This window comes from Pseudomonas sp. GW821-FHT01A09, assembly GCF_058986725.1.
The window spans coordinates 1-104,073 of the sequence record NZ_JBYSWB010000022.1 but is presented as its reverse complement, the minus strand read 5'-3'; the positions used below and the strand labels follow the sequence as shown (position 1 = coordinate 104,073).

Genomic DNA, 104,073 nt, shown 5'->3' with positions numbered 1-104,073 from the left:
GAACCGCCGTATACGGAACCGTACGTACGGTGGTGTGAGAGGACGGCGGGTGTGAACCCGCCTCCTACTTGATCCTGCGATTTGTGTAGCGAGGGGGCTTGCCCCCGAAAAGGGTGTCCGCCACACCGACAAGACTGGCTTACTGCAATCGGGGGCAAGCCCCCTCGCCACATCGATGTGCGAAAATGGCAGGATATCTTTATCAGAGATTTCTTGATGCCCGCCATTGAACACCCGCTGATCGACCAGTACCTGGACGCCTTGTGGCTGGAAAAGGGCCTGTCTGACAACAGTCGCGAGGCCTACCGCAGCGATCTGGCGCTGTTCAACGGCTGGTTGCAGGAGCGCGGCGTCGAGTTGCCCAGCGCAGGGCGTGAAATGATCCTCGATCACCTGGCCTGGCGGGTCGAACAGGCTTATAAACCCCGCTCGACCGCGCGGTTTCTGTCCGGCGCACGGGGTTTCTATCGCTATCTGCTGCGCGAAAGACTCATCGGCGTCGATCCGACCTTGCAGGTCGACATGCCGCAACTGGGCAAGCCGCTGCCCAAGTCCCTCTCCGAAGCCGATGTCGAGGCTCTGCTGCAGGCCCCGGATTTGAGCGAGCCCATCGGCGAACGCGACCGCGCCATGCTTGAAGTGCTGTATGCCTGCGGCCTGCGAGTCACCGAGCTGATCAGCCTGACGCTGGACCAGGTCAACTTGCGCCAAGGCGTGCTGCGGGTGGTCGGCAAGGGCAACAAAGAGCGTTTGGTGCCTATGGGTGAGGAGGCCGTGGTGTGGGTCGAGCGCTACCTGCGCGGCGCTCGGGACCAGTTGCTGAACGGCCGGCCCAGTGACGTGATGTTTCCCAGTCAGCGGGGTGAGCAGATGACCCGCCAGACCTTCTGGCACCGGATCAAGCATCAGGCGCTGGTTGCGGGGATCTCCAAATCGCTTTCGCCGCACACCTTGCGCCATGCCTTCGCCACCCACTTGCTCAACCATGGCGCCGATTTGCGTGTGGTGCAGATGCTACTGGGGCACAGCGACCTGTCCACTACCCAGATCTATACCCATGTGGCCCGGGCGCGCTTGCAGGAGTTGCACGCGGTGCATCATCCACGGGGGTGAGGGCCGTGGTGGATGAAAAATATCGAGTTACGCCCTGCGTGTTCGGCCCCGCGTAGTGAATGTGATAGGCTTGGCGGGTCAACAAAGCCGGACCTTGAACGCCGCTACAGGCGCGTCGCTATCGTCTCCGGCTGTCCCTACGTCGCCCCAGGAGTTCTCATGCGCGTAACCCATCTTGTTGCCGCTGCTGCGCTTGCGCTGTTCAGCGTCGCGGCCTCGGCGGATACCCCCGAGCAAGCCATCCGCAATACCCTGCAAACCCTCAAGCTGGACGTCCCGGTCGAAAGCGTGGCCGCGAGCCCGCTCAACGGTCTGTACGAGGTCAAACTCAAAGGTGGCCGCGTGCTGTACGCCAGCCCCGACGGCCAGTTCGTGATGCAGGGCTATCTGTACCAGCTCAAGGATGGCCAGCCGGTCAACCTGACCGAAAAGACCGAGCGTCAAGCCATCGCCAAGACCATCAACGCCATTCCTCAGGCCGAAACGGTTGTGTTCCCGGCGGTTGGCGAGACCAAGTCGCACATCACCGTGTTCACCGATACCACCTGCCCGTACTGCCAGAAGCTGCACGCCGAAGTGCCTGAGCTGAACAAGATGGGCGTCGAAGTGCGTTATGTCGCCTTCCCGCGTCAGGGCCTCGATTCGCCAGGCGACCAGCAACTGCAGGCGGTCTGGTGCTCCAAGGACCGTCGCGAGTCGCTGCAGAAGCTCATGTCCAACAAGGACGTCGAGGCACCCAAGTGCGCCAATCCGGTCAGCAAGCAATTCGCGCTGGGTCAGTCGATCGGCGTCAACGGTACGCCAGCCATCGTCCTGGCTGACGGCCAGGTGATTCCGGGCTACCAACCAGCGGCTCAGGTGGCCAAGCTGGCCCTGGCTGGCGAATAATCACGTCAGGCAACAACACATCAGATCGCAACCCGTTTGTGATCGTATTTCACGGCCGACTTAGTGTCGGCCGTTTCATGGGGAGTTCAGAGTGAAACCGGTCAAAGTAGGCATCTGTGGGTTAGGTACCGTCGGTGGCGGCACCTTCAATGTGCTTCAACGCAACGCCGAGGAGATCGCCCGCCGCGCCGGGCGTGGTATCGAAGTGGCACAAATTGCCATGCGTTCGCCCAACCCGAATTGCCAGATTACCGGAACCCCCATTACCAACGATGTCTTCGCGGTCGCCACTAACCCCGAGATCGACATCGTCATCGAGCTGATCGGCGGCTACACCGTGGCCCGCGAACTGGTGCTCAAGGCCATCGACAATGGCAAGCACGTGGTCACCGCCAACAAGGCGCTGATCGCCGTGCACGGCAACGAGATCTTCGCCAAGGCGCGCGAGAAGGGCGTCATCGTCGCTTTCGAAGCTGCCGTGGCCGGTGGCATCCCAGTGATCAAGGCAATCCGTGAAGGGCTGTCCGCCAACCGTATCAACTGGGTGGCCGGGATCATCAACGGTACCGGCAACTTCATCCTCACCGAGATGCGCGAGAAGGGCCGCACGTTCCCTGACGTGCTGGCCGAAGCCCAGGCGCTCGGTTACGCCGAGGCCGATCCGACCTTCGACGTCGAAGGCATCGACGCGGCGCACAAGCTGACCATCCTGGCGTCCATCGCCTTTGGTATCCCGCTGCAGTTCGACAAGGCCTACACCGAAGGCATCACCCAACTGACCACTGCCGACGTCAACTACGCCGAAGCGCTAGGCTATCGCATCAAGCACCTGGGCGTGGCCCGCAGCACCGCCAACGGTATCGAACTGCGCGTACACCCGACGCTGATCCCCGCTGATCGCCTGATCGCCAACGTCAACGGCGTGATGAACGCCGTCATGGTCAACGGCGATGCCGCAGGTTCGACCTTGTTCTACGGCGCCGGCGCCGGCATGGAGCCGACCGCTTCGTCGGTGGTCGCGGACCTGGTCGATGTGGTTCGCGCCATGACCAGCGATCCCGAAAACCGCGTGCCGCACCTGGCCTTCCAGCCGGACTCGCTGTCGGCCCACCCGATCCTGCCGATCGAAGCGTGCGAGAGCGCCTACTATCTGCGCATCCAGGCCAAGGATCACCCGGGCGTACTGGCTCAGGTGGCGAGCATCCTCTCGGAGCGCGGCATCAACATCGAGTCGATCATGCAGAAGGAAGTCGAAGAGCAAGACGGCCTGGTGCCGATGATCCTGCTGACCCACCGCGTGATCGAGCAACACATGAACGACGCCATTACCGCTCTCGAAGCCCTGCAGGATGTCATCGGCAGTGTGGTGCGCATCCGCGTCGAGCAACTGAACTAAGCGGCGTCCGAGCCAGAGGAATTTTGTAATGCGTTATATCAGTACGCGCGGCAAGGCGCCGGCGCTCAACTTCGAAGACGTGCTGCTGGCTGGCCTGGCCACCGATGGCGGCCTTTATGTGCCGGAAAACCTGCCACGTTTCACCCAGGAAGAAATCGCTTCCTGGGCTGGCCTGCCCTACCACGAACTGGCGTTCCGAGTGATGCGCCCGTTCGTCGCCGGCAGCATTCCGGACGCCGACTTCAAGAAGATTCTCGAAGAGACCTACGCCGGTTTCAGCCATTCGGCTATCGCTCCGCTGCGCCAGCTCAACGGCAACGAGTGGGTGCTCGAACTGTTTCACGGTCCGACCCTGGCGTTCAAGGACTTCGCCTTGCAACTGCTGGGCCGCCTGCTCGACTACACCCTGGCCAAGCGCGGCGAGCGCGTTGTCATCATCGGTGCCACCAGCGGTGATACCGGTTCGGCCGCCATCGAAGGCTGCAAGCACTGCGAAAACGTCGACATCTTCATCCTCCATCCGCACCAGCGGGTCTCGGAGGTGCAGCGCCGGCAGATGACCACGCTGTTCGGCGACAACGTCCACAACATCGCCATCGAGGGCAACTTCGATGACTGCCAGGAAATGGTCAAGGCCAGCTTCGCCGATCAGGGCTTTCTCAAGGGCACGCGCCTGGTCGCGGTCAATTCGATCAACTGGGCGCGGATCATGGCCCAGATCGTCTACTACTTCCACGCAGCCCTGCAGTTGGGCGGCCCGGCACGTTCGGTGGCATTCTCGGTGCCGACCGGCAACTTCGGCGATATCTTCGCCGGCTACCTGGCGCGCAACATGGGCCTGCCGATCAGCCAACTGATCGTCGCGACCAACCGCAACGACATCTTGCACCGCTTCATGAGTGGTAACGGATATGCCAAGGAAACCCTGCACGCCACGTTGTCGCCGTCGATGGATATCATGGTGTCGTCCAACTTCGAGCGCCTGCTGTTCGACATGCACGGACGCAACGGCGCCGCCATCGCGCAGCTGATGGACAGCTTCAAGCAGGACGGTCAGTTCAGCGTCGAACAGGACCGCTGGACCGAAACCCGCAAGTTGTTCGATTCGCTGGCGGTCGACGATGAACAGACCTGCGAGACCATCGCCGAGGTCTTCGCCCAGTGTGGCGAAGTGCTCGATCCTCACACCGCCATCGGCGTGCGGGCCGCGCGCGAATGCCGCCGCAGCCTGGATACACCGATGGTGGTGCTGGGCACGGCACATCCGGTCAAGTTCCCGGACGCGGTGCTCAAGGCCGGTGTCGGCAAGGCGCTGGAGTTGCCTGCTCATCTGGTCGATCTGTTCGAGCGCGAAGAAAAGTGCACGGTGCTGGCAAACGACCTCAAGGCCGTACAGAACTTCGTGGCCCAGCACGGCAACCGAGGCAAGCCGCTGTAACTGAAGCGTTCTGCAACACTTGAAGCCCGTCGATCGACGGGCTTTTTTGATCTTCCGTGTCAAACTTGGTGCAGTTTAGCTTCGCATGATCCAGTGCCAAGGATGCCCGCATGTCTCCCCATCTGCCTCGATACGTCTACCGCCCCTGGCGTCTGCTTCTGCGGGCGTTGCTGCTTTGCGTCATGGCGGATGGCGCCTGGGCCGCTCAGGCCTTGCCGTTTACCCTGGTACAGCCGATTGCTCAACTGGCGCCGCTGGTGCTGGCGCCGGCGGAGCAGCAATGGCTGTAAGACCATCAGCAGACACTGCGTATCGGCATGTCGATCAACGATAACGAACCACTGGATATCGCCGTCGATCGCAACCGCTACCAGGGCGTGAGCGCCGATTATTTGAACCTGATCCGTGCCCGGCTGGGTGTCACTCTGCAGATCCACGGCTTCACACGCCGTGACGACGCCATCGAGGCTCTGCACGAGGGTGAGATCGATGTGCTTACCGCTTCGAACAGTTATGAGCAGAATTTTGCCGGCCTGGCGTTTACCAGTCCTTATCTGTTCGACCGTCCCGTACTGGTCCGGCGAAGCGATGATATCCGTCAGAGCGGCGATGGCCTCGACGATCAGCGTGTGGCGGTGGTGGAGGGCTATGCCACCTCTGACGCGGTACAGGCGGCCTATCCGAGCAGCCGAGTGGTGGTTGCTCCCAGCTTGAGCAGCGCCTTGGAGGCATTGAGGCAGGGTGCGGTCGATGCGGTGGTCGGCAACGAAATCATCCTGCGTTCATACATGGCGCTACGGCCCTACGTGGAGTTGCGGATCACGGGCGACAGCCGCCTGCCCGTCGGCGGTTTTGCCTTTGCCGTGCGCAATAGCGATGCACCGTTGGCGGCGATGTTCGATCGCGCGCTGGCCAGCCTTCAAGGCGCTTTGCAGCGGGAAATCCTCGGCCGCTGGACTTCGGGGCTGGGCGCAGGAATCGCCCAGCGGCCGGTGCAGCTCGACAGCGACGAGCAAGCCTGGATCGCCGCTCACCCTAAGGTCCAGATAGCGGCCACCGAATATGCTCCCTATCTGTATCGAGATCGCCAGGGTCGTTGGGTCGGGCTCAATGTCGATGTTCTCGCGGCGCTTTCGCAGATGACCGGGCTGCAGTTCGAATACGTACATGCCGATTCGATTGTCGAGAGCCTCGATATGCTCAAAAGCGGCCGGGCGCAGATGAATACGACCCTCAGCGAGACGCCAGAACGCAAGTCGCTGCTGGAGTTCACCCATTCCTATGGTGGGCAGAGCTGGGTCTTCATTCTGCGCCGCGATGGCATTGCCTTCGACTCCCTTGAGGAGATGGCTGGCCGTGTACTGGCGCTGCCGGCGCAGCATGCGCTCGAGGATTACATTCACCGCGAGTATCCGCAGATTCGCCTGAAGCCAGTAGCGACCATGGATCAGGCCAGGGATGCTGTCGCTCGCGGTCAGGCCGATGCCACCATCGACAGTGAAGTCGGCGCCTATCGGGCGGTCCAGCGCCAGAGCGATACCGGATTGACGGTCGGACGCAGTCTCGATGGCGCGTGGTCGCCAGACCGCTTTTCCGTCACTCTTGCCAATCCCCAATTGACCAGCATTCTCAACAAGGCCCTGGAAGCCTTCCCGGTAGCGGACCTGCGCGCCATTCGCCTCAAGTGGCTGGGCGCGGCACTGCCGGAGGTGCCTGTGTGGCAGCGTATCGCACCGTGGGTCTATTGGGGCGCCGCCGTAGCGGGTCTGATCGCGTTGATATCACTGCTCTGGAGCGGTCGCTTGCGGGCGCAGATCATCCAGCGTCAGCGTGCCGAGGAAGCCCTCAGTGACCAGTTGGCGTTCCAGAAGGCGCTGCTCGACGGCATTCCCATCCCGGTCTATGTACGTGATCTGGAGGGCAGGCTGCTGTCCTGCAATCGTAATTACGAGGAAGTCTTCGCCACTCGCCTCGATCGTATCAAAGGGTTGCAATTGCCTCAGGTCGGCCTGATCGGCGCCGAAGACGCGCAACGCCTGCATGCCGACTATCTCAAACAGCTGGACAATCCCCAGCCGGTGTTCATTGACCGGCAGATAGAGCTGGCGGGCACACGTATCGATGCCTATCAGTGGACGGTGCCTTTCTATCGCGCGGACGGCCAGTTGCAAGGGTTGTTGGGCGGCTGGATCGATATCAGCGAGCGCAAGCGCCTGGAGGTCGAGCTCACCGAAGCGCGGCAAGCGGCGGAAGAGGCCAACCTGGCGAAGAGCTCGTTCCTGGCGACCATGAGCCATGACATCCGTACGCCGCTTTCGGCGATCATCGGCTTGCTGGAGCTCGAGCGGGATACGAGCAACGCACGGGGGCAGACGTTCTCTCAGGGACTGGAAGTTGCCTTTCGCTCCGCGTGCGAATTGCTCGAGCTGGTAGGCGACAGCCTCGACCTGTCGCGTATCGAGGCTGGCAAACTTGAATTGCATTTGACCCCGGTCTCACTATCGCCATTTTTCGCCGATGTCGCGCGGCTGTTCGAGCCTGAGGCGCGGCGCAAGGGCATCGAACTACAGGTCCAGGTTGCGCAGGGCCTGCAAGGTCAATACTGGCTCGATGCGCTGCGCCTGCGCCAGGTCATGCACAACCTGTTGGGCAATGCGCTGAAGTTCACCCACCGAGGCCGCGTAAGCCTGGTGGTCGTCGCGCATTTGGAGGGGCCATTAGTGGCGCTGGATATCACGGTCGAGGATACCGGTATCGGTATCGACGCAGCTCAACAGGCGCAGTTATTCCGGCCGTACGTCCAGGCCGGTACCGATGCGGCGCTGCGTTACGGTGGATCGGGGTTGGGATTGAGCATCTGTCAGCAACTGATCGCTTTGATGGACGGGCAGATTCAGCTGCACAGCACGCCGGGCCAGGGTACCCGGATTACTCTTCAGTTGCGATTGCGCCAGGTGGAGGTCATCCCCATCGAGGAGCCACTCGAGGTCACTAGCGGTGCCGGCGCTGGCTCGGTGCCCCGAATGTTGCAGGTGCTGATTGCCGACGACCTGTCCTCCAATCGTCTGGTGCTGAGTCGGCAACTGCAGTACCTCGGCCATCAAGTCGAGGCGGTAGTGGGGGGTGAAGACGCGCTGGCGGCCTGGCAAGACGGCGATTTCGATGTCCTGATAAGCGACTGCAACATGCCGGGAATCAGCGGCTACGAGCTGGCCACACGGATCCGCGAGCTGGAGGCCGAACAGGGGCTGACGCGAACGCCCATCATCGGTTACACCGCGAACGTCATGAATGACGAGCGTCAACGGTGTGAAGACGCCGGGATGGACCTGTGGTTGCCCAAGCCGCTCTCGCTCGACGCCCTGAGTCAGGCATTGACCCAATTGACGCGCCCCCGGCATTTCAATCCGCAGACCTTGCGGGCCCTGACTCAGGCCAATGCTCGATTGCTGCAGCGCATGTTGAGCGAGCTCGACAGTAACCTCGAAGAGGAGCTGGAGCGTCTGCAGGGCGCTGTCGAATCGTCGGACTGGACGGTATTGGAGGGCGTGCTGCATCGGCTCAAAGGTGTGTGCGCCATGATCGATGCTGTGCCTTTAGCCAAGATGTGTGGCCAGTTCGGCAAGGGCTGCGCCGATCGCCACCAGCCGCAGGTGCAGCAGGACTGGCCCCGGCTCCAGGCCGCAATCGAGGATTTGCAGGCCGATATCTTGCGCACCCTGCGTGGCATGGTTGCTGACACGCAAGATCAAACGCGCTGGTAGCGAAGAGTCCTACGGCGGTTTCAGATTCGTCCTATAGCTGCCCCTCGGCCCGGTCTTTTACAGTGTGCGCCATCGCGGCTTTCTGCCGTATCGTTTCTGGAGGCCGGCCCATGCGCTCACTCAGAGTTCTGATCCTTGAGGACAACCCGTTTCAGTTGATGGCATTGCACCAGATGCTCAATGCAAGCGGTGTCTATGACGTACTGGTTGCCGCCACCCTGACAGATGCCTGTCGCTCTCTCGCCCGGCGCGGCAGTGTCGACCTGGTGATTTGCGACCTGGAGCCGGATCGTGCCGGCAGTGGGCTTGATCTGGTTCGCCATCTGGCGGTGAGCCGTCAGGCCGAAGCCTTGATCATTCTCAGCAATGCCGACGAGGCCCTACGTGATGAAGCCGCGCGGCTGGCACGACAATCCGGGTTATGGGTACTGGCAGCATTGGCCAAGCCTGCATCGACCCGTACCTTGCACCAACTGCTGGAGGTCTATCAGCAAAATACCCGCTGCGCCGCCAGGGCGATGGCAGCGCTATAGCCTGACTCAGCTCAGTCCCTGTTCCTGCAGATAGATGAATAGCGCCGCGTCGTTGGTTACTCCCAACTTGCGCATCGCGCTGACCTTCTGTGCGCTGACGGTCTGCTTGCTGCGATGCAGGCGGCTGGCGATCTCGCTTACGGACAATCCTGAGGCCAGCAATCGAGCAACCTCCAGCTCTTTGGGAGAGAGTTCTACATTGCTCAGGGGAGCTGCACCATCCGTCCCGTCACCGGTTTGCAGGGTCTGAGCAATCGATTGGGCGATGTACAACTGGCCTTGGCGCAAATGCTCGATAGCGGTAGGTAGCTCACCTGCCAGGCTGCCCTTGCCCACCAACCCAAGTACCCCGAGCTTGAGCATCGAGCGGAACAGCGCAGCGTTATTGAGCATGGTCACCACCAGAATCGGTAGTTGCGGCCAGCTGCGGCGAATGCTTTCGATCAGCCGTAGCCCGTCATTCTGTTGCTCTACTGGCATCATGAAATCGCTGATCAGCAGGTCACAAGGCGTTGTCTGCAGGCAGCTCAGCAGCGTCTGCGGGCCATCCGCTTCGGCAACCACTTGTAGGGACGGGTCCTGCTCAAGTACGGCACGCAAGCCCAAGCGGAAGATCGGGTGATCGTCCGCCAGCACAATGCGCAATGTCGAGTCGGGCAATACGCTCACTTCAGGCTCCTGCAAATCCGTTATGAAACATCATGTCGATAATCTTCCACGGTCTCTGCTTCGCCAGGCGATCAGAGTCGAACAGTGGCGCAATGTCGTTGCCGTTTAGAGAGCAGCCGACTGGATCGAACTTTTTTGATCGGCCGACAGTCATTGGTAGGCAACCTTTATTCTTGACGAGTGAGTGGTGATCGTATTGGAAAATATCAGCTTGCTGTTGAATGAAGCCCTGAGCCCTTACCTGGTCAGTGTCGGGCCCATCGATAAACTAGGCAATTGCCGTATCACCGTCGAAGACAAGCACGGACTGCAGATGGCTGAGCGTCTTATCAAAGGTAGTCAGCTCACCGATAATCGTACCTTGATCGACATCGTCGATGGCTTTCATCGCGATCTTCTGGTTGCCCAGGGTCGCTTGCAGCCCTGCGTCATCGCCGCCTTGCATCACGCCGCCCAATCGCGCAGTGTTTTCGCCGCCGGAATTTAAGCGACGAGGAACCTTTCGAAAAGGTGTTACTCAAATTTTGCAAGGGCAGGCCATTGACATTGTGCTCCGGTGTCCCTGACCTGCCGTGCTGGTCCGCAAGGACCATGTTTGACCCCGATCGGCTTCCCCACCGTTCGGGGTTTCTTTTTGCCGTCTGAAAAGCTGCACCCTCGAATCTCTACCGCGCGGGCATCGCGGCCGCCGCCTTGTCACTGAAAAAAGTCTTGGCATCTTCTAGATAATCGTCGCGTGAACCTTGGTCCAGCCAGCTTGCATAAAACTGCGCAAGCGTATCCTGACGCAAGGTCTCAAGCACCGGATTGATACGGCTGATGGCCTGTTGGCCGTCTGGGTTATCGCTGCAGCCGACATGATTGAACTGGTATTTCTCTACCCCCTTGATCGGAATGAAGCTGAATTCATCGGCCAGCATACCTTGTTGCCTGGCCAGATAGCGCGCCTCGATCAGATAGCCGATCAGCGCCTGCAGGCGCCCACGCTGTTCCATCTGCATCAGGCTGGTCACCGCATCATTGCCGTAGTGGGGCGTCAGCACATCCGCTGGCGCGCGTTTGAGTATCTGGTCGATGAATGGTCCATAGCTGCGCTCGGCGACCACGCCGACTTTCAATTTGCCGCTATCGAGCAACGCAGCCAGGTCGAGTTCGCCGTTGTCCATGAACGGGGTGAACTGCGGGCGATCAGCCGGACGGATGATCAGGCCATTGCTGTACGTCACCACGCTGGGGATTGAAAAGGCGATGAACCTGGCCCGTTCGGGGCTCCACAGCAGCGTTGGGTCGCACCGCAGGCCGGGCTCCTGAAGCATTTGCATGGCTCGGGCGCGGTTGACGCGCTGAATCACATGATCGTACTGCGGCAGGCTTTTGATCAGCAGCGCAAGGGTTTTGTCCACGGCGCCCTGATTGCGCTGCGCGCCTTCGAAAATGGTCAGCGGCGGCAGCTCGCGCAATAGCCAGACCATGGTTTCCTGCGCTTGTGCATGGGGTGCGAAGGCGAGATTCAAGCTAATGGCCAGGCAGGCGCCAAGACAGGCTTTCATCGGCAGCGGATGGCACCACTGAATCCATGGGCTGATGCGTAAAGCCATTGCGCGGGAGACTCCTGCGTGCCAGTTGATGCCTTCGGCGCAGTTGTAGCATAGCCGTGGCATCGGCGTAACCGTTTGTCCGGGTTTCGTGCAAACGCGTGCCATCAGTTAGACTGGGCGACTTTTTCCGTTTCCAGAAGCGTCCCCATGGCCCAGCCGTCCACGACCTACAAGTTCGAACTGAATCTTACCGACCTCGATCGCAGTGTCTACGAGAGCGTCAAGCAGACGATCGCCCGTCATCCCTCCGAAACCGAAGAGCGCATGACCGTGCGACTGCTGGCCTATGCCTTGTGGTACAACGAGCAGCTGTCGTTCGGCCGCGGGCTTTCGGACGTCGACGAACCCGCGCTGTGGGAAAAGAGCCTGGACGACCGCGTCCTGCACTGGATCGAAGTCGGCCAGCCGGATGCCGACCGCCTGACCTGGTGCTCGCGCCGTACCGAGCGCACCAGCCTGCTGGCCTACGGCAGCCTGCGCGTGTGGGAAGGCAAGGTCATCCCGGCGATCAAGAACCTGAAAAACGTCAATATCGCTGCGGTCCCTCAGGAAGTCCTGGAGACCCTGGCCAAGGACATGCCGCGGGTCATCAAATGGGATGTGATGATCAGCGAAGGCACGGTGTTCGTCACCGATGACCGCGGTCAGCACGAAGTGCAACTGCAGTGGCTGCAAGGCGAGCGCGGCTGACCCATGCGTATCGAACCCCGCCCGCTGCCCGCTACCCTGCCGTTTCTTGGTGACCTGCCGCCTTTGTTGACGCGTTTGTACGCCGCGCGGGGCGTCAGCAGCGAAGCTGAGCTGGACAAGAGCCTGGCGCGGTTGATTCCGTTCCAGCAGCTCAAAGGGATCGGTGCGGCAGTGGACCTGCTGGTCACGGCGCTGGAACAGCGTCAGCGCATCCTCATCGTCGGCGATTTCGACGCCGACGGCGCCACGGCCAGTACGGTCGGCGTGCTCGGGCTGCGGCTGTTGGGCGCCGCCCATGTCGACTACCTGGTGCCGAGCCGCTTCAAGTTCGGCTATGGCCTGACGCCCGAGATCGTCGCCGTGGCGCTGGAGCGCGAGCCGCAGTTGCTGGTGACGGTGGACAACGGCATCTCCAGTGTCGAGGGCGTCGCGGCGGCCAAGGCCGCCGGCCTGCAAGTGCTGGTTACCGATCACCACCTGCCAGGCGCCGAACTGCCGGCCGCCGATGCGATCGTCAATCCCAATCAGCCCGGCTGTGAATTCCCCAGCAAAGCGTTGGCCGGTGTCGGTGTGATGTTTTATGTGCTGATGGCGCTGCGTGCGCGTTTGCGCGAACTGGGCTGGTACGCCAGCACGCCGCAGCCGAATATCGGCGAACTGCTTGACCTGGTGGCCCTGGGCAGCGTCGCCGACGTGGTGCCGCTGGACGCCAACAACCGCATCCTCGTGCATCAGGGCCTGGAACGCATTCGCGCCGGTCGCGCCCGCCCTGGTATAAAAGCGATCCTGGAAGTGGCCAAGCGTGATGCCGCGCGCATCACCTCCACCGACCTGGGCTTTATCATCGGTCCGCGGCTCAATGCGGCCGGGCGCCTTGACGACATGAGCCTGGGTATCGAATGCCTGCTCAGCCGCGACCCCGCCAGCGCGCGGGAGATGGCTGAGCAACTGGATGGCATGAATCAGGACAGAAAGACCATCGAGCAGGGCATGCAACGTGAGGCCTTGGCGCAGATCAAGGACCTGCCGCTGGAGTCGATGCCGTTCGGGCTGTGCCTGTTCGACGCCGATTGGCACCAAGGGGTGATCGGGATTCTCGCTTCGCGCCTCAAGGAGCGTTACCACCGCCCGACCATCGCCTTCGCGGATGCGGGGGAAGGGCTGCTCAAGGGCTCGGCGCGCTCGGTGCCGGGCTTTCATATTCGCGACGCGCTGGAAGCGGTCAACGCCCGCCATCCGGGCTTGATGAGCAAGTTCGGCGGCCACGCCATGGCGGCGGGCCTGACCCTTGGCGAGGCCAGTTTTCCGGTGTTCGCCGAAGCCTTCGACACCGAGGTTCGCCGGCAACTGCAGGCCGAGGACCTCACCGGCCGGCTACTGTCGGACGGCGCGCTGGCGGTCGAGGAGTTTCACCTGGAGTTGGCCCGCGCCCTGCGGCATGCCGGGCCCTGGGGGCAGCATTTTCCCGAGCCGCTGTTCCATGGCGTGTTCCAGTTGGCCGAGCAGCGGATCGTGGGTGAGCGTCACCTGAAGGTGGTGCTCAAGAGTGAATGTGGCACCGTCAGGCTCGATGGCATCGCCTTTGGCGTCGACCGCGAGGTGTGGCCCAATCCGACCGTGCGCTGGGTGGAGCTGGCCTACAAGCTCGACGTCAACGAGTACCGCGGGCAAGAAACCGTGCAGTTGCTGATCGCCCATATCGAACCACGCTAGGAACCCGCCAGCGCCGGTGGTTGTCGACTAGTCTCTACAGACTGCCGCCGCGCGGGCGCCTGTGTGCAACCGGCCCGCGTCATACGTGCGTAATTTGATCGATAATCAGAGAGGTGGCCCATGAGCCTGCTGCTCCAACCCTTTAATTTGCGCCAGTTGACGCTGCCAAACCGCATCGTGGTCTCACCGATGTGCCAATACTCGGCTGCCGACGGCCTGGCCAACGACTGGCATCTGGTGCACCTGGGCAGCCGCGCGGTCGGTGGCGCCGGCGTGGTGTTCACCGAAGCCGTTGCGGTGACCGAAGACGGCCGTATCACCCCTGAAGACCTGGGCCTGTGGCATGACGGGCAGATAGAGCCGCTGCAGCGGATCACCCGTTTCATTACCGCCCAGGGCGCAATTCCCGCGATCCAGCTGGCTCACGCCGGGCGCAAGGCCAGTACCTGGCGCCCGTGGTTGGGCAAAAGCGGCAGCATTGCTGTCGGCGAGGGCGGCTGGCAGCCGGTGGGGCCGTCGAAAATCGCTTTCGACCCCAAGCACACCGCGCCCACCGAGCTGGATGACGCGCAAATCAAGCTGATCATTCAGGCGTTCGTCGACGCGGCGAAACGCTCGTTGACCGCCGGTTTCAAGATCGCCGAATTGCATGCTGCTCACGGTTATCTGTTGCACCAATTCCTCTCGCCCCTGAGCAATCAGCGCCGCGATCAATACGGTGGCTCGTTCGACAACCGCATTCGTTTCGTGCTGGAAGTCACCACCGCGGTACGTGAGGTCTGGCCGCAGGAGTTGCCGCTGTTCGTGCGGGTATCGGCCACGGACTGGGTCGAGGACGGCTGGAATCCGGATGAAACCGTCGAGCTGGCGCGGCGCCTCAAACAATTGGGCGTCGATTTGATCGATGTGTCGTCGGGTGGCACCGCCAGCAGCGCCGAGATCCCGACCGGGCCGGGCTATCAGACGCGTTTCGCCGAGAGGGTGCGTCAGGAATCGCAGTTGGCGACCGGGACCGTGGGGATGATCACCGATCCGGCGCAGGCCGAGCATATCCTGCGGACCGGTCAGGCGGATCTGATTTTTCTGGCGCGGGAATTGTTGCGCGACCCTTACTGGCCGCTGCATGCCGATGACGACTTGGGCGGCCGTGTGGCCACCTGGCCGGCGCAGTACCAGCGCGCCACGCACCGTGATCAGCCGATCCACGAGTCCGATCTGCGCGACTAGCCTTGGGTCCCGCGTAGCGGGGGGGCTTGCCCCCGAAAACATACCGGCCAATGCATTTGTGCGCTTGGCGGTTTTTCGGGGGCAAGCCCCCTCGCTACAGGCGACTCAAGTGTATTTGCGCTTGTCCGCCGCTGGCGGAAAGTACTGATACAACCACGTCTCGCTCAAGGTGCGATCCGCTGTCTTGATGAACATGCGCATGTTCACCGGGTCGACCTTGTCGTTGGTCGGGTACCAATCGAACAGCACGCGGTAGCCCTTGATGTCCGGCAGCCAGAGGATGCTGAAGTCCTTGACCTCGCCATTGGACACCGTCACCACAGGCTCGATATGGGTGCCGTCCGGGAGTTTCTCCAGGCCACCACCGGCGAAGTCCACTGCGAAGCGCCGTGCCCATACCTCCGGATAGTGCTCGCCCGGCGCCCAGCCTTCCGTGAACCCTCCCATGCCTGAACGGGTCGCGGCGATCTGCGCCAGCGGTGTGCTCACTGGCGGCAGTGAGCTCCAGTACAGCTTGTAGCCGTAGTTGAGCGATTCCCCGGCCTTGACCGGGTCTTTGGGCGTCCAGAAGGCGACGATGTTGTCCAGGGTCTCGCCCGTGGTCGGCAGTTCCATCAGGTCGATGGAGCCTTCGCCCCAAGGCGTCGTCGGCTCGACCCACAGGCTCGGACGCTGGTGGTACCCGTCGACCGTGTCCTGGTAACTGGCGAAGTTATGGTCGGTCTGCACCAGGCCGAAGCCCTTGGGATCCTTGTCGACGAAGGTGTTGAACTGGATGTGCTCGGGATTGTTCAGCGGTCGGCAGATCCATTCGCCGTTGCCGCGCCACATGGCCAGGCGGTCGGAGTCGTGGATCTGCGGGTGAATGGTGTCGCACATGCGACGCTCGTGGGTGCCGCAGCTGAACATGGTGGTCATCGGGGCGATGCCCAGCTGCTTTATGTCCTTGCGCGCATTGATGTGGGCATCGACGCCCATCACTACTTGCTGCGCCTGGCAGTCGATATCGAAGCGATAGGCACCGGTGGCGCTTGGCGATTCGAGCAGGGCATAGACCACGAAGCGGGTGCCGTCCTTGCTCGGGGCCTCGAACCAGAACTTGGTGAAATCGGGAAACTCTTCCGGGCCGCCGGCGTAGGTGTCGATGGCCAGGCCACGGGCCGAGAGGCCGTATTGGCCGGTGGCGTCGACCGCGCGAAAGTAACTGGCGCCGAGGAACGAGAGGATGTCGTGGCGATCGATTTCAGGCGCCTTGAACAGGCGGAAACCGGCAAAGCCCAGGTCGCCCTTGAGCTGCTGGGTATCGATCTTCGAATCGGCGTAATTGAACAGCTCGGGACGAAAATGCACTTCACGCGCCTGCTGGCTGGCGGTGTCGACGCTGTACATGCGCACCGGGGTCTTGAAGCCCATGCCGACGTGGAAGAACTGCACATCCAGTTGACCGTGCAGGTCGTACCACAGCGAATGCTTTGCGTCGTACTTGATAGCGTTGAATTGCAGCGGATTCATGTTGGCCAGGGTGGCGGGCAAGACTTGCTTGCGATCCACGAAGCCCTTGCCGGCCAGGTCCTTGGCGTGGGCCTTGAGCCCGTCGAAGCTGAATTTTTCCAGCTCGCCATCGGCGGTGGCGGCCATGGCCTGGGCTGCGAACAGTCCGGCAGAAGACAGACCGGTGTAAGCCGCAATGGCCATCGAGGCTTTCAGAAGGTTCCGGCGGTGCATAGATAACCCTGTACAGAAGAAGTCCCGGCCGCTCCGTGCGGCCTGAAAGGGATGCAAATGGCGTTCGGATATCCGTGGGTCCGAGTGTGACAAGACCCTAAAGAGATACCTGATATGGGGTGTGGTTCGCCAGCGTGCCGATTATTTTTTAATTGAAGAATGTATCGCGGGCCTGTTCGAGGCTTCGGCTCCCGTTCAATCCCGCTCAATCCGGGCGTTCCCTTCACCAGGCAACATTCGGAAGCATTTCTCCAGGAGCGTAGTGCCGGCGCTGGTCGTAATCTCCTTCCAATCGTTGCGCCAAACCCTAGTGGAGATTGCCCTATGAACACCCGTGGATTACTCGACCAACTGCTCAAGTCCGGTCAGCAGATGCTGCAAAACAAGACTGCCGGTTCTTCATCTCATAAAGGCTCGGCGGGCCTGGGGGATCTGACCGGCTTACTCTCGGGAGCCGGCGGCGGCGCGCTGGCGGCGGGCGCCATCGGTCTGTTGATGGGCAGCAAGAAGGCGCGCAAGGTCGGTGGCAAGGTCGTCACCTATGGTGGGCTGGCCGCGCTCGGCGTGGTTGCCTACAAGGCGTACAGCAACTGGCAGGCCAATCAGCCCGGGCAAGCCGCCACTGCGCCGCAGACCATCGATCAGGTTTCGGCACCCGAGGCCGAAGTGCACAGTCAGGCGATTCTCAAGGCGCTGGTGGCCGCTGCCAAGGCCGACGGCCACGTCGATGAACGTGAGCGCGCACTGATCGAGGGTGAGTTCGTCAAACTCGATGGCGATCAAGAGTTCCAGCGGTGGCTGCATCTGGAATTGAACAAGCCGCTGGACCCCATCGAAGTCGCCCGCGCGGCACAAACACCGGAAATGGCCGCAGAGATGTATCTGGCCAGTGTGATGATGGTCGACGAAGAGCACTTCATGGAAAAAGCCTATCTGGACGAGCTCGCACGTCAACTCAAGCTCGATCCGGCGCTGCGCCAGGAGCTCGAGGCGCAAGTGCGTCAGCTGTAAGCGGCTGAAGGCAGGTCCCGACAACCGACGAAAAAACCCTTCCAGTGGTGGCACTTTGGTGCGAAATGCCACTGGTAATGCCCCTGCAGATGGCGGAAAGTACACATATGGTTGCAATATGCAGGGCTGTGCTCTGCCGTTTTCGCTGGCAGGCGAATGTATTCGAGGGGTAATCGTGAAGAACTGGACCTTGCGCCATCGTATTTTGGCGAGTTTTGCCGTCATCATCGCCATCATGTTGTTGATGATCGTTGCCTCCTACACCCGTCTGCAGAAGATCGAAGACAGCTCCGACGACGTGCGCACCGACAGCATGCCCGGGGTCTACTACAGCTCGATGATTCGCAGCGCCTTCGTCGACAGCTACGTCTACACCCAGCAGTTGATCGGGCTGAGCAGCCAGCGTGAGCTGATCACCGCCGACGAGGAGCAGTACAGGGGGTTCGACGCTCGCCTCGATCAGCAGATCGCCAAATACGAAAGCACTATCCACGATGAGGGCGATCGGAACGCGTTCAACGAGTTCAAGCGCCTTAATGGCATCTACCACGAAACCCTCGGGCGGACCCTCGAAGCCTATCGGCAGAAGCACTTCATGGAGGCCCAGGACCTGGCCCAGACCGACCTCGCGCCTGCCTGGGCCGCGGGTCGCAAGGCGCTGAACACCGTCATCGAACTCAACAGCGCCGCTGCCGATGCCGCCACCAAGCAGATCGCCAGCGCCGTGACTTCGGCCAAGATCACCATGGGCGTTGCCCTGCTGGTCGCGGTGATCGCCGCAGGCATCTGCGGGCTGCTGCTGATGCGCACCATCATGGCGCCGATGGAGAAGCTCCTGCGTATACTCGAAGTCATGCGTACCGGCGACCTGAGCACGCGCCTGCAGCTGGATCGCAAGGACGAGTTCGGTGATCTGGAAGTCGGCTTCAACGACATGATGACCAACCTCACGTCCCTGGTCTCGCAGGCGCAGCGCTCTTCGGTGCAGGTGACCACCTCGGTCACGGAGATCGCCGCGACCTCCAAGCAGCAGCAGGCCACCGCCACCGAGACGGCTGCCACCACCACCGAAATCGGCGCCACCTCGCGGGAAATCGCCGCGACCTCCCGCGACCTGGTGCGCACCATGACCGAGGTCACCTCGGCGGCCGATCAGGCCTCGCTGCTGGCCGGCTCCGGTCAGCAAGGCCTGGCGCGCATGGAAGAGACCATGCATCAGGTGATGGGCGCCGCCGAGCTGGTCAACAACAAGCTCGCCGTGCTCAACGAAAAGGCCGGCAACATCAATCAGGTGGTGGTCACCATCGTCAAGGTCGCCGACCAGACCAACCTGCTGTCGCTCAACGCTGCCATCGAGGCCGAAAAGGCCGGAGAATACGGCCGAGGTTTCGCCGTGGTAGCGACCGAGGTACGGCGCCTGGCCGACCAGACGGCGGTGGCCACCTACGACATCGAACAGATGGTCCGCGAGATCCAGTCCGCCGTTTCGGCAGGGGTGATGGGCATGGACAAGTTTTCCGAAGAAGTGCGCCGCGGCATGTTCGAGGTCACCCAGGTGGGCGATCAATTGAACCAGATCATTCAGCAGGTCCAGGCGCTGGCGCCACGGGTGCTGATGGTCAACGAGGGCATGCAGGCCCAGGCCACCGGTGCCGAGCAGATCAACCACGCGCTGGCGCAGTTGAGCGATGCCAGCAGCCAGACCGTCGAATCTCTGCGCCAGGCCAGTTTCGCTATCGACGAGCTCAGCCAGGTCGCGACCGGATTGCGCGGTGGCGTGTCGCGATTCAAAGTCTGATGACCCAGGTGTCTACGTCGGTTCGCGCTGCGGCGCGTGCCACCAGCAAGCTGTTTCTGGTCTTTCAGGTAGGCGGGCAACGTTTCGCCCTGGCGGCGGTGGAGGTAGCGCAAATCCTGCCGCTGCTGCCGCTCAAGCCAATTCCGCGCGCGCCCGCCTGGGTGGCAGGGATCTTCGCCCATCGCGGCCAGGTAGTGCCGGTCATCGATATCGGCGCCTTGACCTTCGATCGGCCAGCGATACCACGCACCAGCACGCGGCTGGTGCTGGTGAACTACCGGGCGCAGCCCCAGCAGCCTGATGCCTTGCTCGGGCTGATTCTGGAGCAGGCCACCGATACCCTGCGTTGCGACCCGGCCGAGTTTCAGCCCTATGGCCTGGACAATCCTGCGGCGCCTTATCTGGGGCCGGTTCGCGAAGATGCCCTGGGGTTGCTGCAGTGGGTCAGGGTTCAGGATCTGCTCGACGATCAGGCGCGGGCCATGCTGTACGCGCCGAGCCTGGCCGCCAGTCTGGGCGAGGAGGAGCCTCGATGAATGGCGATCAGCGTTTTTTCAAGTACCTGTTCGAGCATATCGGCCTGGATGTCGCCTCGGTGGGCCCGGCCATGATCGAGCGCGCCGTGCAACAACGCTGCGAACACTCCGGCAGCGCCGACCTCGATGCCTATTGGGATCTGCTGCAGCATTCGGCCGGCGAGCAGCAGGCGCTGATCGAAGCGGTAATCGTCCCGGAAACCTGGTTTTTTCGTTATCCCGAATCCTTCACGGCCTTGGCCAGTCTGGCCAAGAAGCGCCTGTTCGAGCTCGAGTCGTCGCGTCCGCTGCGATTTCTCAGCTTGCCCTGCTCCACGGGCGAGGAGCCTTACTCCATTGCCATGAGCCTGCTCGATGCCGGAATCCGCCCGCAGCAGTTCAGAGTCGACGGCATCGACGTCAGCCCGGCATCGGTGGCCCGCGCCCAGCGTGGGCGCTATGGGCGAAACTCCTTTCGTGGCGCCGACCTGAGCTATCGTGACCGGCATTTCACTGCTGCGGGCGAGGGCTATGCGCTTGATGAGCAGGTATCCGGACAGGTACGCCTGCAGTCCGGCAACGTGCTCGACCCCAAACTGCTCGCGGGCGAAGCGCCTTATGACTTTGTGTTTTGCCGCAATCTGTTGATCTATTTCGACGTCCCCACCCAGCAAAGGGTGTTTGAAGTCCTGAAGAAACTGACCCGCGAAGACGGCGCATTATTCATCGGGCCAGCCGAGGGCAGCTTGCTGGCGCGCATGGGCATGCGCCCGATCGGCATTCCCCAGTCTTTCGCGTTCGTGCGCGACAGTCAGGTGACACCGCCGCCTACGCCGATACCCGTGCCTGCGCCAGTGACCGCCGCCAGCCGATCGCCAGCGCCACTTCCTGTGCGCCTGCCGGCAGAACTCAAGCCGCGCCCGGCACCCACGCGGCCTTCGCGCGACAGCGGCCAACCCGCCCGACTGGCGGCCCGGCCCGCCCTGAGCGCACGGGACAGCGATGCGGCGGCCTTGCTGGCGCGCATCGCTACCCTGGCCAACGAAGGCAATACCGCCCAGGCCCGAGAAACCTGCCAGCAATACCTGCGCGAGCATGCACCCAGTGCCCAGGTGTTCTACTGGCTTGGCCTGCTCAGCGATGTCGCCGGCAATGCCATGGAAGCTCAGGGTTTCTATCGCAAGGCACTGTATCTGGAGCCGCAGCACCCCGAAGCGCTGGCGCACCTGGCCATGCTGCTGGCTGCGCAAGGCGACGTCGTGGGGGCGCGGCGCTTGCAGGAGCGGGCCGCGCGCAGTGAGCAGGCCGTACGTGGCGAGCGTAAATCATGACCAATCACCATGGACTGGATGCCATCGTCGACGAGCAGGTCATCGACGATTGCTGGAACCGCATCGGCGTACGGGGCGACAAGTCCTGCCCGTTGCTGGTCGAACATATTCATTGTCGCAACTGCTCGGTCTACGCTGCGGCAGCGGTGCGCCTGCTGGACCGCTACAGCCTCGGCCAGCAGGAAGTGGCGGCGCTGCAGTACAGCGAACTGCGCGGCAAGGTCGAGAGCCGCTCGCTGCTGGTCTTCCGGCTGGCCGACGAGTGGCTGGCCCTGGCCACCCGCTGCCTGGTCGAGGTGGCGCCGATGCAGCCCGTGCACTCCTTGCCGCATCAGCGTTCGCGCGCGTTGCTCGGCGTCGCCAACGTGCGCGGCGCGCTGGTTGCCTGTCTGTCGCTGGGCGAACTGCTCGGCGTCGATCCCGACACCGTGGTCGCCAGCACGGCCCGTATCACCCCGCGCATGTTGATTCTGGCGGCGGAAAACGGCTCGGTGGTGGTGCCGGTGGATGAAGTCGACGCTATCCATCGCATCGACCTGGCGCAAATTGAAGCCGGTGAGTCGCCCAGCGTCGTCGCTGGCGCGCGTTTCACCCGGGCGGTCATGCAATTCAAGGGACGCAGCTTGCGAATACTGGATGACGAACTGCTGATGTCGGCCGTGACCCGGAGCCTGACATGACCCCCGATCAAATGCGCGACGCCTCGCTGCTCGAACTCTTCAGCCTTGAAGCCGAAGCCCAGACGCAGGTGCTCAGCACCGGCCTGCTGGAACTGGAGCGCAACCCGACCCAGGCCGACCAGCTGGAAGCCTGCATGCGTGCGGCGCATTCGCTCAAGGGCGCGGCGCGAATCGTGGGTGTCGATGCCGGGGTCAGCGTCGCCCATGTCATGGAGGACTGCCTGGTCAGCGCCCAGGAAGGGCGCCTGCGCTTGCAGCCCGAACACATCGACGCCCTGCTGCAGGGCACCGATCTGCTGATGCGCATCGCCACGCCGGGAGACAGCTCCAGCGGGCCTGAGGTGGTCGCGGCCTATCTGGCGCGGCTGGCCCAGGTGCTGGATCCGTCGGCGACGCCCTTGCCCTCGGCGCCCGCATCGAATGCGGCGGATGATGGGGCAGCGCTGTCGGCGGCGGCCCACGCTCTGCTGGCATCGGCATCGGCATCGGCATCGGCATCGGTTTCAGCGGAGCTTGACGACAGCGCCAGCGGCGAATCGAGCCTTGAACCGCAGGAATCCATCGAGTCAGGCAGCCTGGCCACTCAGGCAGCCGCGCCGGCACTCAGGGGCAAGCGTGCCACCGAGGGCGGCGAGCGCGTACTGCGGGTGACCGCCGAGCGTCTCAACAGCCTGCTCGATCTGTCGAGCAAGGCGCTGGTCGAGACCCAGCGGCTCAAGCCCTACCTGGCCACGATGCAACGTTTGAAAAGAATGCAAAGCCAGAGCCTGCGCGCGCTGGACAGCCTCATGGAACAAATCGACGGCACTTCGCCGAGCCCGGAGATCCGCGAGGCGCTGGCGCAGGTGCAAGGCTTGCTGGGCGAAACCCAGCAGATGCTGTTGCAGCAGACCGCCGAGCTCGACGAGTTCGGCTGGCATGCGGGGCAGCGCGCGCAGTTGCTGTATGACACCGCCCTGGCGTGTCGCATGCGGCCTTTCGCCGACGTGCTCACCGGCCAGGCGCGCATGGTCCGCGACCTTGGCCGCTCGCTAGGCAAGCAGGTACGCCTGGAGATCGAGGGCGAGAAGACTCAAGTCGATCGCGATGTGCTGGAAAAACTCGAAGCGCCCTTGACCCACCTGCTGCGCAACGCGGTCGACCACGGTATCGAAAGCCCCGAGCAGCGTTTGCTCGCCGGCAAGCCCGCCGAAGGAGTGGTACGCCTGCGCGCTTCCCATCAGGCCGGGCTGCTGGTGCTCGAGCTCAGTGACGACGGCGCCGGCGTCGATCTCGATCGCCTGCGTACCAGCATCGTCGCCCGCCAGCTGTCGCCCGCGCATACCGCCGAGCAGATGAGCGAGGAGGAGCTGCTGTCGTTTCTGTTCCTGCCCGGTTTCAGCATGCGCGACAAGGTCACCGAAGTCTCCGGGCGCGGTGTCGGCCTGGATGCGGTGCAGCACGGTATTCGCCAACTGCGCGGCGCTATCGAATTGCATCAGAGCGTCGGCGCCGGCAGCCGCTTTCAGCTCGAAGTACCGCTCACGCTGTCGGTAGTGCGCAGCCTGGTAGTCGAAGTCGGGGCCGAGGCCTATGCCTTTCCTCTGGCCCACATCGAACACACCCTCGACCTGCCCACCGAGCAGATCGTCCAGCTCGAAGGGCGTCAGCACTTCTGGTACGAAGGCCGCCATATCGGCCTGGTAGCGGCGACCCAATTGTTGCAACGCCCCGCCGCGCAGATCACTCAGGACAACCTCAAGGTCGTGGTCATCCGCGAGCGCGATGCCATCTACGGTGTGGCGGTGGAGCGCTTCATTGGCGAGCGCACGCTGGTGGTGATGCCGCTGGATGTGCGCCTGGGCAAGATCCAGGATATTTCCGCGGGTGCCTTGCTCGATGACGGTTCAGTGGTGCTGATCGTCGATGTCGAGGACATGGTGCGCTCGGTGGAAAAACTGCTGACCACCGGTCGCCTCGAACGCATCGACCGGCGTCAGAATCCTGCGCTCGAGCAGGTCCGCAAACGGGTGCTGGTGGTCGACGATTCGCTCACCGTGCGCGAGCTGCAACGCAAGCTGTTGACCCACCGCGGCTACGAAGTGGCAGTCGCGGTGGACGGCATGGACGGCTGGAACGCGCTGCGCAGCGAGGATTTCGATTTGCTCATCACCGACATCGACATGCCGCGCATGGACGGCATCGAGCTGGTGACCCTGCTGCGTCGCGACAGCCGATTGCAGTCGCTGCCGGTCATGGTGGTGTCCTACAAGGACCGCGAGGAAGATCGGCGCCGTGGACTGGACGCCGGGGCCGACTATTATCTGGCCAAGGCCAGCTTCCATGATGACGCGTTGCTCGACGCGGTGGTGGAGCTGATTGGGGGAGCACAGGGATGAAGATCGCTATCGTCAACGATATGCCCATGGCCGTCGAGGCGCTGCGCAGAGCGCTCGCGTTCGAGCCTGCGCATCAGGTGGTCTGGGTGGCGACCAATGGCCAGGAAGCGGTGCAGCAATGCGCCGAGCTGACCCCCGACCTGATTCTCATGGACTTGATCATGCCGGTGATGGATGGCGTCGAAGCCACTCGTCAGATCATGGCCAAGACCCCCTGCGCCATCGTCATCGTCACGGTCGATCGCCAGCAGAACGTTCACCGCGTGTTCGAGGCCATGGGCCATGGCGCTTTGGATGTGGTCGATACCCCTGCCATCGGCGGTGCCGATCCGCAAGCGGCAGCGGCGCCGCTGTTGCGCAAGATCCTCAATATCGGCTGGCTGATCGGCCAGCGCGGGCGCGTCGAGAAGACCATCGAAGCGCCTTTGCGCCAAGCGTCGCAACGCCAGGGCCTGGTGGCGATCGGCTCGTCGGCGGGCGGCCCGGCGGCGCTGGAAATCCTCCTGAGGGCACTGCCGGAAAATTTTCCGGCGGCCATCGTCCTGGTCCAGCACGTCGATCAAGTGTTCGCGGCCGGCATGGCCGACTGGCTGGGCAGCGAGTCGCGCCTGCCGGTGCGCCTGGCGCGCGAGGGCGAGCCACCGCAACCGGGCACGGTCCTGCTGGCCGGCACCAATCACCATATTCGCTTACAGAAAAACGGAACTTTGGCCTACACTGCCGAGCCGGTGAACGAAATTTATCGTCCTTCTATCGATGTTTTCTTTGAAAGTGTGGCACGCTTCTGGAATGGCGATACGGTGGGGGTACTGTTGACGGGTATGGGGCGCGACGGCGCTCAAGGTCTGAAAATGATGCGTCAGCAGGGCTGGCTGACCATCGCGCAGGATCAGCAAAGCAGTGCCGTTTACGGCATGCCCAAGGCGGCGGCGGCGATTGATGCGGCTGTCGAGATTCTTTCCCTGGAGCGGATCGCGCCACGACTTACGGATATTTTTTTTCGATGATTAAACGTCTCCCGCCTCGCCGGCATGAAGGCAGTTACCAGGTGAAAGCGCATGATTGATCTGCAGATCGAAGATTTCAAATCGGCCGACGAAAACAAAGCCATGGTGCTGCTGGTCGACGATCAGGCCATGATCGGCGAGGCCATCCGCCGCAGCCTGGCCAATGAAGCCAACATCGACTTCCATTTTTGCGCCGACCCGCGTGAAGCCATTGCCCAGGCAGTGCGCATCAAGCCGACGGTGATTCTTCAGGACCTGATCATGCCGGGCCTCGACGGCCTGACACTGGTGCGCGACTACCGCAATCACCCCTCGACCCAGGACATCCCGATCATCGTGCTGTCGACCAAGGAGGACGCGCTGATCAAAAGTGCGGCCTTCGCGGCAGGCGCCAACGATTATCTGGTCAAGCTGCCGGACACCATCGAGTTGGTGGCGCGTATCCGCTATCACTCGCGTTCCTATCTGACCTTGCTGCAACGTGATGAAGCCTACCGTGCGTTGCGCGTCAGCCAGCAGCAGTTGCTCGATACCAATCTGGTGCTGCAGCGGCTGATGAACTCGGACGGCCTGACCGGGCTGTCCAACCGCCGGCATTTCGATGAATACCTGGAGCTGGAATGGCGCCGCGCGATGCGCGATCAGACGCAGCTCTCGTTGTTGATGATCGATGTCGACTTCTTCAAGTCATATAACGACAATTTCGGTCACCTCGAGGGCGATGAGGCCCTGCGCAAGGTCGCCGATGCCATCCGCGAGGCGTCCAGCCGCTCCAGCGATCTGCCGGCTCGTTACGGTGGCGAAGAGTTCGCCCTGGTATTGCCCAACACATCCCCAGGTGGCGCACGGCTGGTGGCGGAAAAACTGCGCCAGACCATCGCCGGGCTGAAGATCGCGCACAATGCGCCGGTCGAGGATTCGTTCCTCACGGTCAGCATCGGCCTGTCGACCATGACCCCGGCGCAGAGCAGCAGTTGCCGGTTGTTGATCTCGGCAGCGGACAAGGGCCTGTACCTGGCCAAGCACAACGGGCGCAATCAGGTCGGGATCGAATAGCCCTTGGCGCTGACGGCCGCGGTAGCGAGGGGGCTTGCCCCCGATCTGGCCTGTCAGACGCCCCAACGGCGCTGATACTGTTTTTCGGCGGCAAGCCCCCTCGCTACGGGGTTGTTCAAACAGCTAATACTGCCCGGCGGGCTGCCCTAAAGCCCGGAGTGCGTTATACTCTCCGGCTTTTGAAACGCTACGCACGAGTGCTGCCCGCCATGGAAATCAACCCGATCCTTAACAGCATCAAGGACCTGTCCGAGCGCTCCGAAACCATTCGGGGGTATCTTTGACTACGATCAAAAGCATGAGCGTCTGACCGAAGTCAATCGCGAGCTTGAAGATCCGAGTGTCTGGAACAACCCTGCCTATGCCCAGGAACTGGGGCGCGAACGCTCCTTGCTGGCGCAGATCGTAGAAACCCTCGATGAGATGCACTCAGGCCTGGCCGACGCCAAGGACCTGCTGCAGATGGCTGCCGAGGAAGAAGACGAAAGCGCCGTCGCCGACGTCAGTGAAGAAGTCGAGCGCCTGCGCGAGTCCCTGGAAAAACTCGAATTCCGTCGCATGTTCAGCGGCGAAATGGACGCCAACAACGCCTACCTGGACATCCAGGCCGGCTCCGGCGGTACCGAGGCGCAAGACTGGGCCAACATCCTGTTGCGCATGTACCTGCGCTGGGCCGACAAACGCGGCTTCGACACCACCATCATGGAGCTATCGGCCGGTGAGGTCGCCGGTATCAAGGGCGCCACCCTGCATATCAAGGGCGAATACGCCTTTGGCTGGCTGCGCACCGAGATCGGCGTGCACCGCCTGGTACGCAAGAGTCCGTTCGACTCCGGCAACCGTCGCCATACCTCGTTCTCGGCCGTGTTCGTGTCGCCAGAAATCGATGACAACATCGAAATCGACATCAACCCCTCGGACCTGCGCATCGACACCTACCGCTCCTCGGGCGCCGGTGGTCAGCACGTCAACACCACCGACTCGGCGGTACGTATCACTCACGTGCCGACCAATACCGTGGTCAGTTGCCAGAACGAACGCTCCCAGCATGCCAACAAGGACACCGCCATGAAAATGCTGCGGGCGCGCCTTTACGAGCAGGAAGTGCAAAAACGCAATGCCGCTTCCCAGGCCATGGAAGACAGCAAGTCGGACATCGGCTGGGGGCATCAGATTCGTTCGTACGTGCTGGACGCGTCGCGCATCAAGGATCTGCGTACCAGTATCGAGCGCAGTGACTGCGACAAGGTGCTCGATGGCGACATCGACGAGTACCTCATCGCCAGCCTCAAGCAAGGGCTGTAACACCGGCTCCCGCGCGAGCGGGGGCATGGCTGGCCCGCGATCCCTGCCGCAAGGCAGGGGCAACAACCCCGTGATGGAAAATCTAAAGACATGAGCGACCAACAACTCGACCCGCAAGCCCTGCAACAGGAAGAAAACTCCCTGATCGCCCTGCGCAAGGAAAAGCTTGCTGCCGAGCGCGCCAAGGGCCAGGCCTTCCCCAACGACTTCCGCCGTGACAGCTATGCAGCCGACCTGCAGAAGCAGTACGTCGACAAGACCAAGGAAGAACTGGAAGCAGCGGCCATCCCGGTCAAGGTGGCGGGTCGTATCATGCTCAACCGTGGCTCGTTCATGGTGATCCAGGACATGACCGGTCGCATCCAGGTCTACGTCAATCGCAAGACCCTGCCCGAAGAGACCCTGGCGTCGGTCAAGACCTGGGACATGGGCGACATCATCGCCGCCGAAGGCACCCTGGCGCGTTCTGGCAAGGGCGACCTGTACGTCGAAATGACCACCGTGCGCCTGCTGACCAAGTCGTTGCGGCCGCTGCCCGACAAGCACCACGGGCTGTCCGATACCGAGCAACGCTATCGCCAGCGCTACGTCGACCTGATCGTCAACGAAGACGTGCGCCAGACCTTCCGCGTGCGTTCGCAGGTCATCGCCCACATCCGCAGCTTCCTGAGCCAGCGCGACTTCCTCGAAGTCGAGACGCCGATGCTGCAGACCATCCCTGGCGGCGCCGCCGCCAAGCCGTTCGAAACCCACCACAACGCGCTGGACATGCCGATGTTCCTGCGCATCGCCCCCGAGCTGTACCTCAAGCGGCTGGTGGTCGGTGGTTTCGAGAAGGTCTTCGAGATCAACCGCAACTTCCGTAACGAAGGTGTTTCGACCCGGCACAACCCCGAGTTCACCATGCTCGAGTTCTACCAGGCTCACGCCGACTACGAAGACAACATGGACCTCACCGAAGAGCTGTTCCGGGAACTGGCGCAGCTGGTGCTGGGCAGCACCGACGTGCCGTACGGCGACAAGGTGTTCCACTTCGGCGAGCCGTTCGTGCGTCTGTCGGTGTTCGACTCGATCCTCAAGTACAACCCCGAGCTGAGCGCCGATGATCTCACCGACATCGACAAGGCCCGTGCCATCGCCAAGAAGGCCGGCGCCAAGGTGCTCGGCTTCGAAGGCCTGGGCAAGCTGCAGGTGATGATTTTCGAAGAGCTGGTCGAGCACAAGCTGGAGCAGCCGCACTTCATCACTCAGTACCCGTTCGAAGTGTCGCCGCTGGCCCGTCGCAACGATGACAACCCCAATGTCACCGATCGCTTCGAGCTGTTCATCGGTGGCCGCGAGATCGCCAACGCCTACTCCGAGTTGAACGATGCCGAGGACCAGGCCGAGCGCTTCATGGCCCAGGTGGCGGACAAGGACGCAGGCGACGACGAAGCCATGCACTACGACGCCGACTTCGTCCGCGCCCTGGAGTACGGCATGCCGCCAACGGCGGGTGAAGGCATCGGTATCGATCGCCTGGTGATGTTGCTGACCAACTCGCCGTCGATCCGCGATGTGATCCTGTTCCCGCACATGCGCCCGCAAGCCTGATGCCGTGAATGAAAACGCCGCCTCGCAAGGGCGGCTTTTTTGTGCAACACACACCGGCCTCTTCGCGGGCAAGCCCGGCTCCTACGGGGGTACGACGCTGCATCGGCTTGCATTGTGGGAGCAAGTCTTGCCCTAGAAAGGGCCCTTGCTCTCACCGGCGGACGACGCTGCAGTTGTGGGAGCAAGGCTTGCCTGCGAAGGGGCCGGTACTGACACCGTAGAAATCCATTACACACAAGGAAAGTCTGTAAGTGATCCCCGCAACGACACCACAGGGCGCAGCCGGCCTGGCCACCGACGTGGCAAACAGCGTTCGTTATCAGGGCCGCAAGGCCAGCCGCCAAGGCAGTGAACAGCGCCGCCAGGACATTCTCGATGCCGCCATGCGCATCGTTGTGCGCGATGGCGTTCGCGGCGTGCGCCACCGCGCCGTGGCCGCTGAGGCCAACGTGCCGCTGTCGGCGACCACCTATTACTTCAACGACATCGAAGACCTGCTCACCGACACCTTCGCCCAGTACGTAGAGCGCAGCGCCGCCTATCTGGCCCGCTTGTGGACCGACAACGAAGAGCTGTTGCGGCAGATGGCGGCCCGTGGCGAGCGCAGCGCCGAGGCTCGTTCGCGCCTGGCCGACGACATTGCCCGGACCACTGCCGACTATGTCCAGCACCAGTTGCGCACCCGCCGCGACTACCTGATGGCCGAACAGGCGTTTCGTCAGGAAGCCTTGCTGTCGGCGCGGCTGGCCGAGCTGGTGCGTGCGCATCAGGGAATCCTGCTGCAGGGCGCCTGCCAGTTGCTGCAAGTGCTGGGCGCCCGCGAGCCGCAAGAAGACGCCAAGGTGTTGACGGCGCTCATCGGTCGGATGGAGTATCAAGGCCTGCTGAACCCAGGTAACAGCGCCACGGACGCCGAGATGCTCGGTATCCTGACGCGCTATATGCATCGGGTCCTGGCCGCCGCCTGATCCGGCCGGCACCCACAGCAACACCGCCGCCCGAGCAGCGGACGGCTTCACCAGCGAGGGAAGGGGTTTTGGACGAGTACCAGCAGACCATACGCACGCTGTCCGACCGCATCGTCGCCGCGCAGACACCCATTCGGGTACTCGACGCCGTCAAGTGGGACGACAGCATCAAGCAGGCATTCCTCAAGGCCAAAGGCAAAGCCCTGCCAGAGGTTGACCGTGCCTGGTATCAGAATCGTCCGCTGGCGTTCGACTCCAGCGCGGTGAAGCTGGAATTCCAGAACATCGAGCGAGACATCACTCGGCGCCTGGGCCAGTTCAGCCCGGTCGGGCAGATCATGCGGCGCATGTGCAAGGAATACCGCATGGTGGTGCGCATGCTCGAAGCACGCGGTACCGAAGACTTCGGTCTGATCTCTCAGGAGCTCTACGGCGCGGCATCGGATGCCTTCCACGCTGGCGATCCGACCCTGGCCGACCTTGGCCTGATGCTCTCAGACTACCTCAACAACATCGCCGGGCGTGGCGACCTCAAGGATGAAGCCAAGACCTTGACCGCCAAGGACGCCGTGGCGCTGCTGCAAACCCGCCTCAACCGCGTGTTCGGCGAGGCCGAAAGCACCATCCGCGTGTTCGAGTCCGACGGTATCGTCGCCGACGCCGCTGCCGGCGCCGATTACATCAAGGTGCGCAGCGACGCCCTGTTCAACGAACGTGACGTGCGCGCCCTGGAAGTGCACGAGGGCCTGGTGCATGTCGGCACCACCCTCAACGGGCAGAATCAGCCCATCTGCACCTTCCTGTCCAAGGGCCCGCCCTCGTCGACGGTGACCCAGGAAGGCCTGGCCATCCTTATGGAAATCATCACCTTCGCCTCCTATCCGTCGCGGCTGCGCAAGCTGACCAACCGTACGCGGGCGATCCACATGGTCGAGGAGGGGGCGGATTTTCTCCAGGTGTTCGAGTTCTTCCGCGAGCAGGGTTTCGAGATGGCTGAGAGCTACGGCAACGCCAGCCGGGTGTTCCGCGGTTCGACGCCGACCGGCCTGCCGTTCACCAAGGACCTGTCGTATCTCAAGGGCTTCATCATGGTCTACAACTACATCCAGCTGGCCGTGCGCAAAGGCAAGCTGGAGCAGGTGCCGCTGCTGTTCTGCGGCAAGACCACCCTCGAGGACATGCGCACCCTGCGCCAGTTGGTGGACGAAGGCCTGGTGGTGCCGCCCAAGTACCTGCCCGATCAGTTTCGCGACATGAACGCGCTGTCGGCCTGGATGTGCTTTTCCAACTTCCTCAATCACTTGAGCCTGGATCGTATTGAAGCGGATTACTCGAACATTCTCTGATGTTGCGCGCCTCGGCCTGCTGATCGTGCTGCTCGGCCTCGCGGGTTGCAGTCAACTGCTGTTCTATCCCGAGCGGGGCCAGCCGTTCACGCCTGCCGTCGCTCACCTGCAATACCGGGATCTGACGCTGCAAGCCAAGGACGGCACGCGCCTCAACGCCTGGTGGTTGCCGGCCAAGGCCGGGGTGGCGGTCAAGGGCACGGTGCTGTTCCTGCACGGCAACGGCGGCAATATGGCCACGCAGCTCGGTGGCAGTTGGTGGCTACCGGAGCAGGGCTATCAGGTGTTGATGATCGACTACCGCGGCTATGGCCTCTCGACCGGCAAGCCCAGGTTGCCAGCGGTGTACGAGGATATCGACGCGGCGCTGGGCTGGCTCGATCAGGCGCCCGAGGCGCAGAGCGTGCCACGCGTGTTGCTGGCCCAGAGCCTCGGTGGTGCCATGGCCATTCACTATCTGGGCGAGCATCCCGAGCGTTTGCGCACCTTCAAGGCGCTGGTGTTCGACGGGGTACCGGCCAGTTACCGGGACATCGGCCAATACGCGTTGAGTGAGTCGTGGCTGACCTGGCCATTGCAGGTGCCGTTGTCCTGGTTGGTGCCCGACGGCGACAGCGCGATACGCTCGGTGATGCGTCTCAAGGGCGTGCCGCAGCTGTACTTTCACAGCGTCGACGACACGGTGGTGCCGGTGCGCAACGCTATCGCCCTGTACCGCATTGCACCGCCGCCGCGGGTGCTGCAATTGACCCGCGGGCCCCACGTGCAGACTTTCGCCGATCCGACCTGGCGCACGGTGATGTTGAGTTTTCTGGACGATCCGCACCGTTTCAGCGGCCTGCGCCGCCTGGCGCAAATTCCTGACGATGGCGGGAGCAGCGGCCACTGAGCGCGGCGGCTGCACAAGCGAAGAAAGGCCGCACATCAACGATGTGCGGCCGGGTTACACGCCCAATCAAGGGCGCGAGGAAGGCCCGGGTTGCGGTTCCAGCAGCGCGTGAGTCAGGTCCAGGCGCGCCTGGGCCACGCGTCTGGCCAGCGCCTCATAGGCCGCCCGGTACTGGTTGCTGTTAAGGCTGACTACCGGCGGCAACGGATCGAGCCGGCTCAGTTGCCCGCTGCCGATCAGCACCTGACGCAAGTGCTCGCGCTCCACCTCGCTCAACTGCGGCGGTAGCTCGTCATCGCCGCTCGCTGCATCCAGATACTCACCGATGCGGTCGCGCCACTGGTTAATGGCCTCGATCTGTGTGGCATGGGCCGAGTCGAGGAAGCGCTGCCAGTAAGGTTGTTCGAACAGGTAGTGGGGCAGCAGCTCGGCCTGTGGCGCCAGCACCGCCGAGTAGGCGGCGTCGAGCATTTCCGGGGTTACCCAGCGGGTGTAGCTGGTAAACATCTGGCTGGCAGGCTGATCCCGAAGCCCCAGGCGCGTGGCCAGGGCGATGCGGAAATACAGTTCGATCTCGCTGTAGTCGATCTGATGCCCCGCCCGGCGCCAGCCGTCGATGTTGGCGGTGACATGTTCCTTGAGACGGTGCACCCGCCAGTGACTGGTGGCCATGGCGATGAGCTCGCCGGCTGCGTTCGCATCATCGGCCTTGGCCAGCGCCAGATCGGCGTGCAGCAGGTTTTCCATTTGCGAGAACACCACGGCATCGCGGTCCACGCAACTGACCGCCTGTCGAGCCTGCTCCTGCAGTGCCTGGCGCAACTCGGGATTGAAGGCTCCACGAATCAGCGCCTGAATCCGCGCGCGCATGTTCGCCCCGGGCTGTTGCGCGGGTTGCGAGACATCGATGCGCAGCAGCAGGGCGAAGAACTCGGCGATCGACGACTCGCCTGGGTTCAGCAGCAGGGTGGCCTGGGAACGGTCGCCGCTGGACATGCCCTCGAACAGCCCTGGCGCGTCGCGCAGGGCGCGCTGGTCGCGTACCTGCGGACCGTCTTCGCCCGAGGAGCCTTGGGAATCGGAATCGTAGTCGGTGGACCTATCGGAATCGTCGTTGCCTGCGGCGATCATTTCCGCCTCGAAGCGTACGCGTTGCGTTTCCTCCAGGGCCGCACTCGACATGCGCAGCCCGCGGGTCCGCCCAGCGCCCTCAGGCACGCTGGCGATAGCGAGATGGCGCAGGTCGGCGTCGCGGATCAGCGGCAACTGTTCGAGCCCTTGCGGCCATGTATCGATCGCCCCTTGCAGATATGACAGGTCGACCTCCTCGAGAGACCGCAGGCTCGACAGATTCGGCATTTGCCCCAGGGGGTTGCGGGACAGATCGAGGCTGCGCAGTTGCTGCAGGGTGCCGAGGTCGATGACGTCGGCATCGCTGAGCGTGATGGCATTGTCGCTCAGGTTGAGCGTCATCAAGTCCGTCAACCTGCCCAATGCCGCAAACACGCCGGTGCCGAAGGTCGCGTTCGAATTCTGCAGGGTGAGGGTCTGCAGCGAGCCGCTGGCGGTCAGACGGGTCATGTCATGAGCCGTCCACTCCATCTGCGCGCTGTCCATGTCGTTGAGGATCAGCGTCTGCAGGTTTGCCAGCGAGCCTACCCCTGACAGCGCGGACGGTGTCAGCTCGGTGCGAGACAGATTGAGCAAGCGTAGCTGGCGTAAACTCGACAGCGCGTCGGGCAGCTCGGTCAGGGGCATATTGATCAGCTCCAGGCGCTGCAGATTAGGCAAATGCTCCAGCAGCGTCGGCAGGCCTTGAAGCTGCCGGATATCCATGATGCGCAACGACTGGACCGCTGGCAGCATCACGGGCAGGGGCGGGACCTCGCCAATCAAGTGGTTGTCCAGTTGCAGGCTTTGTTCCTGTTGCACGAGCTGGCCTTCCCAGCCGCGAATCAACTGGTGGGCCGCGTGAGTGCGGAGCGCTTGCACGGTAGCGTCGGTGGTGCTGGCGACCCAGGCGCCCAGCGCAATGTCGAGCTGATGGCGCTGCTGTTCCAGTTCGCTGATATGCGCGGTGATCGGCTCGTTGCGGTCCAGCAGGTGGTTGAGGTAACGCTCGGTAGTCATGAAGGGTACGACCATGCGGGTCTGGGTAATCAAGCGTTCCAGACGTCTTGGGGCCGGTTCGCGCAGAAACAGGTCATCTTCGCCCTCCGCCGGGGTACGGCGTAGCGCTTCTGCCGCCGGGGGTGTCAACCAGCTGCGTTGCACCGGCAGGCCGAGCAGCAAGCGAGCTCGGATCGGCCTTGCCAGCGCCATTTCGCGCAGGAGCTGGTAGAGGCGCTCGGGTTCACTGAGGCCCACGCCCAGCAAGGCGCGCTGGCGCGGGGTGAACGCATAGAGCAGCGCACGATAGAAACCGTATTCGGTCATGTCCTGGGCCAGTACCACTTGGGTCGAGGTGTGGGTGCTCCAGCCCTCTTCGTCGTCCAGATACACCGAGGTGGTCTCGACGTCGGTCTCGCCCAGTTCCGCCAATGGCGTGCCGAAGCGATCGCCACGGCGCAGCAGCAGGGCGGTACCGCTCTGCCAGCCGTCGCAGTATTCGAGCAGGCGCACGGCCAGGATCAGGGTGTCTTCATTGATCGAGGCGGGCGCGGTGAAGCCTTCCAGTGCGCGAGTCAGTCGGGCGTCGTGTTCCAGCATCTGAGCTTGCTGGGCGGCGTCCAGTGGCAAGGCCATGCCTTGACTCTCCAGCGCGGCGCGCACCCCATCGCGGCTGAAGTCCAGCATGCGCTGGGCAACGCTGACAGGCATATGCGGGTAGCGCCGATGCAGTTCCAGAACGGCATGATCGGTGTTCAGCTGCGAGAGTTCGAAGCGGTGGGTGACAATGGCCCGGCTAAGCCGCGGGAACCACTGCAGATAGAGGTCCAGGGGCGGCGGGCTACAGGTGTCGTCGCACGGCGGCGGGGTGGTCTCGCCGCTGCGGGTCACGCGCCGCGGCCGGGGTTGCTGGCCGTTGCGCAGGGCCACAGCGGCATAGAAGGCCTGCAGCTGCGGGACCTGGTAGTCCTCGGGCACCGGCATGCCCTTGGCGATCAGCGCCATGATTGCGCTGACGTCATCCTGCAGGCGGGCACGCTGCAGCACATAAAGCAGCAGGTTCGGCACCGGTTGGTCCAGCTGATAGACAAGGCGCAGCTCGGCATTGCTGACGCCACTCACGCGACCCAGCTCCAGCAGGCGTTCGTCGCTGAAGTTCGCGCTCAGCGGCCCGAGGCGACGCAGCAGGGCCACGCGGTCCCAGTGCTGCGGTTGCTCCAGACTGTGGTGCCACGCGCCGGCGGCGTTATGGCGCAATTCCGGCAGGTAGACATTCGAGGCGCCGGGATGAAGCAGGCGCCAATCGCCCTTGCTGGTCTTTTCGACCCGGTAGAACGCTTGATTGATGGCGATGGCCTGATGCTCGCCCACGGTATAGACCCCTTGCTCGTCCGGCTGGCCGGTCGGGCTGTTGGCGCTATCGAGACGGTATTCGCTGAGGTCCGGCAACCAGCGCCGGTAGCTGCCCGCGTCTTGCAGCTTTACCGCTCTGAAGGGCGCGAGCCAATCTGAAGGAGCACGTCCTTCATGCTCTTCGCCGGGGCTGATAGCGGCCCCAGCGCCCAGCAGCAAGTGCTCCTGCAGCAGGTCGCCATACTGGGGATTTGCATCCTCCAGCGCCTTGGCGGAGGAGGTATCGAGCGCAATCAGATAGCGCGCATCGGCGAGCAGCCGGGCGACCATCCGGGCGTGGGCGTAAGTACGCAGGCCCTGCTCCAGTGGCACAGTGGCCATGGGCAGATCGAGCACCGCCTGCCGCCCCGAGCAGCTGGCCTGCAGTCGTTGCCGGTGTGCCAATGGCATGAAGCGGCTGAAGTACTGTTGGAACTCGGCCTCCAGCAGGTCGCGGCGCAGGCCGGTGAAGCAGTGCTTGCGGGTCGGATACTGTTTCAATGGATGCCGGGGATGGCCCGGGACGAAGGCCACGCAGGGGGTGTCGTCGTCATCCGGGCCGAACAGGATGATGTCGCTCAGCACGATGTCGCCGTGCAGTTGCAGTGCCGAACAGACCGCGACCCCGGCGTTGATGTACGGGCCTTGGTCCTTGAATTCCGGCGAGCCGCTGTGGAAGGCACCGATGATCCATTCCATCAGGACCTTGCCTTCCTTGCCCAGGGTGCCTTTGAGCGTCGCCCGGCTGAACTCCTCGCGCAAGGTGGCCAGATAGGCCTCTTGCTGGGTGGTGCGCAGGGCCGAGCTGGCCAGCGCTTGGGTCAGTTCGTCGATGTAGCCGGCGTCTGCCGCTGGTTGCAGAGCGAGGAGCGCCTGCGGCGTGATGGTCGCCGCATCGTTCTGGGTAAGGTCGGCGCGGTGGTGATGATAAAGGCTGGGCAGGGCGGCGAACGCCTGGGTGGCTTCGCGCCGGGCCTCGCGGCCACTGCGCTGGTGGTCCAACAGGCGGCGACGTTCCTGAGGTGCCGCGTTGCGCAGCCAGGTCGGCTCGTCGGAGGATTCGAGGGGGGACACGAGGGTGTCGTATTGGCGGGTCGGCGATGTGCTTTTGCTGTCGGTCATGGCGCTCTCTTCCACTGGGATCGAAGGCGCTATTGATCCACCGACCGAGCAGGGCCGGGCGGTACATGCCTGCTACCGGGTCGAGCAGTGGTGGTGCTAGTGAGCAGGCATAAAAATCCCGCCAGGGCGGCGGGATTCTTTCAACGTTCAGCGGCGCGCTGTCACTGCACCGAAGAGCGTGGGGCAACCGGCTGGTTGTCGTTGGAAATGGTCACTTCCACCCGACGGTTCATGGCGCGGCCCGAGGCGCTGTTGTTGTCAGCGACCGGGTATTCCTTGCCATAGCCCTGGGAGACCACGCGGGATGGATCAACGCCCATCTTCACCAGCGCCAGGCGTACGGAACCGGCGCGACGCTCGGACAGGCTCTGGTTGTAGGAGGCGGCACCGGTGCTGTCGGTGTAACCCTCGACTATCACTTTGCGATCCGGGTTTTCCTGCAGGAACTGAGCAAGCTTGTTGACGTTGACCAGGCCCGTCGACTTCAGGTCAGCCTTGTTGACGTCGAACAGCACGTCGCCGAAGGTCACCAGGGTGCCGCGGTCGGTCTGCTTGGCGTTCAGGCTTTGCTGCAGCTTCTTGATCTGCGCATCGCGGTTGTCCAGTTGCGCCTGGGCACGCTTGGCGGCGGAGTTTTTCAGCTCCTCTTCAGCCGAGCGCAGGGCGATGGTTTCTTTCGCCACTTCTACGCGCTGGTTGGCGAGGTAGGAGATCTGGGTGACTTTCTTCTCGTCATCCTTGTTGCGATAGGCCTGGTCGGCCTTGTCCAGCCATTCCGAGGCGTCCTTGGTTTCCAGGGCGGCGAGGGTGGTGGATTTCGGATTGCTTTGCAGTCCGGAGAAGTTGGTGCGGGCTTGTTCGAGTTGGGCGTTGGGTTGCGTGGAGCAGGCGGCCAGGCCGACGCTCAGGGCCAGCAGGGCAGGGATCATCAATTGCTTGCGCATAGCGGTAGTCCTTTTATCAATTCTCGATGCGATGTCGAATCAGTGCAGCGCTTACTGAGCGGGCTGCTGGAGGTTGTACTGACCTTCCTTGCGGATGTCCTGCACGCCCTGATTGGCATCCTGAACGGCTTTCTGGGCTTTCACGGCCTGGGCCTTGCGCTCGGCGACGCGGGCATCCCACTCGGCCTGTTCGGCGTAAACCTTGGCCTGTTCGTAGTTTTCATCGTGCATGGCCAGCTCGGCCTGCTTGAACTTGTCCTGAGCGGACTTGGTTTCCACGGCGGCGTATTCGGTGCCGCCAGCGCTGACCGCGCTATTGACCGCCGATTGTGCCAGGGCGTATTGCTCGGTCGGCGGGTTGCCGGCGCAACCGGCCAGGATGAGGCTCGAACCCAGCGCCAGGGCAGCCAGCTTGAGCCCGCGCAGTTGAGGAAAAGCAGTGAGGGCAGGACGGGTCTTCATAATTTTCAACTCCATTGGAAAACTCCCAAAACAACGAATATCCATGACAGCGGCGGGCTTGCTGCGCCTGTTGTGGGCGTCATGCCAAGATGCCTTTTTCTGTAATGGCTAAACTTTGGGACTCAAGGGATTTTTGAATAGTTCAGAAAAATTCCCGATCGGAAGTTTTTCTGGCGCTGATTGGCTGACGCAAATCGACAGCGGCGAGCAGGCTTGGCTGCTCGCCTCAGATGCAGTCCAGACGGGTCAGTCCGGGGAAGTGAGATCCTGCAGGCGCTGACGTGACAGCGCGAGAAATCGCGGCGTGGCGCCCACATCTTCGTACATCGGATCGCCTTCCTCGTCGGTGGCGATCACCTTGGTGCCCTTGACGTACGGGAAGCTGGCTTCCAGCTCCTCCAAGGCTGCACCGATCAACTCGCCGAGCAGCTCTTCCGGATGGTGCTTGGGGTACATCTCGGTCAGCGCGGCCAGGCGGGCGGCCGACTCGACGTCCAGATGAATGTTGTAGCCGGTGTCGGTCAGGCGGCCTTTGGCACTTGCTTCCCAGTGTTGCGCGAGCTCGCGAATCTTCATATGGACCTCATCAGGCGGCGGGTTCCCCATCCGGTTCGATGCACTATTGTAAGAATGCATGACGATGGGCACTCTAGGGTTTAGAGCGGCGCGCGGCCTGATTGTTCACCGTCCGCCAGCGCGCGGCCTGCTCTTTAGCCGTGAATCAGTTCCTGTAGCCCCGACAACAATGCCAAGACACGGAGAGTACGGATGACCGATATCGATGCGCGCTTGCGCGAGGACGTGCACCTGCTCGGCGAACTGCTGGGCAATACCGTACGCGAGCAATATGGCGACGAGTTTCTGCAGAAGATCGAGCGCATACGCCACGGCGCCAAGGCCGATCGCCGGGCGACCGGTGACGATGGCGCCGAGCAGTTGAGCTCCAGCCTCAAGGACCTCGGCGAGGAGGAACTGCTGCCCGTGGCGCGCGCGTTCAACCAGTTCCTTAACCTGGCAAACATTGCCGAGCAGTATCAGCTTATCCATCGCCGGGACGCCGATCAGCCGGCGCCCTTCGAATCGCGGGTACTGCCGGAATTGCTCGAACGCCTCAAGGCCAGTGGCCATAGCGCCGATTCTCTCGCCCGACAGCTGGGCAAGCTGGAAATCGAGCTGGTACTTACCGCCCATCCCACCGAAGTGGCACGCCGCACGCTGATCCAGAAGTACGACGCCATCGCCGCGCAACTGGCGGCCCAGGATCACCGTGACCTGATTCCGGCCGAGCGCGAGCTGATCAAGCAGCGCCTGCAACGCCTGATCGCCGAGGCCTGGCACACCGAAGAAATCCGCCGCACCCGGCCCACCCCCGTGGATGAGGCCAAATGGGGCTTTGCGGTGATCGAACATTCGCTCTGGCACGCCATTCCCAGCTACTTGCGCAAAGCCGACCACGATCTGCATGCCGCCACGGGCCTGCGCTTGCCGCTGGAGGCGGCGCCGGTGCGCTTTGCTTCGTGGATGGGCGGCGACCGCGATGGCAACCCCAACGTTACGGCGGCGGTGACCCGCGAAGTCTTGCTGCTGGCGCGCTGGATGGCTGCCGATCTGTTTTTGCGCGACGTCGACCAACTGGCCGCCGAGCTGTCAATGCAGCAGGCCAGCCCGGCGTTGCGCGCGGCGGTCGGCGAAACCGCCGAGCCCTACCGGGCCGTGCTCAAGCAGCTGCGTGAGCGCCTGCGGGCTACGCGCAACTGGGCCCACGCTTCGCTGGTGCAGACCCAGCCGGCGAGTGATGAGGTGCTGGACAACAATCGCCAACTGCTCGAACCGCTGCAATTATGTTTCCAGTCGTTGCATGACTGCGGCATGGGCGTGATCGCCGATGGCCCGCTGCTCGACTGTCTGCGCCGGGCGGTGACCTTCGGGCTGTTCCTGGTGCGTCTGGATGTGCGTCAGGACTCCTCTCGGCATACCGCCGCCATGAGCGAAATCACCGATTACCTGGGGCTCGGTCGCTATGCCGAATGGGACGAAGCGGCCCGTGTCGCGTTTTTGCTGCGTGAGCTGGCCAGTCGGCGACCGTTGTTGCCGGGGCACTTCAAGCCCAGCGCGGAAACCGCCGAAGTTCTTGCCACCTGTCGTGAAGTGGCGGCGGCGCCTGCGGCTTCGCTGGGCTCCTATGTGATCTCCATGGCCGGCGCGGCCTCCGACGTGCTGGCCGTGCAACTGTTGCTCAAGGAAGCCGGGATATTGCGGCCCATGCGCGTGGTGCCGTTGTTCGAAACCCTCGCTGATCTGGATAACGCCGGCCCGGTGATCGAGCGACTGCTGCTCTTGCCCGGCTACCGCAGCCGCCTGCATGGCCCGCAGGAAGTGATGATCGGCTATTCCGATTCGGCCAAGGATGCCGGCACCACGGCGGCGGCCTGGGCTCAGTACCGGGCGCAGGAAAAACTCGTGCAGATCTGTCAGGAGCAACAGGTCGAGCTGCTGTTGTTTCACGGACGCGGTGGCACGGTGGGGCGCGGTGGAGGGCCGGCGCACGCTGCCATCCTCTCGCAACCACCGGGGTCGGTGTCCGGGCGTTTCCGCACCACCGAGCAGGGGGAAATGATTCGTTTCAAATTTGGTCTGCCGGCCATCGCCGAGCAAAACCTCAATCTCTACCTGGCAGCGGTGCTGGAGGCGACCCTGTTGCCGCCGCCGATGCCGGAGCCGGCCTGGCGCACGGTGATGGACCAGATGGCGGCCGACGGGGTCAAGGCTTACCGCGCTGTGGTGCGCGAGAACCCGCAATTCGTCGAGTACTTCCGCCAGTCGACCCCGGAGCAGGAACTCGGGCGCCTGCCGCTGGGCAGCCGTCCGGCCAAGCGGCGCCAGGGCGGTATCGAAAGCCTGCGGGCCATCCCGTGGATTTTCGGCTGGACCCAGACGCGCCTGATGCTGCCCGCCTGGCTGGGCTGGGAGGCCGCGCTGGAGAACGCGTTGGCCCGGGGCGAGGGCGAACGCCTGGCGCAGATGCGCGAGCAGTGGCCGTTCTTCCGCACCCGCATCGACATGCTCGAAATGGTCCTGGCCAAGGCCGACATGGACATTGCCCGGCTCTACGACGAGCGACTGGTGAGTGCCGAGCTGCAACCGCTGGGTGCGCAGTTGCGCGACCTATTGTCGCAGTGCTGCGCCGTGGTGCTGGGCCTGACCGGGCAGTCCGAGCTGCTCGCCCACAGCCCTGAAACCCTTGAATTCATCAGCCTGCGCAACACCTACCTGGACCCGCTGCACCAGTTGCAGGCCGAGCTCCTGGCCCGCTCCCGCGAGCGCGAGGCGGCCCTCGACAGCCCTCTGGAACAGGCGCTGCTGGTCACCGTGGCGGGCATCGCCGCAGGCTTGCGCAACACCGGTTGAGGACCGCGGCGCTGGGGTCGGTGGGAAAGGGGAGCGTCAGCGTCGAGGATCGACGCTGCGGCCACTGATTCGGCGGGCGGTGCACCCACGGGTTGCACCTTTTGCCGGGGGCGGGTGCCTGCGACTTTCGGTGGCTTGTGTGGGCTCTGCACGCTGTGTATCTTGATCAGCCTTTTGGCCCTTTTTGTGGCCATGACCGATTTTTGGATAACCCTCAGGCAGTTAGCGTTGTTGGGGGCAAGTTTGACGGTTTTCATATAAAAATTTTGAGGAGCATATCAATGCGCGTGATTCTGCTGGGAGCTCCCGGGGCCGGCAAAGGTACTCAGGCAAAGTTCATCACCGAGAAATTCGGTATTCCCCAGATCTCCACCGGCGACATGCTGCGCGCAGCCGTCAAGGCCGGCACCGAGTTGGGCATCAAGGCCAAGAGCGTGATGGACAGCGGTGGCCTGGTCTCCGACGACCTGATCATCGCACTGGTCCAGGAGCGTATCGCTCAGGCTGACTGCGCCAAGGGCTTCCTGTTCGACGGTTTTCCGCGCACCATTCCTCAGGCCGATGCCTTGGTCAATGCGGGCGTGACCCTGGATTACGTGGTCGAGATCGCCGTCGACGACGAGGCGATCGTTCAGCGTATCGCCGGTCGTCGAGTGCACGAGGCGTCGGGCCGTGTCTATCACGTGGTCTACAACCCGCCGAAGGTCGACGGCAAGGACGACGCCACTGGCGACGAACTGGTCCAGCGCAAGGACGATACCGAAGAGACCGTGCGTCACCGGCTGTCGGTCTACCATTCGCAGACCGAGCCGTTGATCAAGTTCTACCAGGACCTGTCCGCCGAGAAGGGCAAGCCCAAGTTCACCCACATCGAAGGTGTGGGCTCGGTCGACGACATCACCGCCAAGGTGCTGGCCGCGCTGAGCTGATTGCACGGTTGTATCGACAACGGCCCGCTTGCGGGCCGTTTCGCGTTTATAATGCCGCTCCTTTTTTCTCGCCCTGTATAGAGATTGCCGATGACCACCTTGTTGGCCCTGGATACCGCCACCGAAGCCTGTTCCGTCGCCGTGTTGCATGACGGCAAGGTGCTGAGCCACTACGAAGTGATCCCGCGCCTGCATGCCCAGAAGCTGCTGCCGATGATCAAACAGATCATGGCCGATGTCGGCGCGCCGCTGTCGGCCATCGACGCCATCGCCTTCGGTCGCGGGCCCGGGGCCTTTACCGGGGTGCGCATCGCTATCGGCGTGGTTCAGGGCCTGGCGTTCGGGCTTGATCGTCCGGTGCTGCCGGTGTCCAACCTGGCCGTGCTGGCCCAGGGCGCCTATCGGCAGCAAGGCGCTGCCCAGGTTGCCGCCGCTATCGATGCGCGCATGGATGAGGTGTATTGGGGGTGCTACGCGGCAGTCGAGGGCGAGATGCGTTTGCGCGGCGACGAAGCGGTGCTGGCGCCCGAGCGGGTGGCATTGCCTGATGCGGCTGGCGGCCAGTGGTTCGGCGCGGGGACTGGCTGGGGCTATGCCGAGCGCCTGGCGGTCAAGCCGGACGCGTTCGATGCCAGTGCCTTGCCCCATGCGCAGGATTTGCTGACGCTGGCGCGCTTCGCCTGGGCACGCGGTGAGGCGGTGCCGGCGGATCTCGCTCAGCCTGTATATCTGCGTGACAAGGTGGCGACCCCTAAAGCGCGCTGAATCTGTTGGGATTTGGGCGACCCCTTCGCGGGCAAGCCTTGCTCCCACAGGTGTGCGCCTGTGGAAGCCAGGTATGTTCGCGAAGGACGCAGTTTCTATATCGCAAAAAGCGCAATCCTTGGCTGATTCAGGTATTTCATCGGCTCGATGTGACTTCTGGCAAACCATTTGCGATAACTGTGGTCTAGTTATCACCTGGACGATTGCACCGCTGTTGGGGTGCCGTTAAATTGCCAGCATTGTAGTCAAGTATCTGCACTGAGTCCGACCTATGCGCGTAGATGGCCTTTCCTCTCGTTCGTACCCTGTGAAGCGCAAGCCTCGCAAGGCGATCGCGCGCGTCGACGATAACGACGAAGGGATCGAAGGCGAAGCAGAGTTCATCGCTCAGGAAGCGCCTCGCAGCCGCAGCGCCAGCAGTACGCTGCCGGCACGCCAGCAAGACATGATCTTCCCGCGTTCCATGAGTACCCGCGTGGCACACGCCTTGACCAGCTACCTGACCACCTCGAGCTTCGTCGAGTGGGACATGGAAGTTCTGGGGCTCGACGTTCACATTTGAGCCTGCCGCCGCTTCCCTACTTTATCGGTTGCCCCTCCTGGAGTGAAAACGCCTGGCGCGACTACCTGTACCCGCCGGATGCCAAGGCCAGCGACTACCTGGGGCTGTATGCCCAGGTGTTCAACGCGGTCGAAGGCAACACCACCTTTTATGCCCGCCCCGCTGAATCCACCGTGGCCCGATGGGCGCAGTGCATGCCCAGGCATTTTCGCTTTACCGCCAAGTTTCCCCGGGATATCAGCCACGGCGGCGACTTGCGTGAGCAGGTGGTTGCTGCCGAGACCTTTGTGCAATTGCTCCGGCCACTGGGCGAGCGGGTAGCGCCCCTGTGGTTGCAGTTGCCGGCGACCTTTGGCCCTGATCAGCTCGGCGCCCTGGCGATGTTCCTCGATGAACTGCAACGGCCTGTGGCCGTCGAGGTGCGCCACCCGGCGTTCTTCGCCAAAGGTGATGAAGAGCGCTTGCTCAACCATCTGCTGGCCGACCGTGGCGTGGAGCGTATCTGCCTGGATCCGCGAGCCTTGTTCAGCTGTGAATCCCGCGACCCTGCGGTGCTCGATGCGCAATCGAAAAAGCCCCGCGTGCCGCCGCGCCCTGCGGCCTTCAGCCAGCACCCGCAGGTGCGCTTCATCGGTCACCCGCAACTTGAAGCCAACGAACGCTTCCTTACGCCTTGGGTAGAGAAGATCGCCGCGTGGATCGAAGAAGGGCGCGCGCCCTATATCTTTCTGCACACCTCGGACAATCTGCTGGCACCGGCATTGGCCCAGCGTTTTCACTCACGCCTGATGGAACGTTTGCCGGGCTTGCCGGCCTTATCTGTTATAGACAGAGCGCCGCCGGTCGAGCAGCTGGGGCTACTCTGATTTCGTTGTTTCCCGCCGCTGGAGTCACCATCATGGACGTTCGAACATTGAGGGCAGAAGCTTTCAAAGCGCTGCATGCGCGCGAGGGCGCCTTTGTGATTCCCAATCCCTGGGACGCCGGTTCAGCCAAGCTGCTGGCCAGTCTCGGCTTCGAAGCGCTGGCCACCACCAGCGCCGGTCTGGCGTACTCCAAGGGCCGTCCGGATGGCGAGGGGCGTTTGTCCCGGGAAGATACCTTGCTCAACGCCCTGTCGATCGTCGATGCCACCGCCTTGCCGGTGGCTGCCGACCTTGAGAACGGCTTCAGCGACGACCCCGAGGGCTGCGCCCGGATCATCACCGATGCGGCCGACGTCGGACTGGTTGGCGGCTCCATCGAGGATGCCACTGGGCGCGCCCAGGAGCCGATCTACTCCATGGGGTTGGCCGTCGAGCGCATCTCGGCGGCCGCAGCGGCGGCGCGCGCGTTGCCCTACGCCTTCACCCTGACCGCTCGGGCGGAGAACTTTCTGCACGGCCGTCAGCAACTGGACGACACCATCCGCCGCTTGCAGGCGTATGCCGAGGCGGGTGCTGATGTGCTGTATGCGCCGGGCCTGCGCACTCGCGAGCAGATCGTCGCGGTGGTCCAGGCGCTGGCGCCCAAGCCGGTCAACGTGCTGATGGGGCTGGGCGGTGTCGATTTCAGCGTGGCGCAGCTGGCGGACATGGGCGTCAAGCGTATCAGCGTCGGCTCCTCGCTGGCGCGCTGCGCTTACGGCGCTTTGTACAATGCCGCGCTGGAAATTCGCGAAGGGACTTTCAGCTATGCCGAGCAAGCGATGCCCTTCGATCAGCTCAACGGGCTGTTCAATCGCTGACGCATCGTGAAGGCGCTGCTGGTGGTGCTGCTGCTGGCCGCAGGCGCGGTGCTAACGTATTGGCGCGGTTGGGTCCAGCTGCCGCCGGCCTGGGACCCTTGGGCGCCGTTGGATGTCCGCGAAGCTCCGAACTGGCTCACCGGCTACAAACTCTCGAGGCTGCAGGGTGATCCGGCGCTGTGCGATCAGGCGCTGGCCACTTCGGGCTTGCGTTACGTCCGCCAGGCCGATTCCCCGACCACCGCCAAGTGCCCCTTGCAGAACGTGATCCGCGTGCGGGGAGGGGACGTGGCGCTGAGCAGCAGTTTCGTCGCCACTTGCCCGCTGGCGGTGGCACTAGCGCTGTTCGAGCGCCATCAGTTGCAGCCCGCAGCGCAGCGGATTTTCGCGCAGCCCGTCACCCAGATCGACCACTTGGGCAGCTATGCCTGCCGTAACGTCTACAGCCGCAGCAGCGGCCGCTTGAGCCAGCATGCCAGCGCCAATGCCTTGGATGTCGCGGGTTTTCGCCTGGCGGACGGTCGCCGGATAACGGTGCTGGCCGATTGGAATGGGGGAGGGGACAAGGCCTTGTTTTTGCGTCGAGTGAGCAGCGGCGCCTGTCGCAGCTTCAATACGGTGCTGGGGCCGGAATACAACGCCGCGCATCGCAATCACTTGCATCTCGACATGGGACGCTGGTCCGTTTGTCGCTGATTTTCAAGCGTTTGTGCTCGTCGCGAGGAAGTGTCAGGATTGTGTAATGTTTGTATCAAGCCGTTGCCTGAACCGCACTCGACACCCTTTTTTGTGTCAGATGGTGTGACGATCACCGCCAGGTGATGGTTGCCGACCAGCGTCGCTGGTCCGTGCTATTCAGCGGTCCAGGAGGCCGCCCATGTATCGACGAATGCTTTTGCTTGTAGTGCTGAGTGTGTTGACCAGTGCATGCGTACCCTATGAAGGAGGCAGCTACTACCAGACCGACGTATACAGCTCCAACCGCGCTTATTACGGCCCGGAATATTCCACCGGGTATTACTACAGCCGCCCTGCGCCGCGTTATTACGTGGTGCCCCAGCCGCGCTACTACGTACCCCCTCCCCACTACCGTCCCCCGCCCCCAGGTTGGGGCGGCAGGCCGGGACCCGGCCCGGGATGGGGTGGCGGTCACGGTCCTGGCCCCGGTGCGGGTTGGGGCGGTGGTCACGGTCCCGGCCCTGGTCCCGGTTGGGGCGGTGGGCCACGCCCGGGCGGCGGCGATCATCGCCCGCCTCCCGGCAATGGTGGCGGTCACGGCAACGACCATCGCGGGGGCGGCGGGCATGACCGCGGCGGTAACGGGCCTGGCCGCCGATAAGCCGCACGCTGCTTCATGTAGCGAGGGGGCTTGCCCCCGACAAGCTGGGCTGGCACAAATGTCAGGGGGCTGCATTTTTCGGGGGCAAGCCCCCTCGCTACGGGTTCAGCCACTTATCTCGGCCAGGTCCGCCAGCGGATGGCGGCCTTCCCAGACCTTGCTGAAGTGCGCATCCACCACCGCCTGGGGGATTGCGGCTGCGTCCGGCCAATGCCAGCGCGGAGCTTTATCCTTGTCGATCAGCTGCGCGCGCACGCCCTCGCTGAACTCCGGATGACGGCAGCAGTTCAGGCTCAGGGTGTATTCCATGCGCAATACCTGCGCCAATGACATGAAGCGCCCACGCTGGAATTGTTGCCAGATCAGGTGCACGGTAAGCGGGCACCCTTCAGCCATGGTCTTCGCCGCACGGGCGATCAGCGGGTCGCTGTCATCGCGCAATTGGCAAACGGCGCGCCACGCGCCCACCGGGTCGACCACATCCAGCGCCTGATCGATACGCTCGCGCCGAGCCAGCCACTGCCCGGCAGGGAGAGTCGCGGCGGCTTCGGTCTGCAATGCCTTGAGCAGGCTGTTGAGTTGGATGCCGGATTGTTCCTGCCAGTTGAGCTGCAACAGACCATCGATCAGCGCGTCGATCTGATCTTCACCGAAAAACCGATCGGCCAGACCCAGATCAAGGGCGTCACGGGCATTGATCTGGGCGCCGGTCATGGCCAGGAACAAGCCGAGCTTGCCCGGCAACCGCGACAGGAACCAGGTGGCGCCGACATCCGGGTACAAGCCGATGGTCACTTCCGGCATCGCCAGGCGGCTGCTGGGGGTGACGATGCGTATGTTGCTGCCTTGCAGTAACCCCATGCCGCCGCCTAGCACATAGCCATGGCCCCAGCACAGCAACGGCTTGGGATAGGTGTGCAGTTGGTAATTCAGTGCGTATTCGGCGCTAAAGAACTGCGCCGCCAGCGTTGGCACTTCCCCGGGATGGGAGCGGCAGGCCTCGACCAGGCTGCGCACTTCGCCGCCGGCGCAGAAGGCCTTGGCGCCGTTGCCGCGCAGCAGCACGCAGTCGATATTGGTGTCATCGGCCCAGTCCTTGAGGCGGGCAGCCAAGGCCTGGATCATCGGCAGCGACAGGGCGTTGAGGGACTTTTCCGCATCCAGGGTAGCGACGCCGATGCGGGTGCCGTCGACGCCCGTCAATTCTTCGAAGTGCAAGTTCATCGTGACCTCTCTTGTGGGGCAGCACCTGATTATGGCTCTTGTGGTGCGACCTGCCGACTATCGCTCAGATCGATTGACAATGGTGATGGTCTTTCCTAGTGTCCGCCCACAGTTTTTTCGGGTGAGCCCATGACGACCAACGATGACCGCATCAAACTCGAGCCCAGTTGGAAGCACGCGCTGCGTGCAGAGTTCGATCAGCCCTACATGGCCCAACTGCGTGAGTTTTTGCGTGCAGAGCATGCTGCGGGCAAGGAGATCTATCCGCCGGGGCCTTTGATCTTCAATGCGCTGAACCTGACCCCGCTGGATCAGGTCAAGGTAGTGATTCTCGGCCAGGACCCGTATCACGGCCCGGGCCAGGCCCATGGCTTGTGTTTTTCGGTGCAGCCGGGCATTCCCGCGCCGCCGTCGCTGCTCAATATCTATAAAGAGCTCAAGCGCGACCTCAACATCGATATTCCCAGCCACGGCTGCCTGCAGCACTGGGCCGAGCAGGGCGTGCTGCTGCTCAACACGACGCTGACGGTGGAGCGCGCCAATGCCGCGTCCCATGCCAATCGTGGCTGGCAGCACTTTACCGATCGGATCATTCAGGTGGTCAGCGAGCAGCAGCCCAACTCGGTATTTCTGCTGTGGGGCGCTCACGCCCAGAGCAAGGCCAAGTTGATCGATGGCACCAAGCATCTGGTGCTCAAATCCGTGCATCCGTCGCCACTGTCCGCCTATCGCGGGTTTATCGGCAATGGCCATTTCAGCCGGACCAACAAGTTTCTCGAGCAGCATGGGCTGGCGCCGATCGACTGGCGGCTGGCGGCGGTTTGATCGACCTGGCGCACCTCGGCCTGTAGCGAGGGGGCTTGCCCCCGATGGCGATTGCACAGGCACAACGATGTGGCTGGAAAATCTTTCGGGGGCAAGCCCCCTCGCTACAGGTCAATGCGCCGTACAGGCTGAAAGGTTGCTGAAAGGTTGGCGAATTAGCATCCCTTCACGGCGGGTACCGACCCGCCCGAATACGATTCGCCATGATGCGACTCGATAACAAGAACAATAAGGAGACTCCCCATGAACCTGTCCCTGCGCCCGCTCGCCCTGGCTGCCGGTTGTCTGATGTTGTCCGGCTCGCTGTTCGCCGCCGAACCCAAACGCCCCGAATGCATCGCCCCGGCTTCCCCGGGTGGCGGTTTCGACCTGACCTGCAAGCTGGTCCAGAGCGCCATGGTCAACGAAAAGATCCTCACCAGCCCGATGCGCGTCACCTACATGCCGGGCGGTGTCGGCGCGGTGGCCTACAACGCGGTGGTCGCCCAGCGGCCAGCCGATGCCGGCACGCTGATCGCCTGGTCCAGCGGTTCGCTGCTCAACCTGGCGCAGGGCAAGTTCGGTCGTTTCGATGAAAACGCCGTACGCTGGCTGGCAGCGGTGGGTACCAGCTACGGCGCCATCGCAGTCAAGAGCGACTCGCCCTACAAGACCCTCGATGACCTGGTCAAAGCCCTTAAGGCCGATCCCAGCAAAGTGGTGATCGGCTCCGGTGGTACCGTTGGCAGTCAGGACTGGATGCAGACCGCGCTGATCGCCAAGGCGGCGGGCATCAACCCGCGCGACCTGCGCTATGTGGCGCTCGAGGGCGGCGGCGAAATCGCCACGGCCTTGCTCGGCGGCCACATCCAGGTCGGCAGCACCGATATCTCCGACTCGATGCCGCATATCCAGAGCGGCGACATGCGCCTGCTGGCGGTGTTCTCCGACAAGCGCCTGGACGAGCCGGAAATGAAAGACATCCCCACCGCCCGCGAGCAGGGCTACGACATCGTCTGGCCGGTGGTGCGCGGCTTCTACGTCGGCCCCAAGGTCACCGACGAGCAGTACGCCTGGTGGAAAGAGGCCTTCGACAAGCTGCTGGTGTCCGAAGACTTCGCCAAACTGCGCGACCAGCGCGAACTCTTCCCCTTCGCCATGACCGGCGCCGAGCTGGACACCTACGTGAAGAAACAGGTGGCCGACTACAAGGTGCTGGCCAAGGAATTCGGCCTGATTCAATGACCCGACGCTGAGCGCCTCGGCGCTCGGAGCCTTTCCTTGCGCCGTCGGTCGGCGCTGCGGAGGATTGCCCATGCTCGTCTTTCAACGCCTGTTCGCCTTGGCGATGCTGCTGGTGTGCCTGGTTCTGGCCATCATGGCCTGGCCCTACCAGGCCGCCTTTTCCTACGAACCGGTCGGCCCTCGCGCCTACCCGCTGCTGATGCTGGCGCTGCTCGGGGTGTCGTTCCTGTACATGCTCATCCGGCCCACGGCCATCGTCCACAGCGAGGACGAACCACAACTGGATCGTCCGACGCTGAACAAGATCGTCATCTGCACACTGTTGCTGTTGGTCTTTGCCGGCCTGTTCGAACCGCTGGGGTTCGTCCTCAGCGCCATTCTCATAGGCATTCCCATGGCCCGTCTGTATGGCGGCCGCTGGCTGCCCAGCGTGGTGATCATCACGCTGATGAGCATCGGCCTGTACTGGCTGTTCGATCGGGTAATGGATGTACCGCTGCCCCTGGGCTTGCTTGATTTTCTGGAGATCTGACCATGGATACGCTGGGTTATCTGGGGCAAGGCTTCGGCGTTGCTTTGAGTCCTTACAACCTGGTCACGGCGCTGTCCGGCACCTTGATCGGTACCGTGGTCGGTCTGCTGCCGGGGCTGGGCCCGATCAATGGCGTGGCGCTGCTGATTCCGATCGCCTTCGCTCTCGGCCTGCCGCCGGAGTCGGCGCTGATCCTGCTGGCTGCGGTGTACCTGGGCTGTGAATATGGCGGGCGGATCAGTTCGATCCTGCTCAACATCCCCGGTGAAGCCTCGACCGTCATGACCACCCTCGATGGCTACCCCATGGCCCGTCAGGGCCTGGCCGGAGTGGCGTTGTCGTTGTCGGCCTGGAGTTCGTTCATCGGTGCCTTCATCGCCACCTGCGGCATGGTGCTGTTTGCGCCGTTGCTGGCCAAGTGGGCGATCGCCTTCGGCCCGGCCGAGTACTTCGTGCTGATGGTGTTCGCCATCGTCTGCCTGGGCGGCATGGCCGGCAACCGGCCGCTGAAGACCTTTATCGCCGCGCTGATCGGGCTGTTTCTGTCCAGCGTCGGCATCGATGCCAACAGCGGCGTGTACCGCTTCACCGGCGACAACGTGCACCTGGCCGATGGCATCCAGTTCGTGGTGCTGGTGCTGGGGCTGTTCTCGGTCAGCGAGATTTTCCTGCTGCTGGAAAAGACCCACCGCGGCCAGGAAGCGATCAAGGCCACCGGGCGCATGATGTTCAACTTCAAGGAAGCCGCTTCGGTGTTCACCGTCAACCTCCGTTGCGGTCTGCTGGGCTTCATCATGGGCGTGCTGCCGGGTGCCGGCGCGACCCTGGCCAGCGCCGTGGCCTACATGACCGAGAAACGCATCGCCGGTGCTGGCGGCCACTTCGGCCAGGGCGACAAACGTGGCCTGGCGGCGCCGGAAACCGCCATCGGCGCGTCGGCCTGTGGTGCGCTGGTGCCGATGCTGACCCTCGGGGTGCCGGGTTCGGGGACTACGGCGGTGATGATCGGCGCGCTGTCGCTCTATAACATCACGCCGGGGCCATTGTTGTTCCAGCAGCAGCCGGATATCGTCTGGGGCCTGATCGCCTCGTTGTTCATCGCCAATATCATGCTGGTCATCCTCAATATCCCGATGATTCGTATCTTTACCCGCATCCTCGCCGTGCCGAACTGGGCACTGGTTCCGGTGATCGCCATCATCACCGGTATCGGTGTGTACGCGGTGCATGCCACCACCTTCGATCTGTTCCTGATGGTGGGCATCGGCATCTTCGGTTACCTGCTGCGCAAGCTGGATTTCCCGCTGTCGCCGTTGCTGTTGGGGTTCATCCTCGGCGGACTGATGGAGCAGAACCTGCGCCGGGCGCTGTCGATTTCCAATGGCGAGCTGCAGATTCTGTGGTCGAGTCCGATCACGTTCGGGGTCTGGGTGCTGACCGCCTTCATGCTGCTGATGCCGCTGTTGCGCATCTGGCGTAAACGCAGCGTGGCGCGCCGTGCGGTGGCGGATGTCTGAAGTCCCTCGTTTGCCATGGTGGAGTACGCCGCTGGCCGGCCTGGCCGGCGGTTTCGTGGCCAGCCTGATCGGCTGGCCGCTGCCCTGGATGATCGGCTCGTTGCTGGCGATCATCCTGGTGCGCTGCGCGACGCCCTGGCAGTTGCGCGAGATCCCCGGCGGCCGCAAGTTCGGCCAATGGGTGATAGGCGTGGGCATCGGTCTGCATTTCACCCCGCATGTGCTGGAGCAGGTGGCCAGCCATTTCGGTCTGATCTTTTTCGGTGCCTTGCTCACCAGTGTGTCTTCGGTGGTGGGCGTGTGGTTGTTGCGCCGCACCGGTGAGCAGCGCGCGACGGCGTTTTTCTCCAGCATGCCGGGTGGTTCGGGAGAGATGGTCAACCTCGGTGCGCGCAACGGTGCCGACCTCAGCCAAGTGGCGGCGGGGCAGAGCCTGCGGGTGCTGGTGGTGGTGCTGTGCGTGCCGGCGCTGTTCAAGTACCTGCTGGGCGAAGGCGCACCGCTTGGCCACGCCACGGTGGTGGATTGGCGCTGGCTGGCGGTGATCTTCCCGCTGGGGGCGTTGCTGGGCTGGGGCTGGCAACGGCTCAAACAGCCCAATCCGTGGTTGTTCGGGCCGTTGCTGCTCAGCGCGGTGGTGAGTGTCAGCTTCGATCTGCACATCAGCCTGCCCAATGGCGCCAGCCAGATGGGCCAGTGGTTGATCGGCAGTGGCCTGGGCTGTCATTTCAACCGTTCGTTCTTCCGCCGCGCGCCGTCGTTTCTCGGGCGTACCTTGCTGGGCACGGCCCTGACCATGCTGATCGCGGCGGCCTGTGCCTGGTGCTTGAGCGTGTTCACCCATCTGGATCTGCGTTCCTTGACCCTGGGGATGATGCCGGGCGGAATTGCCGAGATGAGCCTGACAGCGGAGACCCTGCAACTGTCGGTGCCCCTGGTGACGGCGATGCAGGTGATGCGGCTGCTGTTCGTGTTGTTTCTGGCTGAGCCGTTGTTTCGCTACTGGGCCCGGCACGACACTGCCGACAACCCGTAGCGAGGGGGCTTGCCGCCGATAGGCCCGGCCTGCCGCTCGTGGTGTTTGCGCCTTTCGGGGGCAAGTCCCCTCGCTACAGGGATAGGGTTACACTACCGAATTTCCGGAGCCCGCCCATGCGCGTCCTGCTTGTAGAAGACCATCCGCAACTCGCCGACAGCGTCGCCCAGGCGCTGAAAAGCACCGGGCTGACCGTCGATGTGCTGCACGATGGCGTGGCGGCCGACCTGGCTTTGGCCAGCGAAGAATATGCCGCGGTGGTGCTGGACGTCGGCCTGCCGCGCCTGGATGGTTTCGAGGTGCTGGCTCGCCTGCGCGGCCGCGGGCGTAACACCCCGGTGCTCATGCTCACGGCGCGCAGTGACGTCAAGGATCGCGTCCATGGCCTCAACCTGGGCGCCGATGACTACCTGGCCAAACCCTTCGAACTCACCGAGCTGGAAGCCCGGGTCAAGGCCCTGCTGCGTCGTAGCGTACTCGGTGGTGAGCGTCAGCAACGCTGCGGCGCTCTGGTCTACGACCTCGACACCCGGCGCTTTACCCTGGGCGACGAGGTGCTGACGTTGACCTCCCGCGAGCAGGCGGTGCTGGAGGCGCTGATCGCACGCCCCGGGCGGGTCATGAGCAAGGAGCAACTGGCCGCTCAGGTGTTCGGCCTGGACGAAGACGCCAGCAGCGACGCCATCGAGATCTACATCCACCGCCTGCGCAAGAAGCTCGACGGCCATCCGGTGGCCATCGTCACCTTCCGCGGCCTCGGCTATCTGCTGGAACAGCGCGATGCGTGAACCGGGCAGCCTGCGTGGCCGGCTGCTGTGGAACCTTGGCACTCTGCTGACGGTGCTGATGCTGGCCAGCGGTCTGAGCGCCTACTGGAACGGCCGGGAGGCAGCCGACACGGCCTACGATCGCACCCTGCTGGCGTCGGCGCGGACCATCGCCGCCGGGCTGTCCGAGCGCGATGGCATGCTCAGTGCCGAGGTGCCGTATCTGGCCCTCGATCCCTTCGCCTACGACAGCGCCGGGCATATCTATTACCAGGTCATCGATATCGACAAAAAGCTCATCTCCGGGTACGAAAACCTGCCCGGACCGCCGCCGGGTACCTTGCGCACCGATGACTATCCGGCCTTGGCGAGCTTTTACAACGCGCGCTATCAAGGCCAGAACGTGCGGGTAGTGAGCCTGCTCAAGGCGGTGGTCGAGCCGGGCATGAACGGCATGGCCGAAGTGCGTGTCGCCGAAACCGACGAGGCCCGCGAGGCCATGGCCCGCAGCCTGATGGCCGATACCCTGCTGCGCCTGGGCATGCTGGGCTTGGGCGCACTGGTGCTGGTGTGGTTCACCGTGAGTGCGGCGTTGCGGCCGCTGGAGCGCTTGCGAGGCGCCGTCGAGGACCGCGCGCCCGATGACTTGCGGCCATTGCCGGAGGTCGAGGTGCAGCGCGAACTGCTGCCGTTGGTGCAGGCCCTCAATCACTTTACCGAGCGCCTGCGCGGGCAGTTCGAGCGTCAGGCGCAGTTCATCGCCGATGCCGCCCATGAGTTGCGTACCCCGCTGGCGGCGCTCAAGGCACGGCTGGAGCTGGGTTTGCGTGCGCCTGAACCGCCCGTGTGGCGCGAGACTTTAAGCGCGGCGGGGCAGAGCACCGATCGCCTCACCCACCTGGCCAACCAGCTGCTGTCGCTGGCGCGGGTCGAAAATGGCGCGCGGGCGATCGCCGAAGGCGGCGCCCAGCGTCTGGACCTGACCGCGCTGGCACGGGAGCTGGGCATGGCCATGGCGCCGCTGGCCCACGCTCGCGGCGTGTCGCTGGCGCTGGAGGCGGATGAACCGGTGTGGCTGTCGGGCGAGCCGACGCTGCTCAACGAGCTGCTCAGCAATCTGGTGGACAACGCCTTGGCGCACACCCGCGCCAACGTCATTCTGCGGGTCAGTGCCCCGGGAGTGCTGGAGGTGGAAGACGACGGGCCAGGGATTCCCGTCGAAGAGCGTGAGCGGGTATTCGAGCGCTTCTATCGGCGCAATCAATACAGTGCCGGCACTGGCCTGGGCCTGGCGATCGTCGGCGAAATCTGCACGGCGCATCTGGCCCGTATCAGCCTGCATGACGGCGAGGCGGGCGGGCTCAAGGTGCGGGTCAGTTTCCCCGTGCGCTGAGGCGCCGCTTCAGGCCAGCAGTTGCCTCGCGCTGACCAGCTCGTCATGGCCGAGCGGTGGGCGATCACCGAGTTTGAGCCGATGCCAGCTGTCCAGGCTGCTGATCGAAGCACCCTCGCGGGCCGGTTGGTTGAGCAGGCTGGCGATCTGGATGACGTCGGCGTAATCCGCCGGACCGGGCTCGCGGTGCAGGCGCAGATAGCACTCGGGAACGTTGGCCAGCGGCGCGGGGAAATCCCACTTCTTGAGGATGTGTTCGCCGATCAGCGGGTGGATGCGGTCGATCACGTGGTTCAGGCAGATCGGGTCGGACAGCAGCTCGTTGTGCTCTTCGGCATAGATCAGGATCGGCAGCGCGCCGATCTGGTGAATCATCCCCGCCAGCGCTGCCTGATCGGGCTTCAGGCCGCTGTCACTGTGGCGGCAGAGCTCGTAGGCGATGCCGGCGATCTGCACGCTGCTGATCCAGATGTCACGCATCTTTTGCTCGACCACGGCGGAGCGGGCGTTGAAGATCTGTTCCATCACCAGGCCGATGGCCAGGTTGCAGCTGTAGTTGACGCCCAGCCGGGTGATTGCCGTGTGCAGCGCAGTGACTTCGCTGCTGCCGCGCAACAGGGGGCTGTTGACCACCTTGATCAAGCGCGCGGACAGGGCGATATCGCGGCCGATGACCTTGCTCAGTTCGCTGACATTGATGTCGCGGTCTTCGGCGGCTTCGCGGATCTGCAAGGCCACTTCAGGCAGCGTGGGCAGCATCAGATCGTCCCTGTCGATCGCTGCCAGCAAGTCCTTTTGAACGGTTTGCGCCAGGTTGCTCATCTCGGTACTCTAAAGTGGTTGCGGTGCTGAACCGCTGCCCTCACAGGCACCGGGGCGGTGCCTGAACAGTGGGTTCAGCGCTGGATTTCGCGGTCGCGGTCCAGCTCGTAGGGCAGGGTCAATACGCTCAGCACAGGGCCGCTGGCGTCACCGAGGTGAATCTCGCCGCCTTCGACGGCGTCGGCCTGCAGCACGGCCAGCAGTTCGATACCGCTGCAAGCCTGGGCCGCCATGACCACTTCCCCTACGGCGCTGTTGTGGCTGGGCGCGAACAACGGCGTGCCTGGCTCCGGCAGGGTGTCCGCGGTCAGGGCAACCCGGTACAGGCGACGCTTGAGCTTGCCCAGGTACTGCATGCGCGCGACGATTTCCTGCCCGGTATAGCAGCCTTTCTTGAAGCTCACACCGCCCACGGCCTGCAGGTTGAGCATTTGCGGGATGAACAGCTCGCGGGTCTGGGCCATCACCTGGCCGACGCCGGCGCGGACCTGACCCAGCAGCCAGTCGTTGAGCGGGGCTTGCGGCAGATGGTCGGCAAGTTTCGCCAGCAGGGCAGGGGCTTGCTCGGTCGGGGCCCAGAGCTCGGCACGGTCGGCAGACACGCGCACCGCGATCAGCTCGCCGGCGCGGGCGACGCTGTGGGTGTCCTCGGCCAGTTGCAGGCCCAGCTCATCGAGCACGGCCTGGCTCGGATCGCGGGCCGCATCGCGACTGTCGGCGTCGCCCAGCGGTAATTGCTGCAGGCCGAAACGTACCCAGCTGGCGCTTTCGTCGGTGAGCTTGGACTTGGAGAACACCGCGTATTTCTTCAGGTCCGCCAGTTGCGGCTCGATGAGCTCGCTGATCATCGCCAACAGGCAGCCATCGCCTTGCAGCAGGATGCGGAAGCTGGATTGCATGCGGCCTTTTTGCGTGCAGCGTGCGCCCAGGCTGGCGTGGTCCTGGTCAAGGTAGTTGAGGTTGCAGGTCAGTTGACCCTGCAGGAACTTGCTGGCATCTGAGCCACGCACGGCAACAACGCCCTCGTGGGACAGCGCGCAGAAAAAAGCGGAATCGGCCATGGGTCTTCGCAGTGGAAAGAGACTGGTGCCCATCATAGTGCGCCACCGGGCAAATGGGTAGGGACCTTGGTAGCAGCGACCTTGGACCTTGGTAGCCGTACGGAACACAGGGTCATATACCCCTGCAAACACTTTCGCCGATGGTCGCGGGTGCCCCGGCATCTTCCCCTCTGTATACTGCCCGCCTATTTGAGGAGAGCTCCATGGTCGAAGATATTGAACTCAACCGGCTCTACTGGCATAGCCGCCGCGGCATGCTCGAGCTGGATGTGCTGCTGGTACCGTTTGTCAAAGAGGTCTACCCACACCTGGGCGATGTCGACCGCGAGTGCTACCGCAAGCTGCTGGAGTGCGAGGATCAGGACATGTTCGGCTGGTTCATGGAGCGCAGCGAGTCCGAAGATCCCGAGTTGCAGCGCATGGTTCGCATGATTCTGGACCGTGTCCAGCCCAAGTGATAGGTTCGAGTGCCGCTGGCGGGCGTCGAGGCGTTTGCTGGTGGTGTGTGCAAGTGGGCATCTGCTGGCGCTGATGGCCTGTCTGCTGCTGGCGGTGCCGGGCGCGATCAAGCTGGCGCTGTTGCTGCTGTGCCTCGCCCATGGGGCCTGGGTCATGCCGCGCCAGGTGCTGCTCAGTCATCCCTTGGCGGTGCAAGGCCTGAGTCGGGACCGCAACGGCTGGCGGCTGTGGACGGCCGGTCGTGGCTGGCAACCGGTGCAGTTGCGCCACGATAGCGTGGCGTTGCCGGGGCTGGTAATCCTGCGCTATCGCCGGCCGGGGCAGTGGTTCAGCCGCAGCGTCTGCGTGTTGTCCGACGCCATGCCCGCCGACCAGCACCGTCGCTTGCGGGTGCGCCTCAAATTCAGCCGCCGACGCTGGGCGCCGGTTTCCCTGTAGCGAGGGGGCTTGCCTCCGAAAAATGGTGCCAGCGCCCTATCGGTTGCAGGCGGATCTTGTCGGGGGCAAGCCCCCCCGCTACGGGGTTACGCTGCGGTATTGGGATCCAGCACCGTATCCACTGCCACATCGAGCATCAGCGGGTAATCCAGCGTGTAGTGCAGCCCGCGGGATTCCTTGCGTTCCATGGCCGAACGAATCATCAACTCAGCCACCTGCGCCAGATTGCGCAGCTCGATAAGGTCGCGGCTGACCTTGTAGTTACTGTAGAACTCGTCGATCTCGTCCAGCAGCAGGCGCACTCGGTGCTGGGCACGCTGCAGTCGCTTGGTGGTGCGCACGATCCCGACGTAGTCCCACATGAAGCGCCGCAACTCGTCCCAGTTGTGAGCGATGATCACGTCTTCATCCGAGTCGGTGACCTGGCTGGCGTCCCAGCCCGGCAGTTGCTCGGGCATCGGCGTGCTGGGCAGCCGCTCGATGATGTCGGCCGCGGCGGAGCGGCCGTACACGAAGCATTCCAGCAGCGAGTTGCTGGCCATGCGGTTGGCGCCGTGCAGGCCGGTGAAGCTGGTTTCGCCAATGGCATACAGGCCCGGCACATCGGTGCGGCCCTGTTGGTCGACCACCACGCCGCCGCAGGTGTAGTGCGCCGCCGGCACCACCGGGATGGGCTGGCGAGTGATATCGATGCCGAAGGTCAGGCAGCGTTCGTACACCGTAGGAAAGTGCGCCTTGATGAAGGCGGCAGGCTTGTGGCTGATGTCCAGATACACGCAATCGATACCCAGGCGCTTCATCTCGTGGTCGATGGCGCGGGCGACGATGTCGCGCGGGGCCAGTTCGCCACGCGGGTCGAAGCGCGGCATGAAGCGCTCGCCGTTGGGTAGCGTGAGGATCGCGCCTTCGCCGCGCAGCGCCTCGGTCACCAGGAAGCTTTTGGCCTGCGGGTGATAAAGGCAGGTCGGATGAAACTGGTTGAACTCCAGATTGGCCACCCGACATCCGGCGCGCCAGGCCATGGCGATACCATCGCCGCAGGCACCATCCGGGTTGCTGGTATAGAGGTAGACCTTGGCCGCGCCGCCTGTGGCGACGACGGTGAAGCGGGCCCCGAAGGTGTCGACCTCGCCGCTGCGGCGATCGAGCACGTAGGCGCCCAGGCAGCGATCACCGTCGAGCCCAAGACGGCGTTCGGTAATTAGGTCGACCGCAACCCGCTGCTCCAGCAATTCGATGTTCGGCCGTTGCCGGGCCTGTTCGAGCAGCGCGGTAAAGATCGCCGCGCCCGTGGCATCGGCGGCATGAATGATACGCCGATGGCTATGGCCGCCTTCGCGGGTCAGGTGGTACTCGAAATGACCGTCGTCCGGCTCGCCGCTGTCGTCGCGGGTAAAGGGTACGCCTTGGGCGATCAGCCACTCGATGGCTTCGCGGCTGTGCTCGACGGTGAAGCGCACCGCGTCTTCGTGGCACAGGCCGCCGCCGGCATTGAGGGTGTCCTCGACGTGGGACTGCACGGTGTCGGTGTCGTCCAGCACCGCGGCGACGCCGCCCTGGGCCCAGAACGTCGAGCCGTTGTGCAGGTCACCCTTGCTCAGGACCGCCACGCGCAAATCGCCCGGCAGGTTCAGCGCTAGGCTCAAGCCCGCGGCGCCGCTGCCGATTACCAGAACATCATGTTGGAACTGCTGAGTCATTATTATGATTCCGAGACGACTGACGAAGGCGGGACAGGCCGCCAAGGATCAAGCGCTGGCCCGGTCGCGGGGCTGCCACGGCCGGTTCCGGGGCGACTGCGGTGCTGCCCGGGCAAACGTTCCCTAGTATATAGGCAGGCGTAGCGGCACAATAGCCAGCTGCATCGCACGAAAGCTTGAGAATTCAGGGGGAACTTTCTGTATGGACGTTGAATCCATAAGGGGTTACCTATAAAAGGTACAGCGTCGAATCGGCTGTGCACTTGCGCTTGCGAAGCACTTCGGGTTTCTACGACAAGATTATTGGCGCAGCCGGCCGGTCCGTGCTGCGTTTTTCGTGCAGCGCCCACAGCGACTGCAGGAAAACTTGCTTGGAGGGGAGAACTTTTGCGAAAAGCCCGAGTCTATGTTTGCAAGCCTGAACGATGCCTTTTGCGATGCTCCTTAACGTTCACTGAGGAGTGTGCATGCTAACCCAGGAAGAGGATCAGCAACTGGTCGAACGCGTACAGCGCGGGGACCGGCGAGCTTTCGATCTGTTAGTACTCAAGTACCAGCACAAGATTCTCGGTTTGATCGTGCGCTTCGTGCACGACACTCATGAGGCTCAGGACGTCGCGCAGGAAGCGTTCATCAAGGCGTACCGGGCTCTTGGAAACTTTCGCGGTGACAGTGCGTTTTATACGTGGCTGTACCGTATCGCCATCAACACGGCGAAAAACTATCTGGTGTCCCGCGGACGCCGGCCGCCAGATAGCGATGTGAGTTCAGAAGACGCAGAGTTCTACGACGGTGATCATGGTCTCAAGGACCTCGAGTCCCCGGAGCGCGCTTTGCTGCGGGATGAAATCGAGGGCACTGTCCATCGGACCATCCAGCAACTGCCAGAAGATTTGCGTACGGCACTAACTTTACGTGAATTCGACGGTCTGAGTTATGAAGACATTGCGAGCGTCATGCAGTGTCCGGTGGGTACCGTTCGCTCTCGGATATTCCGAGCTCGGGAAGCCATCGATAAAGCCCTGCAGCCGTTGTTGCAGGAATCCTGAGACAGCGGCGATAGCCAAGAGAGGAACGCCATGAGTCGTGAAGCCCTGCAGGAATCGCTGTCCGCAGTGATGGATAACGAAGCGGACGAACTGGAATTACGTCGGGTACTGAGTGCCATTGACGATGCCGAAACCCGTGCTACCTGGTCTCGTTACCAAGTCGCACGTGCAGTGATGCACAAGGATTTGCTCGATCCGAAACTGGATCTGGCCGCCGCCGTGTCCGCTGCCTTGGCTGACGAGGTCGTACCGGCCAAGTCCAAGCCGCGCGCCTGGCGTAGCCTGGGTCGCCTGGCGGTCGCCGCTTCCGTTACCGTCGCCGTGCTGGCAGGTGTACGCCTGTACAACCACGACGAAGTCACTGGCGCACAGCTTGCTCAACAGCAGCCTGTTCAGTCCGGTCCTTCGGTACCTCAAGTGCAGGGCCCGGCCGTGCTGGCTGGCTACACTGAAAGTGCTGAGCAACCGAGCACCGGGCCGATGGCCAACGGCGTTCTGCAGAACCAGGCTGGCTGGCAAGATCAGAAGCTGCCAGGTTACCTGCGTCAGCATGCTCAGGAAGCTGCCGTCAAAGGTACTGATACCGCGCTGCCGTACGCTCGCGCTGCGAGCCTGGAAAACCGTTAAGGAGCTTCATGCGCGGCTCAACCCTAGTGACGTTAATGCTCGGTGGGTGTCTGAGCGTCCCGGCCTTCGCGGCCAACGACGCTTCACAATGGCTTAATCGCCTGGCACAAGCCGAGCAGCAGCAGAGTTTTCAGGGTACCTTCGTTTACGAACGCAGCGGCAGTTTCTCCACCCACGACATCTGGCATCGCGCCCAGAGCGGCAAAGTCAGCGAGCGTTTGTTGCAGCTCGATGGCTCTGCCCAGGAAGTCGTGCGTGTGAACGGCCAGACGCAGTGCGTCAGCGGTGCCCTGGTGCCGGGTGTGAGCGTTGCCCCGGCCACGTCCCCCAGACCCCTCGATCCCTTGAAACTCATGTCCTGGTATGACCTTGCGGTCGCCGGGGAGTCGCGCGTGGCTGGTCGCAAGGCCATCATCGTGACGATGACGCCCAAGGATCAATACCGATATGGTTTCGAACTGCACCTGGACAGCGAAACCGGGTTGCTGCTCAAGTCGTTATTGCTCAATGACAAGGGCCAATTGCTCGAGCGCTTCCAGTTCACTCGTTTCGACCCGGCCACGCCCGAAGATGCCGATCTGAGCGCCAGCAAGAACTGTAACCCGGTAGCCCAGGTCGCTGCGGTCAAAGATCCGACCGGCCCGATCAATTGGCATTCCGATTGGTTGCCGCCCGGTTTCGAGCTGGCCAGTAGCGCGGTGCGCAAGGACGCGGACAGCAAGTCCACCGTCAGTAGCTTGATGTACGACGATGGCCTGGCGCGTTTCTCGGTGTTCCTCGAGCCGCTCAATGGCGCCAAGGCCCAGGATGCGCGTACTCAGTTGGGCCCGACCGCTGCCGTCTCGCGGCGTTTGAGCACGCCCAAGGGCGATGTCATGGTCACGGTAGTGGGTGAAATCCCGATCGGTACCGCCGAGCGTATCGCCCTGTCGATGCGCCCTCTGGATGCACAGGCCAAACAGTGATCGACCCTTGCCGGCGCGGTGTCTCAGCGCTCGGCGAGGCTCTCGCGCAGGCTTTGACAGAGTTTTCATGCTTGCGCTGGCAAGATGAAAGTTCAATGTCTTCGGTTGCAAAAGCATCTGAATTTTCTTATAGCTCAGCCCTGCAGGACGTCGATGGCGCGGCCGCCGTATCGGTAGCGCGATCCTCGTCCAGCGCTTGCGAGCGGCCTTGAAGGCTGTCCGTGGCGGCCGCTTTCCACAAGCGGCCAGTGCTGAACATGTTGCTAAACAACGTTGCTTAATCTCGCTCGTTGTAAACGGGAGCCGTATGTCGATACCACGTTTCAAATCCTACCTTTCCATCTGCGCCGCGGTGTTGATGCTTGGCCAGATTGCAGCCGTGCAGGCTGAGGCGTTGCCGGATTTCACCACCTTGGTCGAGCAGGCCTCGCCGGCGGTGGTGAACATCAGTACCACGCAAAAACTCGACAGCAAGACCGCCAGCGCCGACATGCCGGATCTCGACAGTCTGCCGCCGATGTTCCGTGACTTCTTCGAGCGCAACATGCCCAAGGGGCAGAAGTCGCCGCGCGGCGATCGTCAGCGCGAAGCGCAGTCTCTGGGTTCGGGCTTCATCATTTCCCCCGATGGCTATGTATTGACCAACAACCACGTGATCGCCGATGCGGATTCGATCATCGTGCGCCTGTCAGATCGCAGCGAGCTCAAGGCCAAGCTGGTGGGTACCGACCCGCGCAGCGACGTGGCACTGTTGAAGATCGACGGCAAGAATCTGCCCACGGTCAAGCTCGGTGATTCCGACAAGCTCAAGGTAGGCGAGTGGGTGCTGGCGATCGGCTCGCCGTTCGGCTTCGATCATTCGGTTACCAAGGGTATCGTCAGCGCCAAGGGCCGGACGCTGCCTAACGATGCCTATGTGCCGTTCATCCAGACCGACGTGGCGATCAACCCCGGTAACTCCGGCGGCCCGCTGTTCAACATGGCCGGTGAAGTGGTCGGCATCAACTCGCAGATCTTCACCCGCTCCGGTGGCTTCATGGGCCTGTCGTTCGCGATCCCAATCGATGTAGCTCTGGATGTGTCCAACCAGCTGAAAAAAGACGGCAAGGTCAACCGCGGCTGGCTCGGCGTGGTCATTCAAGAGGTCAACAAGGACCTCGCTGAATCCTTCGGTCTGGACAAGCCTGCCGGTGCGCTGGTCGCGCAGATCATGCCCGACGGCCCAGCGGCCAAGGCCGGTCTGCAAGTCGGCGACGTGATCCTGAGCATGAATGGCCAGCCGATCGACATGTCGGCTGACTTGCCGCACCTGGTCGGTGGCCTCAAGGCCGGCGCCAAGGCGAGCCTCGATGTGGTTCGCGAGGGCAAGCACCGCACCGTGGATGTGACCGTGGGCGCGATGCCGACTGACGATCCGGACATGAACGGCGGCGCTCAGGGCTCTGCGGATACCGACAGCAATCGTCTGGGTCTGACGGTCGGCGACCTCACCGCCGATCAGAAAAAACAGCTCGAACTGCAGAACGGCGTGCTGGTCAAGGACGTGCAGGACGGTCCCGGCGCGATGATCGGCCTGCAGCCAGGTGATGTCATTACTCACCTGAACAACCAGCCGTTGACCTCGGCCAAGCAGTTCAGCGAGATCGCCAAGGCGCTGCCGAAGAATCGTTCGGTGTCGATGCGCGTATTGCGTGACGGCCGAGCGAGCTTCATCACCTTCAAGCTGGCCGAATGATCGGCTAATAGCTGGCAACACAAAAAAGGGCGGCCCGCGGGTCGCCCTTTTTTATTCCCGCTAACCCTGTAGCGAGGGGGCTTGCCCCCGAAAAGCGCCAAACCTGCTGCCAACGCGGGTTCCCGTTCGGATCGGGGGCAAGCCCCCTCGCTACAGAGGCCTCGCAGATCGCTGCGCACACGCTCGTGTAAATCAGGTACAATTCCCGGCTATTTTTCGTTGGGCGTCCGGCCCGCAGCCTTATTCGAGTGTTGACCCGTGAGTGATTTGAGTCATATCCGCAATTTCTCCATCATCGCCCACATTGACCATGGCAAGTCGACACTCGCCGATCGGTTCATTCAGATGTGCGGTGGTCTTGCCGACCGTGAAATGGAAGCCCAGGTACTGGACTCCATGGACCTGGAGCGTGAGCGCGGTATCACCATCAAGGCCCACAGTGTCACGCTGTATTACAAGGCCCAGGATGGCAAGACCTACCAGCTGAACTTCATCGATACCCCCGGCCACGTCGACTTCACCTACGAGGTCAGTCGCTCGCTGGCTGCGTGCGAAGGCGCGCTGCTGGTGGTCGATGCCGGCCAGGGTGTCGAGGCGCAGTCGGTAGCCAACTGCTACACCGCCATCGAGCAGGGTCTGGAAGTCATGCCGGTCCTCAACAAGATGGACCTGCCCCAGGCCGATCCGGATCGCGTCAAGGATGAGATCGAAAAGATCATCGGCATCGACGCCACCGACGCCGTGGCCTGCAGCGCCAAGAGCGGCATGGGCGTGCTCGAAGTGCTCGAACGCCTGGTACACACCATTCCTGCGCCGACCGGCGATATTGAAGCGCCATTACAGGCGCTGATCATCGACTCCTGGTTCGACAACTATCTGGGCGTGGTGTCGCTGGTGCGCGTGCGCCAGGGCCGGGTCAAGAAGGGCGACAAGATTCTGGTCAAGTCCACCGGCAAGGTGCATCTGGTCGATAGCGTCGGAGTATTCACGCCCAAGCACACCGCCACCGCCGACCTCAAGGCGGGCGAAGTGGGCTTCATCATCGGCAGCATCAAGGACATCCACGGTGCCCCGGTCGGCGATACCCTGACCCTGAGCAGCACCCCGGATGTCGCCGTGCTGCCGGGCTTCAAGCGCATTCAGCCGCAGGTCTACGCCGGCCTGTTCCCGGTCAGCTCGGATGACTTCGAAGACTTCCGCGATGCCCTGCAAAAGCTCACGCTCAACGACTCGTCGCTGCAGTACTCGCCTGAAAGCTCCGACGCTCTGGGCTTCGGCTTCCGCTGCGGTTTCCTCGGCATGCTGCACATGGAAATCATCCAGGAGCGCCTGGAGCGCGAGTACGACCTGGACCTGATCACCACCGCGCCGAGCGTTATTTTCGAAGTCGTGCTCAAGACCGGTGAAACCATTTACGTGGATAACCCGTCGAAGCTGCCGGATATTTCATCTGTCGAAGACTTCCGCGAGCCTATCGTCTCTGCGACTATTCTTGTGCCTCAGGAACACCTGGGCAACGTCATTACCCTGTGCATTGAAAAGCGCGGCGTTCAGCGTGACATGCAATTCCTCGGCAGCCAGGTGCAAGTGCGTTATGACCTGCCGATGAACGAAGTGGTGCTGGACTTCTTCGATCGGTTGAAATCCACCAGTCGTGGTTATGCTTCGCTCGACTATCACTTCGATCGCTACCAGTCGGCCAATCTGGTCAAGCTGGACGTATTGATCAACGGTGACAAGGTCGATGCGTTGGCGTTGATCGTGCACAGGGATAACGCGCACTACAAAGGTCGCGCGTTGACGGAGAAGATGAAAGAGCTGATTCCGCGGCAGATGTTCGACGTTGCAATTCAGGCCGCGATTGGCGGCCAGATCGTGGCGCGGACAACCGTCAAGGCACTCAGAAAGAACGTACTGGCCAAATGTTACGGCGGCGACGTCAGCCGTAAGCGCAAACTGCTCGAGAAGCAGAAGGCCGGTAAGAAACGCATGAAACAGGTGGGCAACGTGGAAATTCCACAAGAAGCCTTCCTCGCCGTGCTCAGGTTGGAATAGTCAGGTCCTATGTCTCTAAATTTCCCGCTGTTGTTGGTCATTGCTGTAGCAGTTTGCGGTGTGCTGGGGTTGCTCGATCTGATCTTCCTGGCGCCGCGTCGGCGTTCGGCGATTGCCAATTATCAGGCCAGTGTCACCGAGCCTGATATCGCGGTGGTCGAGCAACTCGACAAAGAACCGATGCTGATCGAATACGGCAAGTCGTTCTTTCCGGTGTTGTTCATCGTCCTGGTGCTGCGTTCGTTTCTGGTCGAGCCCTTCCAGATCCCGTCGGGCTCGATGATCCCGACCCTGCAGGTAGGCGATTTCATTCTCGTCAACAAGTTCTCCTACGGCATTCGCCTGCCGGTGATCGACGAGAAGGTCATCCCGATCGGCGATCCGCAGCGTGGTGACGTGATGGTCTTCCGCTACCCCAGCGACCCTGATGTCAACTACATCAAACGCGTCGTAGGTGTGCCGGGCGACAAGATCCGCTATACCAAAGAGAAGCAGCTGTACATCAACGATCAGTTGGTGTCCGAGCAGTTGGTCGGCGACGAGCCAGGTTCGATGGGAACTGCGCAGTTGTACCGCGAGCAGTTGGGCGAGGCGGAACATTTGATCCGTCAACAAATGACCCGCTACAACATGCCGCCGGAAAGCCAGTGGACAGTCCCGCAAGGGCACTACTTCATGATGGGCGACAACCGCGACAACTCCAACGATAGCCGTTACTGGGATGACCCCAACATTCCCAAGGACGAACTGGGCATGGTCCCCGACAAGAATATCGTCGGCAAGGCATTTGCCGTGTGGATGAGCTGGCCAGAGCCTAAACTTGGCCATTGGCCGAGCCTCTCTCGAGTCGGCCTGATCAAGTGACCGAGCGCGGCGCTGTCCTGGACAGCGCCGAATGCTTTTTACGGGATGACCCTTGACGAGTTTTTGCCATGACAGCCGTTCGTTCGCAGCAAGGTCTATCGTTCGCCGGTTGGTTGTTGACCCTGGCGATTGTCGCGTTTGTGGTCAGCGTCGCGCTCAAGGTCGTGCCGCACTACACCGATTACTGGTCGGTGAAAAAGAGTATCGAGACGGCCATGGCCGACAAATCGATACTCGACAGTGAAGAATTATTTGCCCGTGTCCGCAAGGACATGAGCATCAACAGCATCCGGGATGTGGATTTGGACAAGGCATTAACCGTGCGTGAGTCGGCAGAGGGCTTCAAGGGCCACCTGCAGTATGAACAGCGTGATCCACTGATCGGTAATCTCGATATCGTGGTGAAGTTCAACCACGAATTCAACGTGGGTAAACCGTGAGCGTTTCATTGAGTCGTCTCGAGCGTCAGCTCGGCTACACCTTCAAAGACCAGGACTTGATGGTTCTGGCCCTGACGCACCGCAGCTTTGCGGGGCGCAACAACGAACGCCTGGAGTTCCTGGGCGATGCCATTCTCAACTTCGTCGCCGGCGAAGCCCTCTTCGAACGTTTCCCGCAGGCCCGTGAAGGCCAGTTGTCGCGCCTGCGCGCGCGCCTGGTCAAGGGCGAGACTCTGGCTTTGCTGGCCCGTGGCTTTGGCCTGGGCGAATACCTGCGCCTGGGCTCGGGTGAGCTCAAGAGCGGTGGCTTTCGCCGCGAGTCGATCCTGGCCGATGCCCTCGAGGCGTTGATCGGTGCCATCTATCTGGATGCCGGCATGGATGCGGCGCGCGAACGCGTGCTGGCCTGGCTGACCGGCGAGTTCGAAGGCCTGACGTTGGTCGACACCAACAAGGACCCGAAAACCCGCCTGCAGGAATTCCTGCAGTCCCGTGGTTGCGAATTGCCGCGCTACGAGGTGGTGGACATTCAGGGCGACCCCCACTGCCGCGTGTTCTTCGTCGAATGCGAAGTGCTGTTGTTGAATGAAAAGAGTCGTGGGCAGGGCGTCAGCCGGCGCATCGCCGAGCAGGTGGCAGCCGCCGCCGCATTGATCGCCCTGGGCGTGGAGAATGGCAATGACTGATACAACTTCCAGCCGCTGTGGCTATGTGGCCATCGTCGGCCGCCCCAACGTGGGCAAATCCACGTTGCTCAACCATATTCTCGGTCAGAAGCTGGCGATCACCTCGCGCAAGCCGCAGACCACTCGCCACAACATGCTGGGCATCAAGACCGAGGGCGCCATCCAGGCGATCTACGTCGATACCCCCGGCATGCACAAGGCCAACGAGAAAGCCCTCAATCGCTACATGAACAAGACCGCCTCGGCCGCCCTCAAGGACGTCGACGTGGTGATCTTCGTGGTCGATCGCACCCGCTGGACCGAAGAGGACCAGATGGTGCTCGAGCGCGTGCAGTACGTGCAGGGCCCGGTCATCGTGGCGCTGAACAAGACTGACCGTATCGAGGACAAGGCCGAGCTGATGCCGCACCTGACCTGGCTGCAGGAACAGCTGCCGAACGCGCAGATCGTGCCGATTTCCGCGCAGCAGGGTCACAACCTCGAAGCGCTCGAAGGGCTGATCGCGCAATATCTGCCGGAGAACGAGCACTTCTTCCCGGAAGACCAGATCACTGACCGCAGCAGCCGCTTCCTGGCCGCTGAACTGGTGCGCGAGAAGATCATGCGCCAGCTCGGTGCCGAGTTGCCGTACCAGATCACGGTCGAGATCGAAGAGTTCAAGCAGCAAGGCAAGACTCTGCATATCCATGCCCTGATTCTGGTTGAGCGTGATGGCCAGAAGAAGATCATCATCGGCGACAAGGGCGAGCGTATCAAACGCATCGGCACCGAAGCGCGCCGTGACATGGAGCTGCTGTTCGACTCCAAGGTCATGCTCAACCTGTGGGTGAAGGTCAAGGGCGGCTGGTCCGACGACGAGCGTGCCTTGCGCTCGCTGGGTTATAACGACCAGTAGCACTGTAGCGAGGGGGCTTGCCCCCGATTGTGTTGTATCAGCTGTATCAATGTAACGGCTACTATCGGGGGCAAGCCCCCTCGCTACAGTGATCGTGTCGAGCCCACCATGTCCAACCCTCCCGAGGCGCTACCGGCTTACGTCCTGCATAGCCGGGCCTACCGCGAAAACAGCGCACTGGTCGACTTCCTGACCCCCCAAGGGCGGCTGCGCGCGGTCTTGCGCAGCGCTCGCGGCAAGGCCGGCACCCTGGCGCGTCCCTTCGTGCCGCTGGAAGCGGAGTTTCGCGGCCGCGGCGAGTTGAAGAACGTCGGCCGGATGGAAGCCTCCGGGGTGGCCAGCTGGCTGGTGGGGGATGCGCTGTTCAGCGGCCTGTACCTCAACGAACTGCTGATCCGCCTGTTGCCCGCCGAGGATCCGCACCCCGGCGTTTTCGATCACTACGCCGCGACGTTGCAGGCGCTGGCCGCCGGTCGGCCGCTGGAGCCCTTGTTGCGTTCGTTCGAATGGCGGCTGTTGGATGATCTGGGCTATGGCTTCGCCCTGGACACGGACGTCAATGGCGACGCCGTGGCGGCCGATGGCTTGTATCGGCTGCTGACCGATGCGGGCCTGGAACGGGTCTGGCTGGTGCAACCTGGGCTGTTCAACGGTACCGACCTGCTGGCCATGGCCGAAGCCGATTGGTCGTCCCCGGCGGCACTGCTGGCCGCCAAGCGCTTGATGCGCCAGGCCCTGGCCGTGCACCTGGGCGGTCGCCCGCTAATCAGCCGCGAGCTCTTCCGCAAATCCTAGCCCTGTAGCGAGGGGGCTTGCCCCCGACGGCCACGCCCGCTCGTTACCTTTGCGTGGCGTGCGCGCTCATCGGGGGCAAGCCCCCTCGCTACATTTATTGCGCGTCAGCACGTATCCTTGTACCCCTCACTTTTCAGGAGCCAGCCCGTGACCACCAGCAACCGAATTCTTCTTGGCGTGAACATCGATCACGTGGCCACCCTGCGTCAGGCTCGCGGTACCCGTTATCCGGACCCGGTCAAAGCCGCGCTGGACGCTGAAGAGGCGGGTGCCGACGGCATTACCGTGCATCTGCGCGAAGACCGTCGGCACATTCAGGACCGCGACGTGCTGTTGCTCAAGGACGTGCTGCAGACGCGCATGAACTTCGAGATGGGCGTGACCGAAGAGATGCTGGCCTTCGCCGAGCGCCTGCGTCCGGCCCACGTGTGCCTGGTTCCGGAAACCCGTCAGGAGCTGACCACCGAGGGCGGCCTGGACGTCGCCGGTCAGGAAGCGCGGATCAAGGCGGCGGTCGAGCGCTTGAGCGCGGTGGGGTGCGAGGTGTCGCTGTTCATCGATGCCGACGAGCAGCAGATTGCCGCATCGCAACGGGTCGGGGCTCCGGCCATCGAATTGCACACCGGCCATTATGCCGATGCGACCACGCCGACCGAGGTGGCCCTCGAACTCAAGCGCGTAGCTGATGGCGTGGCCTTCGGCTTGGCTCAGGGCCTGATCGTCAACGCCGGCCACGGCCTGCATTACCACAACGCTGAGGCGATTGCGGCGATCAAGGGCGTCAACGAGCTGAACATCGGCCATGCGCTGGTGGCACATGCATTGTTCGTGGGCTTCAAGGCCGCAGTGGCCGAGATGAAGGCGCTGATCGTCGCGGCAGCGCGCTAAGGGAAGGGAATATCGCGGTGCCTATTTCGCGAGCAAGCCTGCTCCAGGTAATGGTTAACACTGTGGAAGCAAAGCTTGCTTGCGAAGGCGCCGGCATTGACTAGACGAAGTCACCGGCATTCATGGCACGAACGGCAGGTCACGCTTGTGCTGAGTCTGGTCATAGGTGCGCACGATGATGTCGTAAGCCTCTTCGCTGACCGCCTCGCCATGCAAGAACGCATCGATCTGCGCATAGGTCACGCCGTGTGATTCTTCATCCGGCTTGCCGGGGCGCAATTCTTCGAGGTCCGCGGTCGGCACCTTCTGCACCAGGTTGTCCGGTGCACCCAGGTAGCGCGCGATGCTGCGCACCTGATTCTTCACCAGCCCGCTCAAGGGCGCCAGGTCGCAGGCACCGTCACCGAACTTGGTGAAGAAACCCATCACCGCTTCAGCAGCGTGGTCGGTACCGATCACCAGACCATTGTTGGCGTTGGCGATGGTGTACTGCGCCACCATGCGGATTCGCGCCTTGGCGTTGCCGACCACGAAATCGCGACGAGCATCGGTCAGGCCATGCAGGTGGGCGACCTGCTCCGACAGACCGCGCACGGCGCCGGCGATATTGACCGTGTCCTCGATATCGGCGCGGATGAATTTCATCGAGGCGCTGGCGTCTTCTTCGTCATGTTGCACGTTGTAGGGCAGGCGCACGGCGATGAACTTGTAGCCGTCGTCGCCGGTTTCAGCGCGCAGTTCCTCGACCGACAGCTGCGCCAGACGTCCGGCGGTGAGCGAATCGACGCCACCGCTGATGCCCAGTACTAGCACTTTGAGCCTGGCGTTTTGCAGTGTTTGCTTGATGAAGCGCTTGCGGCGTTCGATCTGTGCCTCGATAGCGGCGTCGTCGGCGAACGGCGGCACTACGTCCAGGGCTTGGGCAATTTCGCTTTGACGATTGCTCATGTCGGTCTCCTTGAGGGTCTCCAGGCAAGCTGGCGGGTGCGTTAAACGCACCTACTTTACCAGCGATAGCCCTGCTGTAGAGCGCCGGCGATGGCAAGTTCATGTACCTTTCTTCATCGCGAATAGGAAGTGTTATCAGCTAACATGTCGGGCCTACCGCCCATCCATGCCCTGAAAGAGGTCCCCATGCGTCTCAGCTTTCCCTCCCTCAAAGGCTCTGCCACCGTCGTCGGTGCCTTGTTGCTCACCCTTTGCAGTCACGCGGCGCTGGCACTCACGGTCACCGACATCGCCGGGCGCAAGGTCGATATCCCGGACAAGGTCGACCACGTGCTGCTAGGGGAAGGGCGCATGCTGTATTCGGTGGCCATGCTCGACGGCAAGGATCCGTTCAAGCGCATCGTCGGTTGGCAGGGCGAGCTGAAGACGGTCGACGCCCAGGGCTACGCCGCCTATCAGGCCAAATTCCCGCAGATCGACCAGTTGCCGCGCATCGGTACCACCTCCGAAGCGAGCGTCAGCGCGGAGAAGGTCCTGGCCCTGCATCCGGACATCGCCATCTTCGGCATCGCCGGCCATGGCCCCGGCGTCAAGAACGAAATCGTCGAGCAATTGCAGCAGGCCGGCGTGCCGGTGGTGTTTATCGACTTCCGCCAGCATCCCTTGCAGAACACCCTGCCCAGCCTGCGTCTGCTGGGTCAGGCGCTGCATCGCGAGCAGCAGGCCCAGGACTACATCGACTTCTATCAACAGCACCTCAAGCGCGTGCAGGACGTGGTCGCCAAGATCCCCGAGAGCCAGCGCCCCAGCGTATTCATCGAGATGCTCGCCGGCTATGGCAAAGGCGGCGTCCCCTGCTGCCACACCGCCGGCGACGGCAACATGGGCGACTTCATCAAGGCCGCCGGCGGCAACAACATCGCCGCCAAGCTGCTGCCGGGGCCGATCGGCGATATCAATCTGGAGAAGCTCATCAGTGCCGATCCGCGCTTTTATCTGCTCAGCGGTACCCGTGACAGCGCTTCCACCCAGCCGGGCCTGAAGGCTGGCGCCGGGGTCAGCGACGCCACCGCGCGGGCCAGCTTGCAGCCGTTGATCGCCCGCGATGGCATCAGCAGCCTGACCGCGGTGCGCGAGGGCCGGGTGCACGGTGTCTGGCACAACTTCTATGATTCGCCGTACAACATCCTCGCGATCGAAGCCATGGCCAAGTGGTTCTACCCGGAGCAGTTCAAGGACCTGGACCCGAACAAGACCCTGGCTGAACTGCAGCAGCGCTTCCTGCCGGTGGACATCAGCGGCGCCTACTGGGTCGACCTGAAGACTGCACCGTGAACGCCAAGGCAGACCTGCCCTCGACAACCGCCAGTGCCGCGCCGGCACTGGCGGACTACCGACGCGTGCTGCGCCGGCGCTTGCTGTTGCTCGGCCTGTTCGTGCTGGCGATCGCCGCTTCGGTGCTGCTCGACTTCACCCTTGGTCCCTCCGGGCTGACCCTGCATGACCTCTGGCAGACGCTGGTGGACAAGGCCTCGGTCAGCCCGGGCCAGCAGGTCATCGTCTGGAGCATTCGCTTGCCGCAGGCGTTGATGGCGGTGCTGGTCGGCGCCGCGCTGGGCCTGGCGGGCGCCGAGATGCAGACCATCCTCAACAATCCCCTGGCCAGTCCCTTCACCTTGGGGGTTTCCCACGCGGCGGCGTTCGGCGCGGCGCTGGCGATCATCCTCAATCTGGGAATCCCCGGGGTTCCCGACGAGTGGATAGTGGCGGTGAACGCCTTCGTGTTCGCGGTCATCGCCACCTTGCTGCTGGACCTGATGGCGCGCTGGCGCAAGGCCGATACCGGAGTGGTGGTGCTGTTCGGGATCGCCCTGGGCTTCACCTTTGGTGCGCTGGTGTCGTTGATCCAGTTCGTCGCCAGTGAAGACGCTCTGCAGGCGCTGGTGTTCTGGACACTCGGCAGTCTGGCTCGGGCCACCTGGTTCAAGCTCGGATTGTTGACGTTGGCCCTGCTGATCGCCTTGCCCTGCGCAATGCGCCGCTCCTGGCAACTGACCGCCCTGCGCTTGGGTGAAGACCGCGCGGCAAGCTTCGGCATCGACGTCAAACGGCTCAGGTTAGGGACCTTGTTGCGCGTCAGCGTACTGTCGGCGCTGGCCGTGGCGTTCGTCGGCACCATAGGTTTCATCGGATTGGTGGGGCCGCATATCTCGCGCCTGCTGTTCGGTGAGGATCACCGTTTCTATCTACCGGGCAGTGCGTTGGCGGGGGCGCTGATTCTGTCGCTGGCGTCGGTGGCATCGAAGAACATCGTGCCGGGGGTGTTGATCCCCGTGGGTATCGTCACGGCGCTGGTGGGCATCCCGTTTTTCCTCACCATCGTGTTGCGCGGCAAGGGGGTGCGCTGATGCAGGGGTTGCAGATAGATGGCCTGAACGTCAGCTATGGCAAGCGGCCGATCATCGAGCAGTTGTCGGTGGCGGCCTTGTTGCCTGGGCGAGTGACAGCATTGCTTGGCCCCAACGGCAGCGGCAAGTCGACCTTGCTCAAGGCGGTGGCCGGGCTGGTGGCGGCGCGCGGCACGGTCGATCTCGATGGCAGCGATCTGCTGCGCGCCAGCTTCGCCAGCCGTGCCGAGCGCGTGGTGTATCTGCCTCAGAGCTTGCCGGCCAGTGTGCATCTGCGCGTGTTCGAGTCGTTATTGGTGGCGCGCCGTGCCAGTGGCAGTACCTCTCAAGCTGACGACGTCGTCGAGGCCCAGAGCCTGCTGGCACGCCTTGGCATCGACAGCCTGGCCATGCGCTTTCTCGATGAGTTGTCCGGCGGGCAGAAGCAACTGGTGGGCCTGGCCCAGGCGTTGATTCGCAAACCGCGCCTGCTGTTGCTCGATGAGCCCCTGAGCGCGCTGGACCTGAACTTTCAATTCCATGTGATGGAAGTGATCCGCCAGGAGACGGTGCAACGCAACATGGTGACCCTGATCGTGCTGCACGATATCAACATCAGCCTGCGCCATACCGACCATGTGCTGATGCTCAAGGCCGGGCGCTTGCTGGCCGACGGTGCGCCGGCCGACGTCATCACCGCCGAGTCGCTGGCCCAGGTGTATGGGGTGCGTGGGAGGGTGGAGCGCTGTTCGCAGGGCTATGCGCAGGTGTTGATCGATGGGCTGGTGGTGGCGGTGTCCTGATGGGGAGGTCGGTTGCTTGTACCGGCCTGTTCGCGGGCAAGCCTTGCTCCCACAGGTCTACGGCTCACGATCGGCCAACCCCGTGGGAGCAAGGCTTGCCCGCGAAGAGGCCGGCCAGATCAGCGCAAACCGACGGCCACAGGTCTACGGCTCACGATCGGCCAACCCCGTGGGAGTAAGGCTTGCCCGCGAAGAGGCCAGCCAGATCAGCGCAAACCGACGGCCCTACTTGCGCGCCTTGATCACCGCCCGCATCGGCGCAGGCAAGCCTTCGATGGTGCGGCTGTGGTCGGCGGGGTCGAGGAAGTCGCTCAGCGACTGATACTTCATCCACTCGGTGCTGCGCTGTTCCTGCACCGTGGTTACGCTGACATCCACACACTGCACGTCGCTGAAGCCGGCCCGGCGCAACCACAGTTCCAGCGCTGGCACCGAGGGCAGGAACCACACGTTGCGCATCTGCGCATAACGGTCTTCGGGCACCAGCACCTGCTGTACATCGCCCTCGACCACCAGGGTCTCCAACACCAGTTCGCCACCCTTCACCAGGCAGTCCTTGAGCGCCAGCAGGTGCTCGATGGGCGAGCGCCGATGGTAGAACACGCCCATGGAGAACACCGTGTCGAAGCCTTCCAGTCCGGCCGGCAGGTCCTCCAGGGCGAACGGCAGGTGCCAGGCATTGAGCTCGGGCAGATAACGTTGCACCGCCTGGAACTGGCAGAAGAACAGCCAGTTGGGGTCGATGCCGATCACGCTGTCGGCGCCGGCGCCGAGCATGCGCCACTGGTAGTAGCCGTTGCCGCAGCCGACGTCGAGCACGCGCTTGCCGCGCAGATCCAGGTGGGGGGCGACGCGGGACCACTTCCAGTCCGAGCGCCACTCGGTGTCGACGTGCACGCCGAACAGGTCGAAGGGACCTTTGCGCCACGGCGACAGGCCCATCAGCGCCTCACGCATCTGCGCGCGGGTGGCGTCGTCGCAGTCGCAATCCAGACGCAGGCCATCGACCAGGTCGATCTCGCTGGTTCTGACCCGGGGCAGCGCATCGAGGGCGCCTTGCCAGCGCTCCAGATCGCCGTGGCCCTTGTCCATCTTCGCGTCGAGCTGTGTTTGCAGGGTGTTGGCCCAGTCTTGCAGGGGCGTGCCGGCCAAACGGCGAACCAGGGGCGCGAGATCGATCATGGCAGGGCAATCATCGAGGCAAAGTTGAGGCATTGGAACCAGGGCACCACCTTGGAGAAACCGGCGGCCAGCAGCAGGTCGCGGTTCTCTTCGAGGCTGGCGGGCTTCATGACGTTTTCAATGGCGCTGCGCTTCTGGGCGATTTCCAGTTCGCTGTAGCCGTTGGCACGTTTGAAGGCGATGTGCAGGTCGGTGAGCAGGCCGTGCTGTTCGGCATCTTCGAAGCGCAGTTTCTCCGAGAGGATCAAGGCGCCGCCGGGCACCAGGGCGCGGCGGATGCGGCCGAGCAAGCCCAGGCGCTGCTCGGGGGCGATGAACTGCAGGGTGAAGTTGAGCGCCACCACGCTGGCTGGTTGGAAGTCCAGCGCGAGGATGTCGCCATCGATGACCTCCACGGGCAACAGCTCCTGGAACATCGAGTCCTGGGCATTGAGGTACTCGCGGCAGCGCTCGACCATGGCCGCGGAATTGTCCACTGCCACCACGCGGCAGTCGTCCTGGCGCACGTGGCGACGCAGCGACTGGGTGACCGCCCCCAGCGAAGCGCCGAGGTCGTACAGCGTGGTGTGTGGCTGGGCGAACTGCGCCGCGAGTACGCCGAGGTTTTCGACGATGGTCGGGTAGCCCGGCACCGAGCGCTTGATCATGTCCGGAAACACCCGCACCACGTCTTCGTTGAAGGCGAAATCGGGCACCTGGGGCAGGGGCTGGGCGAAGAGGCGGTCAGGGTGTTGGCTCACGGCGGTTCCAGACGGTCACGGAAAACGGTCGCGGATTTTAGCGCAAGCGCGGGCTGGCTGCATGGTTTACGGACAGGCACCGGTCTGGGGCGTTACTTCACCGTCAACGCACAATCGAACGTCTGCACCGGTTTCACCTCGGGCGACCACGGCTGCTGATACACCAGCAACAGATGCCCATCCCCCGGTGCCTGCGCCAGGAAGCGCCACACCGACTGCCCGGCACCGCCCACCAGCCCGGCGTCCTCCGGATTGCTGTACACCTCCGGCCCGAGGCTTTTCAGCACGCCGGGCGCGGGGTTCTGCACCAGCCAGCGATAGCCGGTGGTGGGGTTGCTGGGCAAGGTGAGGGTCAGGTGCTGGCCGGTACTGAGCTTGAGCGGGCACTGGCTTTGCTGGTCAAGGGCGACATTTTGCGGCGGCTTCTGGGCGCAGGCGGCGAGCAGGGCAAGGCTGGCAGGGACAAGCAGGCGGGCGGCGGACATGACGGCTCCTTTGCGAGAGGCAAGCCGTCAGCATAACTGAAGCGGATATGGGGTGCATGCGCTACTCGATATACGTGTCATCATAAGGGAGTGGCGTCCTTGAAGCGTCTCGTATTTTATATTTTTTCAAGACTTCGTCGTAGCTGCCCACCCGCAATAACTTATTTGGGTTCCTATTCCGGTGCTTATGCATATAGGCTTTTAAATTGTTATGCGCAAAGCTGAATTCGGTATGCGCACTTTCCCGTATTCTGGGCGTGCGCCCATACATCGCTTTCGTCTTGTAAAATTGCTGAATGATCTGGAGGTGTTCCACGTATAAGCCAATGCCTGTTCCATCAGGTCTCACCGCGGCGAAAGCCTCATTGGCGCTTGGGTGGGCCCCTCTAAATGAAAAAGTATTTCTTACTTTAACTTGATAGGATTTCATTGCTTCAAGCGAATGTCTCTCTGCTCTCTTAAATTTTTTTGCTACTATCTTGGATTCGAAGTCCGCACCTTCAGCCACTGCTTTGTCATACCGGTCTGCTCGCGCGTCTAGCCGCGTTTCCCGCTCCCAGCGAGCCGTTTTCCAACGTGCCTTGGCTTGACGGCTGGCAAAACTTTTTTGGATCCTTTGCAGGGCAGCTCCTGCTGATGCGCGTGGCATGTGCCCGGTAGGGTCCGAATAATTGACAGGATCGCCGTCACAATATCCATAGGTATTAAGACCACCCTCGCCAAATGGACTAAAGCTGTCAGGGCTGTGAAATCTTGCCAACACCGGGTTATAAAGGCGATAACCTTGTCCCAGAGCGTAGTGATTGCTCGATAACTCAGCTATTTCCCCAGTGAAGCCAGAGCGGGTGCCATTGGTATCCGCTCGATGAGAGTATCCAGAGGGGGTATATGAGATGTTCAATATCGCCAGTGCAGTGCCCAGCAATGATCGAGAGTTGTCGGTAGCAATTAGCATGCGCGATCTGTTCACGGGATTTTATCTCCAATGTTGAAGAACAGTTCCAAGCTGGTCGAGATAACAGAGTCGGAACCTCTCAATACTGCTAGGTCAGTATCCATGTGCCCCAGCGTCTAGACTTGAGAACGAGAGTCTAAATCTGGAGACGGATATCTTCTCCTAGCAGAACTGACAGGTTGACATTTTTCAGGTGAGGAGCCTTGGAGCAGGCTCCTTCTCTTTCACTAGTGAAGCGTTATCAGAACAACACCTTCGCCACATCGGCAAAGCGCTTGGCAAAGTGCACCGTCATCCCCGCTTTCAGATAATCCGGCAACTCATCGAAATTGCCCCGGTTCGCCTCCGGCAGGATCAACTCGTTGATCTTCTGGCGCCGCGCCGCAATCACTTTCTCGCGCACGCCGCCGATCGGCAGCACGTGCCCGGTCAGCGTCAGCTCGCCGGTCATCGCCACACCTTTCTTCGGCGCCTGATTGCGTGCCAGCGACAACAGCGCACTGGCCATGGTCACACCCGCACTCGGGCCGTCCTTGGGCGTAGCGCCTTCGGGCACGTGCAAGTGCACGAATGCCTCATCGAAGAACTTCGCTTCGCCGCCAAACTGCTTGAGATTGGAGCTCACGTAGCTGTAGGCGATTTCTGCGGATTCCTTCATCACGTCGCCCAGCTGCCCGGTCAGCTTGAAGCCGCGGTTGAGGGTGTGGATGCGGGTCGCTTCGATCGGCAGAGTAGCGCCGCCCATGCTGGTCCAGGCCAGGCCGGTGATCACGCCCTTGCCGGAGAGCACCTGCTCGCTGCGGAACACCGGCGTGCCGAGCGAGGCTTCGAGGTCCTTGGGGCCGATCTTGATGGTTGAGTCCGGGGCGTCCAGCAGCTTGACCACCGCCTTGCGCACCAGTTTGCCGAGTTGCTTCTCCAGCTGCCGCACGCCGGCTTCCCGGGCATAGCCCTCGATGACCGCGCGCAGGGCGGTGTCGCTGATGCTCAGCTTGGCCTTGTCGACACCGGCCTTTTCCAGCTGCTTGGGCCACAGATGGCGCTTGGCGATGGCGAGTTTTTCTTCAGTGATATAGCCCGACAGGCGGATCACTTCCATGCGGTCCAGCAGCGGGCCGGGGATCGAATCCAGGGTGTTGGCAGTGCACACGAACAGCACCTTGGACAGGTCCAGGCGCAGATCGAGGTAATGATCGAGGAAGTCGACGTTCTGTTCCGGATCGAGGGTTTCGAGCAGTGCCGAGGCCGGGTCGCCTTGGTAGCTCTGGCCCATCTTGTCGATCTCGTCGAGCATGATCACCGGGTTCATCACCTCGACATCCTTGAGCGCCTGCACAAGCTTGCCCGGCTGGGCGCCGATGTAGGTACGGCGATGGCCCTTGATCTCGGCCTCGTCACGCATGCCGCCGACACTGAAACGGTAGAACGGCCGCCCCAGCGACTCGGCGATGGATTTGCCGACGCTGGTCTTGCCTACTCCGGGCGGGCCCACCAGCAGCACGATGGAGCCGCTGATCTCGCCTTTGTAGGCGCCCACGGCGAGGAATTCGAGAATCCGTGACTTGATGTCGTCCAGCCCGGCGTGGTGCTGGTCGAGCACCTTGCGCGCGTGCTTGAGGTCGAGCTTGTCCTTGCCGTATACGCCCCAGGGCAGGGCGGTGGCCCAGTCGAGATAGTTGCGGGTGACGGCGTACTCGGGTGAGCCGGTCTCGAGGATCGCCAGCTTGCCGAGCTCTTCATCGATACGCTTTTGCGCCTGGGCGGGCAGCGTCTTGGCTTCCAGCCGCGCCTGGAACTGCTCGACGTCGGCGCTGCGGTCGTCCTTGGTCAGCCCCAGCTCCTGCTGGATGACCTTGAGTTGCTCCTTGAGGAAGAATTCGCGCTGATGTTCGCCGATCTGGCGATTGACCTCTGCGGAAATTTCCTTCTGCAGGCGCGCAACCTCGACCTCCTTGCGCAGCATCGGCAGGACCTTCTCCATGCGCTTGAGCATCGGCACGCAGTCGAGCACCTGCTGCAGCTCGGCGCCGGTGGCAGAGGTGAGGGCGGCGGCGAAGTCGGTCAGTGGCGACGGATCGTTGGGGCTGAAGCGGTTGAGGTAGTTCTTCAACTCTTCGCTGTACAGCGGGTTGAGCGGCAGCAGCTCCTTGATCGCGTTGATCAGCGCCATGCCGTAGGCCTTGACCTCGTCGGTAGGCTCGATGGGCTGCTGCGGGTATTCGACTTCCACCAGGTACGGCGGGCGGTGATGCTTGAGCCAGGTGCGGATACGCACCCGCGACAGGCCCTGCGCGACGAACTGCAATTTGCCGTCTTCGCGGCTGGCGTGGTGGATTTTCACCAAGGTGCCGTACAGCGGCAGCGCTGAGGTATCGAAATGCCGCGGATCGTCGGGCGGCGTTTCCATGAAGAACAGCGCCAGCGAGTGGTGCGGGGTCTTGGCGACCAGATCGAGGGTTTCGGCCCAAGGCTCTTCATTGACGATGACCGGCAATACCTGGGCCGGGAAGAACGGGCGATTGTGGATCGGGATGACGTACACCTTGTCCGGCAGGTTCTGGCCGGGCAGGGTCAATTCGGTGCTGGACGTGGTGGAGTGTTCGATGTGTTCCGATTCCAGATGGTCGGCTGGAGATTCCGCGTAATCCTGCTGGTCGCTCATGGGGCACCTGCGCAATGGTCTATGCAGCTTAGATGGGGCACCCGGCCACTCGTTTCAATCCCGACCCTCCAGCTTTACCCGAAGTTGACGATAACCTGAGCAGAAGCCACTACGCTGTCATCTTGCGAGTCGCGCGATGCACAGGCACCGAGCCTTTGCGCGCGTGGCTTGTGCCGGCCATTCGTCGGGACAGCCAGGTGCTGGCATATCGCCTAATTGCTGGCGTGAATGATTTGTTACCGCCCGTTACTCTGCCCCTCAGCTTCTCAGAGGCCGGGCAGGCCGTATTTCACGAGTTGCCAGGTACTTAGCAATGCCTAACTTTTTCTCCGGCGTGGCCGTTGTCGCCGGCGCCCTGGTGTTTAGCTCGCTCGCTGTCGCCGCGCCGTTCCAGGCCCAGGTCGTCGACCAGCGCGGCCAACCGGTGGCCGATGCGGTGCTGACCCTCAAAGGCCCGACACGCAGCAGCCCGATCAGCACCAAGGCGGACATGGACCAGCGCAACAAAGAGTTCGTGCCCCATGTGCTGGCCGTGCACACCAACACCAACGTGACCTTCCCCAACAGCGACAACATTCGCCATCAGGTCTATTCGTTTTCGCCCACCAAGCGCTTCGAGTTGAAGCTGTATGAAGGCATCCCGGCCGCGCAGGTTTTCGACAAGGCGGGCGTGGTGGTGCTGGGCTGCAATATCCATGACTGGATGCTTGGCTATATCTATGTTACCGATGACCCGTGGTTCGCCGTCAGCGATGCCAAGGGCCAGATCGCCTTCGACCTGCCTGCTGGCCACTACGCCGTCACCCTCTGGCACCCGCAGAACGCCGACATGGCCACGCAAAGCGGCGGCGAGCTGGTGGTGGCCGACAAGGCCGTACAAAAGAGCTACAGCATGACCCTGGAGCCACTGTCCGCCGATGCCCCGAGCGCCCCTGCGCCGAGTGCCTTCGGGGATGCCTTCGGCAAGGCTGTGCGTGAAACTGAGAAGTAGCTTTCAGGCGCGTATCGCCTGCGTCCTTATCCTCCTGCTGCTGGTCGTGGTCGCAGCGCTGACGCTCGCCGTCAAAGTGGCGACCAACGAGGCCGTGCGCAGCCAGGCGGCGGAGCAGCTGGAGGTCGGCACGCGGGTGTTCGAGCGCCTGCTGGACGTGCGCGGTCGGCGTTTGCGCGACGGCTTGCAGATCCTGTCGTCGGATTTCGGTTTTCGCGATGCCATCGCCAGTGGCGATTCGGCGACCATTCGTTCGGCGCTGCTCAACCATGGCGCGCGGATCGGCGCCAGCGACATGTTCGTGCTTGGCATGGATGGCAATGTCATCTCCAGCACCGCCGACGATGTCGCCGACGGCTCGCCTTTCGCCTACGATCAGGCGCTGCGTGACGCCCGGCGCAGCAAACAGAGCATGCTCATCGTGCCCCTCAACGGCCAGCCGCACCTGCTGGTGGAGGCCCAGGTGCTGGCGCCGCTGCCCATCGCACGGGTGGTGATGGGCTTCACCATGGATGCCGCCTTCGCCCAGGAGCTGCACTCGCTGAGCAACCTGCAAGTGTCCTTCCTGACCCAGACCCGCGACGGCGTCGGCCAGCTGGTCAGCACCCAGGCCCCGGACCTGCATGCCAGCATCAGCGAGTGGATGCAGCACAACAAGGACGGCCGGCGGGTGACCCTGACCGTCCACGAGCAGCAAAGCTTTCTCAACGAACCGCTGCTGCTGGCCAGCGACAGCGCCAGTGGCGGCAAGGTCATCGCCCTGCTGCAAAGCCCCCTCGATGACGCGATGAAGGCGTTTGCGCCGCTGGACCACAACATCATCTATATCGCCCTGGCGTCGTTGCTGGCGTCCCTGGTAGGCGCGCTGCTGCTGGCGCGCAGCGTTTCCCAGCCGGTGCAGACCCTCGCCGAAGCGGCGGATCGTATCGGCCAGGGTGACTATCAGACGCCGGTACTGCTCAGGCGCAGCGATGAACTCGGCGCGCTGGCCGGGGCGATCAACCTGATGCAGTCGGGCATTGCCGAGCGCGAGCTGCAACTGGCCCACAATGCGCTGCACGACAGCCTTACCGGGTTGCCCAACCGCGCCCTGGCGACCGAGCGCCTGGGCAGCGCGATCGCCGCCGAACGGCCGGTGGCGGTGCTGTATCTGAACATCGAGAACCTGCGCGAGCTGGGCGAAAACGGCGGGCCAGTGCTGGTCGACGGTATTCTTCAGCGCGCCGCCGAGATGCTCCAGGACGTGTTGCGCCCCGGCGATACCCTGGCCCATCTGATCGCCGGCGAATTCCTCCTGCTGCTGGAGAACATCGACAGCGACAGCGCCGTGGCCGCCGCCGACCGCATCCAGCAGTTAGTGACCGTGCAGCAGCATGTGGGCAACCACGATGTGGTCATGGAATGCCTGATCGGCATCGCCGCCTACCCGATGGACGGCCAGAACCCCGAAGAGCTGCTGTCCCGGGCATCCATTGCCATGAGCGATGCCAAGACGCTGCCCGGTCGCTTGCAGGTCTATCAGCAGGGGCGCGACCTCGCTCACCAGCGCCAGATCAGCCTGATCCGCGACTTGCGCCACGCGGCGGCCAACAACGAGTTGATCCTCAACTACCAGCCCAAGCTCGACATCCGCGACCGTCAGGTGCGCCAGGCCGAGGCGTTGCTGCGCTGGCATCATCCGCAGTTCGGCATGGTCTCGCCGGCGGAGTTCATCGTCCTCGCCGAGCGCACTGGCAGCATTCAGACCCTGACCCGCTGGGTGATCGAAGAGGGCATTCGCCAGCTCAGCGAGTGGAATCAGCGTGGCTTGCGGGTGCAGCTGTCGCTGAATATTTCCGCCGACGACCTGCATGGCCAGGACTTGCCCGAGCGGGCTTCGCGCCTGCTGCAGCAATACCGCGTGCCGCCCGAGCAGATCATCTTCGAAATCACCGAGAGCGCGGTGATGCGTGAGCCGGAGGCGGCGCTCAAGGTGCTGCACCGCCTGCGCGAATGCGGCATCAGCCTCTCGGTGGACGATTTCGGCACCGGTTATTCATCGCTGGCGCACCTCAAGCGCATGCCGGTGCAGGAGCTCAAGATCGATCAGTCCTTCGTGCGCAATCTGGACGAAACCAGCGAAGACGCGGTGATCGTCCGCTCGACCATCGAGATGAGCCACAACCTGGGGCTCAAGGTGGTCGCCGAAGGCGTCGAATACGAACACAGCCTGCGCTTGCTGGAGCGCTGGCACTGCGACACGGCCCAGGGCTATCTGATCAGCCGACCGCTCACGGCAGCGGCGTTTGAAGTCTGGGTCAAGCAACCTCTGCCAACGCCGTCGATCATGGTCCACTGATATGAAACGTCGAATTCCCTTGCTGTTGAGTTCGTTGGCGCTGTTGTGTGCCGACCCGGTGCTGGCCGGCGACGGTCGCTTGATCGCCACCGGTGGCGCGACCAGCGTCGAAGGTGCCGCGGGCGGCGGCTTGATCCCCTGGGCGGTGATCTCCGGCTACAGCGAGCAGGGGCAGTGGAGCAGCACGGTGTTCGGCACCCATGTCGACCTGCCGGATTACAACCTTGATGTGACGGGTCTGTCGGCGTCCTATGGCAACCGCGTAGAGCTTTCCTACGCCCGGCAGCGCTTCGACCTGGGCACATTGGCGAAAAAGCTGAACCTGCCGGAGAACAGCCTGAGCCAGGACATCTTCGGCGTGAAGGTGCGGCTGTTCGGCGATCTGATCTATGACCAGCTGCCGCAGGTGTCGGCCGGCCTGGAATACAAGCACCAGCGCGACTTCTTGATCCCCAGCCTGGTGGGCGCCAAGCGTGACCACGATGTGGAGGGCTACCTCACCGCCAGCCGCTTGTTCATGGGCGCGGCGTTCGGCTACAACCTGGTGATCAACGGCGGGGTGCGCTACAGCCGCGCCAACGAGATGGGCGTGCTCGGCTTTGGTGGCGACCGCCGCGATACCCGCAGCGTGCTGAAGGAAGGCTCGGTGGCGGTGCTGTTCAATCCGCGCTGGGCGTTGGGCGTGGAGTACCGGGAGAAACCGGACAACCTGTCGTTTGCCGGTGAGAGTGACTGGGCGGATATGTTTCTGGGCTACTTCCCCAACAAGCATGTGGCCTTTGTGCTGGCCTATGCGCGGTTGGGCGAGATAGCCACGCTGGATAATCAGAACGGCACGTATCTGTCCGTGCAGGGGACTTTCTGATGAAGCGCCTGTTCGTTGCTCTTGTCGCTTTTTTGCTGCTGGGCGCCTGTGCCAGCAAGACGCTGGCTCCTGCTACCGATGACAGCCTGTATCAGGCGCTGGGGCGCAAGCCCGGAATCAATCGAATTGTCGAAGGCATGTTGCTGATCGTGGTCAAGGATCCGCGCATCGGCAAGCATTTCCATAATGTCGATCCGGTGCTGCTGCGGGACAAGCTGGTGGAGAAGTTCTGCGTCGAGGCGGGCGGGCCCTGCAAGTACACGGGCGTGGACATGGCTGAGGCGCATAAAGGCCAGCACATCGACCCCAGCGAGTTCAATGCGCTGGTGGAGGACCTGATCAAGTCCATGGACGCGCAACAGGTGCCGGTGCCGGTGCAGAACCGGCTGTTGGCGCGGTTGGCGGCCCAGCGGGGCGAGGTGATGGGGAAGTAGGGGGCTATGCTCTTACTTGATCTGGCCGGGTTAGTAGAATCTTCCAGCCTCCTGGGTTTGCTTGATGGGCGATCCGGCCTGCACGCCCGATGGAATATCCGGCCAGGCTCTACGAGCTATCCCAAGCGTACTGTGTGCGCTAGCTTGATAAGCGGGCCAACAGCGTGGGTAGTCACATGACGATTTTCCTCGCGCCATATTTTGCGTGCGGAGACGAACTTCACAATCGTCTGACTGTAGGAATCTTCATATCCTTCGCCATAGCGAAGCACCTCGGTGGGATTTTCGAAACGCAGGGTCTTTTTCTGGGCTGATATAGGTGACTTTACCGAATCGAGGGCGGGCTTTTGTCGGAGAGGATTTTGTCCAGATATCGGGCCCGGATTGCTGTGCGGCCGCCCGAACCTACCCATTATCAAACCATTTGATGCAACTACGGGCGCTTGCCCTTTTGCCGGAGCAGCAATGATTTCTTCAGCAGAGGGGTATATGTTGAGCCGTTGACGCGAAGGGTGGAAAAAATGTGCCGCTCCTAGCTCAGGAACCCCGTCACTCGCGCGGCGTGCGAACCGAAACGGTATATACCCCTTCGATAAGTAGATATGCCCCGACGGATCATGCCTATTGACCGGATCGCCGCCGCAATACACATAAGCATTCAAATCACCTTCGCCAAATGGGCTCAAACTGTCCGGGCTATGAAACCTGCACAAACCCGCGTTGTAGGCGCGATATCCGTTCCCCAGTAAATACCGACCATCTCGTTCCAACGGTTGGCCGGCGAAGCCGATCTGCATGCCTCTGCCCGACATCGCTGGGCTATGCCCGAATACGCTATAGCTAAACGCTGCTGTACAGGCGGGGTGCAGACGCCGGGCGACGCTGTTCATGCGCTCGCAAGCCAGCAGTGCAGAATAGGGGGCGGCAGTGGAATGGATCACGGCGGTTGAACTCGGAAATCAAAATAACTCCTTTGATCAAACCCGAATCAAAGTCGACCCGCCACTCTCAAAAGTACTAGTTGACTTCAACTGCGCAATCTGGCGGTTTTAGCTGAATGAACGCCAAAAAAACGGCCCCCGAAGGAGCCGTCTGGTACCGCATCACACCCTTACTTGGCCAACTTGTAGGCAATGATGTAATCGCCCATCTTGGTGCCCAGCGAGCCATGGCCACCTACGGTCGCGAGGATGTACTGAGTACCATCCTTGCCGGTGTAGCTCATTGGCGTGGCTTGACCACCTGCAGGCAGGCGGCTGGACCACAGGTTCTTGCCGGTCCGTACGTCATAGGCACGGATGTACTGGTCAAGGGTTCCGCTCAGGAAGCCGACGCCGCCGGCAGTGACCATCGAACCGCCCATGCTCGGCACGCCGAGGTTGACGCCGATCGGCACTGGCGAGCTGTCACGGCTGGTGCCGTTCTTGTGCTTCCAGACCACTTTGGCGGTGGTCATGTCGATACCGGCCACGTAGCCCCAGGCTGGCGCCTGGCAAGGCACGCCAAACGGCGACATCAGCGGATGCATGATCACCGCGTAAGGCGCGCCAGTGTTCGGTTGCACACCCGAGGTTTCGCTTTCACGCTTGCTGCCGGCGGCCACTTCGGCGCGCGGCACCAGCTTGGAAACGAACGCCATGTAGTTCGGGCTGGTGAACATCAGCTGACGAACCGGGTCGATCGACACCGCGCCCCAGTTGAACACACCGACGTTACCCGGGTAGATGATGCTGCCCTGGGTGGACGGAGGGGTGTACTGGCCTTCATAACGCAGGGACTTGAACTGGATCCGGCACAGCAGTTGGTCGAACGGCGTGACCCCCCACATGGCTTTTTCATCCAGCTTGGGCGGCAGCAGGTTCAGCTCCGAGCGCGCTTGAGTCGGCGAGCTGTGGTCGCCTTCTACAGCACCACCGGGTACCGGGATTTCCTGGATCGGCACGATCGGCACGCCGGTCTTGCGGTCCAGCACATACAGGCTGCCTTGCTTGGTCGGCTGGATCAGCGCCTGCTTCACGCCTTCGGCGGTCTTGATATCCATCAGCGTTGGCTGAGACGGTACGTCCATGTCCCACAGGTCGTGGTGCGTGAACTGATAGTTCCAGCGCACCTTGCCGGTGTCGATGTCCAGCGCGACGGTGCCGGCGCTGAATTTTTCGCTGCCGGCACTGCGCTCGGCGCCCCACTGGTCGGGCATCTGATTGCCCAGCGGCAGGTAGACCAGACCCAGCTTCTCGTCGACGCTGGCCAGCGACCACATGTTCGGCGAGTTGCGGGTGTAGGTCTGGCCAGCAGGCAGCGGCGTGGTTTCGTCGGGATTGCCGGCGTCCCAGTTCCAGACCAGGTGGCCGTCATGCACGTCGAACGCGCGGATCACGCCAGAGGGTTCGCTGGTGGATTCGTTGTCGGTGACGTGACCGCCGATGATCACCAGGTTGCGGGTGATAGCGGCAGGCGAAGTGGCGTAGTAGCCACCCGGAGTGAACGGGCCTTCGCTGGTGCGCAGGCTGACAGTGCCTTTGTCACCGAAGGATTCACAGACTTTACCGGTGTCGGCGTTGAGCGCGATCAGGCGCGCATCGGCGGTCGGCAGGAACAGGCGGCGAGGGCACTCGGCAGCCATGGCCTTGCCTTGGTCCGACAGGGTGGCCGGGGTGCTGATGGCCTCGGACTTGCTGAAATTGGCTTCGTCGTAGTACGACACGCCGCGGCAGGTCATGTGCGCCCAGCCGGTGAAATCGTTGTTGTTAGGCCCTTGGATCTGCGGGTCGTAACGCCAGATTTCCTTGCCGGTGTCCGGGTCCAGCGCCAGCACCTTGCTGTGCGGTGTGCAGGCATAGAGCATGCCGTTGACCTTGAGCGGGGTGTTCTGGTCGGTGATTTCCACCGGGTCCTTGTCGGTCTTCATGTCACCGGTACGGATGCGCCAGGCTTCCTGCAGCTTGCCCACGTTGGCCGTGGTGATCTGCTTGAGCGGCGAGTAGCGCTCACCGAATTCGGTGCGCCCGTACGACTGCCAGTCACCTTCAGGCTGAGCCGGTGCGGCGCTGGCGACATCGCCACCGTCGCGGCCGATGTCGCCGTTGATTTCACCCGGGTTGGTGAACTGCGAAATGACCGCGCAGGCACCGGCCAGAATCACCGCCACGCCCAGCGCCCGAGTGGCGAACGGCGCAGGCTGGCGACGCACCAATGGGTTGCGGAACAGCGGCAGCCACAGCAGCAGGCCGAGCACGAACCACAGCGACAGGCGCGGCACCAGCTGCCACCAGTCGAAGCCGATCTCGTACAGCGACCAGACAGTGCTGGCGAACAGCACCACGGCGTACAAGCCAATGGCTGCGGAACGTCCGGCCAGCAGCAGCAGGCCGGTGACGAGGATGCCGAGGCCGGCGATCACGTAATACAGCGAGCCGCCCAGGCTGGCGAGCTTGACGCCCAGCACCAGCAGGATCAGGCCCATTACTGCGAATACCAGGCCCAACAGGCTGGGCCACAGGCGTGGTCTACTCAAAGCACCGTCAGTGCTCATAGGGTCTTTTCTCCGTTGTGTAACAGTCGTTCGAGCATAGTTCAGGTAACGGCCTTTGCTCGGTATATGGGCGTCGTGCCACGTTATGGGGGAGTTGCAAGTCGACGGTGGCCGTGCACCGGGAATGAAGAACGGAATACCGGGATTGTTAACTGTTCAGTGCATATTGCTGTCGGGTTGGAAGCGCAAACCGGACAAAAAGTATGGAATATTACGAAAAGTTAAACGTTTCAGTACTCTTGGGCGGGGAGACTATAGATATTTTTTTAGTATTAAAAGATCGCATGGCGCTATTCATCTTTGCTCAATCTGTAACAGTCGGGGCCGTATTCCACAGCCCCTGTGCCAGAGCCTCAGAAGCTCGTTCGTAGCCCTACCTCGACGCTGCGCCCCGGTGCCGGCGCAATGTCGCGAAGGATCGAACTGGCGTAGCGCACCGTCTGGTTGGTGAGATTTTCGCCATTGACGAACGCCAGCCACTGGCTTTTACCGACGTTGAACTTGTAGCCGACGCTGGCGCCCAGGGTGGTGTAGCCGTCGGTGCCCCGCTCGTTGGCCGGCACCCGTCGCTGCGCGCTGGCGTGCTCGACATCCACCCTGGCCTGCCAGCGCGCGCGCTCCCACAGCAGGCCGCTGTTCACGCGCAGTGGTGCGATACGCGGCAGCGCTTCACCGCTGTCGAGATTCTTGGCGCGGGTGTAGTCCCCCGACAGCTCCATGGCCCATTTGCCGTAGGCGTTTTCGCCCAGCGTCCAGTGATCCTTGGCTTCGACCCCGGCAAAGCGTGCGCGAACCCCGGAGTAGGTATATTTAGGAATGCCGTCGGCCGCTTCGGCGCCATCGTCATCCAGGTTGCGCCCGGTCGAAAGCAGGCCGATGTAGTTGGAGAAGTGGCTGTAGAACACGCCGATACTGCCCTTGTGCACGCCGTTGTCGAAGCGCAGGGCAAGGTCGCTGGACACTGCCTTTTCCTTCGCCAGCCCGGCATCGCCGCGCTCGTAGGTACCGGTGGCCACATGTGCGCCGTTGGCGTACAGCTCATAGAAGGTCGGGGCGCGTTCGGTATAGCCCAGGGTGGCGGCCAGCGACCAGATCGGCGTCAGGGTATATACCGCACCGGACGACAGGCTGGCAGCGGTAAAACTGCTGGAACTGTCTGCCGCGGCGAAGCGCTCGTTGCCTTGGGCGTCCGGGTCGACCTTGGTGTGTTCCAGCCGTCCACCGAGGCTCAGGCGCAGGCGCTCGGTGGCTTGCAGTTCTTCAAGGATGAACAGCGCGGCGGCGTCAGTGTCGGTCTGCGGCACGAAGGCTTCTTCGCCCAGCGCCTGGAACTCACTGTGGCTGACTTGGGCGCCGATCACGCCTTCTACCGGCCCTAGCGGTTGGTGACGGGCCTCGACGCGGGCCTCATAGCCCTTGTTCTTGAAGGTAGTTCCGACTTCACCGCCCTCGATTTCGCGATGTTCGTAGTCGGTGTAGCCAGCGTCCAGTTTCACCGAGCTGAAGGGGCCGTCGAGGTCGCGAATCTCGGAGGCGAAGCCGTAGTGATCCTGCTGCATGCGGATGCGCACATCTTGCTCGGCGGGGGAGCCATAGTTGCCGTCGTAGTGGCTGTAGGACAGCCCCGCGTAGCCATGATCCCAGGTGTAGGACCCGCCGATGGCGCCACCGTCCTGGCGCCCGTCGCTGTTGCCCAGCCGGTGTTTGCCCCCTTGCTCGCCGCTGCTCTCGCGTTCGCGGGGGCTGTAGGCGAAGCCGGGGATGCGCAGGTCATTGTATTCGCGGGCGTTGGCGTCCAGGTGCAAGGCGAAGGTACCGTTGCCGGCTTCCAGCTTGCCGGCGCTGCTGCGGGTGGTGGAGGCGCCGCCGTAGCGCAGCTCGCCCGAGCCCTGAATGCCGTCGATGGCTTCAGTGGGGATGCGGTTGTCGAAGGTGTTGACCACGCCGCCGATGGCGCTGCCGCCGTACAGCAAGGCCGCCGGGCCACGGACGATTTCAATGCGCTCGACGTTGGCCGGGTCCAGCGGCACGGCGTGGTCGTTGGACAGCGACGAGGCGTCGAGGGCGCCGACGCCATTGCGCAGCAGGCGGATGCGATCGCCGTCCAGGCCGCGGATGATCGGCCGACTGGCGCCCGGGCCGAACCACGAAGACGACACCCCAGGCTGGTTCTTCAGGGTCTCGCCCAGGCTGCCTTTCTGTTCCAGCGTCAGCGCGTCGCCCTGCAGCACGGTGGAGGGGGCCGCACTGGCGCCGCCGAGGGGGTTGGCGGTGATGACTTGTTCTTGCAGGGTGACCGGGGTGGTGGCGTGGGCGGGCGGGGTGATTAACAGGGCAGCGGCGAGTGGCGAAAGGTGCCAGTAATAGGGGCGGGCAGACATGCGGGTTCCTTGGCATGGAGTTGGAAGTGAAATGTTATGTTATTACATAATTTTCATTTTGCCGAGCGTCCATGAAAAACGGCTCCCGAAGGAGCCGCTCTCGTACTGCAACGCTGTTTATTTTTTCGGCAGCGCGTAGGCCATCACATAATCGCCCTGCTTGGTGCCCAGCGAGCCGTGACCACCCGCCATCACCAGTACGTACTGGCGGCCGTCCTTGCCGGTGTAGGTCATCGGCGTGGTCTGGCCGCCTGCTGGCAGACGACCTTCCCACAGCTGCTTGCCGTTGCGCATGTCATAGGCGCGCAGATACTGGTCGAGGGTACCGCTCAGGAAGCCCACGCCACTGGCGGTGACGAAGGTCCCGCCCAGGCTCGGCACGCCCATGGTCAGCGGGATCGGAATCGGCGAACTGTCGCGCACGGTGCCGTTCTTGTGTTTCCAGATCGTCTGGTGAGTGGTCAGGTCCACGGCGGCCACGTAACCCCAGGCCGGCGCCTGGCAAGGCAGGCCCATGGGCGACAGCAGTGCCTCCAGAATCACGCCGTAGGGCGCGCCCTTGTTGGGCTGCACGCCCTCGGTTTCACTCTTGCGACCTGGGCCGCTGGCGGCATCGGCCGCGGGAACCAGCTTGGAGCGGAAAGCCATGTAGCTCGGGTTGACGAAGGCGATCTGGCGCACCGGATCGACCGAGATGCCGCCCCAGTCGAACACGCCGAAGTTGCCCGGGTAGACGATCGAGCCCTGCAGCGATGGCGGGGTGAACGGGCCGTCATAGCGCAGCGACTTGAAGTCGATACGGCAGAGCATCTGGTCGAACGGCGTCACGCCCCACATGTCGCGCTCCTTGAGCGGCGGCGGCATGAAGTTGAGCTCCGACTTGGGCTGGGTCGGCGAGGTGTGGTCGCCTTCCACCGCGCCTTGCGGCACGGGCACTTCGTCGATCGGCACGAGGGGCTTGCCGTTGCTGCGGTCGAGCACGTAGATGCTGCCCTGCTTGGTCGAGGCCAGCAGCGCCGGTTTGATGCCATCGCTGGTCTTCATGTCGAGCAGGCTCGGCTGGCCACCGACGTCCATGTCCCACAGGTCGTGGTGGGTGAACTGGAAGGTCCAGCGCACGTGGCCGGTGTCGATGTCCAGGGCAGTGACCCCGGCGCTGTACTTCTCCGATTCAGGGGTGCGGTTGCCGCCCCACTGGTCGGGCATCTGGTTGCCCATGGGCAGGTAGAGCATGCCGAGTTTTTCGTCGACGCTCATCAGCGACCACATGTTCGGCGAGTTGCGGGTGTAGTGCTCGCCCGCGGCGATGGGGGTGGTGACGTCGGGGTTGCCGCTGTCCCAGTTCCACACCAGGTGGCCGTCGTGCACGTCGAAGGCGCGGACCACACCGGAAGGCTCGTCGGTGGAGACGTTGTCGGTGACGTGGCCGCCGATGATCACCAGGTTGCGGGTCACGGCCGGCGGCGAAGTGGAGTAGTAACCCCCTGCGGCGAAGCTGCCGATATTGGCGCTGAGGTCGATCTGGCCTTTGTCACCGAAGTCTTCGCACATCTTGCCGGTGTCGGCGTTGAGGGCGATCAGGCGGGTGTCGGCGGTCGGCACGAAGATGCGTTTCGGACAGCTGCTGGCGACCGCTGTGCTGGCTTCGACCACGGGCACCGGACTGGCCTCGGTGGCGGTCGGCGCGCTGGCTGCGTCGTCATGGTAGGAGACGCCGCGGCAGGTCATGTGGGCCCAGCCCTTGAAGTTGTCGGCCTTCTGGGTGCTGATCTTCGGATCGAAGCGCCAGATTTCCTTGCCGGTGTCCGGGTCCAGAGCAATCACCTGGCTGTGCGGCGTACACACGTAGAGCATGCCGTTGACCTTGAGCGGCGTGTTCTCGGCGGTGGTTTCCATCGGGTCGTTGGGCCCGGGGATGTCGCCAGTGCGGAAGGTCCAGGCCGGTTCCAGCTGGCTGGCGTTGTCCGGGGTGATCTGCGCCAGCGGCGAATAGCGGTCGGCGAAACCGCTGCGGCCGTACGACTGCCAGTCGCCCTCGGGCATGGCCGGGGCGCCACTGGTGGTGCCGGCGCTGTCGCGGTCGAGCTGGCCCTTGATTTCACCGGGGTTGGTGAATTGGCTGGCCAGGGCGGTGAGGCCGGCCAGCACCACGGCGACCGTCAGGCCCTTGCTGCCCAGGCTCGAGGTTTGCCCCCACAGCAGCGGACGACGGAACCACGGCAGCAACATGACGATGCCGAAGGCGAACCACAGCGCCAGGCGCGGCACCAATTGCCACCAGTCCAGGCCCACTTCCCACAAGGCCCACAGATTGCTGGCGAACAGCACGATGGCATACAGGCCCAATGCCGCGGCGCGCCCGGCCAGCAGCAGGAAGCCCACCAGCAGGATGCCGATGCCGGTGATCAGGTAATAGAGCGAGCCGCCGTTGCTGACCAGCTTGACGCCGCCGGCCAGCAGGGCCAGGCCCATGAGTAGAAACACCAGCCCGAGCAGGCTAGGCAGTAGCCGCTTGCGACTGTTTGTCCCGTCGTTGTTCATCGTGGGGGAAACTCCATCGTGCGTTAATTATTGGTATCGGGTGCGAATGTCCCGAGTCATGCGTAGAGCCGTTAGGGGGCTAATTAGTTTCAGAATATGTCGCCACAAGGTGTAAATCCCTTCACCAATTCGCCACCGCAACGGACGGCGTTTCAGGTGAACCTGTGCGATTGGCGCAGATTTATTCGCGACAGTTCAGTTCTGCGCTTTGCGCTATCGTGGCTCTAGGCTAAGGTTGCCGCTTTGCCGACACTGGACCCCCAAGATGACTGTCTTTCAATCGAGCGCCGCGCTGTGACTGCCTCCGATTCCGATCCGCTGCACGGTGTCACCCTTGAGCACATCCTCACCACGCTGGTCGAGCACTACGAGTGGTCGGGCCTGGCCGAGCGCATCGACATCCGCTGCTTCAAGAGCGACCCCAGCATCAAGTCGAGCCTGACTTTCCTGCGGCGCACACCCTGGGCGCGGGAAAAGGTCGAACGCCTCTACGTCAAATTGCAGCGCACCAAGCGCTGAGTGAATAACGGAGACCGCATGTCTTGTTTATCGGGCGAGCGCTTGCGCCTCGCCGTGCTTATGGTTGCCTGTGTGGCCTGGTTCGGGCTGGGGTTGCAGCTGTATCTGATGCTGTTTGCACGCTGGCAGGAACAGGCCAGTCTGTTGGGCGGCTTGATGACCTTCCTGAGTTTCTTCACCGTGCTGAGCAACACCCTGGCGGCGGCAGTGCTCACCGCCGCCGTCAGTCGTCATCAGGGTGGCCTGGCCCGTTGGTTTCGCCGGCCTGGGGTGAGCGCCGGGGTGGCGACCAGCATCGTCCTGGTGGGGATCGCCTACAGCCTGTTGCTGCGCGATCTGTGGGACCCACGGGGCTGGCAGTGGCTGGCCAACGAGATTCTCCACGACGTCATGCCCGTGGTGTTCCTGGGCTATTGGCTGGGGTGGGTGCCCAAAGGGCATTTGCGCCTTTGGCATCTGCCGCTTTGGGCGCTGTACCCGACGGTGTACTTCGTTTTCATCCTGATTCGCGGGGATTCGCTGGGGGTGTATCCGTACCCGTTCATCGATGTGCTGAAGCTGGGCTACTGGCGGGCGTGGATGAACGCCTTCGGTGTGTTGGGCGGGTTCTTGGCGATCGGCGGAGTGGTCGTGGTGATTGACCGCCTGATCGCCAAGCGGCGTCGTTAGGCAGGTCTGGCCCCTTTGTGGGAGCAAGGCTTGCCCGCGAAAGGGCCAGCAAGGGCTGGCGCAGATCCCTCGTCCTACTCCCGCACCCTTGCTTCTGTGGGAGCAAGGCTTGCCTGCGAAAGGGCCAGCAGGGCCGGCGCAGATCCCTCGCCCTACTCCCGCGCCCTTGCTTCTGTGGGAGCAAGGCTTGCCCGCGAAAGGGCCAGCAAGGGCTGGCCCGGATCCCTCGGCCTACTCCTCGTCATCCCCCTCTGCGCGCCAGTAACCGGCGACCTTCAACGCCTGATCATCGACCTTGTGCTCGTCCAGCAAGATCCGCCGCAGCTTGCGAGATAACGACGCTTCGGTCGCCACCCAGCTATACAGCGTCCCCGCCGGCAAGCTCAGCTTGCTCACCACATCGGTCAGCTGCGCGCTGTGCCGTTCCACCCAGATCACCTCGACATCGGCCGCGCTGAGCAACGGCTGGCGCTCGGCAGCATCCTCGATCTCCACCACCGCCAGCGCTCGACGCCCGGCAGGCAGTTCCTCAAGACGCCGCGCGATGGCGGGAATGGCGGTTTCGTCGCCGATCAGCAGATAGCTGTCGAAGCTGTCCGGGACGATGTTCGAGCTGCGCGGGCCGCCGATATACAAGGATTGACCTGGCGCCGCCTGGGCCGCCCAGGTTGACGCCGGGCCGTCGCCGTGGAGGACGAAATCGATATCCAGCTCGCCGGCTTGCAGGTCGATGCGTCGCGGGGTGTAGTCGCGCATCGCCGGTTTCGGGCCATCGCCCTTGGCGCCGAGCACCAGGGTCTCCAGTGCGGCCTGCTCCTCGGGGGTGGTGGCGAACAGCAGCTTGATGTGATCGTCGGCGCCCTGGCTGAGGAAGCCGGCCAGCTCCGCGCCGCCGACGGTGATGCGGCGCATCCGCGGTGTCAGGTCGGTGACCCGCAGCACGTCGAGGCGTCGACGTTTGATTTCGTGCATGACGCGATGGATGCCATAGGGGCTTTCAGTGGGATGATCGGCTTTCATTGGGCAATGTCCTGAGCGGGGGAGGTCGTGTCGGGGCCGTCGACGATGGCCTTGGCGGTGGTGTTGAGCAGATCGCGCACGCGCAGGATTTCTTCCGCGCTCCAGCGACCATGGTGCAGCTGCAAGGCGTGGCGCAGGTTGTGCACCGCTTCGTGAATTTCCGCTGGGCGATCATGGCCGCGCAGCGAGCGCTTGCTGACATCGATGCGGGTGCGCACGCCTTCGAGGGCCACGGCCTGCTCGATCAGCATCTGGTGTCCGGCGTCGGTGGCGGTGTACAGCTTCTTGCCGCCCTGAGCGTCGCCGGTTACCAACTCGCTTTCTTCGAGGAAAGTCAGGGTCGGGTAGATCACCCCTGGGCTGGGGCTGTAGGCGCCGTCGAACAGGCTTTCGATGCGGCGGATCAGGTCGTAACCGTGGCAGGGCTGTTCGGCGACCAGCGCCAGCAACAGCAGCTTGAGATCGCCTGAAGCGAAGACGCGGGGGCCGCGGCCACCGCCTTTGTGGCGGTCGAAGCCGTCGCGGCCACCGCCGAATTCCTGGGGTCTGTGTTCTCTCATGTGCGCTTCTCTCGGGTCGTTAAGATATACCTTAAGATATATCTTAGCGCTCGGCAAGAGGATAGTGAGAATTGTTATCAATGTGATGGTTGGTGGGTGAATGTAGCGGCCTCTTCGCGGGCAAGCCCTGCTCCCACAGGTGTACGCCGCTGGATCAGCCTGTCCAGTGGAAGCAAGGCTTGCCCGCGAAGAGGCCCTTCAAGCCGCTGAAAATCCTATTGAATAACCCCATTGTCCGCAGTACACAGGCTGCGGGCCCCCGGTTGCACATACGGCGCCAACATCGGCGCCATACCCTTGAGCACCTGCACCGGCAAGGCCGAGGTGAAGCTGAAATTCTGCGCCGTTTGCCCGGGCACGAACGCGGTCAAGGTGCCGAAATGATGAGCACCGATAAAGAACACGAAGGTCGCCGTGCGATTGATGGCCTTGGACGCGATGATCCGCCCGCCGGTACCGAAACTCTGCAGGCGGTTGTCGCCGGTGCCGGTCTTGCCGCCCATGGCCAGCGGCGTACCGTCGGCCTGTTGGAAGCTGCCATTGACGCGCCTGGCGGTACCATCGCTGACCACCTTCGACAACGCCCCGCGCAAGGCCGCCGCGACTGCACTGGGCATCACTCGCTCGGCCTGATCCGGCGCACTGATCAGTTGCGTGTCGTAAGGCGTGCCGGCGGCGAAGTGCAGGCTGTCGACCCGCAAGGTCGGCAAGCGCACGCCATCGTTCTGGATGATGCCAAGCAGTTCGGCCAGCGCCGCCGGGCGATCCCCCGAGCTGCCAATGGCCGTGGCCAGCGATGGCACCAGATGGTCGAACGGGTAGCCGACGCTTTTCCAGCGTTGATGGATATCGAGGAAGGCTTCGATCTCGACCATGGTGCGGATACGGCTGTCGCGGGCGCTCTTGTGCTTGCTCTTGAACAGCCAGCCGTAGACTTCCTGGCGCTGCTGTTCGCTGGCCTTGATGGCGTCGTTGAGGCTGGCGTCGGGATGTTCCAGCAAATAGCCCAGCAGCCACAGGTCCAGCGGGTGAGAGCGGGCGATATAGCCCTGATCCGGCAAGTCGTAGGCGCCCGGGCCGTAGGTGCGGTACATCTCGCCCAGGCGCTTGTCGGTGACCGTGGTGTTCTTCAGGTGATCGCGCACAAAGGCGTTGAAGGTCGCCTGGTCGGCCGTCGGGAACAGATAACGATGCACCGCCGCCAGGCGAATCGGCGTGACGTTCATGCCGTCGATAAAGGTGTCGAGGCGATCCTGTGAGCTCTTGTCCTGATATTTGCGCCAGAAGCGCCGCAGGAACTCCGTGCCCTCGCGATCGGCGAAGCGCGCCAGGTATTCCTGGCGGCGCGGATCGCCATCGTCCTTGAGCAGTTGCGCGCTGTTGTTGTCGCCCTCATAGGTGCTGTAGCGCACCAGATCGCGCATCAAACGAATGAACGACAGGTTGATGGACTCCTGCAGGGCGACCTTGAGGGTTGGATTCTGGCTGTCGTCCTGGCGGCGGAAGTTCTTGAACCGGTGCACGCCGCCACCGGTAAAGAAGCTTTCGGCAGGGTTGGCGGAGTACTGGCGCTCCAGCGCGGCGTCGAGCATCGCCGGCAAATTGCGGTCTTCGTGCTGGATCAGGTAGTCGACGGCCCAGCGAGTGATGCGGTCGGGGTCTTCCACGGGGACCTTGCGCAATTGCGTTGGCGTCTGCCCGGCGAAGCGGTCGTGCAGTTCGGCGATGATCTGCAGGTAGCTGGTCAGTACCCGCACCTTGGCGGTGGAGCCCAACTCCAGTTTGCTGCCTTCGTTGATGTCGAACGGCTGATCGGTGCTGTCGGTCTGGGCCCGCACGCGAAAGCCGTCAGCGGTGGTTTCAAAGAGGGTGAAGCTGTAGCTGATCTTGCCGGTGTTGGCCGGGCTGAGCAGGTGCTCGCCGATCAGGCCGATCTGCTGGGCGAAGGCCGGGTCTGCGAGTTTTTTCAGGTAGGCGCTGGACTGCTGCTGCAGGTCGCCCTGCAAGGTGCTGGTGGCAGCCAGGTCGAGGCGGTCGAGATCGTAGAGCGGGCGCTCCAGCAGAAACCCCAGACGGCTGCGGGCCACGCTGATGCCTTTGTTGGTTTCATTGGCTTGCAGCGTCGGCTGTTGCGCCCAGTCGCGGAAGCTCAGCTGGCTGGCGAGGGCAGCCTGGGCCAGGTCGGCGTTGATGATGTGGTTCTGCGCGAGCAGACGGATGTGGCTGTCGGTCAACCGCGCCAGCTCCTTGTGGCCCTTGGCGAGAAAATGCGAAGGGCGACGCTGGGCGATCATCAGCGAGAGCACCTCGCGCAGGGCCTGGCCACGTTCGGCGATCGGCGCGCTGGTGTCGTTGAGCACGCGGTTGATCTGCTGGAAGTCGGCGCCGTACCAGACCCGCAAGCCCTCGGCCAGGCCATGCACTTCGCCATGTCCCGGCACCGCCGACAGGGGCACGCTGTTGAGGTAGTCGCGGACCACCACCTGGCGTGCGGCAAGCGTCTGCGGGCCACCCTGATAGGCGCGCACGCTGGCGGAAATCATCTGGCGGATCTTCTCGGCTCCGGAAAGCGTCAGGCCGTCCGGCGAATGTCGGTACTTCTCCAACTGCGTGGCCAGGGTGCTGCCGCCGGCCGATTGCCCCGGCAAGGCCAGGAGCTTGGCGACCTGGGACCAGGCCGCCTTGAAAAAGCGCGGCCAGTCGACGGCCGGGTTGAGCTGCGGCGCGTCGGTAGACAGCAGATCGCGGTTTTCGATGAACAGCAGGCTGTCGACGATCACCGGTGGAATATCGCTGAACTGCTCATAAAGCTGCTGCGGGTAGCGGTACCGATACAGGGTGTCGGCCTTGCAATCGGTAATCAGCAGGCCGGCCTGACTCTTCTCGGCGTAGGGCACGAACAGGCCGTGGTCGGTGTAGCGCATCAATGCGGGCGAGAAACGCACCTGCCGAGCAATGCGGTAATCGTGGTCCAGCAGGCGCGGCAGGAAGGTGCCCAGGCTGCTGTAGCCCAAGCGTTTGTCGAACGGGCCGTCGCCGGGGTAGACGACCGCAGCGCTGGGGCCGTCTTCGAGCTGCCAGGTCAAGGTGCTGGCCAGCCGGCTGAACTGCTGGGCTTGCAGGCGCGAGGTGCGGCTTTCGACAAGGGCGAGGTAGGCAAGGATGACCATGAGCACCAGCACTACAGCGCTGGTTATCCACAGCCAGGTGCGCTGGCGTTTGGGCCTGGGGGGTAGATCAGGGCGACGGGGCGTTTGCAGATCGTCGGCGGGTGCCGCGGTCTTTGGCGGTTCGGTTTGCCACAGAGCGCCCATAGTGTTCAACCCGGTTACGGAAAATCATCGCACCTGATTGCAGTCTAGACGCTGGGCGGGGAGGGGGCGGGAAATGTGGATTGGCTGTTGGATCTTTGCTGGCGAAGGCGGCGGTACAGCTTGCGCAAGACCCTGAAACTCTCACGCCGTGAGCCAGGGTTGGATGTGTGCAGTTCATACACCTGTGGGAGCCCAGCTTGCTGGCGAAGGCGGCCGCACAGCTTGTCCAAAACCCTGGAATCTCCCACAAGCGTGCGGTTTCATCAGCTCGGCTGTGCATTTGCCCCGCAATAGGCGAATGCGGACAGCGCGATCTACATCATGTCCTTGACCGTGCGCTGCAACTCGCGCAGGTCCTTCTCGCGGGCATCGATGCGCGAGGCCAGCTGGAAGTTCGGCGCTTGACGCTTGGCAATCTCAAGTTGCTGCATGGCCTGATCGAAATCCCCCACCAGGGCGAAGTACTCGGCGCGGGCCTGATGCAAACCGATGATATTGCCGTTCAAGCCCCGGGTATCAGCGACCATGCTCCAGACATCCGGATCGTTGGGGCGGGTCTTGAGCAGGGCATCCAGGCCTTTCTCGGCCTCGGCGTTGCGGTTCTGCTTGAGCAGCACGGTGATGCGCATCTGGTTGAGGGGATAGTTGCCGGGATATTGCACCAGCATCTTGTCGACCCGTGCCTGGGCGTCGGGCAGACGGTTATTGGCGACGTCCAACTCGACCTCGGCAAGGTTGAAAGTCACGTCGTCGGGAGACTTGTCGAGCAAGCCCTTGAGGCCCGCGCGGGCTTCGTTGAGCTGACCGGCCTTGATCTGCGCTATGGCCAGGCCGTAGCGGGCCGGGATCGAGTTGGGAGTTTCGTCCAGCTGCGCACGAAAGCGCTTGGCGGCGATACCTGGGGTTTCTTCATAGAACAGCTGGGTGCGCGCTTTCATTAGCTGAAACCACTGGCTGTCCTCTTTGCCGCCTTTGGGCATCTGCTCGGCGCGGTTGCGGGTATCGGCGATACGCTCGTCGGTGACCGGGTGAGTGGAGAGGAACTCGGGCGGCGAGGCGTCGAACTTGTAGACGCGGGCCAGACGCTCGAACATTTCCGGCATGTTGCGCGGATCGTACCCGGCCTTTTCCAGATTGAGGATGCCGATCCGGTCCGCTTCCGCTTCGTTCTGCCGCGAGAAGGTGCGCTGGGCCTGGATTGCCGCCGCCTGACTGCCGGCGATCAGGCCGATGCCGGCATCGCCGCCGCCGGCCGCAGCCAGCACCACACCAGCCAGCAGCGCGGCCATGACCGGGATCTGCATGCGTTGCGAGTTCTCCACCCCACGGGCGAAGTGGCGTTGCGACAAGTGCGCCAGTTCGTGGGCGAGCACGCCGGCGAACTCACCCTCGGTGTCGGCGTTGAGGAACAGCCCGCCGTTGACCCCGACAATGCCCCCAGGCGCGGCGAAGGCGTTGAGCTCCTTGCTGTTGATCAGGATGAACTCGAGCCGGCGATCCTGCAGCTGGCTGGTCTCGGCCAGGCGGTAGACGGTGGTTTCGACGAAGTCCTTGAGCTGCGGATCGGACAATTGCCCGACCTCGCTGCGCAGCAGGCTCAGCCAGGCACGGCCCAGGTCGTGTTCCTGTTGCGGGGAGACGATGGCTGAACTGGCATCGCCCAGCGATGGCAGATCGTCAGCGTGGGCAGGGACCGCCAGCAGGCAGGCCAGGGCGATCGCCAGGGGGCGCAATGAATTCATGCACACTGCTCTTGTCGGCAAATGGCTACTGTAGCCGGGACCGTGCGTGACGACCAGCGTTGTACGCTTGCGGTATGCTTGGCAGTTCGCGGGCCGCGCGGGTTTCACCGCCATCCGGCCGGCGCGCCAGAGCCCCAGCAGGAGAAAAACCCGATGACCGACCTCCCGAAATGTGACGCCGAGCTCGACGCCAGCGGTCTGAGTTGTCCATTGCCTTTACTCAAGGCCAAATTGCAGCTCAATCAACTGGCCAGCGGCGCGGTGCTCAAGGTCATCGCCACCGACGCCGGGTCGCAGCGCGATTTCCGCACATTTGCCCGACTTTCTGGCAACCTGCTGTTACAAGAAAAGGCTGAAGCCGGCGTCTATCGCTATTGGTTGCAGAAGGCCTGATCGCCGTACGTGCATTCATAAGGGATTTTCGATGTTCAAGGTGGCTCAAGACTGGATACAGCGGTACTTCTCCGACGAGGAGGCCGTGGTCCTCGGCGTATTGCTGGTGCTGGCCTTCACCGCTGTGCTGACGCTGGGCGGCATCATGGCGCCGGTGCTGGCGGGCATGGTGCTGTCCTTTCTGATGCACGGGCTGGTGATGACGCTGGAGCGTCTGCGTGTACCCAGCTGGCTGGCGGTGGCCATCGTGTTCGCGCTGTTCATGGGCGCCCTGGCGCTGTTCGTGCTGGTGCTGGTGCCCTTGCTCTGGCATCAGCTGATCGCCTTGTTCAACGAGCTGCCGGGCATGCTCGGCAAGTGGCAGTCGCTGCTGTTGCTGCTGCCGGAGCGTTACCCGCATCTGGTGTCGGACGAGCAAGTGCTGCAGGCCATCGACGTCGCTCGTGGCGAAGTCGGCAAGTTCGGCCAATGGGTGCTGACGGTGTCGCTGACCAGCCTGCGTCTGGCGGTCAACATCATGATCTACTTCGTGCTGGTGCCGATTCTGGTGTTCTTCTTCCTCAAGGACCGCGAGATCATCGGCCACTGGATGCGTGGCTACCTGCCGCGCAACCGGGCCTTGCTGACCCGTGTGGCGAAAGTCATGAACCGCCAGATCGCCAACTACATCCGCGGCAAGGTCATCGAGATCTTCATCTGCGGGATCGCTACCTATATCGGCTTCATAGCCCTGGGCCTCAATTACGCCGCCTTGCTGGCGCTGCTGGTGGGCCTGTCGGTGGTGGTGCCCTACGTCGGCACCGTGGTGGTCACCGTGCCGGTGGCGTTCATCGCGTTGTTCCAGTGGGGCTGGAGCGACCAGTTCATCTACCTGATGGCCGTGTACGGGATCATTCAGGCGCTGGACGGTAACGTGCTGGTGCCTTTGCTGTTCGCCGAGGCGGTGAGCCTGCACCCGGTGGCGATCATCTGCGCGGTGCTGCTGTTCGGCGGGCTGTGGGGCTTCTGGGGGGTGTTCTTCGCGATTCCGCTGGCGACCCTTGTCAAGGCCGTGCTGGATGCCTGGCCGCGCAACGAGCCGACGGTTTCACCGATGATCTGAGGCGTACACCTGTGGGAGCACAGCTTGCCGGCAGAGAGTTCATGCACCTGTGGGAGATTCTATGGTTTTCAACAAGCCAGAATCGGTGCTTTGGATTGGTATTCGCTCTGGTTTTTCAACAGGG

87 protein-coding genes are annotated in these 104,073 nt (G+C 62.9%); 62 read left to right on the top strand and 25 right to left on the bottom strand.

All coding sequences use genetic code 11. The annotated features are described in order from the left end of the window. Positions 1-216: 216 nt before the first annotated feature. The 7 genes from xerD to AC3WJP_RS21875 all read left to right on the top strand — a co-directional run bounded on the left by xerD (position 217) and on the right by AC3WJP_RS21875 (position 9,132). A complete protein-coding gene (gene xerD, locus AC3WJP_RS21905) occupies positions 217-1,113 on the top strand; it encodes a site-specific tyrosine recombinase XerD (protein WP_493722909.1) in 897 nt (298 codons plus the stop codon). Between the two features lie 159 nt (positions 1,114-1,272). Beyond that, a complete protein-coding gene (locus AC3WJP_RS21900; protein WP_493722910.1) occupies positions 1,273-2,001 on the top strand; it encodes a DsbC family protein in 729 nt (242 codons plus the stop codon). Positions 2,002-2,092: 91 nt separating this feature from the next. Then, positions 2,093-3,397, top strand: a complete 1,305-nt coding sequence (locus tag AC3WJP_RS21895; protein ID WP_493722911.1) for a homoserine dehydrogenase — start codon at positions 2,093-2,095, stop codon at positions 3,395-3,397. A 28-nt stretch (positions 3,398-3,425) separates the two neighbouring features. Beyond that, positions 3,426-4,835 carry a threonine synthase gene (thrC, locus tag AC3WJP_RS21890; protein WP_493722912.1) on the top strand — a complete coding sequence of 470 codons (1,410 nt, stop codon included), beginning with the start codon at positions 3,426-3,428 and terminating at the stop codon, positions 4,833-4,835. Positions 4,836-4,945: 110 nt separating this feature from the next. Next, positions 4,946-5,125: a hypothetical protein gene (locus tag AC3WJP_RS21885; protein ID WP_493722913.1), complete on the top strand. Its 180-nt coding sequence runs from the start codon at positions 4,946-4,948 to the stop codon at positions 5,123-5,125. A gap of 27 nt (positions 5,126-5,152) precedes the next feature. Then, the gene (locus AC3WJP_RS21880; protein ID WP_493722914.1) at positions 5,153-8,599 is read left to right on the top strand and encodes a transporter substrate-binding domain-containing protein; all 3,447 of its coding nucleotides are present in this window, start codon (positions 5,153-5,155) and stop codon (positions 8,597-8,599) included. A 110-nt stretch (positions 8,600-8,709) separates the two neighbouring features. Next, a complete protein-coding gene (locus AC3WJP_RS21875) occupies positions 8,710-9,132 on the top strand; it encodes a response regulator (protein ID WP_493722915.1) in 423 nt (140 codons plus the stop codon). A 6-nt stretch (positions 9,133-9,138) separates the two neighbouring features. On the opposite strand, the gene AC3WJP_RS21870 is transcribed toward AC3WJP_RS21875, so the two are convergent. Next, positions 9,139-9,801: a response regulator gene (locus AC3WJP_RS21870; protein ID WP_493722916.1), complete on the bottom strand. Its 663-nt coding sequence runs from the start codon at positions 9,799-9,801 to the stop codon at positions 9,139-9,141. A 196-nt stretch (positions 9,802-9,997) separates the two neighbouring features. On the opposite strand from AC3WJP_RS21870, the gene AC3WJP_RS21865 reads away from it, so the two are divergent. Beyond that, positions 9,998-10,288, top strand: a complete 291-nt coding sequence (locus AC3WJP_RS21865; protein WP_493722990.1) for a DUF3509 domain-containing protein — start codon at positions 9,998-10,000, stop codon at positions 10,286-10,288. A gap of 178 nt (positions 10,289-10,466) precedes the next feature. Here AC3WJP_RS21865 and AC3WJP_RS21860 read toward each other — a convergent pair whose 3' ends face one another. Beyond that, a complete protein-coding gene (locus tag AC3WJP_RS21860) occupies positions 10,467-11,399 on the bottom strand; it encodes a TIGR02285 family protein (protein ID WP_493722917.1) in 933 nt (310 codons plus the stop codon). A 147-nt stretch (positions 11,400-11,546) separates the two neighbouring features. Here AC3WJP_RS21860 and AC3WJP_RS21855 point away from each other — a divergent pair, with 147 nt between their 5' ends. The 3 genes from AC3WJP_RS21855 (at position 11,547) to AC3WJP_RS21845 (ending at position 15,029) form a co-directional block, all read left to right on the top strand. After that, complete coding sequence (locus AC3WJP_RS21855; protein WP_493722918.1) at positions 11,547-12,089, top strand: YaeQ family protein; 543 nt, start codon at positions 11,547-11,549, stop codon at positions 12,087-12,089. Between the two features lie 3 nt (positions 12,090-12,092). Continuing rightward, positions 12,093-13,802 (top strand): single-stranded-DNA-specific exonuclease RecJ, encoded by a 1,710-nt coding sequence (gene recJ / locus AC3WJP_RS21850; RefSeq protein ID WP_493722919.1) that lies wholly within the window; start codon positions 12,093-12,095, stop codon positions 13,800-13,802. A 120-nt stretch (positions 13,803-13,922) separates the two neighbouring features. Then, entirely contained in the window at positions 13,923-15,029 is a 1,107-nt protein-coding gene (locus AC3WJP_RS21845; RefSeq protein WP_493722920.1) for an NADH:flavin oxidoreductase/NADH oxidase, read from the top strand. 105 nt (positions 15,030-15,134) lie between these two features. Here AC3WJP_RS21845 and AC3WJP_RS21840 read toward each other — a convergent pair whose 3' ends face one another. Further along, positions 15,135-16,754 carry a glucan biosynthesis protein D gene (locus AC3WJP_RS21840; RefSeq protein WP_493722921.1) on the bottom strand — a complete coding sequence of 540 codons (1,620 nt, stop codon included), beginning with the start codon at positions 16,752-16,754 and terminating at the stop codon, positions 15,135-15,137. A 324-nt stretch (positions 16,755-17,078) separates the two neighbouring features. On the opposite strand from AC3WJP_RS21840, the gene AC3WJP_RS21835 reads away from it, so the two are divergent. The 13 genes from AC3WJP_RS21835 (at position 17,079) to AC3WJP_RS21775 (ending at position 32,631) form a co-directional block, all read left to right on the top strand. Beyond that, positions 17,079-17,765, top strand: coding sequence for a tellurite resistance TerB family protein (locus AC3WJP_RS21835; RefSeq protein WP_493722922.1), 687 nt, complete (start codon positions 17,079-17,081; stop codon positions 17,763-17,765). A gap of 175 nt (positions 17,766-17,940) precedes the next feature. Then, positions 17,941-19,563 (top strand): methyl-accepting chemotaxis protein, encoded by a 1,623-nt coding sequence (locus AC3WJP_RS21830; RefSeq protein ID WP_493735692.1) that lies wholly within the window; start codon positions 17,941-17,943, stop codon positions 19,561-19,563. Further along, positions 19,563-20,099 carry a chemotaxis protein CheW gene (locus AC3WJP_RS21825; protein WP_493722923.1) on the top strand — a complete coding sequence of 179 codons (537 nt, stop codon included), beginning with the start codon at positions 19,563-19,565 and terminating at the stop codon, positions 20,097-20,099. Before AC3WJP_RS21830 ends, AC3WJP_RS21825 begins: the two co-directional genes overlap by 1 nt. Further along, a complete protein-coding gene (locus AC3WJP_RS21820; RefSeq protein WP_493722924.1) occupies positions 20,096-21,409 on the top strand; it encodes a CheR family methyltransferase in 1,314 nt (437 codons plus the stop codon). The genes AC3WJP_RS21825 and AC3WJP_RS21820 overlap by 4 nt, the downstream gene beginning before the upstream one ends. Continuing rightward, positions 21,406-22,089 carry a chemotaxis protein CheW gene (locus tag AC3WJP_RS21815; RefSeq protein ID WP_493722925.1) on the top strand — a complete coding sequence of 228 codons (684 nt, stop codon included), beginning with the start codon at positions 21,406-21,408 and terminating at the stop codon, positions 22,087-22,089. Before AC3WJP_RS21820 ends, AC3WJP_RS21815 begins: the two co-directional genes overlap by 4 nt. Then, positions 22,086-24,467, top strand: a complete 2,382-nt coding sequence (locus AC3WJP_RS21810; RefSeq protein WP_493722926.1) for a hybrid sensor histidine kinase/response regulator — start codon at positions 22,086-22,088, stop codon at positions 24,465-24,467. The genes AC3WJP_RS21815 and AC3WJP_RS21810 overlap by 4 nt, the downstream gene beginning before the upstream one ends. Then, on the top strand, positions 24,464-25,474 hold the full coding sequence (locus tag AC3WJP_RS21805; protein WP_493722927.1) for a chemotaxis response regulator protein-glutamate methylesterase: 1,011 nt from the start codon (positions 24,464-24,466) through the stop codon (positions 25,472-25,474). Before AC3WJP_RS21810 ends, AC3WJP_RS21805 begins: the two co-directional genes overlap by 4 nt. A gap of 51 nt (positions 25,475-25,525) precedes the next feature. Continuing rightward, complete coding sequence (locus AC3WJP_RS21800; protein ID WP_493722928.1) at positions 25,526-26,530, top strand: diguanylate cyclase; 1,005 nt, start codon at positions 25,526-25,528, stop codon at positions 26,528-26,530. Positions 26,531-26,739: 209 nt separating this feature from the next. After that, positions 26,740-27,835, top strand: a protein-coding gene (prfB, locus tag AC3WJP_RS21795; protein WP_493722929.1) for a peptide chain release factor 2 whose coding sequence is annotated in 2 segments (ribosomal slippage) — positions 26,740-26,811 and positions 26,813-27,835 — 1,095 coding nt in all. Because the reading frame shifts where the segments join, the coding sequence is not laid out codon by codon here. Positions 27,836-27,925: 90 nt separating this feature from the next. After that, positions 27,926-29,428 carry a lysine--tRNA ligase gene (gene lysS / locus AC3WJP_RS21790; protein ID WP_493722930.1) on the top strand — a complete coding sequence of 501 codons (1,503 nt, stop codon included), beginning with the start codon at positions 27,926-27,928 and terminating at the stop codon, positions 29,426-29,428. Positions 29,429-29,682: 254 nt separating this feature from the next. Beyond that, entirely contained in the window at positions 29,683-30,396 is a 714-nt protein-coding gene (locus tag AC3WJP_RS21785; RefSeq protein ID WP_493722992.1) for a TetR/AcrR family transcriptional regulator, read from the top strand. A gap of 68 nt (positions 30,397-30,464) precedes the next feature. Further along, entirely contained in the window at positions 30,465-31,742 is a 1,278-nt protein-coding gene (locus tag AC3WJP_RS21780; RefSeq protein ID WP_493722931.1) for a flavohemoglobin expression-modulating QEGLA motif protein, read from the top strand. Further along, on the top strand, positions 31,714-32,631 hold the full coding sequence (locus AC3WJP_RS21775; protein WP_493722932.1) for an alpha/beta hydrolase: 918 nt from the start codon (positions 31,714-31,716) through the stop codon (positions 32,629-32,631). The genes AC3WJP_RS21780 and AC3WJP_RS21775 overlap by 29 nt, the downstream gene beginning before the upstream one ends. A gap of 66 nt (positions 32,632-32,697) precedes the next feature. Here AC3WJP_RS21775 and AC3WJP_RS21770 read toward each other — a convergent pair whose 3' ends face one another. The 4 genes from AC3WJP_RS21770 to AC3WJP_RS21755 all read right to left on the bottom strand — a co-directional run bounded on the left by AC3WJP_RS21770 (position 32,698) and on the right by AC3WJP_RS21755 (position 39,236). Then, the gene (locus AC3WJP_RS21770) at positions 32,698-37,254 is read right to left on the bottom strand and encodes an NEL-type E3 ubiquitin ligase domain-containing protein (protein WP_493722933.1); all 4,557 of its coding nucleotides are present in this window, start codon (positions 37,252-37,254) and stop codon (positions 32,698-32,700) included. 161 nt (positions 37,255-37,415) lie between these two features. Next, positions 37,416-38,198 (bottom strand): lipotoxin F family OmpA-related lipoprotein LptF, encoded by a 783-nt coding sequence (gene lptF, locus AC3WJP_RS21765; protein ID WP_493722934.1) that lies wholly within the window; start codon positions 38,196-38,198, stop codon positions 37,416-37,418. A 51-nt stretch (positions 38,199-38,249) separates the two neighbouring features. Then, positions 38,250-38,675: a DUF4398 domain-containing protein gene (locus tag AC3WJP_RS21760; RefSeq protein WP_493722935.1), complete on the bottom strand. Its 426-nt coding sequence runs from the start codon at positions 38,673-38,675 to the stop codon at positions 38,250-38,252. A gap of 231 nt (positions 38,676-38,906) precedes the next feature. Next, on the bottom strand, positions 38,907-39,236 hold the full coding sequence (locus tag AC3WJP_RS21755) for a pilin assembly protein (RefSeq protein WP_493722936.1): 330 nt from the start codon (positions 39,234-39,236) through the stop codon (positions 38,907-38,909). 192 nt (positions 39,237-39,428) lie between these two features. Between AC3WJP_RS21755 and ppc the strand changes: the two genes are divergently transcribed. From ppc to AC3WJP_RS21720, 7 genes are all read left to right on the top strand, one after another. Next, the gene (ppc, locus tag AC3WJP_RS21750; RefSeq protein ID WP_493722937.1) at positions 39,429-42,068 is read left to right on the top strand and encodes a phosphoenolpyruvate carboxylase; all 2,640 of its coding nucleotides are present in this window, start codon (positions 39,429-39,431) and stop codon (positions 42,066-42,068) included. A gap of 281 nt (positions 42,069-42,349) precedes the next feature. Next, positions 42,350-42,997 (top strand): adenylate kinase, encoded by a 648-nt coding sequence (gene adk / locus AC3WJP_RS21745; RefSeq protein WP_493722938.1) that lies wholly within the window; start codon positions 42,350-42,352, stop codon positions 42,995-42,997. 90 nt (positions 42,998-43,087) lie between these two features. Beyond that, positions 43,088-43,762: a tRNA (adenosine(37)-N6)-threonylcarbamoyltransferase complex dimerization subunit type 1 TsaB gene (gene tsaB, locus AC3WJP_RS21740; RefSeq protein ID WP_493722939.1), complete on the top strand. Its 675-nt coding sequence runs from the start codon at positions 43,088-43,090 to the stop codon at positions 43,760-43,762. A gap of 271 nt (positions 43,763-44,033) precedes the next feature. Continuing rightward, a complete protein-coding gene (locus AC3WJP_RS21735) occupies positions 44,034-44,324 on the top strand; it encodes a hypothetical protein (protein WP_493722940.1) in 291 nt (96 codons plus the stop codon). Beyond that, entirely contained in the window at positions 44,321-45,190 is an 870-nt protein-coding gene (locus AC3WJP_RS21730) for a DUF72 domain-containing protein (protein WP_493722941.1), read from the top strand. Before AC3WJP_RS21735 ends, AC3WJP_RS21730 begins: the two co-directional genes overlap by 4 nt. Positions 45,191-45,222: 32 nt before the next feature. Then, the gene (locus AC3WJP_RS21725; RefSeq protein WP_493722942.1) at positions 45,223-46,050 is read left to right on the top strand and encodes an isocitrate lyase/PEP mutase family protein; all 828 of its coding nucleotides are present in this window, start codon (positions 45,223-45,225) and stop codon (positions 46,048-46,050) included. Positions 46,051-46,056: 6 nt separating this feature from the next. Then, entirely contained in the window at positions 46,057-46,746 is a 690-nt protein-coding gene (locus AC3WJP_RS21720) for an extensin-like domain-containing protein (RefSeq protein ID WP_493722943.1), read from the top strand. Between the two features lie 748 nt (positions 46,747-47,494). Here AC3WJP_RS21720 and dspII read toward each other — a convergent pair. Beyond that, positions 47,495-48,613 (bottom strand): enoyl-CoA hydratase/isomerase DspII, encoded by a 1,119-nt coding sequence (dspII, locus tag AC3WJP_RS21715; protein ID WP_493722944.1) that lies wholly within the window; start codon positions 48,611-48,613, stop codon positions 47,495-47,497. Positions 48,614-48,742: 129 nt separating this feature from the next. On the opposite strand from dspII, the gene ung reads away from it, so the two are divergent. The 7 genes from ung to AC3WJP_RS21680 all read left to right on the top strand — a co-directional run bounded on the left by ung (position 48,743) and on the right by AC3WJP_RS21680 (position 55,907). Then, positions 48,743-49,438, top strand: a complete 696-nt coding sequence (gene ung / locus AC3WJP_RS21710; RefSeq protein WP_493722945.1) for a uracil-DNA glycosylase — start codon at positions 48,743-48,745, stop codon at positions 49,436-49,438. Between the two features lie 243 nt (positions 49,439-49,681). Continuing rightward, positions 49,682-50,662: a Bug family tripartite tricarboxylate transporter substrate binding protein gene (locus tag AC3WJP_RS21705; protein WP_493722946.1), complete on the top strand. Its 981-nt coding sequence runs from the start codon at positions 49,682-49,684 to the stop codon at positions 50,660-50,662. Positions 50,663-50,732: 70 nt separating this feature from the next. Then, positions 50,733-51,194, top strand: coding sequence for a tripartite tricarboxylate transporter TctB family protein (locus tag AC3WJP_RS21700; protein WP_493722947.1), 462 nt, complete (start codon positions 50,733-50,735; stop codon positions 51,192-51,194). Positions 51,195-51,196: 2 nt separating this feature from the next. Next, positions 51,197-52,711 carry a tripartite tricarboxylate transporter permease gene (locus AC3WJP_RS21695; protein ID WP_493722948.1) on the top strand — a complete coding sequence of 505 codons (1,515 nt, stop codon included), beginning with the start codon at positions 51,197-51,199 and terminating at the stop codon, positions 52,709-52,711. Then, positions 52,704-53,747 (top strand): AbrB family transcriptional regulator, encoded by a 1,044-nt coding sequence (locus AC3WJP_RS21690; protein WP_493722949.1) that lies wholly within the window; start codon positions 52,704-52,706, stop codon positions 53,745-53,747. The genes AC3WJP_RS21695 and AC3WJP_RS21690 overlap by 8 nt, the downstream gene beginning before the upstream one ends. 116 nt (positions 53,748-53,863) lie before the next feature. Next, entirely contained in the window at positions 53,864-54,535 is a 672-nt protein-coding gene (locus AC3WJP_RS21685) for a response regulator (RefSeq protein WP_493722950.1), read from the top strand. Then, positions 54,528-55,907 carry a sensor histidine kinase gene (locus AC3WJP_RS21680; RefSeq protein WP_493722951.1) on the top strand — a complete coding sequence of 460 codons (1,380 nt, stop codon included), beginning with the start codon at positions 54,528-54,530 and terminating at the stop codon, positions 55,905-55,907. The genes AC3WJP_RS21685 and AC3WJP_RS21680 overlap by 8 nt, the downstream gene beginning before the upstream one ends. A 9-nt stretch (positions 55,908-55,916) precedes the next feature. On the opposite strand, the gene AC3WJP_RS21675 is transcribed toward AC3WJP_RS21680, so the two are convergent. Together AC3WJP_RS21675 and ygfZ are read right to left on the bottom strand one after the other, a co-directional pair. Then, on the bottom strand, positions 55,917-56,729 hold the full coding sequence (locus AC3WJP_RS21675; protein WP_493722952.1) for an HDOD domain-containing protein: 813 nt from the start codon (positions 56,727-56,729) through the stop codon (positions 55,917-55,919). 74 nt (positions 56,730-56,803) lie between these two features. Then, the gene (ygfZ, locus tag AC3WJP_RS21670; protein ID WP_493722953.1) at positions 56,804-57,790 is read right to left on the bottom strand and encodes a CAF17-like 4Fe-4S cluster assembly/insertion protein YgfZ; all 987 of its coding nucleotides are present in this window, start codon (positions 57,788-57,790) and stop codon (positions 56,804-56,806) included. Positions 57,791-57,993: 203 nt separating this feature from the next. Between ygfZ and AC3WJP_RS21665 the strand changes: the two genes are divergently transcribed. Together AC3WJP_RS21665 and AC3WJP_RS21660 are read left to right on the top strand one after the other, a co-directional pair. Further along, on the top strand, positions 57,994-58,248 hold the full coding sequence (locus AC3WJP_RS21665) for an FAD assembly factor SdhE (protein WP_493722954.1): 255 nt from the start codon (positions 57,994-57,996) through the stop codon (positions 58,246-58,248). Beyond that, complete coding sequence (locus AC3WJP_RS21660; protein WP_493722955.1) at positions 58,232-58,687, top strand: protein YgfX; 456 nt, start codon at positions 58,232-58,234, stop codon at positions 58,685-58,687. The genes AC3WJP_RS21665 and AC3WJP_RS21660 overlap by 17 nt, the downstream gene beginning before the upstream one ends. Positions 58,688-58,773: 86 nt before the next feature. Here the strand turns inward: AC3WJP_RS21660 and nadB are convergent, their stop codons facing one another. Then, on the bottom strand, positions 58,774-60,387 hold the full coding sequence (gene nadB / locus AC3WJP_RS21655) for an L-aspartate oxidase (protein ID WP_493722956.1): 1,614 nt from the start codon (positions 60,385-60,387) through the stop codon (positions 58,774-58,776). Positions 60,388-60,854: 467 nt separating this feature from the next. On the opposite strand from nadB, the gene rpoE reads away from it, so the two are divergent. From rpoE to pdxJ, 11 genes are all read left to right on the top strand, one after another. Beyond that, entirely contained in the window at positions 60,855-61,436 is a 582-nt protein-coding gene (gene rpoE, locus AC3WJP_RS21650; protein ID WP_040070299.1) for an RNA polymerase sigma factor RpoE/AlgU, read from the top strand. 30 nt (positions 61,437-61,466) lie between these two features. Then, on the top strand, positions 61,467-62,063 hold the full coding sequence (locus AC3WJP_RS21645; protein WP_493722957.1) for an RseA family anti-sigma factor: 597 nt from the start codon (positions 61,467-61,469) through the stop codon (positions 62,061-62,063). Positions 62,064-62,071: 8 nt separating this feature from the next. Next, positions 62,072-63,028: a MucB/RseB C-terminal domain-containing protein gene (locus tag AC3WJP_RS21640; protein WP_493722958.1), complete on the top strand. Its 957-nt coding sequence runs from the start codon at positions 62,072-62,074 to the stop codon at positions 63,026-63,028. A 307-nt stretch (positions 63,029-63,335) separates the two neighbouring features. Next, positions 63,336-64,763 (top strand): DegQ family serine endoprotease, encoded by a 1,428-nt coding sequence (locus AC3WJP_RS21635; protein WP_493722959.1) that lies wholly within the window; start codon positions 63,336-63,338, stop codon positions 64,761-64,763. Between the two features lie 258 nt (positions 64,764-65,021). Further along, on the top strand, positions 65,022-66,818 hold the full coding sequence (lepA, locus tag AC3WJP_RS21630; RefSeq protein ID WP_493722960.1) for a translation elongation factor 4: 1,797 nt from the start codon (positions 65,022-65,024) through the stop codon (positions 66,816-66,818). A gap of 9 nt (positions 66,819-66,827) precedes the next feature. Beyond that, positions 66,828-67,682 carry a signal peptidase I gene (gene lepB, locus AC3WJP_RS21625; RefSeq protein ID WP_493722961.1) on the top strand — a complete coding sequence of 285 codons (855 nt, stop codon included), beginning with the start codon at positions 66,828-66,830 and terminating at the stop codon, positions 67,680-67,682. A 68-nt stretch (positions 67,683-67,750) separates the two neighbouring features. Continuing rightward, positions 67,751-68,122: a DUF4845 domain-containing protein gene (locus tag AC3WJP_RS21620; protein WP_493722962.1), complete on the top strand. Its 372-nt coding sequence runs from the start codon at positions 67,751-67,753 to the stop codon at positions 68,120-68,122. Continuing rightward, on the top strand, positions 68,119-68,808 hold the full coding sequence (gene rnc, locus AC3WJP_RS21615; protein WP_493722963.1) for a ribonuclease III: 690 nt from the start codon (positions 68,119-68,121) through the stop codon (positions 68,806-68,808). The genes AC3WJP_RS21620 and rnc overlap by 4 nt, the downstream gene beginning before the upstream one ends. After that, positions 68,801-69,703, top strand: coding sequence for a GTPase Era (era, locus tag AC3WJP_RS21610; RefSeq protein ID WP_493722964.1), 903 nt, complete (start codon positions 68,801-68,803; stop codon positions 69,701-69,703). The genes rnc and era overlap by 8 nt, the downstream gene beginning before the upstream one ends. A gap of 108 nt (positions 69,704-69,811) precedes the next feature. Next, entirely contained in the window at positions 69,812-70,498 is a 687-nt protein-coding gene (gene recO / locus AC3WJP_RS21605) for a DNA repair protein RecO (protein WP_493722965.1), read from the top strand. 147 nt (positions 70,499-70,645) lie between these two features. Further along, positions 70,646-71,386 (top strand): pyridoxine 5'-phosphate synthase, encoded by a 741-nt coding sequence (gene pdxJ, locus AC3WJP_RS21600; RefSeq protein WP_493722966.1) that lies wholly within the window; start codon positions 70,646-70,648, stop codon positions 71,384-71,386. Between the two features lie 120 nt (positions 71,387-71,506). On the opposite strand, the gene nadE is transcribed toward pdxJ, so the two are convergent. After that, a complete protein-coding gene (gene nadE / locus AC3WJP_RS21595) occupies positions 71,507-72,334 on the bottom strand; it encodes an NAD(+) synthase (protein WP_493722967.1) in 828 nt (275 codons plus the stop codon). A 186-nt stretch (positions 72,335-72,520) separates the two neighbouring features. On the opposite strand from nadE, the gene AC3WJP_RS21590 reads away from it, so the two are divergent. Genes AC3WJP_RS21590 through AC3WJP_RS21580 form a run of 3 tightly spaced genes read left to right on the top strand, consistent with a single transcriptional unit; the run spans position 72,521 to position 75,524 of the window. Beyond that, positions 72,521-73,669 carry an ABC transporter substrate-binding protein gene (locus AC3WJP_RS21590; protein WP_493722968.1) on the top strand — a complete coding sequence of 383 codons (1,149 nt, stop codon included), beginning with the start codon at positions 72,521-72,523 and terminating at the stop codon, positions 73,667-73,669. A gap of 14 nt (positions 73,670-73,683) precedes the next feature. Continuing rightward, positions 73,684-74,742 (top strand): FecCD family ABC transporter permease, encoded by a 1,059-nt coding sequence (locus AC3WJP_RS21585; protein WP_493722993.1) that lies wholly within the window; start codon positions 73,684-73,686, stop codon positions 74,740-74,742. Then, the gene (locus tag AC3WJP_RS21580; protein ID WP_493722969.1) at positions 74,742-75,524 is read left to right on the top strand and encodes an ABC transporter ATP-binding protein; all 783 of its coding nucleotides are present in this window, start codon (positions 74,742-74,744) and stop codon (positions 75,522-75,524) included. The genes AC3WJP_RS21585 and AC3WJP_RS21580 overlap by 1 nt, the downstream gene beginning before the upstream one ends. Positions 75,525-75,749: 225 nt before the next feature. Here the strand turns inward: AC3WJP_RS21580 and cmoB are convergent, their stop codons facing one another. From cmoB to lon, 5 genes are all read right to left on the bottom strand, one after another. Beyond that, entirely contained in the window at positions 75,750-76,706 is a 957-nt protein-coding gene (gene cmoB / locus AC3WJP_RS21575) for a tRNA 5-methoxyuridine(34)/uridine 5-oxyacetic acid(34) synthase CmoB (RefSeq protein WP_493722970.1), read from the bottom strand. Continuing rightward, positions 76,703-77,446 carry a carboxy-S-adenosyl-L-methionine synthase CmoA gene (gene cmoA, locus AC3WJP_RS21570; protein WP_493722971.1) on the bottom strand — a complete coding sequence of 248 codons (744 nt, stop codon included), beginning with the start codon at positions 77,444-77,446 and terminating at the stop codon, positions 76,703-76,705. Before cmoA ends, cmoB begins: the two co-directional genes overlap by 4 nt. Positions 77,447-77,538: 92 nt before the next feature. Then, on the bottom strand, positions 77,539-77,931 hold the full coding sequence (locus AC3WJP_RS21565) for a protease inhibitor I42 family protein (protein ID WP_493722972.1): 393 nt from the start codon (positions 77,929-77,931) through the stop codon (positions 77,539-77,541). Between the two features lie 61 nt (positions 77,932-77,992). Beyond that, on the bottom strand, positions 77,993-78,901 hold the full coding sequence (locus AC3WJP_RS21560; RefSeq protein WP_493722973.1) for an RHS repeat-associated core domain-containing protein: 909 nt from the start codon (positions 78,899-78,901) through the stop codon (positions 77,993-77,995). Between the two features lie 226 nt (positions 78,902-79,127). Next, positions 79,128-81,548 (bottom strand): endopeptidase La, encoded by a 2,421-nt coding sequence (gene lon / locus AC3WJP_RS21555; protein ID WP_493722974.1) that lies wholly within the window; start codon positions 81,546-81,548, stop codon positions 79,128-79,130. Positions 81,549-81,861: 313 nt separating this feature from the next. On the opposite strand from lon, the gene AC3WJP_RS21550 reads away from it, so the two are divergent. Genes AC3WJP_RS21550 through AC3WJP_RS21535 form a run of 4 tightly spaced genes read left to right on the top strand, consistent with a single transcriptional unit; the run spans position 81,862 to position 86,176 of the window. Further along, a complete protein-coding gene (locus AC3WJP_RS21550) occupies positions 81,862-82,539 on the top strand; it encodes a methylamine utilization protein (RefSeq protein WP_493722975.1) in 678 nt (225 codons plus the stop codon). Next, positions 82,523-84,877, top strand: coding sequence for a putative bifunctional diguanylate cyclase/phosphodiesterase (locus AC3WJP_RS21545; protein WP_493722976.1), 2,355 nt, complete (start codon positions 82,523-82,525; stop codon positions 84,875-84,877). Before AC3WJP_RS21550 ends, AC3WJP_RS21545 begins: the two co-directional genes overlap by 17 nt. 1 nt (position 84,878) lies before the next feature. Continuing rightward, on the top strand, positions 84,879-85,742 hold the full coding sequence (locus AC3WJP_RS21540) for a DUF3034 family protein (protein ID WP_493722977.1): 864 nt from the start codon (positions 84,879-84,881) through the stop codon (positions 85,740-85,742). Next, positions 85,742-86,176, top strand: a complete 435-nt coding sequence (locus tag AC3WJP_RS21535) for a group I truncated hemoglobin (protein ID WP_493722978.1) — start codon at positions 85,742-85,744, stop codon at positions 86,174-86,176. The genes AC3WJP_RS21540 and AC3WJP_RS21535 overlap by 1 nt, the downstream gene beginning before the upstream one ends. A gap of 116 nt (positions 86,177-86,292) precedes the next feature. Here the strand turns inward: AC3WJP_RS21535 and AC3WJP_RS21530 are convergent, their stop codons facing one another. The 4 genes from AC3WJP_RS21530 to AC3WJP_RS21515 all read right to left on the bottom strand — a co-directional run bounded on the left by AC3WJP_RS21530 (position 86,293) and on the right by AC3WJP_RS21515 (position 94,630). Beyond that, a complete protein-coding gene (locus AC3WJP_RS21530) occupies positions 86,293-87,066 on the bottom strand; it encodes an RHS repeat-associated core domain-containing protein (RefSeq protein ID WP_493722979.1) in 774 nt (257 codons plus the stop codon). A gap of 221 nt (positions 87,067-87,287) precedes the next feature. Continuing rightward, a complete protein-coding gene (locus AC3WJP_RS21525) occupies positions 87,288-89,708 on the bottom strand; it encodes a glucose/quinate/shikimate family membrane-bound PQQ-dependent dehydrogenase (RefSeq protein ID WP_493722980.1) in 2,421 nt (806 codons plus the stop codon). A 353-nt stretch (positions 89,709-90,061) separates the two neighbouring features. Next, entirely contained in the window at positions 90,062-92,089 is a 2,028-nt protein-coding gene (locus AC3WJP_RS21520; protein WP_493722981.1) for a TonB-dependent receptor, read from the bottom strand. 117 nt (positions 92,090-92,206) lie between these two features. Next, positions 92,207-94,630 carry a glucose/quinate/shikimate family membrane-bound PQQ-dependent dehydrogenase gene (locus AC3WJP_RS21515; RefSeq protein WP_493722982.1) on the bottom strand — a complete coding sequence of 808 codons (2,424 nt, stop codon included), beginning with the start codon at positions 94,628-94,630 and terminating at the stop codon, positions 92,207-92,209. Between the two features lie 294 nt (positions 94,631-94,924). Between AC3WJP_RS21515 and AC3WJP_RS21510 the strand changes: the two genes are divergently transcribed. After that, the gene (locus AC3WJP_RS21510) at positions 94,925-95,149 is read left to right on the top strand and encodes a VF530 family protein (RefSeq protein WP_493722983.1); all 225 of its coding nucleotides are present in this window, start codon (positions 94,925-94,927) and stop codon (positions 95,147-95,149) included. Between the two features lie 18 nt (positions 95,150-95,167). Next, the gene (locus tag AC3WJP_RS21505; RefSeq protein WP_493722984.1) at positions 95,168-95,818 is read left to right on the top strand and encodes a Pr6Pr family membrane protein; all 651 of its coding nucleotides are present in this window, start codon (positions 95,168-95,170) and stop codon (positions 95,816-95,818) included. Positions 95,819-96,049: 231 nt separating this feature from the next. On the opposite strand, the gene AC3WJP_RS21500 is transcribed toward AC3WJP_RS21505, so the two are convergent. The 4 genes from AC3WJP_RS21500 to AC3WJP_RS21485 all read right to left on the bottom strand — a co-directional run bounded on the left by AC3WJP_RS21500 (position 96,050) and on the right by AC3WJP_RS21485 (position 102,454). After that, a complete protein-coding gene (locus tag AC3WJP_RS21500) occupies positions 96,050-96,838 on the bottom strand; it encodes a siderophore-interacting protein (RefSeq protein ID WP_493722985.1) in 789 nt (262 codons plus the stop codon). Continuing rightward, positions 96,835-97,398, bottom strand: a complete 564-nt coding sequence (locus tag AC3WJP_RS21495; protein ID WP_493722986.1) for a PadR family transcriptional regulator — start codon at positions 97,396-97,398, stop codon at positions 96,835-96,837. Before AC3WJP_RS21495 ends, AC3WJP_RS21500 begins: the two co-directional genes overlap by 4 nt. Before the next feature lie 215 nt (positions 97,399-97,613). Further along, on the bottom strand, positions 97,614-100,712 hold the full coding sequence (locus tag AC3WJP_RS21490) for a transglycosylase domain-containing protein (RefSeq protein ID WP_493722987.1): 3,099 nt from the start codon (positions 100,710-100,712) through the stop codon (positions 97,614-97,616). A 314-nt stretch (positions 100,713-101,026) separates the two neighbouring features. Further along, a complete protein-coding gene (locus tag AC3WJP_RS21485; RefSeq protein ID WP_493722988.1) occupies positions 101,027-102,454 on the bottom strand; it encodes a M48 family metalloprotease in 1,428 nt (475 codons plus the stop codon). A gap of 153 nt (positions 102,455-102,607) precedes the next feature. Here AC3WJP_RS21485 and AC3WJP_RS21480 point away from each other — a divergent pair, with 153 nt between their 5' ends. Continuing rightward, the gene (locus tag AC3WJP_RS21480; RefSeq protein ID WP_493722994.1) at positions 102,608-102,847 is read left to right on the top strand and encodes a sulfurtransferase TusA family protein; all 240 of its coding nucleotides are present in this window, start codon (positions 102,608-102,610) and stop codon (positions 102,845-102,847) included. A 31-nt stretch (positions 102,848-102,878) separates the two neighbouring features. Further along, positions 102,879-103,949, top strand: a complete 1,071-nt coding sequence (locus tag AC3WJP_RS21475) for an AI-2E family transporter (RefSeq protein ID WP_493722989.1) — start codon at positions 102,879-102,881, stop codon at positions 103,947-103,949. Positions 103,950-104,073: the final 124 nt, after the last annotated feature.

What these genes read in the sequence shown, in the direction of transcription:
- xerD (WP_493722909.1), top strand. Translation starts at nt 217, where the DNA reads ATGCCCGCCATTGAACACCCGCTGATCGACCAGTACCTGGACGCCTTG.
- AC3WJP_RS21900 (WP_493722910.1), top strand. Translation starts at nt 1,273, where the DNA reads ATGCGCGTAACCCATCTTGTTGCCGCTGCTGCGCTTGCGCTGTTCAGC.
- thrC (WP_493722912.1), top strand. Translation starts at nt 3,426, where the DNA reads ATGCGTTATATCAGTACGCGCGGCAAGGCGCCGGCGCTCAACTTCGAA.
- AC3WJP_RS21885 (WP_493722913.1), top strand. Translation starts at nt 4,946, where the DNA reads ATGTCTCCCCATCTGCCTCGATACGTCTACCGCCCCTGGCGTCTGCTT.
- AC3WJP_RS21880 (WP_493722914.1), top strand. Translation starts at nt 5,153, where the DNA reads ATGTCGATCAACGATAACGAACCACTGGATATCGCCGTCGATCGCAAC.
- AC3WJP_RS21875 (WP_493722915.1), top strand. Translation starts at nt 8,710, where the DNA reads ATGCGCTCACTCAGAGTTCTGATCCTTGAGGACAACCCGTTTCAGTTG.
- AC3WJP_RS21860 (WP_493722917.1), bottom strand. Translation starts at nt 11,399, where the DNA reads ATGGCTTTACGCATCAGCCCATGGATTCAGTGGTGCCATCCGCTGCCG.
- AC3WJP_RS21855 (WP_493722918.1), top strand. Translation starts at nt 11,547, where the DNA reads ATGGCCCAGCCGTCCACGACCTACAAGTTCGAACTGAATCTTACCGAC.
- recJ (WP_493722919.1), top strand. Translation starts at nt 12,093, where the DNA reads ATGCGTATCGAACCCCGCCCGCTGCCCGCTACCCTGCCGTTTCTTGGT.
- AC3WJP_RS21845 (WP_493722920.1), top strand. Translation starts at nt 13,923, where the DNA reads ATGAGCCTGCTGCTCCAACCCTTTAATTTGCGCCAGTTGACGCTGCCA.
- AC3WJP_RS21840 (WP_493722921.1), bottom strand. Translation starts at nt 16,754, where the DNA reads ATGCACCGCCGGAACCTTCTGAAAGCCTCGATGGCCATTGCGGCTTAC.
- AC3WJP_RS21835 (WP_493722922.1), top strand. Translation starts at nt 17,079, where the DNA reads ATGAACACCCGTGGATTACTCGACCAACTGCTCAAGTCCGGTCAGCAG.
- AC3WJP_RS21825 (WP_493722923.1), top strand. Translation starts at nt 19,563, where the DNA reads ATGACCCAGGTGTCTACGTCGGTTCGCGCTGCGGCGCGTGCCACCAGC.
- AC3WJP_RS21820 (WP_493722924.1), top strand. Translation starts at nt 20,096, where the DNA reads ATGAATGGCGATCAGCGTTTTTTCAAGTACCTGTTCGAGCATATCGGC.
- AC3WJP_RS21815 (WP_493722925.1), top strand. Translation starts at nt 21,406, where the DNA reads ATGACCAATCACCATGGACTGGATGCCATCGTCGACGAGCAGGTCATC.
- AC3WJP_RS21810 (WP_493722926.1), top strand. Translation starts at nt 22,086, where the DNA reads ATGACCCCCGATCAAATGCGCGACGCCTCGCTGCTCGAACTCTTCAGC.
- AC3WJP_RS21805 (WP_493722927.1), top strand. Translation starts at nt 24,464, where the DNA reads ATGAAGATCGCTATCGTCAACGATATGCCCATGGCCGTCGAGGCGCTG.
- AC3WJP_RS21800 (WP_493722928.1), top strand. Translation starts at nt 25,526, where the DNA reads ATGATTGATCTGCAGATCGAAGATTTCAAATCGGCCGACGAAAACAAA.
- lysS (WP_493722930.1), top strand. Translation starts at nt 27,926, where the DNA reads ATGAGCGACCAACAACTCGACCCGCAAGCCCTGCAACAGGAAGAAAAC.
- AC3WJP_RS21770 (WP_493722933.1), bottom strand. Translation starts at nt 37,254, where the DNA reads ATGACCGACAGCAAAAGCACATCGCCGACCCGCCAATACGACACCCTC.
- lptF (WP_493722934.1), bottom strand. Translation starts at nt 38,198, where the DNA reads ATGCGCAAGCAATTGATGATCCCTGCCCTGCTGGCCCTGAGCGTCGGC.
- AC3WJP_RS21760 (WP_493722935.1), bottom strand. Translation starts at nt 38,675, where the DNA reads ATGGAGTTGAAAATTATGAAGACCCGTCCTGCCCTCACTGCTTTTCCT.
- AC3WJP_RS21755 (WP_493722936.1), bottom strand. Translation starts at nt 39,236, where the DNA reads ATGAAGATTCGCGAGCTCGCGCAACACTGGGAAGCAAGTGCCAAAGGC.
- ppc (WP_493722937.1), top strand. Translation starts at nt 39,429, where the DNA reads ATGACCGATATCGATGCGCGCTTGCGCGAGGACGTGCACCTGCTCGGC.
- adk (WP_493722938.1), top strand. Translation starts at nt 42,350, where the DNA reads ATGCGCGTGATTCTGCTGGGAGCTCCCGGGGCCGGCAAAGGTACTCAG.
- tsaB (WP_493722939.1), top strand. Translation starts at nt 43,088, where the DNA reads ATGACCACCTTGTTGGCCCTGGATACCGCCACCGAAGCCTGTTCCGTC.
- AC3WJP_RS21735 (WP_493722940.1), top strand. Translation starts at nt 44,034, where the DNA reads ATGCGCGTAGATGGCCTTTCCTCTCGTTCGTACCCTGTGAAGCGCAAG.
- AC3WJP_RS21725 (WP_493722942.1), top strand. Translation starts at nt 45,223, where the DNA reads ATGGACGTTCGAACATTGAGGGCAGAAGCTTTCAAAGCGCTGCATGCG.
- dspII (WP_493722944.1), bottom strand. Translation starts at nt 48,613, where the DNA reads ATGAACTTGCACTTCGAAGAATTGACGGGCGTCGACGGCACCCGCATC.
- ung (WP_493722945.1), top strand. Translation starts at nt 48,743, where the DNA reads ATGACGACCAACGATGACCGCATCAAACTCGAGCCCAGTTGGAAGCAC.
- AC3WJP_RS21705 (WP_493722946.1), top strand. Translation starts at nt 49,682, where the DNA reads ATGAACCTGTCCCTGCGCCCGCTCGCCCTGGCTGCCGGTTGTCTGATG.
- AC3WJP_RS21700 (WP_493722947.1), top strand. Translation starts at nt 50,733, where the DNA reads ATGCTCGTCTTTCAACGCCTGTTCGCCTTGGCGATGCTGCTGGTGTGC.
- AC3WJP_RS21695 (WP_493722948.1), top strand. Translation starts at nt 51,197, where the DNA reads ATGGATACGCTGGGTTATCTGGGGCAAGGCTTCGGCGTTGCTTTGAGT.
- AC3WJP_RS21690 (WP_493722949.1), top strand. Translation starts at nt 52,704, where the DNA reads ATGTCTGAAGTCCCTCGTTTGCCATGGTGGAGTACGCCGCTGGCCGGC.
- AC3WJP_RS21685 (WP_493722950.1), top strand. Translation starts at nt 53,864, where the DNA reads ATGCGCGTCCTGCTTGTAGAAGACCATCCGCAACTCGCCGACAGCGTC.
- AC3WJP_RS21680 (WP_493722951.1), top strand. Translation starts at nt 54,528, where the DNA reads ATGCGTGAACCGGGCAGCCTGCGTGGCCGGCTGCTGTGGAACCTTGGC.
- AC3WJP_RS21675 (WP_493722952.1), bottom strand. Translation starts at nt 56,729, where the DNA reads ATGAGCAACCTGGCGCAAACCGTTCAAAAGGACTTGCTGGCAGCGATC.
- ygfZ (WP_493722953.1), bottom strand. Translation starts at nt 57,790, where the DNA reads ATGGCCGATTCCGCTTTTTTCTGCGCGCTGTCCCACGAGGGCGTTGTT.
- AC3WJP_RS21665 (WP_493722954.1), top strand. Translation starts at nt 57,994, where the DNA reads ATGGTCGAAGATATTGAACTCAACCGGCTCTACTGGCATAGCCGCCGC.
- nadB (WP_493722956.1), bottom strand. Translation starts at nt 60,387, where the DNA reads ATGACTCAGCAGTTCCAACATGATGTTCTGGTAATCGGCAGCGGCGCC.
- rpoE (WP_040070299.1), top strand. Translation starts at nt 60,855, where the DNA reads ATGCTAACCCAGGAAGAGGATCAGCAACTGGTCGAACGCGTACAGCGC.
- AC3WJP_RS21645 (WP_493722957.1), top strand. Translation starts at nt 61,467, where the DNA reads ATGAGTCGTGAAGCCCTGCAGGAATCGCTGTCCGCAGTGATGGATAAC.
- AC3WJP_RS21640 (WP_493722958.1), top strand. Translation starts at nt 62,072, where the DNA reads ATGCGCGGCTCAACCCTAGTGACGTTAATGCTCGGTGGGTGTCTGAGC.
- AC3WJP_RS21635 (WP_493722959.1), top strand. Translation starts at nt 63,336, where the DNA reads ATGTCGATACCACGTTTCAAATCCTACCTTTCCATCTGCGCCGCGGTG.
- lepB (WP_493722961.1), top strand. Translation starts at nt 66,828, where the DNA reads ATGTCTCTAAATTTCCCGCTGTTGTTGGTCATTGCTGTAGCAGTTTGC.
- AC3WJP_RS21620 (WP_493722962.1), top strand. Translation starts at nt 67,751, where the DNA reads ATGACAGCCGTTCGTTCGCAGCAAGGTCTATCGTTCGCCGGTTGGTTG.
- era (WP_493722964.1), top strand. Translation starts at nt 68,801, where the DNA reads ATGACTGATACAACTTCCAGCCGCTGTGGCTATGTGGCCATCGTCGGC.
- recO (WP_493722965.1), top strand. Translation starts at nt 69,812, where the DNA reads ATGTCCAACCCTCCCGAGGCGCTACCGGCTTACGTCCTGCATAGCCGG.
- nadE (WP_493722967.1), bottom strand. Translation starts at nt 72,334, where the DNA reads ATGAGCAATCGTCAAAGCGAAATTGCCCAAGCCCTGGACGTAGTGCCG.
- AC3WJP_RS21590 (WP_493722968.1), top strand. Translation starts at nt 72,521, where the DNA reads ATGCGTCTCAGCTTTCCCTCCCTCAAAGGCTCTGCCACCGTCGTCGGT.
- AC3WJP_RS21580 (WP_493722969.1), top strand. Translation starts at nt 74,742, where the DNA reads ATGCAGGGGTTGCAGATAGATGGCCTGAACGTCAGCTATGGCAAGCGG.
- cmoB (WP_493722970.1), bottom strand. Translation starts at nt 76,706, where the DNA reads ATGATCGATCTCGCGCCCCTGGTTCGCCGTTTGGCCGGCACGCCCCTG.
- AC3WJP_RS21565 (WP_493722972.1), bottom strand. Translation starts at nt 77,931, where the DNA reads ATGTCCGCCGCCCGCCTGCTTGTCCCTGCCAGCCTTGCCCTGCTCGCC.
- lon (WP_493722974.1), bottom strand. Translation starts at nt 81,548, where the DNA reads ATGAGCGACCAGCAGGATTACGCGGAATCTCCAGCCGACCATCTGGAA.
- AC3WJP_RS21550 (WP_493722975.1), top strand. Translation starts at nt 81,862, where the DNA reads ATGCCTAACTTTTTCTCCGGCGTGGCCGTTGTCGCCGGCGCCCTGGTG.
- AC3WJP_RS21540 (WP_493722977.1), top strand. Translation starts at nt 84,879, where the DNA reads ATGAAACGTCGAATTCCCTTGCTGTTGAGTTCGTTGGCGCTGTTGTGT.
- AC3WJP_RS21535 (WP_493722978.1), top strand. Translation starts at nt 85,742, where the DNA reads ATGAAGCGCCTGTTCGTTGCTCTTGTCGCTTTTTTGCTGCTGGGCGCC.
- AC3WJP_RS21530 (WP_493722979.1), bottom strand. Translation starts at nt 87,066, where the DNA reads ATGAACAGCGTCGCCCGGCGTCTGCACCCCGCCTGTACAGCAGCGTTT.
- AC3WJP_RS21525 (WP_493722980.1), bottom strand. Translation starts at nt 89,708, where the DNA reads ATGAGCACTGACGGTGCTTTGAGTAGACCACGCCTGTGGCCCAGCCTG.
- AC3WJP_RS21520 (WP_493722981.1), bottom strand. Translation starts at nt 92,089, where the DNA reads ATGTCTGCCCGCCCCTATTACTGGCACCTTTCGCCACTCGCCGCTGCC.
- AC3WJP_RS21515 (WP_493722982.1), bottom strand. Translation starts at nt 94,630, where the DNA reads ATGAACAACGACGGGACAAACAGTCGCAAGCGGCTACTGCCTAGCCTG.
- AC3WJP_RS21505 (WP_493722984.1), top strand. Translation starts at nt 95,168, where the DNA reads ATGTCTTGTTTATCGGGCGAGCGCTTGCGCCTCGCCGTGCTTATGGTT.
- AC3WJP_RS21500 (WP_493722985.1), bottom strand. Translation starts at nt 96,838, where the DNA reads ATGAAAGCCGATCATCCCACTGAAAGCCCCTATGGCATCCATCGCGTC.
- AC3WJP_RS21495 (WP_493722986.1), bottom strand. Translation starts at nt 97,398, where the DNA reads ATGAGAGAACACAGACCCCAGGAATTCGGCGGTGGCCGCGACGGCTTC.
- AC3WJP_RS21490 (WP_493722987.1), bottom strand. Translation starts at nt 100,712, where the DNA reads ATGGGCGCTCTGTGGCAAACCGAACCGCCAAAGACCGCGGCACCCGCC.
- AC3WJP_RS21485 (WP_493722988.1), bottom strand. Translation starts at nt 102,454, where the DNA reads ATGAATTCATTGCGCCCCCTGGCGATCGCCCTGGCCTGCCTGCTGGCG.
- AC3WJP_RS21480 (WP_493722994.1), top strand. Translation starts at nt 102,608, where the DNA reads ATGACCGACCTCCCGAAATGTGACGCCGAGCTCGACGCCAGCGGTCTG.
- AC3WJP_RS21475 (WP_493722989.1), top strand. Translation starts at nt 102,879, where the DNA reads ATGTTCAAGGTGGCTCAAGACTGGATACAGCGGTACTTCTCCGACGAG.